This window comes from Paenarthrobacter sp. C1 (assembly GCF_049315185.1).
GTDB lineage: Bacteria > Actinomycetota > Actinomycetes > Actinomycetales > Micrococcaceae > Arthrobacter > Arthrobacter nicotinovorans.
Genome location: NZ_CP186053.1, coordinates 377,449 through 478,384, shown reverse-complemented (window position 1 = coordinate 478,384; position 100,936 = coordinate 377,449). Strand labels below are relative to the sequence as shown.

Here is a 100,936-nt window from a genome sequence, read left to right as displayed (position 1 = left end):
ATACTTGTTTATCGGTGTGGCGTGGGCGGGCGCACCGAGGGTGCAGGCCAGGAATGCTGTAGCCATCAGACCGCCCACGATCCGTGCGGACCGTTGTGCGAGTTTACTCATGACTGGGATGTGTGCGGCGGTCCCTGAAAAGGGCAGCATTCAGCGCCGGAAGAGCTTCTTCCGGCGCTTCTACACCACTCCGGAAACCTCAGAACGGCTCGTAAACGGGGCGCTCATAGGGCACCCGGTCCGCATCAGTGCCGGTAGCCATGAAGATCTCGCCGTCACCGAACGGCCGGAACCGGTTCTTCTCGGTCGGGCAGACAAAGGTCACCTTGCCGCCCTCGTCACACCGGGTGGTGATCTTGTAGGAGGCATCTGCAACGATGACCGCCTCGGCGCCCGGACCGACGTCCACGGAGTTGCCCCAGTTCGAAAGTGGGCGCACGATCGCGGTGCCGGAAACCACCTTCAAGTTGGGGATGCCTGAGCGGACATCAACGATGATGGGGCGGCCGTCCTTGGGCCCCACGATCTCGACGCGCTCCCCGGGCTCCGTGTCAGGGGAGCTGTACGCTTCCAGGCGCACCAGTCGAATCTTCCCGCCGGCTTCGCCCCGGGTGTTTTTCAACAGCCGGCGCGCCTCGGACTTGGTGGCCGGGTGTTTTTCTTCGATCACCGCGCCGGGGCCGGCGAGGGCTTCGAGTTCACGGGCGTAGAGGTGGGAGTCGGAGACGAATTCGGCGCGGCCGCCGACCAGAACGATGCCAGGTTCGGCGTGGGTGGTGGCGGCGAACTGGCCTCCGGCAGGGATGCCCTTGGGCTGGCGTGCTGTTGGTGTGGTGGTCATGGTTCTGATGTGTGCGGCTGACACTCAGGTGCGCCGGTTGTAGGGGAGGGGACCGGAAGTGCCGTACTGGACCTCGACGGTGCCAGTGCCCTCGGTGAAAGCCAGGAAGCGGTCCGTTTCGGCTTCGCAGCGGAACAGGGCGTGACCGCTGTCTTCAACGTGGACCCTGACATGCGCGTCGGGGGAGGAGACGATGGTGGCCCGGGCGCCGGACCCGATGACGAGGTGGTTGCCGGCAGAGGAGTCCGCACGGATGACCGCAGTGCCGGCAGCGACTCGGAAGTGGTGATTGGTGGACCCGGTGTGAACGATCAGCGGACGGCCGTCGGCTGGGCCTGCGACTTCGACGTAGCCATCGCGTCCGTGGTCCGGAGTGGTTTCGTGGTGCAGTTCCAGGTGCAGGACCTCCCCGTCGGGAAGCCCTGCCCGGTTGTTGAGCAGGGACGCAGACTCTGCCTTGTTTTCCGGCTCGACCTCCCTGATGGGCGCACCTCCCGCCGCGTGCTCTCCGGCGGTCAGGAACAGTCGGTGGACGCGGACCGGCCGGCCCTGTGCGTTGGCGTTCGCGGCGACGGCGGCCCCCATCTTGTCCAGGAAGCTGGAGAGGACTTCGAAGGTGATTTCCTGGCCGCCGCATGTCGCGGTGTAAACCTGGCCCTCGTCCACTTCGTAGTAGACCGATTCGATCGTCATGGTGACCAGCGCCTCGGGGTCCTCGACACCTAGGTAGGCGCGGAGCTGGCTGTCGAATTCCGGGGAGGTGGTCATGGCGTGGAGCGTGCTCTCACTGCCGTCAGCGTGGATGTGCTCGGCGACGATTTCTCCGTAGGCCACCGATGATCCGGGCAGGATGACGGGAGCCTCTTGGCGGAGAGCAATGCCGGACTCGGTGCGAGCGGTGGCGGCGAACTGGCCGCCGGCGGGGATGCCCTTGTGCTGGCGTGCTGTGGCTGTGGTCATGATTCTGATGTGTGCGGCTCGGGCCGCCCGGCGCCGAAACACCGGGCGGCCCGGACGGTCAGAAGGTCCAGGTGTCGTCGTCGATGATGCCCCGCGCTTTCAGGGCAGCTGTCGCCTTGTCCTGGATGCTGTAGTGGTCCTCCGGGTCACCGTGGTGTTCGAACTCGATGCTGGTTCCGTCCTCGTCGTACATGGCATAGTTGCCGCCGCCGAGGTTGTCGACGCTGTACGTGGACAGGCCCTCCTCGCCCATGACCTCGAAGTCGAAGATCTGGTTGGACTCGTCCGTGGCGTCGTCGACGTCATCCGGTGCATCGTCCTGCGGCCCGTGAACGGCGTCTTCCGGGTGCTGGCGCATTCCCCAGTACCCGTCCGCTCCTGAGAGCACCAGGCCGGCGGCGAGGTGTCCCCGGTGCCAGGCGCCAGACGGTGTGTGCTTGAGCAGCTTGCGCCAGTGCTCCCGGTCCTTGCCGGAGGTGCGCTTGGTTCCGGAGATCTGCAGGGCGTGGTCGGCGACGTAGACCGGTGTCCCACCGGGTTCGAACCGGTCCAGGGAGGGGTCGTAATGATCCATGCGGCTCTCGTAGAGCGCAGCGACCCCGGTGCGAAGGCCCGCGACGAAGTCGTCGTAGGCGGGGTCTTTGGTTTCCAAGGCCCGGGCCATCGCCCATTCGTGCCAGGCGTGGAACGCGTCGCGGCGCTGGGCGTTGACGACTCCGCGGGAGAGGGGCCCATCCATGACGGTGCCGACTGCGGCGTCAATGGAGGCATCCTCGCCGAACACCCATTCCTCGGGCCGGGGTTCGGGACAGCGGGCGTGCCGGCCCAGGAAGGCGCCCTCGGGCAGGTCCAGCCCGGCGGCAGGGGTGGTGGCGAGGATGACGTCAGGTTCGGCGTGGGCGGTGGCGGCGAACTGGCCGCCGGTGGGGATGCCCTTGGGCTGGCGGTTAGGGGTGCTGGTCATGCCTTGAGTGTGTGCGGCTGCTGTCCAGGCACGGCAAAGGGCCCCGCCGAAGCAGGGCCCTTCCTCTGGACGTACAGCGGTCAGCCGGCGGGCCGGAAGGCGATCGCTTCCCCGACGGTGATGGTCCGTCCGTCAAGGAAAGTGTTGAAGTCGTCCTCGTTCCGGTAGCGGAAAACCTCGTGGCTTGCCGCGTAGACCTCCTCGCCGTCGACGGAGTTGCCGTCTTCGTCCCAGGCTGCCGCGACCTCCAGGCGTCCTCTTTCGTCCACGGTGAGTTCGAACGAGTCGATGACAGGGCAGGCTGCGCGCAGCTCCTGGGCGGCACCGATCATGTAGACGTTCTGCAGCTCCTGGTTTGCGGCAGCCAGGCGCTCCGAGGCGGCGACCACGTAGGCATCCCGTGTCTTCCGGTCGCTCAGGTCGGGCCCGGCAGCGGCGGCGGGGTCCTTGCCGAGCGCGTGGGCGAGGACAATGTCGTGGACAGCCGGCTGGTGCGAGGCCTCGATCATGATGCCGTACGTGGATGAGTCGATCCGCTGGTGGACCTTCTCTCCCCATTCGAGGGCCTTTTCCTGGTCCTCCTCGTCGAAGTCTTCCCACGGGTTGTTGCCGTTGTCGGCGTCGTTGATGGTTCCGTCGCTGTCCGAGTCCCAGAAGGTCATCATCTTGTTCTCGACGGTGATGTTCGTTTCGCATTTGCCGTCGCTGAAGTCGAAGGTTACTTCCGGGTCCGGCAGACCGGCCGGCCACTCGGGCAGTTGGTCGAAGCTGGCGTTGCGCAGTTCGATAGCGCCGGTCAGCGGGGCGGTGTAGGTTTTGTCTCCGGCAGGGGAGAGGTGAATGGTCGGTTCGGACCGGGAGTCCGGGGCGAACTGGCCGCCGGTGGGAATGCCCTGTGGCTGGCGTGCGGCGTTCATCGGGCACCCTCGATGCTGGCAGACTCCGCTGCCCAGCGGGGTGCGTCCAGGTCCTTGGCGGACTCGTTGAGGAGGGCGCCGAAGAAGTTCTTAGCGTGGGCGTGGAAGTCGCCGTTGTCCGGTTCGCTGTGCAGGCCTTCGAAAACGGCTGCCATTTCCCAGTCAGCGGCCACACCGTCCAGGCGCTGGCTGTCCCGGTCCACCGTGGTGGTTCCGGTCTTGAAATCGTGCCGGAGGGTGGTCCACATGCCGTCGTCGTTGCTGGCCAGAATTTCGCCGTAGGGGTTTCCGTTGGCGTCCTTCTCTACAGTGACCTCGCGCAGCTCGTAGAAATCGCCTGAGCGCAGGCCGCCGGGCATGTTGTAGTTCGCGTCGGTGACCGCCACGGTCCAGAGCGCATCCCGGACGGAGGCGACCGCTGACTCGGGCGTCACATCCTCGGCCGCCGTTTCAATGTGGAAGGAAAAGTCGTCGTCGCGGTCCTCGTTCCAGACGATGAAGTCACCATCTTCGTTGCGGCTGAGCACGAGCTCGCGTCCACTGTCAGAGGTATAGGTCCAGGCGCCGTCGGCGATGTCCGGGTTGGACCCGGTGTAGGGCGCGAGCTGTCCGGTGAGCCCTCCGGCGGCGACCTGGTCCGTAAGCTCATCGCCGGTACCGGTGACTTGCAGCGGTCGCTGGCCGTTGTTGAAGACCGCGTCGATGCCGCGGATGTCCTCGATGGTGCAGCCGTTGGCTGCTGCCAGTGTGGCGGCGTTCTCGTCGTAGACCGCCGTGGGGCTGTTTTTCATCAGGGCCGCGATGTAACCGGCGGAGGAGTGAGTGACGCCGGCGCGGGCTGCGGCACCCATCTCAGCCAGAGCGGCCTGGTGGTCGGCTGCCCGCGAAAGATCCACAACCGGGTCTGCGTGGGTGGTGGCGACGAACTGGCCGCCGACAGGGATGCCCTTGGGCTGGCGTGTGATGTTTTCGGTCATGCCCTGTTTGTGTACGGCTGCGCGACACTTTGTGTGGCCGAGGTCAGCTCGGTCCGATCTCCTCCAGCTGGTACCCGTTTGGGTAGACCGCAGATCCGGACGTGCCCGGGATGAACGCCGGCTGGGACGGTACTTCCTTGAACCTGGTCATGAAGCCCCTCGCGCGAACGATCATGTCGAATCCACGCTTGAATACCGGGTTGACCGGCTTCATTCCCAGGGCGGCAGAGACCTCCGGTTTGTCCATCATCAAAGCCAAGACAGTCCTGGTTCTGCTTTTCAACGGCCCGGGCAGGGTCACTGCCAGGGCTTCAGCCGTGGCATCCATAAGTGCCGCACCCTCGGGGCTGGCTTTCATGTTCCGGTTTTCGTAGTCGTCCAGGAAAGCGGCGGCTTCAGCGAATGAGTGTGGTGCTTCGGCAAGACCCATCCTGGAACCAAGTTCGGTATAGAACGCCAGGGATGCTTCCCGCTCCGCTTCAGTTAGTTTCCGCCAGGCGTACCGGTCCGCCCATCGGACTGGAATGACCAGAAGGGTCATCAGAACGTAGAGGAAATCCTCGGAGCTTCCAGGAACGCTGCGGTGAACGCGGCGGAGTAACTCGACCATCGCGCTGCCGCGTTCGCTGTCGAAGCCGTTGACAATAATTTCGTGGATGACGATGCCGGTGTCGTAGGAGCGTTTCATTGGGCGGGCTGTTGTCTCGCCCCTGGAGACCAGTGTTTTTGCGATTGTGGGAATGGCGAAATTTCGGTAGTACGCGATGAAGAATCCGGCCCGAAATTCTGACTTAAACGTGTGCAGGACCATGTCCCGGTACAGGTCGAAGGCTGCAGCCGTATTCCTATCAGCAAGTCGCGAGGGGTGTGTGAAGCGCAAAGTGATCCTAGGGAGTTAGTGTCGGGTCAGTGAGAGTGTTCGAGGTCTAGCCGCCGTTCGACGCTGAGGATGTAGTCGCGTTCTTCAGCGGTGAGGACACTGCTGCTTCCCGCAGCCAGTTCTGCGTCCCAAATTTCGACAACCATGCGATGCAACCGGTCCTGAGCCGGGGCCGTTTCGTCGGCACCCAAGGCGCGGTTCGTCCCGACACATCCAAGAGCTCTATCGTGGATTGGCCTGATTTGCTTCAGGGTATCTACTTCCCATCGGGCTATCCGCAACCTGTCGCGTCGCCCGATAATTGAGGTCAACGTGAGCCCGATCCCCACAAGCGCGATGCTGGTCAGTTCAAGGAGCTTGTAAGTGGGGGTGTCGCGGAGGTTGAACGTCGGTATCACCGTGGTCGCCAAAGATAGAGCTTCAACGCCCATGACGAACATGGTGATCGCACCGATTCCACAGCCAGTCCCGACGAGTGTGAAGCTTCGCCGGAACGTCCCGGACATGCGGGGGATAAACCTTAGGCAGGTGTAAGCAATCTCGGCGCAAACCCAAGCCACATACCAGTCAACGGTCAGCGAGAACAGGGCCGGCATCAGCTCGGCACCGTAATCGTCGCTCCACTGCGTTGTTGTCTGGGTCGGGGCGGAGAGGATGAACGTAACGGTCTGGGCGGCCAGCGCAAGGAACAGAGGGATTCGGTGCAGGCTTGGTCTCTGGCTGCTGCTGGTTTCCGGGGACACGGCATCGATGATCGCGGTCCGCAGGAACCACAGCCCAAAGACCATGAGGCTTTGCAGCACTAGTTTGACTACGTTGGTTCCGCCGAGCAGGCCATCGAGCGGAACATAGATCGGAGGGTAGATGAGTACCGCCGACAGGCTCGCGAAAACCGCGGCGAAAAAGACAGTATCGGAGCCCTTGCGCCGCAGCGCTGGGATCCGGGCGGTCGCCAGCATGGCCAGGGCGACTGCCATAAGAAGCGAAGTCACCCGAAGACACCTGCAAAGTTCCCAGGCTGACCTGCGCTGAGACGTTGTGAGCGGCGGATGCGTGCGGCGAGGCGGTCCGCGAGGAGCTCTGCGGTGACTTCGAACTCGTCGAGGAAGTCTGAGCGTTTCAGCGCCATGATGACCCTGTCTGGCTCCAGGTCCGGAAAGAACATCCGGGCGTACTCCGGCGATACCGCTTCTTGTTGGTGGCGGAGGATCATGTGCGCGAATTCGTGAAGAACGATTTGCAGCCTATGCATTTCCGAGGCAGCTGCGGCGTGGAGGATCAGATCTATGTCATCCAGGCCGAACCAGAGGCCGCATACTTTGTCGGTCGGGGTATCTTCCATGGGCTCGATGACAATCTTGCGGCCGCGAAGAATCTCAAGATGTCGCTGTGTCGATCGCAACGAAACCGGCTCGGTGAGCATCAGGCTGTCTTCTGCTTCCTTGGCCCGAGCGCGGGCTGCGGCGTAGTCCATGGGCATGGTTCCTTGTGTGTTTCGATGAGACCGTGAGGGCCCCAGACCCCACCCTCTGAGGGTATCAGTGAAGGGTCACAGGTAAGGGGCTAACCGGGCTCAGTCGGCCTGCTCGGAACGGTGGTCTTTCAGCCGCTTGTCGATGATGTCCCGGATCTGCAAGAGAGTTTCTGGACTTAGCTCCCCGAGCTGTCGGGCGGCATAGTTCCTGATCTTGTTTTCCCGCATCGTGGCCAGCAGCTCCATCTGCGCCTCGACCCTCACCGGGACGTCACTGTTCGTGTCCAGGAGATACTCCTCATTGACACCAAAGAATTTGGCGAGATTCTTCAAGAGCTCGGTCTTTTTGACAACTGGACCGGTCCCAGCCCGCATGTAGTGCCATCTGGCACGGGACAGTGGTGTCCCAGCCTCCGCCATGGCGTGCAGGACGTCGTTGACGCTGATTCTCCGGCCCTCAGCTTCCGCCGTATCCATCAGGAGGTTGATCTTCCTTGCCAGGTCGGCGCCGGGTGTGGACGTATGTTTCCCGTCAGCAGTCAATGGTGCTCCTTCTTGGCCTGCCTCGGCAGGCACTGGTTCCCCCAATGCATATTGCGTATACGACATTACCAGAATTGGACATGTCTAATTTTTTGGTGTCTACTCTTCGACGGGGAGAAATTGGACATGTCCAATTTTTCTCTAGGGGACATCTCGCAGCCCGTCTGGACGGCGGTGCGGTTATCGAAAAAGGGGACAACAGTGGGCGTACGAACGACGCGGAATGTAGTAATTTCCTGCGACGGGTCCTCTTCGGAATGCCCCTGCGGTGCCACGTTCAAGGCAAACCTGCACGTGGCCGCCAGTCTTCGCATGGCCATCCGCAGCGGATGGGATCTGACCGACCTCAGCCTGTGCCCTCGATGCTCAGCGGACGAGACTCCAGAGAGCCACTCTGCCAGGAGCCGGATCGACGGTACTGCCAGCCGGCACCCGCACCAGAGCAGGCACGCTGCCTGACCCCTCACTCAGATGGCGGGCATGATTTTGGGGGATTCCCGGCCGCCCAAAATCAGTCCGCCGTCCCTGGGCGCGGCTACCGGCAAACAGAGCAGGCCCCGGCGATGTGCCGAGGCCTGCTCTCTTAGCGGGGCGGTGTCAGAGGCCTTGGGTGATCTTGTACTCGACGGCGGCAACCGCGGCAGCTTCCAACTCGAAGCTATCCTCCGGATCACCGCCGTAGCTGAACATGGTGAACGTGCCACCGTCCGAGTCAAGGATGCTGAAGTGGTCGCTGGCGTTGCGGATCAGGCTGAAGTCCTGTCCGGCGGCTGCGAAGGTGAACTCGGGACGTACTGCGGCAATTGTTGTGGTCATGAACCTGATGTGTGCGGCGGCCGGCAAAGTTCTGCCCAGACGAGGGACGGACGAGGGGTCGGAGCTCCGACCCCTCGTTGCTGCGGTGTTTAGCCGTCGACGGGCACCACGGTCGCGCGGCGGGTCCAGCCGGCGTACTGGTTGGCGGCTTTCTGGGCCAGGTCCAGGCGGGAGGACCAGGAAGGGACACCGTAGCTTCCGAAGTCGTAGGTGCCGTTCTTGACGGCCTCGATGTCAACCTGGCTCTCGACGATGGACTCCTTGGCCTGCTTGATGCGCAGCAGCGCCTGGTGCTTCAGCTCCGGGACGGCTCGGCCGACCTTGCAGACGTCGTAGTCGAACGTCTCAGGGTCGTAGCAGCCCCGGGTGTCGCCCTTCGAGTTGCCGCGGATGGTCTCCAGCGGCTCCCGGCTGCCGTCGGCCGGCATCAGGTGATACTCAAAGCCGTAGTAGACCGGCTCGCCACGGTGGTCATGGTCCGGGTCGCTGTCACGGAAACGCTGCTTCTTGGCGAACTTTGGATCCTTCAGTGCCTCTTCGCGGGCCGCGATGTCTGCCTGGGCACTGCGGATCCGGGCTTCACGGTTCTTGATGACCAGCTCGGGCTCTTCGGGCCCGAGGACGACGGCGTGCGTGTACTCCTTGGTCTTCGAGGTGCGGGTCGCGACGGTGCCGTTGGGGAGGGTCACGGACGTGGTCCGGCCGCGGGAGCTGACCTTAGGCGAGGTCAGGCTCACTTCGGGCTCGGCATGGGAGGTGGCGGCGAACTGGCCACCGACGGGAACGCCCTTGGGCTGGCGGGCTGGGGTCTCTGTGCTCATGACTTTTCTGTGTACGGCCGGCGCCGGAAACACCGAAGCCGCCCAGGATTCACCTCGGGCGGCTTCGGCACCGTCATCAGCCTTGCGGTGTGAATTCCTTCAGGCCATACCGGGCCGGATCCTTGCCGACGATGGCCTCGTACTCTTCCGGATACCAGCGCCTGGCGATCTTGTGTGCTTCCGCGACGTAATTGGCCGGCAGGTCCTGGTGGTGGGTGATGGCGGCCTTGGCCCATGCGCAGTCCTCTTCGAACCAGCCGGCCGGCTCAGCCCAGGCCGGGTCGATCTCAGCGGCGCGGGTGTGGCTCAGCTTCAGGCCCCCATGGCCGGCGGTGTAGACAGCGTCGATGCCCACGGCGAGGGTCTTGGTCTCCTGGACCTTTCCCCATGGCGACCGGAACCCGGGAGAGATGTAGACGTGCTCGTGCTTCAGCGCCTGCGCACGGACGGTCTTGGCGTGGGCCTTGGCCTCGTCGAGGGATTCGAAGTGGGTCTGCTCGGCGACCTCGAGAGGATGCCGGCCGCGGAAGTCCACGACGGTGGCCCGGGCACCAGCTTCGCGGATGTCCGTGGTGACGCGGGCTTCGATGCCGTTCTCGGAGCTGAGGTACACGTCGGTGTATTCGTCACCGTCAAGCGTCCAGCGGGTGCCGTCGGCGTCCTGGCCGGGTGTCACCTTGGGTTCCAGGACGATGCCCGGTTCAGAGTGGGTAGTGGCGGCAAACTGGCCGCCGACAGGGATGCCCTTGGGCTGACGTGAGATTTCGGTCATGCCTGGTCTGTGTGCGGCTGTATCACTTTTTGGTTGACGGCACTCGTGCCACAGCTCAGTCGTCGGCCACCCAGCGGGTGCCGGAGGCGCGTTCCACTCCTGCCTTCCACTCCTCGACGCCGGCGACATACGGGAACGGCATGTCAGGGTGAAACTGGCGTGCGGTGTAGTCCATGACATGGGTTCCGTCGCGGTCCCCGGCCAGGAGTGCGACATGCTGGCCGCCCAGGCGACGCCGGCGGATCGTGATCTCATCAAGCCAGTCGGCGCCGAAACCGCAGGCGCCAACTTGTTCGATGATTTCGTTCGTGGCGGCCCAGCAGTTTCCCAGGGCCAGGCGCGGATCCCCAAGCTCTTCGAGCCGGACTGTCTCCTGACGGGCAGGGGAGTGATCCATGATCTCCAGGTCCGGATACTCGGCCAGGATCCCGCGCGCTGCCCGGAGCCGGCGTGCATGGATGGCTTCCGGTGTTTCTGGTGCTGTCAAGGTGGTGCCGGGTTCGGCACGGACTGCGGGGACGAAGCGTCCGCCGGCGCCGCGCGGGTGTTCCATGGCGGTGAAGGTCATACCGGTGCTGTGTGCGGCGGGGCCGAAAGGCGTCGAAACCCTGCGACCCAGCTTGACCGGGCGGCAGGGTTTCGGGGTGACTCGTCCTAGGCTGGGCGCTTTGTGGCCCGTTGGGCGTTCAGCAGCTGCCTGCACAGCTGGAAGCCGATGCTGTCCGGGTGCACGGTGCCGGGGTTTCGCTGTTCGTTGGTGACGACGGCGTGGATGGCGGCGTCCAGCTTCTCGTCGTCCTGGGCGGCCGCCAGAACGTCGCCAGCTTCATTGATGTTCGCCGTGCCTACCATCTTGTGCAGCACCTTGGAGTCGTAGGCGCCGCGGACAAGGCGCCGGGACATGTCACGCTGCTCTACCTTGGTCATCTCGTTCTCCGTGTACCGCCGGTAAACCTCAGCGGAGGCCATGCCAGGGGAGAGGGTCAGCGACGGTTCCCTGCGGACGTCGGGGGCGAAGCGGCCACCGGAACGGGTGCCGCGGGGGTGACGGGCGGTGATGCTCATGCGTTGTCACCGCCGTCGCGCAGCCAGGTCCGCAGCGACTCGATCCGGCGGGCCAGCTTCCGGTCCGGGTAGAAGGATTGCTGGTTTGCCGTCAGGGCTCGTTCCAGCTCGAGGTCGACGGCGGCTTTGTCGACATAGCCGCGGGTGGCCAGCCGGCCGACCGCAGGGTAGGCAATGATGCCGCGGGAGTTGCGTATGCCGTTGAGTTCCTTGGCGATCGCAACGGCCACGGCATCACTGACAGGACGCTTTCCGTGGCGTTCATCGACGTGGCGGGCCACCACGTCGGAGCCAAGCCGGAGGCCGGCGCCGCGGGCGACGTAGGGGTCTTCGATGGCGGTGGCGCCTTCGACCCGCTCGATGATGAGCCGGCCAAGGTTTTCGGAACCGAAGGAGCCGTGGTCGGATTCGTTGTGCAGCTGGACGATCTTGGTGCCGTTCCACGCGCCGTCCACAACCTGGCTTTCGGTGAGGGGACCATCCGGGAGCTGGGCAGTGCATTCGATGCCGGCTTCGCTCCAGCCTTCCTCGGTGGTCACGACGGCCTCGTAGCGTTCGGCGAGGAAGTCCTCGATGACGGGGCTGTTGTGCTCCAGCCAGGCGTCCAGGGCCTTACCGTGCAGACGCGGGTCGCTGTCGGTGATGAGGCCGGCAATGTTCACCGTCTTGGCGGGGGAGACCCAGTAGCCGGACCCGTCATCCGAGCGGCTCACGTTCAGCGTCTCGATGACGTCCCCGTCGGCGAGTTCGGCGAAGGTGTCGCTGTCGCCGGGGGCGAGGGTCACGGGGCGGTCGGCCGGGTCAAGCAGGAGGGTGGCTTCGGCATGGGTGCCGGGAGCGAATTGCCCTCCGGTGCTGATGCCTTTGGGCTGCCGGTTTTGAGATGTGGTCATGCCAGCTATGTGTGCGGCTGCCACCGAAAGGGGCTGCGGGTTCGGCCGGAAGGGCTTTGGGGCCCAATTGGTCGCCCTACCGCCTGGCTCCCACCGGCCGTCCGAAAACCCGCCGTCTGGTCGGGTGGAAAAGTCCCCGGAATGGCGGGGAATATAGGGCCCCTACTACTACTACTCTACTTAAACGACCAAAAAGATAGATATATATAAGGGGCCCCTTGTTCTCTTCCCTGGGGACCCCTTCCGGCTCTTAGTAAGAGAGTACTTTGGGGCCTTATATATATGTCCTTTCCCGGGTGGTTTGGGTCGGGTGAGGGTCATGCGAATACCAAAACCGCGCCACTGTTGGGAAGCAGGGTCGTTTTCCGGCACGACCGCCGGTAGTTCCACCGCTGTTCCCTGCTTTTTCGCGGTGGAGCGGTCCCTTTTCGTGAGAGACGGGCCTTTCTCCTCATGTGATAACCTGAGGAACGACATTGGCCTCTTAGAGACGATGGTTATCACATGGCTCCCGGATGGGGGCCATTTTGCTTTCCAGGAGCTTTTTCAGCACTGCTTTTCAGCACCGGAAAACGGATCGCGCCCATCTCAAAGGCGCCAGGGAATGCCGTCGGGTTCATCGATTTCCCGGAATTCGGGTGAACCACGGGCGCTGCGGATTGCACCGGGTGTTGTCCGGACATAGGAGAGGCCGCACCTTTCGGTACGGCTTCCAGTGTCGAGTTACAGTGCCTAAGCGGCGGCCATCTGCAAAAGGGGGTAGAGGGCTGCCTCCCAGTCCTTCCACTCCCTAAGCCTTGGAGCGTCGACGAGGGCGCGGTTGTAGGACTGGTCGAAGAGCAGGTGCGTCCACGTTGGCTCCATGTTTCCGGTGATGCCGGGCTTGTCGTCAATGAGCACATCGCCGCGGACCAGGGTCTTGTCATGGGTGAGGATGACCCTGTTCACCCACCGGCTCCCCAGGTGCTCCTCGATGGAGGCCAGCTTCTCGGAGGCGCAGGTCGGATGCGTCGCGAAAGGCGTTGAGCAGAAGAAGACATTCAGCCCGGATTCCTCCATGGCCAGGATCGCCTCGACAGCGCCGGGCATGGGCTCGAGGTTCCGGTAGAGGCCCTCGGTGTTCATCGCTTGCAGGAGGATGGCGCGGTCCCCGCCAGGACCGCACAGGTGGTTGTAGTCCATCTGCTCGCCCAGGGGCACGATCGGGTAGTTGGGATCCAGCTGCAGCAGGATGCGGTTGAGGGCGTTGCCCCAGTCGAAGAAGCAGCCGTCCATATCGACAAGGATCAGGGGCCGGCCGGGCAGGGGTGTAATCATGGGCTGCATGTGTGCGGCGTTTCCAAGCAATGTCTTCATGGCCGGACAATAGTGCCTGCGTCCGACATTTTGGCGGGCCATGACATTTGCGGTCCCCATCGTCGGGCAGGCCGCAAACGAAAGAGGGCCGCCCCCGATGGGACGGCCCTCTGGTTCGCTCTGGAGGTCAGGCCACCGCGCCCTGCTGGACGACGCTGGCATTGTCTGCCGCCACGGCATAGTAGGCGGCGGTGTTGGCGAGCAGTTCCCAGCGTTCCCGGTTCTCGTCCTGGCCGTTGTCCAGCAAGTCGTCCTCGTCGGCGTAGTCGGAGGTGTCGATGAGCAGCTCGTAGGGGTGCTCAGGGTTCAGGACGTGGCCGCGGTCTGCCCAGTGCTTCATTTCCTCGTGCACGGCGAAGCGGATCAGTTGGATGTGGTGCTCGCGCTGGTCTCGGGGCAGGTGGCACAGCGCCTCTTCAAGGTTCTTCACGGCCTCGGCCCGGGTCTGCGGGGCGCCGTCCTCCCCGGTCCAGTACTCCGGGTACGAGTCCCGGAGCAGGTCTGCGACCTTGCCGGCATTGATGGCGGCCTTCGCGGAGATCCGGGGCAGGGCCTGCAGTTCTTTGGAGAGGCCCGCTCCGTGGTCTGCCTCGAAGTCGTAGTCGAAGTCCGGGCCGTCGACGGGTGCCGGAACGAGGGCCAGGGACGGTTCGCTGTGCGGGACGGGGGCGAACTGGCCGCCGGTGGCGATGCCGGCAGGGACACGGTTGGTGATGTTCTCCATGCCGGCTATGTGTGCGGCAGGGCAGAGGCGCAGCGACGGTGGCCCGTACTAGCCTTGCCCCATCCGCACTTGACGCCGGATCAGCGAATGAAGCAATGAAGAGGAGGCCTCCATGGCCGATGCCAGTCGGGACGACCTGGATCAGCAGGCGTATGCCACGATCCGACAGGTGGCCTTCGGGCATCTGAAGATGTGGTTCGAGGGCGTTGCTTTCGAGCCGCTCTTTGGCCGGCACCACGACGTTGTCTCCGTTACCGCGTTCCCCTATGTAGGGCGGGCCGGCGGTGATCCCCTGTGGCTGACGGTCTGGCAGGGCTACCGGGACGGCACCGGCGAGGACGGCGGTGAGGAAGACTTCTGGCTACTGATTGAGAAATCCGAGCATCTGCAGCTCGCCAACCCCACCTGGCGGCGCAACGCCAGGCCCGTGTTCCTGCCCATCACTCCTGACGCACCCGGACTGGGTTTGACCCTGCCGGATCTTCAGCTCGATACGGAGCAACTACTCAAGCTCATCAGCAACATGGTCAAACTGTTGGTGGCGGGAATCCCTGTGCACCGCCGCCGGGCCCGAAGGGATGAAGCGTTCGATGCGCTCAACGCCGCGCTGCAGGGCGAGTTTCCGGAACTGGACGTGGAAGATGACGGGGGTGTCGCGGACCTGGAGCAGCTGTGCGCCGACAGCGACCTGGAATCAGTGGAGTTCGGGCCTTACGGCGCCCCCGGCGTGAAACCTTTCGCCGCAAGTACGTTCGTGGATGCCGGCGACCAGGTGCAGCTGACGGTCTGGTCAGACGATGACGGTGTGAGATGGGTCGACGTCTCCGGAGAGGTCCAGCGGATGGACGGTCCGGAGCTCACTGTTCCTGCTAGGGACCGTCAGGAAGCGGAACTGGTTGAGGAGCTGGTCGGGCAGCTCGGGGAGATCCACGACGTCGCCCGATCCATTTTTCATGAGCTGGACCCGGGCCAGCCGGAGACGGCCTTCGACCTGCTCAATGCGGTCGCCTACCTCGCCATGAACGGTGGAATGGGCAGCGATAACCTTGACGGGCGTTCCTGGCATTTGTGGGCTGACCAGTTCGGCAGCCACTGCAAACTTGGGTTCCTGGCCGGGGTGATGCTGGAGGAGAGCCCCTTCGGGAACCTGAACATCAGGGCCACCACCCTCGATCCGATCAGCAGGACATCAACAGACCTGCAGGTGTACTGGAAGCAGGATGACGAGGGCCAGATCCCGGAACACTGGCTGTCCGTTGGTACCGCAACTGCCCCCGCGCACGACGTGGACCCGGAGTACCCGGAGCTCCTTGCCGGGACTCCGCTTGAAGTCCGTGACTACATCCGGCACGCCATCGGACACCTGCACGAGATGGTGCACCTGGCCGGAAGCGTCCTGGAAGCTCGGACAGAGGAGGTCATCCAGTTCGTCGAAGCGAAACGGACGGCCGAGGCGGTGCCGACCTCTGTGGAACACGAGATGCTCAGGACCCCGATTGATGACGCAATCGCTGGCCTGAACGGCATGGCCAGGCTGTACACCGGGGCCATGCCCGGGGAGGTGCGCTAGTCCCGGGCTTTCGTCTCCTGCGCCTTGCTGGCTGCCAGCTGGTTACGCAGCTCGGTCAGCTGGCTTGACAGCCCATCGCGTTCCCCGAGGAGCCGGTCCCGTTCCGCTTCCAGCGCCTCGGCCCTGCCTTCGGCCTTGTCTGCACGTGAACGCTCGGTGGCGGTGGCCCCTTCGGCTTTAGCCACGGCCTTCAGTGCCTTGTCACGATCGTCTTCCGCCTTGCCGAGGTCGTCGGCCATGTCGTTGCGCTCCTGTTCAGCCCTGGAGATCTTCTCCTGCCAGCCAGCACGGGCTTCGGCGAATTCGGCACGGGCGAACGCCACCGCTTCCCGCCACAGGGCTGTGAACCGTGCCTGGACCGCGGGCGGTGCCTCCGGGACGGCTTGTTCCGTAGACTGTTGGTCGTTCCAGGCGCGGGCAGCTTCGGCGGCCAGGGACATCCGGACACCCGAACGTTCCCGGACGGCCCGTGCTGTTACCGGCACTCCTTCGGCTGCGAGGATTTCCGCCGCGGCGGCTGCGCGGTCTTCCGGCGTCTGCTCCTGCTGGGATTCTTGCCCCGGAGTCTGCTCTGCGTTCATCGGTAGCTCCAATCGTCAGTAACGATGGTAACGCCGTTACCCGTTACCGCTGTTACCGCCGCGCCGCCGGTCCTGGTGTTCCTCTAGCGACGCCCGGGTCAGCGGGCGGTGGCCATGGCGACGATTTCGTGAAGACCGGACTGGCCCATGCCCACCAGGGTGGAACCGACACCGAAGATCGCGTATGCGCCGATCGGAACCAGCAACAGCCATTCCCTGACGGATCCGGCGTGACCCAGGACCGGGATGGTCATGTAGCCGTTGGAGTGCCAGCACTGCTTGAGGAACGGCAGGTTCGCGATTGCCTTGGGAGGCTTGATGGCGAACGGCCAGGCGAGGTTGCATCCCTCGGTGGTCATCATGTCCCCGAGGATGTGGATGATGACCCCGATGCCCATGGCGATCGGGAACCACCCCTGTTCCTGCGGGGCGAAGAAGGTAATGAACGCACCCGTGGTGAGTCCGACCGCCCAGGGGGACTTGCGCATTCGGTCCGGGATGATTTTCAGGGCCTTGGCAGCGAACGCGACCAGCAGGACGGAGAGAATGCCGGCGCCGGGGTAGATGGTGCCGAAACCTTGCAGGTCGTAGGTCCAGAGCCCGGCAAGCCAGGCGACGAAGACGAACGCGGCGATGCCGATAACGGAGTGGGTGCCGTGGCGGTGGCCGCCTGCGACCTTGCCGATCCCGGCGCACATGGCGTTGGACAGCGGCGGCAGGGAGTGGGCAATGGTGGCGTTGTGGTGGTCAGCGTCCGGGAGCATCGCAGCCCCGGCTGTGACGAGGGCGCCGGTGACGATGCCGACCGGGCTGACGTCAAGCAGTCCGAAGCCGATGTCCAGGCTGTGCGGCAGGAATGCCGCCTTTTCTGCGACGGCTGAGATGTCGACGTGGATGTTGGTGGTCATGGCAACCCAGGCGGCGGCGCCGCAGGCTGCATGGTGGGCTCCCATCATGGCGGCGGGCAGTCCTTTCACATCGGAAGAAGTGGTCTCTTCTCCTGATGTGTGCGGCTGACCCTGTGTGACTCACCATTCCGGATCGGGAACGGCAAAGGCCGGGCAACCTTCACCGGTTGCCCGGCCCCTGGCCGCAAGCGGATGCTTTCAGTCGAAGAAGCCGGCGCCGCCGCGACCTCCTGTCCCAGTGACTGCGCCATCTTCTGGACACGTTCACCGTCACCGCCGTTCAGGGCGGTGTTCTCGACCTTATTCACCGGGCGTCCAGATGGGCCGAATCGATGACGTTCATTCGTGGACGCGCCGTCCGGCGGTGATGGAGGGGTGGTAGCCGGGAGACCTATACTCCCTGCGGCTGCCTGACGGGTGCCCAGCCGCGGGCGGACAGGACTTCGATAATGTCACGGGCCGGCGTTTCGTCCGGGTGGGCTTCGGATGGGAGCTTCACGTAGTCGGAATACGGTGTGGCGCTCAACTCGGCGACGCGCTGGGCGTGATCTGCGATCGCTGCATCGACGGCTTTGATCGCATCCGTGCTGGCAGGGTCGTCGGCGTCGTCAAATTCAGGTTCGGGGATCGTTGCGGTGTTCAAAGCGACCGCACCCTGCTCCCACCCCCAGATCTCAGTCCAGTAAATGCCACCGGCGTGCATGCAGTCACCGGCGTTGGCGCGGACATCGCCTGGAACCCGCAGGATCGTCATAGTCCCCCCCTTCAGTTTCATTGCCGTGGTCGTCGTGATCGATGTAGCCGACACGGGCGAGGGTTCCGATCGGGAGCGACTCCCAGTGAGCATCGGATCTGATAGTGCGCGCAGTAGTCATGAGCCTCATATGTACGGAGACCAGAGTTCCCCTCCCCGAAATGACCGGGCGGGGACGCACGAGACGTGGCGTGCGGTTCGCGGGCTGCAGGCCGTTGATCACACCCAGGACGGCTCTGCTGGACGGGGTTGGCTAGGACTCAGCTCTGCTCGGAATTAGAAAGGCTTGCCTTCGAAGACATAATCATCTCCAGGACTCGTGTTTCACGTAAAATCGCCGCAGTGGTCATGGCGGCAGGAAGCGGGTGAATTCATGGGAATGCTTGAGGACGCAAAGCGACAGCTTGATGGGGAACAGGCCCGCATGGTCTCGGAAGTCACTGCCAAAAAACGGTTGAGAGAACAGTTAGCTCTGGATCTGACACCGCTTATCCACGAGTTCGCAAATGCCTTAGACTTCACCGACAAAATGCTTCTTAGGTATTGGGATGGGGCGAAGTTCACGCTTACGGTGGGAGCCGGAGCCTGGAGCGATTATCCAAACCCTGAAGTTGCGTTCACTGTGTTCCGCGACGGAAGTTGGCTTTGGGACAGACATCCTGCCGAAGTCGATGGACTTGAGCCCGGAAAAGTCTACCCACCGGCAAGGCTTCGCGCCGAGCTCACATCCATACTGTCAGGTTGGGTTAAGTGGGCTAAAGCCAATCCCGACTTAAGTCCTCTTGAGAAGGTTGTCCTCGAAGGAATTGGTTCTGCGGAGGGCCCTGATGCGGTCTATTTGGCCCTGGCATCTGTGATGGAGCATATTGCTCCTAAACTGCTTCTCTCGCCAGAGGCCATGAAGTGGCGGGGGACCAAGGGTTGGGAGCTTCTTTTCGCTGTCTCGGACTCATATGGCCTGCGTGGACATAGATTTACCCAGGTTGTGTCAAAACGTGGTCGTTGGGACGAACGAAAATCCAAGACAGATGATCTTCCGGAGATCGCTCCTGCCGGGCTCATCGAGATGGCCGAGCGGTGCCTTGCCGGGGAAAATATTCGTCCATGGCATCGAAGGTAGAAGTGCGTCGGATGTCGAACTGGGGAAGGGTCCGATGCGCCAAAAGGCATCCGTGGGGTGAACATTGCCTCATACATTGGAGGTCAGAAGTTATTGGCGTTGAGCAACTCCTAAGTGGTCGCCAAATCATTAGGTGACACTACCCGTACAGCCGTCAGGACCAGCCTGATATTACCTGGCCAGCCTCGCCGCCGCGGTAGATGCATATCAGAATGCCTGTGGATGACACTGTGTGGCTACACAGCGGATGTCTTTCAAAGCATGACTAGGCGAACGGATCGTCCTCGTCAGGGACGAACTTTTTACGCGGGGCAGAATTGGCAAACGGGTCCTCGAGCAGGTCCGGCGTGCCGGCGAATGGAGCCGGCCCTGCGAACGGGTCCTCCACGTCAGGTTCTGGTGCGCTCGGAACAGCGACGTCAGCTTCCGTGGCAGCCCAGTCCAGGTCAGCAGACGCCACTGCGCCAGCCTGCGGCGAAGGCGCCATCTCCTCGGCTACCGCGGGAGTTCCAGCACTGGTCGCTGCCGTTCCGAAGAACGCCTCGATCTCGTCCAGATCCTGGCTGGTGATACCACGGTCAGCATGAGGAACCACCAGGAGGGCGTCGACGTCGGCGGCTTCGAACGCGTCTTCGGCGATGGCTTGGTAGGTCAGGCCGAGGATCGGATCCTCTGAGCAGAGCTCGTCATCGATCCAGACCACACACCGGACCTTGGGGTTCTCCTTGATCCACTCCAGAGCGGCGTCGATCTTCCACCATCCGCTGTCCTCAGTGCCGGCGACAAGCACGTCGGTGGCGCGGGGGAACAGATGCCCGAAGTTGTCCGGCGCGTCATCCTCCCATGAGGTCAGCCATGCCTGGGTTACCGGGATGGCGGCCATGCGCTGGAGGATGGCGGGGTCGAACATGACGGTGCCGTGGCCGGGCGCGGCAAGGTGGTCCAGTCCGTCACGGAAGGTGAACGGCGACAGCACCCCGTCAACGTCCAGGAGCATCGCAGCGCCGGCGTCCACCTCCGTCCCCTCGTCAGGCCAGTCCAGGTCCTCCGCAGCGACAGGGGCGGCGGGCACCTGCGCCTCGGTCTGGCCGGGTACAGGTGCGGCGGTGGACTCGTCGCCGTCCAGGTCCGTGTCCGACCAGTCCAGGTCATCGAGGTCGAGTTCGATTTCACCCAAGTCCACCACGGCGGGAGCTGCCGCCCGCGGCACCGAAGGCGTAGCCATCTCACCGGGAGCTTCCGGCAGCTTCATCATGAACGGGCCGAGGTCCAGCTTGTCCCCGTCCTCGAGCGGCTCGATCTGCTCTGCCAGCTTCTCGCGCAGGATGGCCTGCTCCTCCGGGTCGTACCAAGCCTGGATGGCCATCGCTGCGCCGGCGGTCGTTTCAAACAGTCCGCGCCCCGGCGGGATGGCGTCGCCGAGGTCCGGGGCATCCTGCGGTGCGCGCAGGGCCGACTGCTTGTCGCCGTAGGTGGCCTTACCCATCAGCAGGCGTGAGAGGTTCACCTTCAGGTCGCCCGCGCCGTGGATCGTGTCGAGCATCTTGGCGGCCAGCTTCTGGGTAGCCAGGAACAGGGTGACACCGGCGGAACGCGCCTCGCGCGCGATCTTGCCGGCGTACACGCCGATCTCCATCTTGGCCCGGTTGGTGGCGATCACCAGGTCACGCTCCAGCTCCATCTCCGGGTCGTCACTCAGGGGCGGGACCGGGTCCTGCCCCATGAGCGAGGTGAACTCGTCCAGCAGGATGACGATGTGCCTGGGCCGCAGGTGCTCGGGCAGGTCGCGGTAGTTGCCGACCCCGTGCTCGGTGTTGAGGTTCTTGCGGCGCAGCACCTCGGTGTAGATACCCTTCATCATCGCGGCGGCTTCGAACGGGGTCGCGGTGAACGCGCGGGCGTACTGCTCGGCGAACTTGAAGTCGGCGCCGCCCTTGGTGGGGTCGGCGACGTACAGCTCGTACCCGCGGATCAGGGCACCGAACGCCAGGGACTGCAGCAGTACCGACTTACCGCCACCGGAGGCGCCGGCAACCAGCAGGTGCGGGTCGAGCTTGAAGTTGTATTCGACAGGCTCGCCGTCGACGCCGGTCGCAAACGGGATGTAGTCCGAGTCGATGATGTAGTCCCAGTCGTAGCCGGCTTTCTCTGGCATCGGGTTCACTTCGCAGGTGAGCAGCTGGATTGCCGTGGCGCTGTTCTTCACCCGTCGCGGTTCGACAAAGGCGTTCATGGAGTTGGACTCCAGCTTGTTCCGGACCCCGGTGAAGGAGGTGAAGTCCAGGCCGGTGCCGGTCAGGTCGAAGTCCAGGATGGAGACCTGCTGGTTGCGTGGCATGTGGTCGACGTTGGTCAGGGTCGGCATGAGACCGCCGATGCCGGACAGGCCGGAGTCCAGGAAGACTTGGTCCCAGTTCAGGGATTCGAGGTACTGCTCGTGGCGGGGGCTGGCGAGCTGGACCTTGGAGGGTCGGGCGCCGACGACGATGGTGCAGCCGTCGGGGGCTGCGGCGACCCGCAGCCATTCGGAGGCCCAGTGCTGGCGGACCTTCTGCGCCATGCCGCGGACCTCGTTGAGGGTGACGCCGCCGTAGAGGCGCAGGTCGATGCGCCAGATGTGCTGGCGTGACTCGGGCTTGGTCAGGCAGGTGACCGAGGCGACCTCGGGACGGTCGGCGAGTTTGGCGGCCTTGAACGCCTGGTTGACCAGGCCGGCGAGGACCCACTTGGGTGCCTCGGAGCGGGGGACCGGTGCCAGGTCATCGGGCTTGGCCGGCACCGCCTCGGTGGCCCAGCGGACACAGAAAGCCTGCGGGTGTCGTTCGCCCGGGCGCTTGCCCGATCCCTGGAACCCGGTCATCGAGACGAACGGTGCGGCGTTCAGCGTGGAGTTCAGCTTGTCTTCGAAGAGGAAGAAGTCGTGCGGGGTCATGCCCTGCCGGGTGATGAACGCCAGGTTGTGGACGGTGACGCCGTTCTTCAACCGGGCGGTGGCCGCGGTGGAGGCCTCCATGATCGGTGGGTTCGCCTTGTGCTTGGGCGCAGCCTCGGCCCAGCGCTGGTTCCAGGTGTCCTCGTCGGCGATCTTCTTCATGTCTTTGGTCGTCAGGCCGCAGGCGGGGTCCCAGTTCGTGTCGGCATCCAGGAGCGCCCCGGCGTAGGCGCAGCCGGCGCCGTTCTGCGCTCGGTGGTCGACCAGGACGAGGGCTTGAAGAGCTTCAGACATTTCGTTGCGGCCGTTCGCGCGGATGTAGGAAGCGGGAGGACCGTCGGGCAGGTACCAGGTGATCGCCCAGGCGGCGCCGCCAGCAGGTGCAGGGCCTTCTCCGTCTTCGGCTGGTGCCGGCGGGACAGTGAGCAGGTGCACGTCGTCGATCACGGGTCGGGAGTAGACACCGTCTGCGGCCCAGGCGATCGCGCAGCGGGCCAGCTGGTAGACGACCTCTTTGGGTGTTGCAGGGTCGGTGATGTCAGGCATCTGGTCTGCCGGCCAGCGCACGATCTCGAACCGCAGCGGGTGCTTGGTGCCGGGGACCGGCGAGTTGTTGGAGTCCAGGTTGGGAACATCAAGGACGGCGAACTTCGCGCCGGTGCCCAGGGTTGGGTTGATCTTGTCGGCCATGACGAAGTACGGAGCAGAGCCGGTGCCTGCCGGGGCGTCGAAGGTGTCGATGATGGCGGGACCGACTTCCTGACGGTCGATGAGCCGCGGGGCCGGGTCCTGCTTGAGCATCTCCCACCGGCTCTTCCATTCCTCGCGGGCGGCGACCACGACCCGCCAGTGTTCCAGGGCCTCGGTGATCCAGGCCCGGGACAGCAGGGCAAGGGGGCCGCCGGTGAGGACGAGGCCCCAGATGGCGGGGTCAGGGATGGCCGGGACCCCGAAGGCGGTGGTGGCGATTGGCAGCAGCACGGTTGCGACGGTGCCGACAACGGCGCCGACGGCGAGGCCTCCAATGGTCAGGCCGATGACCTGGCCGAGGTTTTTCTTGGCCAGGGCGATCAGCGAGTCGACGCGCGCACCGGGGTTCTCGTCATCCGCGACCTGGGTCCGGCGGCGGGAGGCGGCGTATTGGGCGACGGCGATGAACGCGGCGGCCGCGTTGATCCACGGGCCGTACCCGCCGGTGTAGGTCTCGTCCTTGACCGGGACCAGCAGCGCAGCGGCGCCGGCCCATGCGGCGACGAGGAAAGACAGCCGCGGCTTGAGTCCGGGCAGCCAGTCCAGGTTGGGTAGGACGAGTTTGAACTTCAGGTCTTCCCAGAGCCGGTACTTGTTCATGGCGGCCTGTTCCCCAGGGTGCGCAGGCGATGGGTAGCCGCGGGCGTCCTTCTTACCGGTGAACATCGCCGGCGGGTACGTCCAGGCCGAGACGAGCAGTCCGGCCCAGATCGCTGCGATGCCGGGGTAGCCCTGGTAGACGAGGTAGCCGGCCGCGGCGACGGCGCCGAGCATCACGAGTCCGGTGATGGGTTTGCCGGGTGCCTGGTTCCTGCGTGGTGCCGCCATGGGTGGCCTTTCTAGGGTGAAAGCTGTTCTGGCTTTTCTATGCGCCGGTGATAGCCGCGGCGGTCAGGCGAACGGGTCAGCGTCGGCGTACACGTCGGGACGCGCCGGCCGGGACGGTGCCGCGAACTGGCCGGAGTCAGACCAAGAAGCGGTCTGCTGCCGTGCCGGCCGCGGCGTCCTGACGAGCAGTTCCTGCAGTCGCCGGACGATGACCGGGTCGGCGGAGCCGCCGCGGACGAAGGACTTCATGACCGGAACGATGCGCAGGCCGTTGACCACTTCGGCGCCTGGAACGTTGAGCATCCAAGTGCTTAACGGCTGCCCGTCGCGGGAGGACCAGACGACCAGGTGCGGGGTGAGGACTTTGGCGCCGGTCCCTTTCAGGAAGGAGTTCATCGCGGTGGAGACGTACTCCTGGGATTTGCCGATGTGCGGTGCCTTCTCCCAGCCGCGGCGGTAGCCAAGCAGCGACCAGTAGAAGCCCGGCTTCCACATCTTGGAGTCGACCAGCAGTACCGACTTGCCCGAGACAACGGCGTGGTCGATGTTGGCTTTGAAACCCGGCAGCGGGATGCGCAGGTCGTGCAGCACGGCGGCCTTCTTGGCGAAACCGTTCAACAGCATTTCGGTCTTCTGCTCGCCCTTGGCACCGATCTTCGCGACACTCTCGTTGACCGCCCACGATGCGTCCTGCAGGCCGGTGGCGGCGCGGCCGTAGATACCGTTGCTCATCAGGACCAGAAGAACCGGACGATGGTCCAGATGCCGAGGAGGACGATGATGGCGCCGAGGACTTTGCCTCCGGGGCCGAACATCCAGTCTTCGATTTCCTTCTTGTCCTTGGCGGTCTGGTCCAGGACGCGTTCTTTCAGATTCTTTTCGCTCATACCCGGAAACATGCGTAGGCAAAGGCATGAGAGCTGTCGTGCTTCAGTTGCCCAACGAAGGGTTGACCCCGTCCGAGCGGTCGCGTAGTGATGGAGCCAACGATCAGTCGATGGAGGCCCGGATGGGATTTCTGGACAAGGTAGAAGCAACGTGGCGTGCACGCGAGGCTGGACACGATGGCCCGGTCGAATTCCGCGACGCAGCGCTGGCATCCGTACCGGGAGCACTGCAGCGGTGGTGCGAAGGAATGGACGCAGAACCCGTTGAGAGTTTCACCATCGTCGGCGAATGGGCGGGCGGCGAACACGGCTTGGACTACTACATCATCCGCATCGCCTTCGAGACTGACGGTCGGCCTTTCAGGGGCGAGGTGTTCTACCGCGGGGACCATGGCTACGGCACCTTGAACTCGTGGCCGGCCCCAGAGCCCCCCGCCCTTAGCGCGTCGGACGACACGGTTCCGCTGTAGCCAACCCGGTCACCGCCCTCGCCTCACGGCCCGGACAGAATTGGAAGTCAGCGTTCAGTGGTTCCAGATCGGTCCGAGCTGAGAGGCCCGGTGGAGGAGCCGCACGTGCTCGGCAACATGGTCCGAGAACTCTGTGACGATGGCGTTGTCGTAGCCATGGGTGGCGACACAGACGCGGTCGGTTCTGTCTTCAACGCACACCGGGGCAGAGCGCTCAACGTCGCTGTAGAGCGGCTGCTGCCGGATGACGTAGACAGCGTCGAGCAGTTCAGCGAAGCCTTGGTGTCCTGGGAGCTTGGGGTTCAGCACGAAGTACCCTTCAGCTGTCATGCACAGCTGCGTGCCGTAAAGGGTGGTGATTCGTCCGTCCGGTCCGTACGTGGCCTGCAGCGGCCAATACGGGACCTCCGTGCGCGGAGCGGGTGCCGGCCAGGAACGTGCACTCACGGGGTCAGTGATCGGGCCGATCCCCAGGTCGGTCAGCCGGCGGAGGACTGCGGGTGCAACGCTCAACAGGTACGGTTCGGCGACAGCACGGGCGTGCTGGCGACGGGCAGCGTCAGCACGCTGGTTCTGCAGTTCACGGGTCCGGCCGTCCTCCTCGCGACGGAGCACGGCGTCGTAGGCGCTGTCGAAAGGGTTGTCCACTCGATCTCCTCATCCGGTTGGCTACAGGCTACCTCTCGGGTCACCAATTGATGCGGAGCCGGGGCGGGAGTTTCGCTTCCCCGCCGTTGCCGACCGCGGCGCCAAGCGGCCGGCCTTTGGTCAGGTGCGGCTTCGCCGGCGCTGGGTGGGGGACGTCAACGCCGGCACGGTCCATCGGGGAACCGATCAGATGGGTATGGTCACCCTTACGCATCCAGTGCGGTGTCGCGGCAAGCAGCGGGGCGTTTTCCAGGACGGCCGTGGCGTCAAAGGTGTGCCAGGGCTCGAAGGCGTAGTCGTTGAGCAGGCCGCGGGTCACCCACCGGTCCGGCCCCGTTGCATCGTTGATCGCAAAGTCGGCTTCCAGGTTCAGGAACGCTTCGCTAAGCAGGTGCCGGTTCGGGAACCACTCCTCCCAGTGGGCGACGCCGATGCGCGCGGCGGGGGAGTCTTTGCCGCGGCCGGGGAAATCCCGGAGCACGACGGCCATCTTCTTGTAGATGGCATGGCGCGGGTCGGCGGCAGTGTGCTTGGCACGGTCCGGGTGTGGGGCGGCGATGAACACCACGGTCAGCCCGGAGGTTTCCAGTGGGCGGGCCGCGATCAGGTCCGCCCAGCGGCGTACCTTGTTCTCAAAGGACGCGGATGCCGTGGCGGTCAGTTCGAACACGATGCGCATTCCGTCTTCGCGGATGATGGTGCCGTCGGCGCGGCGGTTGTCCGCCTTCGGCAGCTTCTTTCCCAAGCCGGCGCCGGCGAGGAGGTCCACGGTGGAGAGCTTCTCGCCCAGGACGGCTCCGACGGGAAGGTACTCGGCGGCGCGCAGGGCGAGCTCGGTGGAGAGAATGTTGTGCCGGTCGTACTGGCCGCCGGTGGACCAGGGGTGTCCTGCGGTGACGGACAGCAGCTCAGGTCCGGTGAGGGTTGGTTCGATGACCTTGCCGAAGGTGTCCGAGTTGGACGTGCGGTAGATGACATTGCGGTTCATGCCCGGGTTCGGCCGGCTCTTGTTGGGGTACGTGCCGATGTCGATAAGGTCCAGGGCGAAGGATGCGGCAAGGGTGGAGTGGTTCGGGTCCAGGAAGTACCGGCAGCCGGTGAAGGCTGCCAGCTGCTCGGAGGATACGGTCCGCCAGGAATCGAGCACGCCCCAGGCTCCGAGCCGGTCGGTGCGTCCCCGGTTGGAGGTGAGGGTCCGCAACGCCACCTCCGGCTCCAGGTTCAGCTTCGCGTTTCCCCGGTTGATGCCTTCGGCTTTTTCGTAGCGGGCGATCGCGCCGGTCATCCAGTTCGCCTGGGAGCCCGGTGCCCAGAGCCGGTCCCAGTACGGGTCCCGGCGGTTGTGCATCGCCAGGTCATCGTCCGGGTTTGCCGAGGGCATCATCTCGGCGTGGATGCCGTCTTCGATGATGCGGCGTTCGGGGGCGACGGTTACCACGGGTAGGCTCCTGCGGGTTCGTGGGTGTATCCCTGCGCTGTCGCGTAGGAGGACATGTCGGCTTCGAAGTTGGGCAGCTTGACGATGAACGCGGACTGCCGGCGCTGGTCCACTTCGGCGCGGACCACGACGTGGTACGGCTCCAGATGCTGGATGTCTTCAGTGGTCCATTCGCCGTTGGAGCCGACGTTCGCAGCCACTTCACCGGCGGTGGTCACGTCTGTCTGGGCGAAGGAGATCAGCGTGGAGTAGGTGAGGAAGTTGTTGCGCAGGGCGGCGCCGAGCTGCTCGGGCCGCTGGGTGGCGAGGATGGCGCGGATGCCGTAGGACCGGCCCTGGTCGCGGATCCAGGTGATGATCTCGGGGGAGGTGCCGGCCAGGAGGGACAGCTCGTCGGCGAAGACGGATACGGACCGTCCGGCTTCCAGCCAGCCGGAGCAGGTGCGCTTGAGTGCGTTCTGCAGCCCGTACATCAGCAGCGAGGAAATCTGCTGGTTCTGTTCGTCATCGAGGAGGACGCCGGACGGGGAAGACCCGGTGTTGATGACAACGGAGCGGTGGCCTTCAAGGATGTCGGTCCAGCTGACTTTCCGGCGGGACGGGCTCCACCAGTCCTCCATGATGAGCAGCTGCTCGAACTTGTTCCTCGGCGGCTCGAGGAACGGCCGGCGCGCCGATTCGGTGCGGTCCTCGAAGAGGGAGGAGATGGCGATGTATGCCTGCTCCAGGACTTCGTCGGGCTCGCCGCGTTCGCGCAGTTTGATGCCCAAAGCCTTGATCCCGTTGGCCAGCTGGACGGCGACCTTGTCGGAGGTTCCGGCGAGCAGCTGGTAGGCGTAGTAAAGCGGGGACATAGCGGGCTTGAGGATCCGTTCGTCGCGGTCCTCGATCGATTCCAGGACACGTTCGTCCACGGACAGTGCAGCTGTGAGGACGGCGACGATCGTCGGGAACGACCTGACACCGATGGCCTCGGCACCGAACGTGTACTTGAGGGCGTTGGTGAAAAACACCGCCTTGGTCGCGTTGTCACCCGGGACGGAGAACAAGTCGATGGCCGGTGTGCGAGGGTCGGCAACGTCGATGGCGAGGACCTTGTCGCCGAGGGTGTGCGCCCACTGGATGTACTTGGCCACGCCGTCGCCCTTGGACTCGAACGCAATGAGGGTGTTGTTCGCGCCCGGGTACCCGGGCTTGCCCGAGGGGTTGACCCGCTCCAGGCAGTGCCACCCGAACAGCGACCGGACCAGCAGCGATTTGCCCGAGCCGGGCTTACCGACCACGGCCACACCGAAGAGCATGGCGGCCGCGGACAGGTGGGCCGAACCATCATCGTTGGTCCCGAGGAGAGGACCGATCTCCTGCAACATCACCGGCGGCGTGGCGCGGGCCCGGGTCGCTGCAGCACCGGAGACGGCTCCGGCGTGGGGGGAGACCATGCCCACCACAACATTGGGTCCGACCATGAAAGTGTCCGGCGCCAGCGGGTAGTCACCGTCGGAAGCCGGCACGAATTTTTCGAAGGCAACCTTCTCGCCATTGACGTTCCGATGTCCGCGGATGGTCAGTTCCTTCCGCGGCGGCCGGGGCCGTCCGCGCCGTGCGGCTGGCGCCGGGAAGTCGGGCGCCGCCAGCCGGTTGCGCAGCTTCGTCTCCGGTGAGGAGACCCGGCCCGTGAGGGCGGCAACGCCGAGCACGGCGGCGATGCCGGAGAGGGCAACTAGTATGGGGGAGACGGCAGCCGGGATGAACTGTGCGTACTCGGCGGGGATCATCGGCAACCCGAACAGCGTGGCCACGGCCAGCAGAAGGCCGAGGGGAAGACCGAACAGCAGTCCGTGATGTTTCGGCGCGAACCGCACCCCGGAGTCGAGATCAAAACCCGGCAGACCCGCGGTGACCTGGGACAGCAGTGATGTCACTTCCTCGCGGGATGAACCGCCTGCGGTGATGGAGACGACGACAGCGTTCGGGGACGTGGAGTGGTGCGTCGGAACCGCGGTGCCCAGGCGGTTCGCCAGCCACGGAGTGTAGAACTTCCGTTCCTTGTTCGACGGTTTCCGTATGGTGACAGCCACCCAGGTGCCTTCGGGCATCGCGTTGGCCAGCAGCCGCGGAAGTTCGGTCGGGTCGATGCCGGCCTGGGTCTCCCGCAACACCGGCGAGGGCCTGTAGTTCAGCGTTCCGATGGCCGGAGTGTCACCCAGATCCTCGGGCATCTGCGCCTCTTCGGCCCGGGCGCCGACGGTGTGGGCCAGGTGCAGCGGGGCGTTGGTTCCGAGCGCAGCGGCCGGGAGGATGAGGTAACCGTTGAGCCCGGACTTCTCGCGGCGGGTCAGGAGCGTGGCCTGTCCGGTGTTGATTGCGGCGGACGCGAAGGTTCCGGCCCGCTGCGTGAAGGTTGTGGGGTTGGTGTCGATGCCGCCGGCTCGCGCCAGCCGGAAAATACGCTGTTCCATACCCTGGAACATGCGTAGATAGCCTGATGGCGGCCCTGCAGACCCGACTAGGCGGATTTGGGGCTTTTTACAGACTTTGACTCGCTGTGAAAATCCCCGAATCGCCCGTAGCCGGGCCGGCCAGCCCGCCGAGGCTTCCCCTCTATAAAAATGGTGTTCGCCGAGAACATGTCTGACCGTCATGCGCAAGCGTTTTGGTGTCTTCCGGACAGACCGTCTGCTCTTACGCTTCTACATTTCCTGTGTGCGGCTCCTCCGCGGAAGTGACGGCCTTTGACCGAACTTTCACCCAAAAACTTTTGGGTGGTCCTGTGCCGTCGTGTCCTGGCCGGTGTGTCGCCTGCGGCGGGCCTTTAACGCGCCTGCGGCGGGCAGTGGGTGCCACGTGGGTGTGGCTTGTGGGTTCGTCAATTGGTGTTGACGAGGTTGGCCTGCGGCCGGCGGGTGGGTGCCTGGCACACATAGAGGGTGGGTGGAAGTTCTGGCGGTGGTGGGGGCTTCGCCCCGGTGGCGTGGGTGGCTGGTTTCGGTCTTGTGTGACCTGGTGGGATGCCTGCGGCGCGGGAAGTTGGGGCGTGACGTTGTTCGTCATGGTGCTGCGGGCTGCGAGACGAATTGCTTCGCAATGGTGGATGGCGTGGACGGTTTGTCACGCCGGTCCGGTTGTCCGCCGTGTCAGCCACGTACGCGGAGCGCATGCTGTCCACCCCGTTCATCGCGGTGTGAACATTCCGTCTACGTGACCGGGGGCGCAGCCCCCGAGAAACATCCAGCGAACCGCAGAGGAAACCACGACGTCACCGCCCGCCGCAGGCGCACACGACGCCGGAACAAGAACGCCGCGGAACAACCAACGCTCCCGGGCGAAGCCCCGGGAAACGCATCGTGAACCACAGCGGAAGACGGGCCGACAAGCGAGGGGCGCAGCCCCCGGAGAAACACTCCGATGACGCGATGAAAAGGTCGGACGCCGGCGAAGCACTGCGCCGCAGGTGCAGGGGACGGGGCGCAGCCCCGGACAACGAGAAACGAACCGTGGACCAGCACGCGAAACGAGCCGGGCACCTGACCGCCCGCCGCAGGCGCCACCAACGACGAGACAACACGCCACGGAGGGACCACCCGGCCCAGGGCGAAGCCCTGAGAAAAACACGACGCCCAGCGGACAGAACAACAGGTGACGCAGAAACCGGCACCGCGCAGCGAAACGGGGACGGAGGCGGAGCGCAGCGACAACGAAGACCCCGGAGAGCGGAAAGAACACGGCACCGGCCGCGCAGCGGCCAGAGCCCCGGAACGAACAACGAGTCGGCAGACGAGAAGGACAACACGCCGGGCCGCGCGCAGCGCGGACGCGGAGCGCAGCGAAGCACGAACAACAAACAGCGTGCCGCGGCGAAAAACATGCCGCGGAGCTCACGGCCGCCAGGCCGGGGGCTCGGGCCGCCGGGCCCAGAAGAACACAAAGAAGAACCACACCGCGGAGAACACCACGATGGACTGGACGATGAACGAATCGGATCACGCCAAGGACGAGGGGCGAAGCCCCGAGTCCTCTTAATATGCCGATCCAGCTGCTGCCACTGAAAACTTTCCGCCTGCCCCGGGTCTGCGGCTACCGCCGGCCCACCCCACCGCACCACCTGCGGCGGCGCGGGAAAGGGGTGCGACTTGAGACAGGGTGACAACTGGTTCGGTTCGCTTTGCTCGTGGCAGGATTTGGCCATGGACTTCGAGGAGCGTCTGGCGGCACGGCGTGCAGAACTGGCAGCTGCAGATGCCGTGGAAAAATCTCGTCTGGCTGAACTGGCGAGGACTTTGAAAAGGGCGTCGGCAGCGATGCAAAGGATGGCGGACGACTTCGCCCGCCAGGCCGACGCGATCGGCTTTCTTCCCCGGACGGTTGTGGAGTTGCGTAGCGGTGAATGGGGCAAGTGTCTATTTAGCGGGGTCCTCGGCGAAGGGTGGGTCGTGACGGACCGCGATCCACAGCAGCGTACAGAGTACGGACAGCCATACACCCGCTACGTGATTCTTAGGGATGGCCGCTGGATCAGCTGCGGCAGCAGTAGCCTCATCGAGGGGCTCGAAACTCCTGAGGCGGCGAACGCCAAGGGTTACCGTTCGGGACAAACCAGGCTGTTCGAAGTTCACGGCCTCCCGCCCGGTGTTGTCTACGAAGGAGCCATAGGCTTCTTCCAACCGGAGTGGGTCAAGGGGATCTATTCAGAGGAGAAAACTCAGGCGCTGCTCATCGAGGAGCTGCTGTTGGCTGAACGCAATAGGGGCGGACGCTAGCGGGCCGTGCGACTCAAGGCTGACTTGGCCTGGGCGATCGCATCGCGTGCTCGGCGCAGCGCGACTCCGTGGGCGGTGCTCAGCGCTGGACGGATGGCGCCGACCGGCCGGGCCTACGCGGCCTGTTCCTTGAACCGGTCAAACACCAGCGGTTTCTTTCCCGGAGGCCTCCACAGCGTCGGCGTGGGCGGCCGCGATCCTCGACATCATTTTCACGTGCGCGTATTCGACCGAGCGGCCCAGGACGACGTCACGGCCGGCGGAGTCTTTGCCGCGCAGTTCCTTCACGTCGGGGACCAGGATGCGGATCTGGATGTCGGCGCCCTGGACCTCCCTGAACTTTTCGGCGGCAGTGAATGCGTCGGCGTAGGACGCGAACCTGCCCCAGGAACTGAACCGCGGGTGTGCGGTGCCGACGTCGAAGAATTCACCTTCGCCCAGGTGAATGACGAAGGGTGCGATCTCCTGGTCCGGGTGGGCGGCCTGCGCGGTGGCGAGGTCCGGGTAAATCTTGCCGCCGTTCTTGAAGATCGACTTGCCGACCGGCAGGTAGACGGCGCATGGGCGCGCAGCGGTCGGGGACGGCGGCGGGGTGGAGTCCTGGATGGCGGTGTGGATTTTGGCGTCGGTGATCCCGAGTCGGAGGAGGGCTGCGCCGGCGGTGCCGGAGCTGTTGCGCGCGAGTCCGGCGAGCAGGTGCTCGGCCCCGATGTGGCTGTCGCCGAGCATCATGGACGATCGCAGCGCGTACTCCAGGACCTGCTTCAGGTTCGGTGTGAACGGGTAGTGCTTGCCGTCGTCGTGGCTGGTGCCGTACTTCATGGCAGCGACCGTCTGGGCGATGACCGCATCCGCGGTGGTACCGAGCGCGGCGATGATGGCTTCCGTCTTCGGGGAGATGCCCGGAGGGTTGTGCCAGCGGATCTCGGGGGAGGTGTATCCGGTGACCGCCAGGAGCAGGTGGCTGGTGTTGATGTGGTCCTGGTTGAACTTGGCGGCGATGTCTTTCGCCATGACGAGGGCGGACCGTGCGGTGTCGTCGAACTTCTCAAACATTGGAAGCCTTCTTCTGTTCGGAGACCTCGGCGTACGTCGTTCCGAGGACCTTGGCCGGGAAATGTATTTCCTCATCGAGCAGGTCAGTGGTGATGGGGTTATGCATGAAGCGGCACCAGGTGCTCTCGCCTTCGCGGTAGTAGCCGACCCATTTGCGGAACACGATGCCGCCCGGCGTGAGGATCGTCTCACGGTCCGGCAGTGCCTCGGCTTCTTCGCGGCTGTGCACGTATTCCGGGGACGGTGCTGGGTCGTTCAAGGGGGACGGTGCTGCGCCAGGGACGACGACGGGGAACTGGTCGGCGATCTCATCGGTGCGCAGGGAAACCTTGTCGATGATGCTCCGGACCCAGCGGGTTTCGCTGCCAACGGTGGCTTTGGACAACCCGCCACGGGAGCGGGTCAGAATGTAGGTGCCGTCCTCCAGGGCCTCGACTTCCGCGGCGCTGTTGACGAAGTGCAGCGGGATGGGATCTCCAAGGGAAAGTTCGATTGCGGTTTCGATTTCGGCGTCGCCTACGGAGAGATGGTGGCCTCCGACCGGGTAGCTTCCGTGACCCTCGACAACGGTGACGTCCCAGCCTCCGGTGTGTTCTTGGAAGGGGACTACGACGAGTCCACTGGAAGGAAGCAGGAGGATTTTGCCCCGGCCTTCGTAGGAGTGGCGACGGCGGGGGAGCAGCTTGCAGTAGTCGTTGGTCGACAGGCCTTCTGCGCGGGGGTCGGGTGTGTGCGTCATGGGACTCATGTGTGCGGAGAAGCAGGACTTGCTCACCGGAGCATGCGCTTTCGCTGTGGTTCCGAATAGCATGACATTGCCGGGCACGAGGCCTGGCCTGAACGATGGGGGAGACATGGCCACCGGAGCCAAGCATCAACGCCTTACCGAGATTTCCGAGTCCATCATGGGTGACGAGGAGCGGCGCTACTCCGTACCCTGCCGCTGCGCGATCGGGGAAGACCATAACGATCCGCAGGTCCTGATCAGCCAATATGACCCGAACGACGACAACGATGACGACGGTGGGTCTCTCAGTGTTTCTGACGCGGCCGACATCTGGCGCTCCCGCGGGGAAGACGAGGACTACATGTTTGGGTACGGCGAGGATGAGCTTCGCCGGGCGGCCGATGATGACTGAGCTGCCCGGTTAATCTCCAACAGTTGGCATGACCTTCGGTCGATCATGCAAGTTTCGGAACCCATGTAGTTGTGGGAGAGCGCGCGGGATTCGCGTTGAGCGAGGACGATGATGTTGCGGGCGTTTTGGGTGAAGCGCTCAATCATTGCGTTCCTCCTGGATGTTGTCCTTGGTGGCTTCGAGCCAGTCGCGGATGGACTGCTCCGTCTGCCAGCCGCCGGTGTAGCTGTTCTCGTTGCCGCGCTGGTAGTCGTAGAGGGCCGGGTAGCCTTCCGGGCCGTCGAACGTGGCCAGATACAGGGTGGTGTTCCCGCACGACTTGTACGCGTCGCAGCACCACCGCTTGATGGTCTGAGGCAGGTCGCTCATGGTGTTTGTTCCTTCTCAGGCGGCGCGCACGAAGCGGGCCTGCGGCCCAGGCTCCGGTGCGTTGGGATCGGTCATCAGGTCGGTGAGGCTTTCATTGACGGCCTCCACGGTAGCGCCGCAGCCAGTGATGGCCTGGTGGGCTACCGGAACAAGGGAGGTGTCGCCGGTGAGCAGGGAGTGGAGGATGTGCCCGGAGTCGATGTAGTTCACGCTGCAGGCAAGGGCGCTGCGCAGTGCGTTCAGCAGGACCTGCCGGGAAGCGGGTGTGAACGGGATGTGGCCGGGGGAGGAGGTGATTCCCTCGCCGATGAGCTCGGCGATGTGGCCGCGGACTTTGTCGCGCGTGACGCCGTGCGCCGTGAGGGCCTGGCCTGCATGGGCGAGGTCTTCGGTGAGTGCGATGAGCAGATGCTCGGTGCCGACGTAGTTGTGGTTGAGCATCCGCGCCTCTTCCTGGGCGAGGACGACAACGCGGCGGGCGGTGTCGGTGAAGCGTTCAAACACGGGGGCGTCCTTCGGGATCGGTGCTGTCTGTCCTCCCCATGTGTGCGGCACACTCTGGAGCCCTGCCCGCAGGCTACGCGGCGCGTGCCCCTGTCCGCAGTTCAAAGTCGGCCGCCTCGAGCTTCACGACTGTGGCGGTAAGGATCTCAAGGGCCTCAGTGGCCTGGACGGTGTGCTTGTCGTACCGGTCATAGGCGCCGGCTGTGTTGTTTCGCAGCTCGTATGCCTTCAGGACGATGTCGTCCATGTCCTGGATCATCCGGGCGGAGGCAACGAGGCCGCCAGGTTCGGGGGCGTCGGCGATCGCCTGCACGTCGATGGCGAGCTCGAAGGCTTCCGTCGCGAGTCCGCTGTGCCCGTCGGCTTCGGCGTCCAAGCCCAAGCCGTTGATGATGACTTTGGCTGCTGCCAGGGTGACGGTGCCGGGGTTCAGCTCGAGGCGGCGGGCGACCGTTTTGGTGTCGATGGGAAGCAGGCGAGGGGGCATCTGAGGTCTCCGGTTCCAGGGGTGCAGGGCCACGGCGTGTGTCCTTGCCGCTGATGTGTGCGGCAGCCCCGGGCGCCGCTCACCCTGGGGTGCTCTCCAGTTCCGCGAGGTCGATCACGGTGACGGCGACGACGTCGACGACGGTGTCGTTGCCGCGGCGCCGGTTATGGCTGCGGACACCTTGGGCCATGCCGAGCACAGTCTCGAAGTCCTCATGGAGAGTATGGTCCAGGCTGCGGCGCGCCGAGTCGGGCACGCTCAGGGACGCCATGGCGTATCCGGTGGCGTTGGGCGGATTAAGGTGGCTCATCGGAGTTCCACTGACGGGGTCCTGGTCCAGCATCGAGATGACGGCCGGGGCGAACATCAGGTCGGGAACGTCGGTGTTGGCCTGGCGTTTCGCGGCCTCGTCTTTGGCGGCACGGAGGGAACCGAAAAGACCTGCATCTGTGAAGTCCCAGGCGGTGTCATCTGCATGCCATGCGACGGTGAAGTAGGCGGGGTTGTCCATCAGCTCAACGGTTCCCAGCGCACCGTGGCGGGAAGGGCGACGGCCGCCGGGTCGGAGATGACCCGGAAGAAGCCAGCCTCGGGTCCGGCCAGGATGCCGACAAGGTTCGGGTCAATGACCTGCATCGGGGTGTCCGTGTCATCGACAATGATCGACTCGAGCGGAAGCTCCGGGAGCTCGGTGTGCTGGGTAAGCGTTCTCATGGGCGACATGTGTGCGGTGTACGGCGAAAAGCTCCCCGACCCGCCGCGGTCAGTAGCCCAGGATCCGTTCCGCCCGTGCGAACAGCGATGCCGCCAGTTCTTCCATCGCAGCTTGGGGGTCGGTGGAGCCGGTGGGGTTGGGGACCCCTGCCCGCCATTCGCTGGCCGGCAGGGACAGCAGCTCGGTCCAGGTCATGGCCGCATGGTTGAGGACACTGACACTGGCGTGGGCGTTCTTGTCGAGCGAGGTATTGATGATGCGCACCTGCAAGATGGTGTGCCGGGCCGGCACACCGGGGTGGGGTATCTGGGCGTGTGCTGTCTGCGTCAGCTTCGCGGTCAGGCTGTCGCAGCCGTAGCTGGTGTCGACGATATTCAGGTCCATGGTTCCTCTAAGCGGTTTCGGGACCGGTGGCGGGGCGGTTGATGAAGCGGACTCGCTCCGGAAGACGGACAGTTCGCCACTGCGTGTTCTGGCCCATGACGACCTCGGTGCCGTCGGCGGCCAGAGCCGTGACGACCCTCGGCTCGGCCGGGGCGACGATGACGATGTCGGCGATTGAACCTTGCTCACCACTGCCGAGTGCCTTCCGGTAGGCGTCGCCATAGTTGAGGAAGTTCCCGCCGTCGCTGGCGCGGTAGAAGCCGTGAACCTGGAAGTACTCGCCGTCGTTGAGGACGAGTTCGACGTCGTTGAGGTCGGCGCCGGGGCCTTCCGATGGGTGGACCATGCCATAGGCGGTGTTGAAGGGCTTGAATTCGAGCTTGCCGTCGGCGTCATAGGAGAAGAACATCTCGAGGGTGTGGACGCGTCCGTAGAAGGTTTCCATGGCACTAATGTGTGCGGACCCCGGTGTTCAGGTCTCCGGACGGGAAGCCTACTTCAGGGTGTGTCCGCCGCCGGGCCATTCGACTCTGGCCAGTGGTGTCGCCAGGATCAGCTTCCAGCAGCCGTCGCAGGGCCTCTTCGTAGTGGTGAGTGTCGAGCCTTTCATGTCGTCCCAGCTGGCGCGGAGGAGGGCGTTGGCCTCGGCGTGGATGCTGATGCAGGCGCCGGGGCCGGTGTCGTAGGAACTGCCGTAGTCTTTACCGACCGTGGCCCGTGGGCAGGCGCTGCTTGTGAGGCAGCCGGCCATTCGAGACGGTGCTCCGTTGTAGCCGGTAGCGACGATGCGCATGTCAGTGGTGATGATGACGGCCCCGACCTGTGCCCGGGAGCAGTCGGCGCGGGCAGCCACTGCCGTCGCGATGCCCATCGCCCATTCGTTCCAGTCGGGGCGAGGATCCGAGCGGGGGACGGAATGGTCTTCGAGGGTTGCAGGCTGTTCAGTTATAGGGCTCACGTCATGCTCCACGACTTGTCCGGGTCTTCGAGGTCGTCGAAGAGTTCGATGTGCCCTGTGTAGCCGGTCAGCTGGCGGAAGTGGGCGATGACCGCGTCGTGGCTGCGGTGCGTGAAAGCCTCGACACTGTCGGCGTAGAGGATGTGCACCTGCCGTTCCTCGTCCAGGCCGAGGACGTAGTCGGGTTCGTGCCGGAGGTCAATGATTTCGCGCAGGACCGACTTGGTGCTGGTCGCGTCCAGGTGGGTCAGGTGGCTGAAGTCACCGTTCTCCCAGCCTTGCAGGGGGACCGTGTATTCGATGGTTTCGCGGATGGTGATGTGGTCAGTCATCGATGTTCTCCGGTCCGGTTGCAGCCGCAGCGGGGGCCGTGGTGGCTTGGTCGAGCTTGGCCTGTCGGGCTTCGTAGGTCTTCCTGAGCTCCTCGGTGAACCATTGGTGGCTCATGGCCTGGGTGTGGGCGTCCTTGTGCCCGGCCGCGTAGGCCTGGGCGAGGGCTTCGCGGATGACGAAGACGGTGTTGCCAGCGTCAGTCTGGGGGCTGCTGATCTCCCGCACCACGGCCTGCAGCTGCTGGTCGAGATGGGCGGGCATCGGGGTGTAGCTCATGGGTTCCTCATTCTTACGGGTCGGCGGGCCGGAGTTCGGCGGCGCGGTGCTGGAGCCACCCCAGATCGGTGGTCATGGCGTGGAGCGTGTCGTTGTTGTCGATGCCGGCGTCGTAGGAGCGGACCCGGATCACATCGACGGATTCCTGCAGGTCGGCGGCGGCCTCATCCAGGGCTTGGGCAGCGATGAACGGGGCGCCTGCGGCGACCGCCCCCGGCGAACAAAGCCCAAGTGCCGTGTTCGGCGATCCAGTCTTTCTTGCTGATTCCGGGTGGCGGGGTAACTTCACGCATGGCCTCTTTCGCGGCGTCGAGTGCCTCTGCGGGCAGGCTCATGATGTGCCTGCTGTCCGGGCCGCGGCGGCAGCCCTGCTTTCGGCCATGATCTTCCAGGACTTGTCCGGATCGTCGAGGTCCCCGAAGAGGAAGACACGGGAGATGTCATCGCCGAGGGAGCCGGCGTGCTCGACGCATGCGTCGTGGCTGCGCGACTCGAAGATCTTTTCGCCGTCGGCCAGCAGGTAGTACAGCTCGGCTTCAAGGTCGGTGCCCACGGCGTAGTCGATCTCGTGGCGCCGGCCGATCTCTTCGCGGGAGACCACCTCAGCCTTCACGATGTCCTCGCCATAGGAGTGTTCAGCTTCGTATTCGTCGCGTGGAAGGCGCACGGTAATCTCGCGGACATCGCGGTAGGTGATGTAGTCGGTCATGGTCCTAGCCCTTGCTCGCGATGCGACGTGTCATGCCGCAACTTCTGCCAACTGGAGGGACGCGGTGTGTTCGCGGTATCGGCGGATGCCGTCAACGATTGCGTGCAGGGCGTACAGGAATTGGTGGCTGTAGGCGGTCAGCCGCCAGTCGGTGACGTCGTAGAACTCGAAGGCGCCGTGCCGGAACCCCATGGCTGCGCTGATGGCCAGGGACTGGTCTCCGGACGGGCCGTATTCGTCGAGGAGTTCTTCGCGGATTTCGCGCCAGACGTCGGCGGCGTCGTCCAGAGTCTCCCGGCTGTTCCAGAAATCCTCCATGACGTGACCCACGAAGATATCCCGGGAGTACTCGCTCGCCGGGCTGTGGACGTCCTGGGCCTGGACCTTCTCGGCCCAGTAGCTGGGGTTGATGCGGCGGCCGCTGCTTTCGAAGAAGGTGAACATGTCCTCGGTGCGGGCGAACACGTACGTGCCGATGTTGCCGTGGAACGTCAACCGGCCGGGTATCGTGACGATGTCGTACCAGTAGAGGCCGGTGCCTGGCTTGCGGAAACGCAGGTGCCGGTAGAGGCCCTGGTCGAGGGCAACCTCCATCTCATGATCGCCGGTGTCGACCTTGAACATGTGCAGGGCAAGCTCGTCGGGAGTGTGCTTCTGGATAACCATGCCGCTCATGTGTGCGGAAGCGGAGCATCCGCTCACCAGTCGGGGCAGCGTCACCGGGACGCTTCCGCCTTGGGAAGCATCCCGCTGACGCTGTCAGGGCGGTCAGCCCTTGGCCAGCAGGGAAGACTTCTGAACCTGGAACTCGTCCTCTGTCAGGATCCCTTGCGACCGAAGCGCTGCGAGGCGCTCCAGCTGCCCGATTACATCAGGGCTTTGAACCTGGCCCAGGGCAGCCGGTGCTGATGCCGACTGAGCTGCCTTGGCTGAGCGGATCGCCTCTGCGAGGGTGTCCCCGGAGCCGTGGGGGATGTGAGTCATCACTGCGGTCATGCCAGAGTAGGTGATGGTCAGCGACTCACCTCCAGCGGACTTGGTCGTATGGACCGTCTGAATTACACCCAGATCGAAGGCGGTAAGCGACTCACGGACGGCAACCAGGCCCTTGTCGAGGAAGAAGACACGGCTGTCTGTGACAACGCCGAGAGCCGATTTCCCGTTGACCTTACCGACGGCCAACGCCAGGACAGTTTCGCCACGGTCCATCACGTTCGGAAGGTGGGTAATCTCGCCGATGGCGAAGGCGAGGCCGAGGGTTTTGGCCATCAATGCCGGAATTCCTCGGTCGTAGAGCATCCCGTCAGGGAGTCCCTTGGCGATCTTGGCAATGTGGGCGTAGTGCTTGTCTCCCATGCCCTCAATGGTCCACTTGATGTGGGTCCGGTTGCCCTCACCTTCCACGGCGCCCTCAATCTTGGCGGCCCACTGATTCAGGCGCAGTGAGGGGGGACATCGATCTTGAGCTGGCCGGGGGTTTGGGTCTCGAGGGTGAACTTGGCTTTGGAGACGGCGGCGGCGACGGCTTCAAGGGATGTGTCGGGGTCAGCGAGCAGGGTCCAGTGGACGGTGCGTTTGATAGGCATGGCCAAACTCTAATCTGTCGTTGGACGGTTGAGCTTCAAGTTGAGGGATGTGTACGCAGTGCGGGGCGGAGTTCGTTGCAGGTGTCTCCCTGTCCAGTTCGAAGCGGCCCCCTTTAGGCAAGAACCGGGATGTCTGCTCACCGACGCCAAGCCCACACCCGTTCGGTCTCCTTGAGCGGCATTCCGGCCGGGCCCTTGGTGTAGGACGGGACCCAGGTGATGCGCCTCTGGGTTCGGTTCTTGCCGTGTGCCTGGTTCCGCCAGTGGCCGCGGACGATCCACCGGTGAGTGTAGACCCGGCCCGTCTCGGACTTCGCCCCGGTTTCGACATGCTCGGGTGCGCGCAGGTCCACGACTGTGACCTTGCTCGAATGGCCCTTCTTGGCAGCCTTCCGGGCAGCAGGAGTCTTGGGCGTCGCTGTGGACCTGGCCGCGACGGACGGGTTGGCCATCAGGTGGGAAGCGGCCGCGAGGAACTGCATCAGGCGGTGACTGTTTGCGTCGACGTCCTCATCCTGTGCGGCGAAGAACCTGTCCGCGTGTCCGCGGAAGTAGCGGACCGGTTCGAGGGCCGCCTTGTGCAGGCGGTCCGGCAGGCCGGTGCCGCGGCAGTAGGACTCAATGAAAACCATGCCTTCGAGGACTGTCCAGGACATGACATCGACGGAAAGGCCTACCTCGACCTGCTGCGCGTCAGCGGTCACGATCCAGGTCTTCAGAGCCGGCAGGGGCTTCTCCAGCACCATCACGCCGTGGGTGGCCGGCAGGTCGGCTCCCGGGGTGAAGCCGGGAACGTCGCTGGCGGCATCCAGGGCCAGAGCGACCATGTCCGAGGAGACCCAGAACATTTCCCCGGTGGCCAGGTTCCGGGCGACTTTCCGGTCGTAGGAGATCTGGGTCCGGATGTCGTCGGGCAGGTTCTCCAACTTGCCTCCCAGGGAGAGCGCGAAGGAAGCCGGGACGTCGACCTTCTCGTGGATCAGCACCGCACGCACTTTGGGGACGCTGGAGATCCGCCAGGGAATGTCCATCAGTTGCCTTTCGGTTCTGGGCCCTCCGGGTGGAATTCCGCCATGTAGTCGCGGTACTGCTCGTTCGCGTCTTCGATGCCGCCGTAGTTGTGACTCGGGACCATCGAGGACACTACCTGGGCGAGCCGGCTGAACCGTTCCTCCGTGCCCCGCGCGTTGCGTGCCAAGGCCGTGAGGTCCATCGGATTACTCGGAATGATGACCGCAAGGGTGGACATTTCAGCGCTGACCCGCATGAGCAAATCGTTGCGGGTGAGCCGCTTGCCGCTCATTGGACCCCGGCCTGCTTCAGCGCCTCGCGGATCTTCTCTGCGCCGGGCGGCAGTGACGACAATGGCTCAACCCAGGTGATGCCCTCGTAGGCGCCTTTGTTGATCAGGGCACCGTTCTGCCACCTGGCCAGGACCGAGGCGACGGCTGCGAGGGCCTTCGCTTCCGGTGAAGGTCGGACAGGGGTGCTGCTGAGTGCGGTGTACGTGGCGCACGGCCAGGCGGAAGCCTGCATCGACAAATCGCTGCCATCCTGATGATCATCATGGTCGTCACCGTGGCCGTTGACGGTCTCGGCGGAGCTGTTCTCCAGCCGCGAGCATTCTGCGCAAACTTCGATGTACGGGACAACATCCGGGGTGGCCATCACCAGGGCTTCGAACCCTCGCATGGAGTGGCGGGCGTTGACCTGGTGGGCGCGCTCCGCCGTCGGGTAGGTGTGCGTGTCGAGGCGGCTGGCAGCCTGATACCGGCGGACCGGGGTGTGGAGCGCCAGCACCGCGGCCACCGCAGAGGTCGACACCTCGTCGATGGCCTTCACGGCGACGACAGCCTTGTGGAAGTCCGTGGCGCTGGGCTTATCGGTCGGAGTCTTGATCCGGCTGCGGCCGGAATCGACTCCGGCGATCGCCTTGGCAGCCGCCGCCACGCGGGGGTCACGGACGTGTGTCGTGGTCGTCATTTGCAGGCCCTTGCCGTGCGCTCGGCGTAGGACCGCCCGGCCGGGGTGGCATCCAGCAGGTCGGTGAGCGCGGAGTAACTGAAGTCCTGCTCCATGTCCGCCTTGGTCACACCTTCATCGGCCAGGTCCATCTCGCGGTCGAAGCGCAGGAAGCTGAGAAAGTCGTTGACCGCCACGGTGGACTGGTGGCGGTAGATGTCGGCGCGGGTCAGGAAGATGGTTCCCCGTTCGGCGCACACAGCGTTGCGGCAGGTGGAACCCGGCAGGCCGTCGCGTTTCACCATTTGGTGGGCGCCAATGGAGCTGGCAATCTGGCGAACTGCCTGCATCTTCTCGAGGTCCAAGTCGCTCGGTTCCTCTGATTCGTGTGTCATGGGTCCCTTTCAGGAGTGAAGACGGTTCTTAGGTCACATGTGTGCGGACCGCTGACCGCCCCTCCCCGGCTACTCGTCGCAGCAGCCGGCCGGGCCCATCGAGTACATGGTCCTGCCGGTGGTGCTGTCCACGACGACTGTGCAGCGGCCGTTCGAACACAGCCGGCTGACAGGCCGCTGACGCGCTGCCCGGTCCGCCACGATCCGTTCTGCCTCGATCTGTTTCGGGTCGCCCATCGGGATGTCGAGCATCGCCGAAAACTGGTCCTGGTAGTACGGGCCGATGACCCACGGCTGGCGGCGGGCCAGCTTGATCCGCCGCAGCTCGTTGGAGTGGCGGCGCTGGGTGTCGTACCGGCGCCGACTCATGCGGCCATGGCCTCGACTGCCACAGCATGGGCGGGAAGCCCGGTGCCGAAGGGGCTGGGCATCCCGAGGTCCGCCACGGGTTCAAGTCCGACCCGGAGCGTCTGGTCGGTGACCAAATGCTTGCGACCGCGGACCGATACCTCCACTGGGGCACCGGATGCAACGGTGAGGGAGATGGCCCCCTGCTCCAGTTGTACGAGCAGCAGGCGGCCCTGGATGTTCAGCTGGAAGGACAGGCCCTCCCAACCGGCGGGCAGGCGGGGGTCGAAGTGCGGGAGTGGGCCCTGGTCCCGGTAGCCGGCGAAGCCACTGACCAGAGAGCTCCAGACCCCGCCGGTGGAGGCGATATGGACGCCGTCAACGGTGTTGCCGTGCGTGTTTTCCAGGTCAATGAACAGCGCGTGGGTGAAGTGTTCCAGCGCGGCCTGCCCGTAGCCGACCTCGGCGGCCATGATGCCCTGGACACAGGCGGACAGGGTGGAGTCCCCGGTGGTGATCGGGTCGTAGAAGTCGAAGGCGCGGCGCTTGTCCTCGACGCTGAAGTCCTGCCACTGCAGGAACATGGCCAGGACGGTGTCGGCCTGCTTCAGGACCTGGTGCCGGTAGATCACCAGCGGGTGATAGTTCAGCAGCAGCGGGTACTTGGACCGCGGTGTGGTCCAGTCCCACGGCTCCAGGGTCATGAAGTCGTTGTCCTGCGAGTAGACCTGGAGGTCCTGGTCGTAGGGCAGGTGCATCCGGGTCGCGGCCTGAGTCCAGACGTCCCGCTCCTCGTCCGTGATCCGCGGATCGTCCAGGGCGGCGGCGGCCAGCAGGTTGAAGCGGGCCATGACGTTTGTGTAGAGGTTGTCGTTCACGACGGCGGTGTACTCATCCGGGCCGGTGACGCCGTGGATGTGGAACTGGCCGTCCTTGCCGAAGAAGCCCAGGGACGCCCACATGCGGGCGGTCTCGATGAGCAGCTCGGCGCCGGCGGCCGGTTCGAAGGAGTCGTCGTTGCTGGCCCACATGTACCGGTGGGTGGCGAACGCGATTGCGGAGGCGATGTGAAACTGGGCAGTGCCGGCGGCGTAGTAGGCGCTGGCCTCCAGCCCGTTGATGGTCCGCCACGGGAAAAGGGCGCCATCGACGTTCAGCTCAGCGGCACGCTGCCGGGCCAGGGGCAGCATTCCGTGGCGGGATTCGAGGACCTGCCGGGCCGCGGCCGGGTTCGTGTAGGTCAGGTACGGCAGGAGGTAGACCTCCTGGTCCCAGAAGTAGTGGCCCTCGTAGCCTGAGCCGCTGACGCCCTTGGCGGGGATCCCGGCGACACCGGCCCGGGCGGTGGCTTGGGCCAGCTGGAAGAGGTTCCAGCGGATGGCCTGCTGGATCTCCGGCTGGCCCTTGATCGTGATGTCCGCGGTGGCCCAGTAGTTCCGGTAGTGGGTGGCTGCCTCCGCGTAGATCGCGTCGACGTTCTTCATGGCCACCGCAGCTGTTCCGGCAAGGTCGACGGCGTCGCCGCCGCCGACGGCGTAGCTGACGGTCTTCTCCATCCGGAACGTGGTCCCGGGGGTGAGGGCGAGGATGTACCGGACGCTGCTCTCGTCCTGGTCCACGACAGTCTCGAACGGGGTTGTCGCCGTGGTGAACCAGTGATCGACTGCCAGGCCCAGCTGCTGCCCGGATTCCGCGGTTTGCCAGGCAAGCCGGAACGAGCCCGCATCGCCGTCGAGCCGGACCGGGTGCAGTACCCGCCCGGCATGGTGTCCGGAGCGGCGCGGGTCATCATCGGAGTGGTCACCGGTCGCCCGGTCCTGCCGGTTGATGATCGAGGAGGTGATGTCGGCGTAAACCTCACGGTCGGCGGTGATCTCCAGCGTGATCGCCAGGCAGCCGCGGGACTCGAAGCCGACGGCGCGGCGCTCGGTGGTGGTGACGGTGGCGCCCGAGCGGCAGAGCCAGGTGATGCGGGACAGGTAGAGGCCGGAATCGAAGTCCAGCGTCCGTCCGTAGTCCAGCACGGTGGAGCCGGCCAGGCTGAGGGCTTCGCCGTCGATGTTCACGGTGAAGTTGGTGGTGTCCGGGACGTAGAGGATCCGCTGGCCGGTACGGGCGAATCCGTAGGCGTTCTCGGCGTGCTTGATGTCCCAGGTTTCGTGGAAGCCGTTGATGAAGGTGCCGGGCAGTTCGGCGTCGTCCGCGGCCCAGTGTGTGCCCCTGACTCCGAGGTGTCCGTTACCGATGGCGAAGAGGGTTTCCAGGGTGCCGGCGTCACCAGGCTCGTGGCGTGTTTCGAGCAAGCTGGACGGTGCAACGGGGAAGCGGGTGCGATCGTCGGTGATCAGGGCCATGGGTGCTTCTTTCGGGTTTGGCGGTTCGTGAACAGACAGCGGAGCAGTGGGGTAAGGCCGGAATGTCTTATGAGGGTTGTGGCTGCTCCTGGCATCGGATGCACACCTGGTCGGGGCCAAGGAATACCGTCGCAGCGCGGCACACCCGGCAGTGCCGCCGCGTCACGTGGTGTGTCCGGCTGCAGTCCCCGCACATGGCGATCGGAATGCCGGTCTGGGTGGTGCTCATCCGATGCCGACGTGTTCGGTCAGCTCGGAGAGCTTGGGGATGGCGAATTCGTGTTTGCCAGCCGGCGCCAGGATGGTCAGTCCGTGAAGGTGCTTCGCGGCGCGGGCGTTCAGGTTGAGGTGCCAGCCGGCGACCATGAGCTGGTTGCGGTCCTGGCCTGCGCCACCCTTGATGACGGTGCCCTCGACGGTGAAGATGCCGTAGCGCGGGTGGTCGAAGGCGGCGCTGACACGGTCACCCTTCTTGACCTCCTCGAGGGTGGCGGTCAGAGCCTTGGTGTCGCGTCGAAGCTTCGGTGCGGGCGCCTTATCGGCCTCGGCTTCGCGGGCGTCGTGGCGGGCGAGGGCTGCCTCGGAGAGGACTTGTTCCACGGGCTCCCCTGCTGATTCGATGTCCTGCACGCCTTCCGGCTCCAGGTCTTGCTCGGGGTTTGCTGCCGGTTCAGAGTCGGCCACGCATTCGACCTCGGCCACGGGCTGCTCCGGCGCTGGGTCCTTGATGTGGACCGGTTCGGGGGCAGGCAGTTGCTCTGCCTGGTGGCGGGCGAAGGTAGCGACGGCGTCGCCACTGTCAGGGCCAGCCGGGACCTCCAGGATGTCTGCGCATCCCTCTCCGTTGCATCGGATTCGGGTCCCGGCCTTGTTCCAGGCATAGGACGAGTGGCCGGCGAGGACTTCGGCCGCGGCGTCAATGAAATCCAGGACGGCGGTCATGGCTTTTCTTCACCGAGCCCGTCGATGAAGTCGGCGACGGCCAGCTGGGCCCCGGCCATTGCGCGCAGCAGGTCGGTGTCCATCGTGACGGGATAGATCGCGGAGCCGGCCTGGACGGCGCCGTCGTCGCCTGAGAACTCGGCGATGGGGAGGAAGGCGCGGGGCACAAGGACGAACTCTTCCAGGACCGCAGCCGTGGCCTCGTCATCGAAATTGAGGACCTTGCGCAGGTCAATGCTGTGCTGTTTCGCCGGCGTGTACGAGAACCGCCGCGCTTCCGGGGTTTTGTCCTCTCCGCGGTAGTGGATCCAGCCGGTTTCGGGGACACCCCCGACGGGGCGCTTCATCCAGCGGGTCGCGGTAATCCGCTTCGATGCCGCCCATTCGTCCATGTCCGTCTCCGGCATGGCGTGCCAGTGGTCACCCGGCGCCCAGAGCCAGCAGGTGGCCTCGACGGGTTCGGTGTCGTAGATGTCTGCGTAGACCATTACCGGTCTCCTTTCGTGATGGAGGTGTAGCGGCCCACAATCAGGTGGTCTTCGGGAGCGATTGCGGCCGGGTCCCAGACCAGCGGCCATGGAAGTGACAGGACGTTAGGGTCGCGTCCTTCCTCGACGTACAGGTTGTGGAACTGCCGGGCCGTAAAGTCGACGTCGGTTGAGCAGCCGTCGCGGGTGAGCCGCACCCAGGCGTGGTCGAAAGCGAGGGGATGTTCCGGCTCGTCGGCGTGGATCACTGCAGCGTCCCACCCGTGTTCACGGGCGAAGGTGGCGAACTGCTCGCTGACCTGCACACAGGCCCACGTGTCCGTGTAATTGTCCTCGGCCTCCGTGATGTCCGGGTAGCGGCGCCAGAGGTGCAACCGTGTATCGGAGTCGATGTAGCCGCCGAGCAGGTCGCTCAGGTCTTGGGAGACATCGGTGGCGCCATTCAAGGCTGGTTCTCCACGGCTGCCAGCACACCCCGGGCAGCGGCCTTGAGGCCTTCCTGCTCCGGGATGGACGCGGTCTCGTAGAGGATGCCGAGGAGCTCGTTGCCGATGTAACGGGCGCCGCGGACGATGGACTCGTCATCGTGGACCGCTTCGTCCTCGGCCTGAAGTTCCCGCATCGCATCCTGCAGGCGCCTGCGCAGGTCTGTTGGGTAGTCCAGGGGCTCGGTTGCCTGACGGATTCCTTCCAGCTGTTTCGCCCTCGCATAGCAGCGGAGGTGGAACTGTCGGTCGTATTCGAAGCGGCGGCCGGTATGCTCTTCAAGGGGCGTGGCTTTCGGCAGGCTGGTCATCGGGTTCTCCGGTTGGGTGGGTGCTTCTGGGGCGGGTCTGGGCATGGCTTCTAGTCCTCGACGAGACGGCGAAGACCTGCTTCGCCGTCTTCCTCGTGGGCGCTCAGGACGAAGGCCACAAACGGCCAGCCCGTGGTGATCAGCGCCCGGTTGTCCTCATCGGCTTTCGACCAGAGATCGAACAGGCCGTAGGTGAACCCGCTGGGCATTGTGCCGCCGGGCAGCCGGAGGTAGCCCAGCAGGTCCGCGGCAAATGAGCGGACGGCTGGGTCGTAAGGATTGCGGCCGGAAGGGTTCATGCGCCTCATGTGTGAGGCATGAGGGTGTTCCCTCCCCGCGGCTCAGACCGGCTCTATCTCGAGGTAAGAGAGGGCGGCCCGGAGTGTTGAGCGGTCTTGATATGGAGGGCCAACACGATCCGTACCAATCTGCGTCGTCGGTGCTAGGAGATTTGGGAGACCACCCAGCCGCCAACCACCAGGACGATTAAGAGGACGATCATGACGTAACCTGCGACATGTCGTTCTTTGGATGCAGAGTTGCCCGTTGCGGTTGCTGGCCGGGCGCGCAATGTGAACTCAGCCGGGTGAGGTTTTTGTTTCTTCGGTTGCTGCTCAGTTGTTACGGTAGATCCCGACGCTTCAATAACGCTGATCAGCCGCTGCTGCGCGCGGTTGAGAAACTTTTTCTGTGATTCCGAGATACGACTGACAGTATCGGTCGCTGCAATCCATTCGGCGGAACCTGTGGCCAAGCCAGCTATCCAGGCTTCGGCCCCTTCCATCAGGTTCTCGTAGATACGCCTCCGTGCTTCCAATAGAGCCGAACTGACCTGATCTTGCATGCTCAAATATGTCGTGAGCGGTCTTGATTTTGTTTCGGACGCCAGGTGACAGATATGCCAGGCGATGGCGTCAGCAGAACCGTCCGTGAGCTCAGTGAGCTTTGATAATTGCAACGCGCTGACTGGGCCAAGCTCGATTTCACGGCTGAGGTCAACAGGGTGCATTTTGAGCTTTTTGGGAACCCAAAAATTCCATCCCGGTGGCGACTCAGGCCACTTCGGATCAGGCTTCCAGTTGGACTCGGGTACCCAATCTCTGGGCACTGGCCATCCTGGCGGGGGATTGAAGTCACTCATGCAATTCCTAGCAACGAGAGCGGAGGCTTCCGGATTGAAGCTTAGTCCCGGCCTATCAGGCGGTTCCCTTACACGTCGCAATCCCATATTGACTCGTGGTCGTGTTTTCGCTGATCACAACGCCATCGACGGTTATACGGCAGGTCACAGTTCCATAGAAGTCCGAAGAAGAAGTGAAGCTGGGGTTCATCTTCCCCTTGTTTTGGGCGGAGATGTACACAAAGGAGCCTCTTTGCATAACGAAGGTCAGGCCCCGGTTCCCGGACGTCTTGCCTGTGAGCGGAACCTTGACAGACTGCTGACTCGTGCCATCGCCGGTCTCAAGAGTGATGTCCGCTCCTGTAGCTGTCCCATCCACCTCATAGAGAACTTTAACGGTGGAAGGCCGGGCGGCACTGGCTGCCGTTGAGGAGCTTCCTGATGAGCACGCCGACAGCGAGAGTAGCGTCGCAGAGGCGATTGCCCCCACTGCAAGGATCGATTTCATTGGCCCCCATTTCATTATTTGGCCAAATTCTCTCATGTCTCCAGGGGGCGTGCAGCCGACCCGGCTGATCGCAGGAGCGTCCGTAAGCCGGTGGCTTAGCGCGCACTCCAGCGTCCGTTAGGGGATCGACTTACGGAGGTTCGTGCACCATCCCGCGACGATGCTTTCCAATTTCGGGGTAGCTTCCTGATGCAACATGGGTTCTAGACGAACACGTGTTTATCAAGGCTTGTGCCTGCGCCCTAAAAGCCAGCACGACCTCACCTACCGGCGGAACCTCTTAGGGCTTGCCGCCGGAGTTTAGGTGGTTCTCGTAGTCTTGACCGGCCGTGCGCATGTCTTCTTCGGTCACAAACCTCCGGTCGGCGAGCAGGATGGGCCGATATGATTTTGCTCCGTTAGTGCAGCGCACGTCGTCGTGCCAATTCTCGTTCATGGTCGGGTCGTAGAAGCAAGACCACCCCTTGCCGAAGACCTTCTCCGGCGACTCTTGTACCGCTTCTTCGATCTTCTGGTCGGTGGGCTTGTAGTCCTCATAGACATACTGAACGGGACGCTGAGAGGTGCGGGTCTGTCGATCTCCGTGGGACGCCCTAGCCAGGTCGGGCTGGCCGAAAAGCAACCATGCGCCAAAGCCGAGCACCGCTGCGCCGCTGATCCAAGCGATGACGCCGGTGCCGAAGTCGGCCCACGCCCTACGGTCCTTAGGTTTCGTCGTCATTCCCCCCCTCCATTTTGGATTAGCGTAGCGCTCGGAGCGGACTGGTTGGCAATCGAAGTTGACCCCCTGCCAGCACACGGCCTGTCAGCAGAACACTGGTCATGGATACCCGCGCTCAACCTACGGCGTCCACCTGCCTTATTCGCCAGGTAGCAGGGTTGCCCGGTGGATGCGTACTCCCTACTCGGCGATATGCGGCCAATCATAAAGGTGGGCCTCCCAGAGAACCGAGCCACGACATGTCTGAGCGGCTACTCCAGATACTCCGGGACTGCCACCGCCGCCGGGTCCAGGTCAGGTCTGGCACGAAGATACCGCAACGGGTGTCGGAACGATCTGCCCGACCAGGCGACGTCGGCCGATACTTCCACAACGATGGGCTCGACCAGGGTCAGCCGGACAGCGGCTTTGTCCTTGCTGAAGCGGTCCAGGGTGCCGGGGGTGATCTCTTCCGGCCAAGGGTGGTTTTCAATGGGAAGGTGCAGATGGGTGGCCAGAGCCTTGGACGCATTGGTGGTCAGCTGGGTGGAGCGGCCGACAATCCAGAGCCGGTCCCCGATCGGCAGCCCGGCAACAATGGCGGTCGGGCGGTCCCGTCGGCCGATGACGGCGGCGCATACGACGTCCAAGTCCCGGCGGTGCTTCACCTTCAGCCACTGCCTGACCCCGCCCTCATACGGTTGTCCGGAGCCCTTCACCACCAGGCCTTCCACCCCTGTTTCCGGCAGCTGCTCGAACCAGGTGGCCGCTTCCTCGGGCTCGGCGGTGGCGGGGGAGAGATTCAACGGAGGCTCCCACATGCGGGCGAGTTCCTCCAGCAGGGCACGGCGGTCCCGCAGCGGCAGCGCCCGGGTGTCTTGGCCGGCGACCGCGAGAATGTCGAAGGCGGCGAAGGACGCGGGCCGTTCCCGGATGAACGCCGGCAGCGCGGCCTTGGAGGTGGTCATGCGCTGTTGCAGGGAGTTGAAGTCGAGGCGGCCGTTCGCCCAGATGAGCGTCTCGCCGTCCACAATGCAGCCCGGCGGGATCTGGTCCTCGGCTGCGGCGATCACGTCGGGGAAGTAACGCGTCAAATCCTTGCCCTGCCGGGAGAAGAGCACGGCGCCGTCGTCGGTGACGGTCAGTGACGTTCTGAAGCCATCCCACTTGGGCTCATAGAGGCAGCCGCCGGGAAGGGCGGTCGTTGCCGGAATGCGGTTGACGGCTTTCGCCGCGGCCAGCGGCAGCGACGGCTGCAGCTCAGGTGGAAGGGCAGGCATGTCAGGAGGATTCCATGGGTTGGCCGCCGGCAAGGATCGAATCCCATGCCGGCGGCCAGTCCCGGATGGTTAGCCCGGAACGTTCCGGGGATCGTTGCCGTAACTGTTCTTCTGGGCGATCTGACCGTCCTGGTTCTTGATGATGTGCTCTACTTTGTCGGCCTGCGCGGCTTCACGGCCGGCGGCGATCGCCTCGTCCTTGGTGTTGTACCCGGCCCCGAATGCCCGGTCGGTGCCTTCGCGACGGTTCTTCCATGAACCGTCTTCCCAGTAAGTCTCGATGTCGCCATGTGCCACGGCCTGCCCTTTCGGTCGGATTCGCCTACGTTCGTCACGATACACACCACCGGAGGTCATTGCGGGGAGTTCGCGGGAGTCGATGGACCTCCTCTGCATCGTAGGCATAATGAGTCCATGCCGATTTCGTGGTCTGACGCTGTAGCCGACGCCGATTCTTCCGATGCGCCGGCTAGGTACCGACGGGCCCTGCAGCAGGTCGAGGACATCCGGCCGCTCGTAGAGTCCTACATCCAGGCGTTGAAGGATTCTGGTCAGTGGCCTATGGAGCAGATGAGCGACTGGAGTCCAGCATTGTCTCCAGTAACTATCTACACAAGATCTTCGCCCTACCATGAACGCCGGTGCGTGAGCGTCTCCTACGATGGCTTCTGGGCTGTCCACGATCACGTCACAGGAGACAAAGGAACGGACATCCTTGTGACGTTCCACCCGGGCGAACAGCCGGCTTTGGGCAGTGAGCGCGACACCGAGTTATTTATGACCGACCCGCGCTTCAACCTCTACATGGATGCGATGGAGCGTCTGAAGGACTGGCTGCCGCGCGAGCTCGTTGCGAGTCTGCGGTCAAGGGGCATTCCAATACCGGAAATGTAGGGTCTCTGCTAGGGAGGCAGCGACGAGACCAAGTTCCTAGGCGGCTCGCGCGCCGTCGGTCATGCCTTCTTGAACGTCTTCGACTTTCGGGTGCGGCGCCGGTCTTCGCGGGCGACGCGGCGGGTCATGGGGGCGATGATGTTCACTCCCGGTCCGATTTCCGGCTTGGCCTCCTCCAGTTTCTTGATCGCCTCAAGGTGGCCGGCGATGAACCGGTCCGCCTGTTCCTGCGGCATCGGCTCATGTTTCGTGAGTCCGGCTGCCTGGATGCGTTGGATCAATTCCCGGCGGGTGGCGATGGAGTCCTTGGAGGCACGTTTGCGGTGGGCCAAGTCGGCAGCCCCGTCATCCTCCAACCGGTAAAGCCGGGCACGGACGGCCGCCTGCGGGAACCGCTCAGCGAGAGGTTCATCCTCGTCGATGTGGATCCCGAAGCGGTTCATGGGGCTGGATGTCATGAGGCTTCCTTCAGGGCTTGGGCCGCTGCGACCGCGCGGGTCTGGTGGATCGGGCAGGGCGAGATGGTCATGCAGACGCCGCAGTGCCGTGCGGACCGACGGCCAAACGTCACGGGCGCGTCCCGGTGCAGGGGTTCGCGGTGGGCGGTTCGGGCGGCGGAGGCCATCAGGGACATGATGAACGCCAGGGGAGGTGCTTCAGGTGTCAGCCGGGGCGAGGTCTTCTTGGCGCGGAGCCGTCCGGGACGACAAGCCACCAGTGGTGCATGTACCGCTTGATGGCGTCGGCCTTGGACGGGTCGCGGAGCTCGGTCAACCAGTCGGCGCGGGAGACTTTCACTTCGTGCCCGTGCAGGGCGAGTTTCTCTCCGGCTGCGCCGCCGCCGTACTTGTCGCCAGCCACGAAGTCAGCGATGCGGTCCCCGTCGGCGTAGCCCAGGGAGGACTTCACGTGCTCGGCCCGTACCCAGCGGTCGGAGATGGTGCCGCGGCGCACTGCTGTGTACCGCTCCAGCAGCAGGTTCAGCATGTCCGGTTCAGTGGTCAAGACCGGACCGCCCCGGCATTGCTTGTCGGGTCTTGACGACGACCGCAAGGACGAGCCCGAGAAGAATCAGGGCTACGGAGCCGATCAGCAGTGCAGCGGACCCGCCGCCGTCCGGAACGAAGGCGGACGCGAAACTCAGACCAGAAGCCGTGAGCATCATGGATGAGATGACGATCGTCCAGGTTTTCACGGGTGCAAAACCTCGGTCGCTGTGCGGTTGGCAGCGGCACGCTCTATTCCGTATCCGATGGCACATTGGACACCGATGACCAGGACGCCGAAGACCATACCGAAGACCGGAATGCTCATCAGCTCGGCGGTCCTTTCTGGTGCTTCTTGCGCGAGGGACGCGGCGGGAATGCCGGCCAGGGCGGAAAGTGACAGGGGCGCTGCGAGGGCAACGTCGCGGAGGGAGATGCTCACGGTGGTCCTTCATGATTAGGGCTTGGACCCCTGATGTGTGCGGACGCCCGGAGGGCGCTCACCTGCAGAGGGTCGGTCAGTTGCCCAGGTCTTCGTGTTTCGGGGCCGGGAACCATTCGTTGAGCAGCGCATCTACGCGCTCTGCCCGGTGGGCGGCGTAGGCTTCGGCTGCGGCGTTGCTGTGGCCTTTGCCGACCTTCATCGTCATGAATCTGCCGCAGCCCCAGGCGTTGCAGCGGATCTCGGTGGAGTATGAGTAGCTGAATCCGGGGTGCTCCTGCTCGACCTGCCGGACAGCCGCGGTGATGGCCTCATCCTTGGCTGCGAGTTCTGCTACTGCCGTGTCGTCGACAAGGGTGGTGAAGTCCGAGATTTCCATACTCATTGCGGGTGCCGCCTTCGTTGCCGTTGCTTCTGTTGACCCTAATGTGTGCGGCGTCACAGGGTTCTGGCGCCGGTGGGTGCCTCTTCCAGCGAGAGGGCTTCCCGGAGTTCCTTGGCATTGGCAGCAAGTGCGCGGCCACGCAGCGCGTACCGATCCGCGAGGAGGGTAGTTCCGTGGATCCGGGTGTATTCGGCGATGGTGTGAAGTTCCGTTGCCCGGGTGTCCCACCGGTCTGCCAATCCGAGGGCGCTGTCAATCGCATGCTGTTGCTGAAAGACGATTGGCGGCAGCAGGGGCTGATCTGCGACCGTCACCGTCCAGCTTCCTTGGACGCATCCACCTCGTGGCCGCAGGCCCAGGGTGCGCGGCGGTGCAAGTCGGCGAGGTGATAGTCGATGACGCGCTGAGCATGCCGGAAACGCGCCTCCGAACGGTGCAGCCTCCATGAACTCAGCAGGCGGCTGACGATCCCTTCGCCGCTGCCGTGCGACGGCTCCACAAGGGCGATCTTGTCAGCGTGAACCAGGTCGGCGTCCTGGCGGCGTCCGGCGCTGAAGTAGACAATTTCGAGCCGGTTCAGCACCATGCAGGTCGCCTCGTAGTCGCCCTCAAATTGGGCCAGTAGCGCTTTGAGGCAGACCGCCTGGTGGGCGCAGACCACGGGGTCATCGGATGAGAACGGCAGTGTGGTGAGTCCGCCGCGAACACCGAACGGCCAGCGTCCCATCACTCCTCCGCCGGGAGAACTGCCCCGGTTGATTCGATGGCGCCAACAAGCACGTCGGTCATGATGAAGGGAGTTGTAATACGGTCGGTGGCGGCCATCTTCTTCGACCGGCTGATTGTCCTGCCCAGTGCACCAAGCAGTGCGGTGTGGCGGTCCAGGTCGATGACGGCGCGGGTGTTGACCCGGTAGTAAGGGGTCCGCTTCTCCTCATCGAGTTCATCGGCGCGGCTCCGCAGCCAGTCAGCGCAGCCGCGGATCATGAGGCGCTTGAACCTGGGGGGAACCGATGCGTTAAGATCCATGGCGCCGGTGATGTCCTCCAGTGAGGCGTGATCGAAATGGTCCGCTGTCGTGCGAAGCGCTGCGGCAAGCCGTTCCCGGACCAAGGAGGACATGGCGGCTTCGTGGTTGACCGGCTCGACATAGTGGTCGCCGAGCCGGGTGGCGTAGTCGTGGATGAAGTCCGGGACCCCAGCGGCCTGGGCTGCAGTACGGGATTCAGCGTCCCAGCTGCGGTGCAGTGCAGAGTTCAGGTCGTGGACGGCGTCGGCTTTGATGGCATTGAATTCCGGCATCGTGAGCCGGACCCGGTCATCGGCGGCATCGATCGCTGCGACCAGAGCCGTTGCCCGGGCGATGGCGGCCGCACGAGGCTGGACGCCAAGTTCGTTCCATCTGGTCTCATCATCGGCTTCAAGGCCGTGGCTGAGGTTGTAGTCGGCGCGGGCCGCAGCCTCAATGCGGGCGCTGGTCACGCCGCCTTGCCTTCGACGGCGTATGCGGGGGCAGTGCCGGATGTGATGAGTCCGGCCTTGTCGGCGGCCTTGAGGACGTCGGTGATGGTTCCGGGGCCTACCAGCTTCAGCAGGGGATCGGCTTCGTAAATCGCGTCAATGCGCGCGTCAGAGTTCTCCATGGGCACCATGTGTGCGGAGATACTGCTCCGGCTCACCACGCCTCGCCGGCAATATCGAAGTATTGCTTGACGTGGGCCTCGGTAGCCCTGGTCCGGTGCAGTGGTCTCAGTCATTGTCTGCAGGGCCAGTCCAGGTACAGGTGGTCTTGCCCTCAGTGTTGCGCATCCGGTGGCCGCCGCGGCGGTCGTGGTTCAGTGGCTTGTCGCAGGTGAGGATGATCTTTCCGGCGAATTCGGGACTGTCCGGCAGCAGGTCGCGGACCCGGTCGCAGGTGGCTTCGGCAGGTGCGGGGGCTGCTGTCATGACCGTCATGTGTGCGGACCGTCGGGGTGCCCTCTTCGCTTAGGCCGCCTGGGCGTAATCAGCGTCGTCGGCCATGTCGACGGTCCAACCGTTGGCTTCGGCTTTGCGCAGCGCCCGTCGGACCCTCATCTGTTGAAGCGGCGTGTCCTTGGGAGGGGCGGTACGGCGCAGGCCGGTGTAGAGGCTGCTGATTCTGAGGCGCATTTCTTCGGTGGTGCCGAACCCTCTCAGCAGTTTGTTGAAGGTCTGCCTCCCGACACCGCTGCGTTCGGCCAGGTCCTCGGGACACCAGCCAGCGGCCTGCAGCGCCATGGTCTGCAACCGGGGAACCGTCCCGTCGACCCTGGTGTCACCGGTGAGTTCCCGGCCGGCGATGTCTTTGTAGCTGATGGCGTTCAGGGCGTCCAGCGTGCTGGTGAGGACTCGCTTGACCGTCCGGCCGCCGGGGCCTCTGAGGATGTAGTGGAGGTTGGCGATGTTGACGGCAGTCAGATCCGCCATAGCTTCCATAGTCAGGCCCGCTTCACGCAGCTGCAGTATCCGTTTTCGTGCCAGCTCGGCGTCGGCCCATTTCCTGGTGCGGGTCAGGTGGGCGGTGGAGCGGTAATACTCCCGGTTCGCGGCGCCACAGGGGACGCATCTGCACTTGTGATAGCCATACATGTCCCGGGTTCCGTGCTCGTGGCTGGCTTTGGGGCAGGCGCAGATGGCCAGGTCTGTCGGTTCGGCCGCGGTGGGGCTTGAGGGCATGGAGATCATGTGTGCGGACCACGCGTCTTGGCTCATCGGTCAGTGCGCGCGGGAGTACCTGGCGTATTCGTAATCGGTCGCGGTATCCGCAGTCCAGCCGTTGGCCAGGGCGCGGTTCCGGGCCACGGTGGCCCGGCCCCGTTGGGCTGCGGTGTCCAGGGGCGGGGTGGTTCCGTGCAGTTCGGTGAAGATCGCATCGATGCCGGCCCGCGCCGACTCGGTGATGTTCTTGCCGGCAAGGAGCGAGCTGATCGTGGAGGGATCAAGCCCGGCCCGGTTGGCGATTTCCCGGCCGCACCAGCCGAAGCTGTGCAGGGACTGGACCTGAAGGCGGGGGATGGTGCCGTCGACTGTTCGGCCGGCAGGTTTCTCCACGGATGCGATGTCCTTGAAGCTGATGGCGTTGAGGGCGCGGAAGGTGCTCGCCTGGACCGTCTTCGGTTTCTTGCCGTTTCGGCCCTTGACCGCGAAGTCGATAACCTTGGCGTTCACGGCGCACATGTCGGCGATCTCAGCGATCGTCAGCCCGGCCGTCCGCAGTTTGGCGATGCGTGCACGCACCAGGTCAGCGTCCACCATTTCCCGGCGCGGGCGATGCTTGTTGTACTCGCGGTTATAGGCGGTGTTGGCTTCAGAGCACGGCGTACAGCGACAGCGGTGATAGCCGTACATGCCGCGGGTTCCGTGCTCATGGGGCTCCCAGGCTTCGGTGCAGTCGCAGACGGCCATATCGGTTGGTGCGGTCGCGGAAGGACTCGAAGGCATGAAGACCATGTGTGCGGAGGCTGGGTCAAAACTCACCGCACAAGAATAATCCCCGGCAGCGGGGTGGGAGCTGGGAGCCGGGGATTACGGGTGGTGGTCAGGCCGACTGGGGCCCGTCAAAGTCGCGGGCGATCCGCGCCAGCTTCCGGATGTCGGTGATCCCGGCATCCATGCAGCGGCCGAGCTCCTGGGCGACGTCGCCGACTCCCATCACGATCTGGATGGCGTCCAGCAAAGCCAGGGAGACGGCAAGGTGGTGACGGTGCCCCAGCGAGCCCTGGACCCGTGCTTCACCTGCGCGGTGGGCGACCAAAGCTTTCCGCAGCAGCTCGTAGAGGACCTCGTCGGAGACCTCACGGGAAGTCAGTGTCGGTGCAGCTGGGGCCTTGGCTGGGAAACTGATGACGGTCATTGCTCCGGCTCCTGGTACTCGCAGATTGTCCTGTGCCGGCTATGTGTGCGGCCCGTCTCAATCGCGTCACCGGACCTGCGGTTAGGCTTCGTAAAGCGGCCAGCGTCCAGGGTGAATGCGATGGGACATCCCTGAGAAGCGGGGTTGGTCCGTCGACGTTCAGCCTTTCGGAAGCCAGAGAGTGATGAAGGAGTTGCCGTCGCGCAGCAGCTGTGCTGACGTGTCGCCCCAGTCGGAGTCTGTGGTGCAGAACCAGCGCTGTTCATAGCGACCGTTGAAGAGCAGATTGCGCTTCTGGTAGGCGTGCGGGTTGCCGTCCGGGTTCATGATCATCGCCAGCAGCGGCAGCGCGTCCAGTTCCGCCTCGGTGGTCCAGACACCGTCATGGACGAGCTCGGGAGCATCCGCAACCGGGTCCCAGAACGTCAGCACGGTGTCCGGCCGCAGGTACGGGTGGGAGCCGTTGACCAGGATGGCACCGTTTTTGAGGTGGTGGATGGTGTCGGCCTGGAACGTGGCCAGGCGCTGGCCGGGGCGGGAGGTCTTGTTCGCGTCCCGGTAGGTGTAGGACCGAAAGTAGTGGCCGCGGTGCTCAGACGAGAGCTCCCCGGCGAGGATGGTCCGTGGGACGTCAGACATCGGCAGCTTCCCCGGTGTTCTGGCGTCCCTCGACGAAAGGCAGGGACTCCACGACGATGGCCCGGTGCCCATCGACCCAGGACGTCCTGGAGTCGTCGCGGTTGGCGAAGCGCCGCCAGGAACCGGTCCTGTTCAGGTGGTCCATGTTGCCCAGTTTCACCTTGGTCTTGATGTCGACGACTTCGGCGGTCATGATCTCGGGGTAGCGGCCACCGGTGACGTAGGTGACGATGTCACCGATGTTGATTTCGGCGCCGCGGGCATCAGTAGCAGTGATGGTCATGGGACCCATGTGTACGGACCGGCAGACATGGCTCCCCGGGGACGGGTTATGCGCGGCGGCGTTCCTCGGCCAGCTCTGCAGCCCTGAAGTAGCGGCGCAGCTTCCGGAGTTTCTTCACCCGCTGCTCGGACCAGCCGAACTTGGCGGCGAGCTCCGCCATGGCGGGCCCGTCCCACCCGACGGCGATGCCGTAAATCCAGGCCGTGTCCTTGGATGCGCCCCAGTCCATCGAGGAGGTGACCATCGCGGAGTGCAGGGCGCCCAGCGGGTCGGTGCCCGGTGCTTTGCTCACGGCCGGTCCTCCAGGCAGATGATCCGCTTCAGTTCTTCCTGGACTGCCAGGGAGTCAGGAAAGTTGCCGGGTCGGCCAGCAGCATCCCAGCGCATGCAGAGATCACTGATGGCGTCGCTGATCGTCTCCAGGAAGAAGATGACGTATGCCTCGTGCAGCGGCTTGTCCAGCGCCCATGATTCGCCCCGGGACCAGGCATCGTAGAGCTCCTTGGAGGCGGCGAAGATCCGTTCGGCGTGCGGCGTCTCGGGTCGGGGCGCCATAGCGTCGACAGGGAACATGCCGATCTCAGGCTCCGGCATTTTCTGACCGCCGGTGTAGTCCTCCCAGCCGCCCATGATGCGGCGGCGCTGGACCGGGTGCCCCCGTTCGAGGATAATCTCGACCTGCGACGCGTCCAGCTCCATCCAGGTTCGGTCCCAGCCCAGGTTGTGCCGGTACTCGTACCCAGTGGCCGGCGCGTGCTCGGCCAGCTGCTTCACCTCGGCGAGGAGGGTGTCGAAGTCCTTATCCAGGGAAGCTTCATGGCGTGCCGCCAGCGCGGCCAGGGCAGAGGAGATGTTGTCCATGGGCCCCATGTGTGCGGAATGTGGCGTTCGGCTCCTCAGTGCCGGCGCCGGACGCAGGAAGGCGCGCCCCCGAGGTGGGAGCGCGCCTTCGATGGATGTAGCTTGTCTGCTTAGCCCAGGGACCAGTGGACCTTGAGGGCGTTGGCGATCGGGCCCTTCTCGACGTCGACGGTATCGATCACGGGTGGCTCGCCGTCCCGTTCAATGTCTGCGTTGCGGTACAGACGGCATCAGGATGGGGCAGAGGGTGTGGATGTCGTCGTCGTCGGGCCATTCAGCGAGGCCGTCGGGGACCTCGCCTTCCTCGATGTGGACCGGGAAGCCGTCCGCGTTGGCGGCGATCGTTCCCTCGCTGTCGGCCGAGTTCCCGCACACGCAGGTCAGGCTGGGGACGTCGTTGCCGATGACTTCGCCGGCTTCAGTGGTGTCACTGTCCATGGGCGGTGATCCTCCTCACGCGACCAAGTGTTTTGTCAGGCTGCCGGGTCCACCTTCGCCAGACGGGAGTTCAGCCGGTCCACCTCGTCGAGGACTTCCGTGGCGGCCCATGCCTTGCTGCGCTTGCTCTGGGTGATGGGCGTGATGACTCCCGCCGTCGTGAGCCGTTCCAGGGCGCCGTAGACAGATGTCTCGGCGACCCCGGCGATGTGCGCGGCGTGGTGTGCCTCGAAGACGGGGCGCTCCAAAAGCCACGGGATGATCTTTTCCTCGGCGGAGCCCTTGCGCGGCTTGGACATTTCCAGCCACATGGCCGGCAGGGCATCCAGGGCGGCCACACTTTCCCTTGCGGCATCCGCTGCATGCAGGGCGGAGTTGGCCAGGTAGAGCACGAACGGGTCGACGTCGCCGGTCCGGTAGTTGTTGACCAAGGTGAAGTACCGCTGCACGTCGGCCACCATCGCCGACGCAATGGGCGTGACGGTGTTCTTCGTCAGGCCGCGCCGGCGGGAAATGGCACCGATCAGTGCCCGTCCGATGCGGCCGTTGCCGTCAGTGAACGGGTGGATGGATTCGAACTGGGCGTGGGCGATCGCAGCCTGCGCCATGATCGGCACGTCGTCCCGGTTGCAGAACGCCATCAGGTCCTCCAGCAGGCCGGGCACGAGGTCCGCAGGGGGCGGGACGTGGATGGCTCCGCGGGGCGAGTAGTCGCTGCCTCCGATCCAGTTCTGGACGTCCCGGATCTTCCCGGCGTACCGCCCGTCCATCGGGTCGTCCTTCATCAGTGTGTGATGGGCTTTGAGCAGGGCCTCCAGGCGCACGGTGCCGTTTTTCCCGGCGTCGTCGATCATGAACTGCACGGCCTCGGCGGCGGCGACCATCGAATTCGCGTTCTCGCTGGCTTTCAGGCCGATCATGGCCTTGGCGTAGTCGTTCCGGTTCGCATCGACGTGTTCGATTTTGGAGGACGACACCGCCTCGCTCCTCAGCAGGAACCCACTGATGGCGGCCATCCGTGTACCGGCCGTGACATCCAGGGAAGCAACTGAGACGGCTGCCTTCTCCAGTGCGACGATGGTTTCCCGGCTTGGGCTGTACCAGAGGTCGGCAATGGCGGGCGGGAGTGAGACCTCAACTTCGGTGAACTCACGGTCTTCGCGGGGCGCCCTCCCGGAGGACTTCCAAGGCATGGTCTTGGAACCGTGCGGCGGCCAGGCGTCAGTCATAGTGTCCCCCGAAAGTCTAAATAAGGATGGAGTTATTTAGATTTTAGCCATCAAATCTAAATAGCGATGCGGTTATTGCTCGTTTGAGACGCGAGCAGGTGATTCCACGAGCAGCAGGAGGAGCACGACGACGACGACGACGGTCACGGCGACGGCAGCGGCCGTGCCCGACTTAGGAACAAAGCGTCCGGCGCCCAAACCCACTCAGGGTGTCCGGGGTCCTGACTGGCCAGGATGGATTCGACGACACCGGCGAGAGGGGCTGCGTGATAGATGTTGCTGCTCCACGCGGCATTGGCTTCGATAACCGACCAGTTGCCCTGGGCGTCTTCGCCGACGTCCAGGACGTACCCGGGCGGTTGATTGGTTCCCATGGCGTCCACGACCTCTTGGGCGAACGCGGCGGCCGCCGATGAATCAGGGCAGCGGTCCGGCTCGTAGGCGTCCCAGCTGATGGTGACGTCCTTGCCGTGAATGCCCGGAACGGTAGACAGGTAGAAGGACGAGGCGGCGACCTTCCCGTGAGCAATGAAGCAGCGGTACTCGCAGGCGTAAGCCATCGGCTCGGAGCCGACGTAGTGCAGGTCCTCGTAGCCCGGGATGAAGTCGAAAGTGCTGCCGATCAGGCGCAGGAAGTGGCCGCGGCCAATGTGCAGTCCCGCGGGGATGCTTGAGTGTTTGTGCTCGGCCAGCTTGTAGAACATTGGCTCGACGCCCATGTAGGGCATGTCTGCGATGCGTCCGGCCCATACCTTCCGGCTCAGGAACTCTTCGGGAATCTTGGTGATCCAGTCTGGTCCGGGGGAGAGGAAAGGGTGCTTGATGCCGGTCCTGGCCAGGCGCATAGCCCACGTCCAGGAACACCAGAGTGCCGTGCAGCCGTCCAGGGCAGGAGCGTCCAGACCGACGGTGTGTTCGACGGCGATCGTGCCGGCCTTGCGCAGGTCCTCAGCAACCCATGCGGGGCTGGTGGCGACCAGGAGCTTGTCGTAGGTCAATCGCGGTCCTCGGTGCGGGTGAGGCGTTTGCCTGCGCGGCGGGCGCGGCGCCGGAGTGTGGGCTTCTGGTTCCCGGTGTGGCAGTAGACGCAGCCGCCGTTGGCGGACTCGGGACAGTTCTTTCCCGAGTGCGGGCGGCCGCGCTGGTCCCGGTCCGTGCCGCTCATGACCAGCGGCGGGCGATGACCTGCCGGATGCCGTCACCTTCGGCAACGGAGCGCCAGGGGCCGTTGCCGGTGCAGGTCATCAGCTCGAACTCGATGCCCGGCTGGGCGGCCAGCACTCGTTCGGCGTAGCGGAGCGCTCCGTCTTCAGTGGACCAGACGGAAATGGAGCCGGTGTCTTCGGAATAGGAGGACAGCAACGCACCCCAGACCTGAGTGGTCTCGACGGTCAGCGGCAGTGCCTGGGGACGGCGGGGGCGGGTCAGGGTCGTAGTCATGGGACTCATGTGTGCGGAAGCCCCTGCTGTGCTCACCGTTACGCGGCGTTGGTCAGCGGTACCCGGGGCTTGCGGGCGGGTCGTGGTGGGATCCGCACGACGGGGGTCGGAGCTCCGACCCCCTGCTGGGCCGGACCGGACGATTCTGCCAGCGTGTTCCGTGTGGTGCGGTACAGGAGGGAGCCCAGCCAGATGAACATGGCGCTGGCAAAGAGCCAGGCGGCGTAGGCATGGAAGAGGTAGGTAAAGAACATGTCCCAGATGTGTGCGGAAAGGGTGGGTTACCTCCACGCGGCCGCGGGACGGCAACAATCAGCGCCCGGTCTTCCAGCTGCACATCAGGGCTGCGGTCCCGCTCGTGCTGTTCCCTGCGGCATCGGTGGCGCAGCTGATCCCAAATGAGGCAGGGCCGAAATGCAGATCCAGGCCGGCCGACGGCGTGGACGGCTTCGCTGCTTCTGGAGTTGGCGTAGGTGCGGCCGTCTCCTGGGCGGGCGTCACGTCCAGCGCACGGTCGAAGTCGGTCCCTGGGCTTTGGCAGCCGGTCAGCAGCAGTGCACCGCCCACGAGGATCAGTGCGGAGGCAGTGCGCGCAAGGAAATGCTTCATGTGAGGCCATGTGTACGGACGGTTCCACACCGCTTCCCGGAGCGTACAATCGAATACACGTTCACATGGGGATAAGTCTGTGGAGAACATGTCTTCGAATGTGGAAAAGGGAGGGTCATGGGCGCCGTCGTCATCGCCGTCCTCGAATACGACCTCGACCCGGTTGGGCCGGCCGGTCCGCTTATCACTGCGGCGGCCGTGCCCGCCGGGTTCCCTAGTCCCGCAGAAGGATACTTCGACGGACGGGTTGACCTAAACAAGCACCTCATCAAGGACGTCACGAGCACCTTCCTTGTCCGTGTGTCCGGGTATTCGATGGCAGGAGCCGGCATCTCGGACGGCGACGAGCTGGTCGTGGACCGGTCCCTGACGCCGGCGGACGGGAACGTCGTCGTCGCCGTCCTCGACGGGGAATTGACCGTCAAGCGGCTCCGGATCGAACACACCGGAGTCCGGTTGGTAGCCGAGAACCCTGACTACCCGGACATCATCGTGCCGGAGCTGGCCGAGCTGAGCATCTGGGGCGTCGCCACCCGCTGCCTGCACCATGTCTGACCTCGCGACCTCGGAGCGCTTTGCCCTCGTGGACGTGAATTCGATGTACGTCTCGTGTGAGCGCGCGTTCGACCCGAGCCTGGAGGGTAAACCCACTGTCGTTTTGAGCAATAATGACGGTTGCGTGGTCGCGCGCTCTAACGAAGCGAAGGCTCTCGGCATCGAAAATGGTGACCCCTGGTTCAAGCTGAAGGCGGACCCGAAGTTCGCCAGCGTCCAAGCCCTGTCCAGCAACTACGAGCTCTACGGCGATCTTTCCAGCCGCGTCATGGAGCTGCTGGGACGCTTCAGTTACGCGGTCGAAGTGTATTCGGTCGACGAGGCCTTCCTTAGGCTCCGCGGCACCCCGGAGGAGCTAGTGAAGACCGGGAGCGACATCAAAGCAGCCGTCGCCAAGCACGTCGGCCTGCCGGTCTGCGTCGGCATCGCACCCACCAAGACCCTGGCAAAATTTTCCAACCGCGTCGCCAAGCAGAACCCTGCCCTCGGCGGTGTTTGCAGCTACGACACCCTGCCTGCCGCGCACCGGGACCACATCATGTCCAGGGTTCCCGTCACCGGCATCTGGGGAATCGCCGGCCGGCTCGGCAAAAGACTTAACGGCATGGGAATCTTCACGATTGCCGACCTGAAGGCGGCGGATCCAGTAGCCATGCGGAAGCGGTTCTCGGTGCTGATGCAGCGCACCATTCTGGAACTCAACGAGATCGCCTGCATCCCCCTGGAGACCGAGGTCGCGGCGAAACAGCAACTGATCTTCTCGAGGTCCTTCTCTACTCCAGTCACATCCTCGGCCAGGATGCACGAGGTAATGGCCATCTATGCACAGAGGGCTGCCGTCCGCCTGGCCAAGGAAAACCAGCAGGCCAAGATCATGACGTGCTTCGCCGGCACCTCTCACTTCAACCCCACCGCCGCCTCGTTCCCATCGGCGACAGTCAAACTGCCAGCACCCACCGCAGACCCGGTGATTCTCACCAAGGCCGCTACAGGTGCACTGGAGGGCCGCCTGGTGGACGGGGTCCCATACGCACGGGCGGGCGTCATGCTCATGGACCTCTCACCGGCCGGCGCCGCCCCGCAGCTGCCAGCGTTTGCGACGGCCCACGAGGAGAAGCGGATTGGCGCTCTCCTTGGGGACGTCCTGGACCGTTTCGGGTCAGGATCCATCGGGCTCGGGGTTGCCGGGCTCGTCACCGAGCCTGACTGGTCGATGAAGCGCCGGGCGCTGTCGCCGCGGTACACCACCGAATGGGCAGAGCTGCCGCTCGTCAAAGCCTGTTGAGACACCAGAGGCTGCCCTGCCGGATGGCAAAGCGGCCGATCATTGCGGAGACCCTTCTTGCGAGCTCCGGTTCCAGGGTGCCCGGCTTTCCGGCTGAAGATCATCGCCGATGTCTCCCATGCCGAGGAGCGCCCAGAGTCCCGTCACGATGTACCAGCCGTGGTATTCGTGCTCCGGGTGGCTATAGAGCCAGTAGGTGGCCCAGCAAAGGGCCAGGAAGAGCAGGGACTTGAAAGCGATGCGGAGGATGAATTTGGCGACGTCCGTGTTCACACCGCCTCGAGTGCGGCGAAGAGCCGGCTGTCTTCGCGGACGTGAACGGCTGTCCGCCAAGGGTTACCGAGAGGGTCATTCCCTGCCGGGACCACGACACTGTCCGGCACGTGCTTTCCGTTCATATAGCGGGTCAGCTTGATGGCAATACGCTTGCCGTCCTCCATCAGTGTGGCCTCCTGAAAGTGCCCGGCGACCAGGCGGCCGTTGTGGTCCACTGAGCCGGTCTGGATGTAGAGGCCACTCAGCTGCGGAGCGAGGGCGACGATGTCGTCACTGGGGATGTCGCGGATCTGAACACTCATGGGCCCCATGTGTGCGGCGTCCCGGCAGCGCCTCTCCGCAGCTTCCGGGCGCGTCGCCGAAACCGTCCAACCATGGGTGCCGGTATCGTTCCTTGAGGGGGTAGCGGACTATGGAAAATGGCGTGACGGATCGTCTGTGGGACAAGGACGTTCAGGAGTTCATCGAGGCCTGCAAGCATGAAAAACTTGCCGACATCGAAGTGGGGTATTCAGGCATCGGCAGCGCATTCCTGAGCGTATCCGCCAGGTACCGGACCCGCCGCGGCCGTCTCATCCCCATTGGCTATCGGTGGGTGGAGTCAGGGAAGTGGGGCACCCATGCGGAGGTGTACCTGGGTACGGTGCCGGCACCGGCGGGACATGACGCAAAGGATTTCTTCCGCCTCGCGTGGAAGACGCGGCTTTGGTGGGAGCGCAACCACGTTGCCTATGCACTCCTGGCGGTGACAACCCTCTACTTCAAAGCGCATGCCGTCCGTGACCGGATGCAGCTCGAGCACCTGGAGAATCTGAAGAAGGACCAGGAGTTCAGCGCCGCCCTCCTGAAAGGGGGCATCGATGACGGGTTGGACGTCGACCAGCGGCGGGAAGCAATCTCGCAGGCCCGGGATGCAGCCCTGCGGACCCTGAACGACCTGGCACATCTTTACGGCGCCCACTCCGAGCCGGGCGGGGAGTAACAGCTCCTGCGGCGTGCCGCCGGGGTAAGGCTGGTGGCCGGCCGTGCGGTTAGTCCCCGGTGTGCGGGATGAGGCGGACCTTGGCTTCCCAACCGAAGTAATCCCTCAGCGGCTCGTACCGGGGCGGCAGGTAGCGGATGCTGTCGTAGTCACCGCGCAGCTCCTCGATCTCCGTCAGCGGGACGCCGGCGGCGATGCGATCGTGCACGTCCTGCGGGTAGGTCTCGGCCCCGGTCAACAGCCCTGTGAAGTACATCCGGCCGCCGCTGGACGATTCCAGGTTCACGGAGAGGAATTCGAGGCTGGCCAGCAGGCACCGGTCCCCGTCGTCTTCGACGATGCCAGGCGGGGCGTAGGAGTTGAGCTCGAAGATGCTCCGGCCGTGGCGCAGGCCGCCCTCCAGATCGGCGCCTTTGAGTGTCACGGGGGAGCGGAGGAGGTCGTCGTGTTCGTACCGGGGGACGCGTGCGTGTGGACCGGGCTCGATGTTGATGTAGGCGTCATAGAAGCCGTCACCGGTGATGGTCAAAGGGGTGAAGGTGCTCTCGTCAGTGTGCATGGTGCTGCCTTTCTGAGGTGATGCCGGGAAGGTCATCCCGGATCCCAAGCAGGTAGTCATTCCGGATGGCGTCCTGTTCGAGTCTGGCCACCCGGTCCTTCTTCGCCTGGAGGCTGGCTTCGAAATCGGCCAGGTCGGCACGGGCTTCGTCCAGGTCCTGCAGGCCCCGGCTCCGCTCGCCCGGAAGCATGTGGAGCAGGTGCCGTTCTACATTCGGTGCGAAGACGGTGTCCTCACCGGTGCGCTGCAGATGTTCGACGCGCATCCTTCGAATGGCTTCCTCGTCTGATATGCGCTGAATCGACGGGCCTTGCTCCGGGGCGAGGTTGGTTGTCCGGATGATGGCGAAGCCCTTGACCATTTCGGCGCCGGTGACCGCATTGAAGCTCAGGTCATGGCGGGTGGAAACCCAGACGGGTGTGTCCCAGCCGGTAGGGAACTGGTCCTCCCGATGGTCGCTGAACCTGTAGACGATGCCGAACGCGACCCGGCGGAGGTATTCGACATATGCCCCCGCCGTGGCGGAGTCGTCATGTTCGCGCAGCGACGGGTCGAGGGCGAGGCCGTCAGCAAAGGGACGGTGGCGGAACAGCCCGTTGAGCCGCTTGGCACTGCCGAAACCGGACACGTAGAGCTGGGCGCCGTGGGGGAACGCGTCGAGCGCTTCCACGAGACCACCGAGGGTGAGTTGCTGGGATTCCATGGAACCCATGTGTGCGGAAAGGCCGCCCCAGCTCACCGGGACGGCCTTTCTTCTTGTCGGCTGAGAGGATTTGAACCTCATCTCCGGGACCTGTTCCCGGTGCTCTGGAGCTCGCATGTCCGCGGTGCCGTGAGGGACTAGTATCCGGCCCTTTGCGCTGCTTCGCTCACACCTGGTTGAACTATCAGCCGTCGGGACGCCGCCGGCCTAAGCTGGCGGTGGGGCTTACTGGTTGCCGAGCAGGTGCAACCCGGCCCGGTAGTAGCGCAGTTCGTTGACGCCGGCGCGGATGTCGGTCAGCGCAGTGTGGTCGCTGAGCTTGGGCGGCATGGCTTTCCAGTAGTCGTAGGCCCAGCGGCGCACGAGCTCGCCCAGGCCGGAGATGTCGATGACGCGGTAGTCCATGTTGCTTCGGGTCAGCGGGAAGAACTTCTCGGTCACATCGAAGTCGAACTTCACCGAGTTGCCGCCGATGACCATGCCCCGGTACGGTCTGCCGTCGGGCAGAGTTTCCCCACGGGTCGGGAAGTACGGCGCCGCGAATGTTGCCAGGGCCTCGTCGAAGTCCTGGACGGTGACCGCTGAGGCGCGTACCTTCTCCAGCAACCCGGTCGTGGTATGCATATTCACCACGAAGTCGTCCATGTGGGACAGCTCCTCCTCGGTGGCATGGATGACCATGCCCTCGAAGACGGCAAGCTCATTCAACTGGCCGTCGGTGATGATGGCGGCGCCTTCGAGCGGGACCGTGTTCGGGTTGTCCATCTTGCCGGTGGTCTCATAGTCGACCCACAGGATGTTGTCGGCGCTGGGAGTGATCGTCATGTCGGTCCTTCAGTCGTTGTGGGGGTTGGAGGTCAGGTCGGCGCGGCCGTCCCAGTCTCGGAGGGCTTCGGTGCCGTCACGCCAGGCGGCGGCAAGTTCTGGGTCATCGTACGGGCAGTCGGAGGCGTCCACATCGCCAAAGATGTCGGCGGGGATTTCAGCGCCGGCCACCCAGGCAGTGGACAGGTCCGCGCGTTCAGGCACGGTAGCCGCTTCGTTCCAGGGCGAGGCTGATGTCCAGCAGCGGTTCCAGTCCGCAGTGGTGCTCGTGAGGGCATCCTTCCGGGGCGCTCAAGCTGGAAGCCGCGCACGTGCATTCACGGAGATCCACTGAGAGGATGCCGTCCCGAATGACCAGGTCATTCTCGGCGGGAGCCTCCGGCGCCGGGTGCTTCTTCAGCAGGGCCACCAGCTGTGACTTGGTCACGGTGCCGGAAGCGTTGATCGCTGCCTGGAGTGCCTGGTGCAGGGTCGTGGTCGTCATGGCCGTCATGTGTGCGGCGCAGCCGGTCTGGCTCCCCGACACGCGGCCGGGTGCAGGGGTCAGTCGTTCGTGGCGGTGGGGTGGCGGAGGTGGTTTGAGGCCTGGATCCAGCCGAGGTTGGTTTCATCGCTCCAGCGGAGCCAGCGCATGGCGCAGCGGGTGGCAGCTTCTTCCTCCAGTTTGTCGGCCAGGCGCAGCCGCTCGGCCTTCGCGACACCGGCAGTTTCGGCGATGCCAGCCGTCTCCAGCAGGTCAGCGATGTGGTGGGCATGTTCGGTCCAGATGGTGTCATTGCCGACCAGGTCCGCATGGCTGGACTGAAAGCCGCACCCTTCACCCATGCAGTCGATGATGACGGGCCGGCCATCGACGACTGTGGGATTTGGCCAGTGGTTGACCAGGATGCCGGCGATGATGTCCTTGCCTGTGGTTTCGGCTGGATGTGACTGTGGGCGGTCTTGAGTCCTGCCGGTGGTGTGCATCATGCCTCCGTTGCGGCGGTCAGGTCGGTGAACTTGTACGCGTCCGAGGGGCGGGATGCGTACTGGCGGGCGGGGTCGAGGCTGGATGCCGTCTGGGCGCGGCGGCCGTCAGCGGTTTTCCACGGCCCGGGGACTTCGTTGGTCCAGCCATCCCAGTCGCGGAGCCATTCGGTCCCTTCTGCGTCCACGGCGCGGTAGGCGGGCAGGCTCGGGGGCTTCGGCCCGGTGTTGCCCCATCCTTCGGAGAACAGGTCGCGGACCTACTTTTCCTCGACGATGGTGATCGGGTGTCGGATCACCGGGGTGACGGTGTGCGGGCAGCCGAGGTTGCAGACCTCCTCGTATGTGGTGCCTTTCTCGTCGATGGCGACCACCGACCCGGCGCCGAAGCTCATTTCCGGCCCCGTCGGTGACCGGCCAGGACGCGGACGGCCCGGGCACTGAAGACGAACGGGGCGATGGCGAGGGCGGCGATGCCTACGGGAACTGCCAGAAGAGCCGTCCCGAGCAACGCCACCACGGCTTCACCGTTGGTGGGCGATTCGTAGTCCTCGGAGTCGGAGGTGAACTGGAAGAGATCGACGGGGGAGGTGGTCGAGGCTGATGCGGATGTCATGGGCATCATGTGTACGGACCCGGGGCCAGAGGTCACCGCTTCGCGAGGGCCGCGTCGGTGAGCCGCTTGGCGTGCTCGGCGGCCTTCTTCGCTTTCGATTTGTTGGACGCACTGCCGTTCTCCTGGGCCACGAAGAGGTGGATGTTGGACCCGTCCTCGTATTTCAGGCTCCAAAGGACGTACCCGGAATGTCGGACCGTTTCGTATTCGATGACGGTCTGTAAGGGTTCCTTGTCGCTGCTCACGAGAGACGCTCCTTCACGGGTTCTTGTGGGCTGGTCTCGTCACCGCGGTACGGGTTGCAGCGGTTCGGGCCATAGCCGGGCACATCCCATGCAGCCGCAGTCCGCTCGTCGGCGACGCCGGTGAGGTAGCCCTCACGCCAGACTGGGGCCAAGGCGCCATGGGTGGGCGAGAGTGCCTGGCGCCGGGTTGCCAGGAACCAGGTCAGCAGAGCAGTGGGTATTGCGGTCGCGAGGATCAGGGTGATGATCATGCCGGCACCCCATCCGAGGCAGCGCCAAAGCGGGCGGAGTCGGTTTCGTGGCGGACCACGTAGCGCAGACCGTTCCGCTCAACTTCGACGTGCTTGCCTGCGAGCTGGATTTCGACCGAGCCGTCGGACATGACGGTCAGCTGAAGGAGGCCTTCTACTGTTGCCTGGGTGGAGCCGCCGACCGTCTCAACGGTGAGCCGCGGGTGTGCCATGGTGGTGCCTTCCGGGATCGGGAGAAATGTTTCTACTGGTCATGTGTGCGGAACCAGCAGGCCAGCTCCCCGGCCCGGCTTAGAGCCCCAACTCCTGGCGGACGGCGTCGCGGTGCTCGGGCGCGACATAGGCGAGTCTCGGATGGAATGGCGCGATGGTCATGCCGTTGACCGCGTCATCCCGCGCCACGTAGACGCCGTCATTGGCCAGACGGATGGTGACGAGCCCGTTCTCCACGCTCATCCAAAGAACGCCGTCGATGGTGATCTGGGTGGAGTCGCCGGACGTTTCGGTGGTGACCTTGTGCTGGGACATGGCGGTGCCTTTCGTCAGGAGTTGGTCTTACCGGGCGCCGGTGGTGCTGCGATGCCCCAGTGGAGGGACATCTCCCACTGCGCCGGGCGGAGGGTGAACGTGTGTTTGCCGCCTCGGAAGGAGGACTCCCAAAACATGAGATGGAACATCGTTTCGTGGAGCGCGCCGACGACCGACTCGCAGCCGGACCAGCCGCCTGTGATCAGGGTCAGGCGCTTCTCAGGCCGGCCGTAGTCATTGGTGAAGTCCTCCAGCATGGAACGGCCGTTGTGCATGAGGGACCGCACGTAGGCGACCAGTTCCTCTGCCGTCCCATGGAAGGTTCTGAGGTGGTCAAGAGCCTCGTCAGTGGGGTAGCCGTCCTCGTCGATCAGTTCGTCAGGGTCAGTCATCCTGGTCCTCGGGGTGGCCGGTGTTGAGCGTTCCGCCGTTGCGGACCGGTACCTGGGACCAGTCGGTGGAACCGTCTTCGCGTTCGGCGTCCTTGGCAGCGTAGTAGTCGGACAGGTAGCCCATATCAATGCCCCTTGTTCCGGTCGCGAAACCTGCGAAGGTAGTCACCAAGGCTGGGGAGGTACTCGATGCCCTGCTTGCTGGCTGCCGCGACCACGCACGCGAGACTCAGGCCTATCAAACCGAACGGGACGAGGAGGCCATCGAGCACGAGTGCCCAGGGTCCTTCGAAATTACCGCCGTCGATGAATTTGATGCAGAGGATTGTGATCAGTATCAGTATCAGGTTCGCGGCAAAAGCGGTTTCGACGATCAAGTAGATGCGGCTGAACCTGCGAATGCGATCGGACATGGCGTCGGAGTGCTGCGCATTGGCCTGCTGCTCAGCTCGCCATCGGGCGACCGCGTCTTCAACACTGGCTCCAGCAGCCGTGTTGATGGGCGGCAACAGCCCAAGCCACCCGGCTGCATATTCAGACGCGTTTTCCTCGTCGGCGAACCTTGCGATCGGGTGGCCGCCAGTGTTGACGACCAGATACGGGAGGGCCTGATCGGGGTCGGAAGTCTGGGCGTTCATGACGAGCGTCCTTTCAGTCGTAGGGCGGCGGTGCTAAATTCCATGCACCGCATGTGTGGGGCAGTGGCTGGATAGCTCACCGGGCGGCTACTCCCGGTGCAGCCGCCATTCCTCCCTGGCTTCGTCCTCCGACTCGGGCCAGTTTCCGATGAAGCTGGCAGCCTTGGCGCCGCAGCTGCACTTCCAGTACCAACCCTCGAAGTGATCGTCCTCAACGTAGGCGGACGCGGGGCTGGGGCCAATCAGCGTGTGCTCGACCGACCGGGTATCCGGCACTTCGTCGGCGTACTGGTCCATGAACCGATTGGCGTAGGCGGTCCGGTCCTCCGGTGCGTCGTCGAGGGCCTTGAAGAATGCCATGAGCTCGGCCAGGTCGATCACCGGCCAGGGCTCCTCGTCGGTGGCGCGCGCGACGGCCAGCATGCACGGCGCCTGGGCGTTCGCGAACTTGCCCAAAGTGATGCCGGACAGGTCGCCGTACTGGCTGACGACGGCCTCCAGCACCCTGGCGTGGTCATCGGTCACTGCTGCGGCGTTGCCGGCCAGCCACGAGGACTCCGTGGCCCCGTCCTTCTGGTGCGGGAACATCGCAGGGATGAACGGTCCACCTTTGCGCGTGCGGATCTCCTCGTGGAACAAAGGCTCGCCGGTCCAGGCCAGGTGCCAGCCTTGAGCGAAGTAGGCCATCTTGTGCAGGGACGATGTGCTCGAGTGTCCGCCTTTGCGGGCCAGCAGGAAAGCGATTGCGTCGTGGACGGTGGTCATAGAGGCTCCTTAGAATCCGACGCCGAAGCTGACGCTGCCGCCCGGCGACATGACCAGTCCCCCGCCGAGGTCGTAGCCGACGCCGACTTTGCCGTTGATGCCGATGGTGGGGCCGAACCCGCCGCCGGTGTCAGTGCTGGACACGCTTGAGGGCTCGGGAGTCGGGGTCGGACTCGGGGAGCGCCCTTCGCCGCAGCCAGTGAGGAGGATTACGGAGAGGAGGGTGGCAGCCGTCAGTGCCGAAGAGGTCTTCATGACAGCCATGTGTGCGGACACGGGAGCCGGGCTCACCGCGCCCGGGCCCCTGCTATGAGGCGAACGAGCGCGGGATTTCCAGTCCGGCCCGGCGGAGCTTGGCGACGAGGTTCTTCTGGGCGCGGTGGTCGCCGGGGGTTCCTGAGTAGAAGACGGGCTGGACGGTGGTGTACGGGCTGCAGAACTTCACGTGCCCGCTGTTGGTGCGGCCGAACTCCCACCCCTGGGATTCAGCCAGCTTGACTAGGTTGCGGAGGTCTTTGGGAGCGTTGGTGTTTGCCATGCTCCTCATGTGTGCGGCGATCCGTAAGTCCCTCACCGTTTTGGGCACGCCTGAAGACCCGCCGCCCATAGGAGGGCGGACGGGCCTCGGCGAGGGGTCAGGAAACGACCAGGACCTCGTTGCTGTTGTACCCGTCGTCGTATTCGTCGTCGATCTCCGGGCTGAAGCTGATCGCGACGTTCGTCAGCGTCTGGGGCTTTGTCATGGCAGTGACGGCCGGGACGCCCACGCCAAGCGACGGGGTGATCAGTTCAAACTCGATCGACGATTCGGTCTGTTGGCCGGCCGCTTCGATGGTCAGTTCAGCGTTCCACTCGAAGGTCCGGAACGGTGCGGAGATCGCGTTGGCCCGTTCCCTGAGCAGCGGTGCGGCCTCCTGCAGTGAGTCGAAGGCCTCCATCTCTTCGTCTGTGACGAGGTCGCCCAGCAGCGCCATGAAGAGCTCAGTGCCTTCTTCGTCATCATGGAGGTGTTGGAGGGCGGCCAGGACCAGGGCGTAGGTGTCGCCGGTGGCCTTCAAAGTGATGCGGGGGCGGGTGCCGTCGGGGTTGGCGGGTACGTCCACCGCGTCCGGGACGGGGATGCTGAGGCTGATGACAGCCTTCTCGTCGCCGGCGGGGTTTTCGGCCAGGTACTTACGGTCAAGGGTTCTCATGGGACCTATGTGTGCGGACACGCGGGGCCCCCTCCCCGGAGGCCGGGAAAGAGAACTTTCCGGCGGCTGCCGCCGGCGTTCATGGGGTTGCTACGGGCCGGTGCGGGATCCAGCCCATCCCGAGACATGGGGGGCAGGACAGCCAGGAATCATGAACGGATACAAAGGGGTATGCAGCGATCCGGCCGGAGCAGTGGCAGGTGGCGCAGGCGTTTCCGCGTTCCTGGCGAGCCCATTCCTCGAGGACCTCGTAGACTTCGTGGCTGCCTGCCCCGACAAGGAGGCCGTTCTCCTCGTCGTAGCTGAGGCCGTAAGGGCTCCAATCACCGGCGAAGTCGTACTCTTCGTCGCCGTCCCAGGAATTGATGACGGTCCACGCTTCGGCAGTCGCTCCGTTCGGCATGGTGATCCGGTGGACGTTGCGGGTCTCGTCGTCGACGGTTTCGATGGCACGTGCGGCGAAGAGCGGTTCGGGGACATGCTTCGGCCAGTCGGACCAGGGGCTTGGCCGGGACTGGTCAGGGTGCGGAAGGGTCATCGTGGCCCGCGTTCTGATTCATGCTTCGTTGCGAAGGCAACCAGCTGGGTGTACTGCTCGTCGGCCATCTCCCGGATCCACGCCGGCAGGTCGTCGTTGTAGCGGGGATTCCCCTGCCAGTCGGCGCCCCCGCCCCAGTCTGCGAACACCCGCGGGTTGGTGTTCCAGTCAGCGTGATGGGCGGTGATCCGATGACGGTCATGGCGGTATGGGTCCTTCGGGTTGAAGGTGTGCCAGATGCTCAACGTCGCGGGCGGGAACGACATAGAGGGGTTGTGGATGGAGGGGACAGCAGGAGCGTCCTCCAGGATCCAGTCGCGGTCCACCGCATAGGTCCAGAGGTCTTCGATTCCGGTGTTGGTGCTCGTGGCGTTCGCCATCAGGTCTTTATGGACGACCTCGGACAGTTCCCGGATCCACTCTGGGATCGGGTCATGGTTGTAGCCGTTGGTCCAGTGGGCCGAGAGGTTGTCGTTTCTGTCCGCGGGCCAGGCGTAGATGTGAAGGCTGTGGTCTTTGACTGGTTGCTCGGCATCGGCGCACCACCAGATGCGCAGGTCGGCGGGCGCGAACGTCCGGTCGCGGTCAAGATAGGAGCGGACCGGCTCGGCGTCCGTGAGGGCCCAGCGGCGCTGCAGTGAACGGCTCTGGGTGATCTTCTTCAGCACCCGCTTCACGACGCCTTCCCGAGGTCGTTGAACTGGACGATCGTCGGGAAAGCAAAGAACGGGTCGTCGGTGACCCAAAGGGCAACATCATGGCCGACCAAGTCGGAAAGCTGGCGGGTCATCACTGTCGCCGCGGGGATGTTACGCGGTGGACTGAAGGCGCTGGCGCGGCGTGCCGATCCGTCGCTGGAGATATAGCTGACGTGGTCGCAGAAGCCGTGGGCCGTCGGATACAGATCGACGACCTTGATGGTGGCGTTTATCCGGCGAACCCTGGGTGTGTAGACGGGTTCGGAGCTGCCGGCAGCCTCAGCAGCGCAGTCCAGGACCATCTTCACGATGCCCTTGGCGTGGTCGCGCTGAACGTCGATGAGTTGGCGTTGCAGTACCAGGTCGGTGACAGCTTCAAGGTCGGTTGAGACGGTGGCAGTGGTTTCCATGCCGGTCATGTGTGCGGACGGACATGGTTTGGTTCCCGGCACCTGGCAGGTGGAGGAGGAACCAGATCAGGGGTTCGGGAGCTTGCTGTCCAGGTTTGGGATTGCGCTGGTGGCGGGAGAACCGGCGTTGACGTCTGCCTGGGAGTCCTTGGCTTCAATTTCGCCACGGGACCGGTCGCGCTTTCGTGCTGCTTTGAATTTGTCCCACTTGGCCTTGGCCGCAGGGATAACGTCCTCCTGCAGACGCTCCTTGATTTCGGGAGCATGGGCGATGGCGAGGGCTGCCGCGGACGTCACGGCAGTTGCCAGGATCTGCTCCCCAAGGCTGGAGCCCTCCCCGACTCTTACCTCCGCCGGCCCGAGGGTCTTCCCGGTCTTCTTGTCGAAAAGCAGGGCGCTGTCAGCCCCAGGAGTTCCGGTCGAGTTCCCAAGCCGTGCCCCTTTCGGAATGCGGATCTTCCCCGATACCCACTCGCCGTCCTGTTTCACTGCACTCCTCTGTCTGAACGTCCTCTGCAGGATCCTACAGACTGGGTCGTGCTGGGCGCTCTACCAGTCCCGCTCCTCGGTCATGATGACGACGATGCCCCCGTCGACCCGGACACCGGAGACGTGCTGCTGGCTCGACTCGCCGTACTCAGCCACCCAGACGCCGGTCCGGTCGGTGACCGGGTAGTCGCCGCCCTTGTAGCCGGTGATGCCACTCTTGCCGAAGCGGCGCAGGTCTTTGAGGACGTCAGCGACCGTCTGCGGCTCGCGGCCGTTCGGTTCGATGCGGAGTTCGTCGTGGTAGCCGCGGTAGGAGCCAATGCTCCCGGGGTGTGACTTCCGGACGAGGCATTCGACGACGACGGACGCGTTCCGCGGCTGCTTGGCAAGGGCGGCAACGATCGGGCCAAAGGTGGACGCTTCGACGGGCACGCCGTGGGCCGGCTGCTTCAGCTTGGCCGGCGAAACCAAATAGGTCAGCCTTTCCACCTCGGCAAGGAGGACCTCCTGGGAGGACTCCACCATGTGGGGGTGGGCGCGGCCCTCCCTGGCCTTCTGGGCGACGTAGCGGTGGTGGTTGATGTCGAAGGCGGGAAGCGTGTCAGTGTCCATGCACTTCATGTGTGCGGAGGACCAGCTAGCGCTGCCCGGTTCTCACCTGGCCGTATGCTGTGCCGTCGAGACTACCCAAACGACGACTGGAATCATGAGAATGGGAGTGACGCTGAGCCACACCATGATGTCCACCAGCGTGATGCCTCGTCGTCCCTCCGATGCTTCCGATACCGGACGGGTGGCAAGGGACGTCGCCCTAAGGTACCGCCAACCAACATGGAGAGCACCAGCAATCAATGCCGCGACGGACGCGGTTGTGAAGGAGCCGGCGGCGCCGCCAGGCAGCAGGATTGCAATGCCCATGATGATGCTGAAGACAGCGAAGGTGAGCGGGAGAGCCCGCACTGCGTGCCCGGGGTTGTTGCGAAACCAGTCAGTGAAGCTCTGGGGCTTTGCGTGGAGATGTGCCATGCGGTCTAGGTCCAGTCGGTGTGGACGATGATGGTGGTCCGGGAGAGGGCGCGTATAGCGGCGCCCGGCCGGTACCCGTTCTCTGCAGCGTACTGCGCGTCTGCCAGAGACCGGAACCCGCCGTTGTAGGACGTGTCGACGCGCCCGTCGTAGGTCAGCACTCCGTACTGCGGTGTGGCTTTCAGGGCCTCGCCGGCAGACTCAATCACTGTGCGGACAAGCACTTCGGCTTCTTCGCGCGGGACGCCCAGCAGTTCCCGCTCCATGATGAGGTCGGTGATCCTGCTGATGTCGTTTACGGGCTGAACCGGGGAGTCTGTCGTCATGAAATCCATGTGTGCGGATACGACAAGGGGCCTCCCCACCGAAGCAGAGAGGCCCCTTGGTGGCGTCCGTGCGGGCTACGCCTCGCCGTCCTCCAGCATCTGGGCGAACTCTTCGGGAGTGACGATCCGAATGCCCAGCTCTTTTGCTTTGGTCCACTTCGACGAGCCCTCTTCGCCACATACCAACAGGTCGGTGGTCTTGGAGACGGAGCCGGAGGCCTTGCCTCCGTTGGCTTCGATGAGCTCCTGGACACCGCTGCGGGACAGCGACGCGAGGGTCGGGGCGCCCTTGACGCTGCCTGTGACAACCACCGAAAGCGGCTGCCCGTCCGGCTTGGCCAGCTTCGGGCCCTTCGCTCCTGCTGCCGGCTTCGGCTTAGGAGCCCCCATGTTCACGCCCGCTGCACGGAGTTTCGCGATGACCGGCTCGTTCTTCTTCAGCTGCTCGTGGATGACCTCGGCCTTCTTCTGGCCGATGCCTTCGACGTTGGCCAGCTGGGAGACGGTGGCGGCCTGGAGGGCTTCCATCGTCTCGAACTGGGCGGCCAGGCGCCGGCCGAAGGTGCGGCCCGTGAACCGCATGGACAGTGACGTGATGACCCGGTTCAGCGGCTGGGACTTGGCCTTCTCGATCTCGGCCATGATCTTGGCCGCGTTCTTCTGGCCCAGAGTACGGGAGGCACCGGTAGAGGTCTCACCCATGTCCAGGTCCGCGAGCTGGTCCTCGGTGAGGGAGAACAGATCCCCGACGTCCTTGACCAGGTCTTTCTCGATCAGCGCGTCGCCGATGGAACCGCCGAGGCCTTCAATGTCGAAGCCGGCGTCGCGGGACGCGGCATACGCGATGCGGCCGCTGACACTGCATTCGGGTGTGTGGCAACGCCAGAGCTCAGTGCTCTTGTCGAACGGCTCGCCGCACTGCGGGCAGACGGCCGGCGGAGCCCACGGCTGGGAGCTCTCGTCGCGGAGATCGGCACGCGGCAAATGAACTTGGGGGATGATGTCGTTGGCCTTGAACGCCATGACGGTGTCGCCGATCCGCATGTCGGCAGCCTGGAGGTGCCCGACGTTGTGGAGCGAGGCGTATTCGACGACGGATCCATCCACCTCAACGGGCGTGAGCCGGGCACGGATGGACAGCCGACCGGTCTTGCCGATGTTGTACTCGATGTCCTCGATCACGGTCGGTTCTTCAACGGCCGGGTACTTGTAGGCCACTGCCCACTTCGGCGCCCGGGAGCCTTCGCCCAGCTCGGCGCGCTCGGCCGCGGTGTTGACCTTCAGAACGGCCCCGTCCATGAGGAAGCCGAGGCCCTTGCGTTCGGCGCCCAGGGCAGCGATCGCAGCCATCGGGTCTTCTGCCTCCAGGACGGATTGGGGAAGCAGTGACCGGGCTGTGGTGAAGCCCATGCCTTCCAGCTTCTCCATGTTGTCGAGGTGGTCGGCCTTCTCGTCGATGGTTGTTGAGTAGGCGGCGAAGGAGAACAGGCCAGCGTAGGTGCCGTCCTGCTTGTTAAGCATCCCGGCGACGCCGTTGCGGGCGTTGGCGAACGGCGCCTTGCCCGATGCCTGGCGGATAGCGTTGGCCTTGGCCTTGTTCTCGTCGTTCAGGTACAGCTCGCCGCGGACTTCGAAGTCACCCTCGCCGGCCACCTCAGGCAGGCCCTCAACGCCGCGGACGCGGTCAGTGACGTCCTCGCCGGTGTAGCCGTCACCGCGGCGGGCGGCGCGGACCATCTTGCCGTCCTCGTACCGGACACTGATGGCCAGTCCGTCGATCTTGGGCTCAATGACGGCGTTCGGGTGCTTGGCCGCGAACTCGATGACGGCTTCCTCGCCCGGCTTCTCCAGAGACTTCATCGGGGTGGCGTGCTCGACGTCTCCGCCGATCGCACCGCCGTGACCGATGGTGTCGTGCAGGTCGTGCTCCGGTTCGATGCCGTGTGCTTCCTCGTAGGAAGCGATCCGGGACAGGAGCCGGTCAAAGTCAGCGTCAGTCATTTCCTCGACGTCGGTCGTCTCGTAGGCGCGGGCGGCCGAGAGTGCGTCGGTGACTGCTGCGTCGTACTCCTCTTTGCTGGCGAAATTTGCCAGCCCGAGGTTCGGTTCTGCGTGGGTCGTTGCGGCGAATTCGCCGCCGACGGGGATGCCTTTGGGCTGCCGGTTCTGGGGTGCTGGGCTCATAAATCTGCCTTTGATTGTTGTGAACTTCCTACACCTTGATGTGTGCGGCGAACCACGCGAAAATACCCGCACCGTTAGGTGGCTGGTGAACCGCGTTGCGGGCACCATCATGAAAGCACAGCGACTGGTCTGGACATATGGGGAGGACACCCCATGACCGACGCCGTGGCAGGTGCCTGCGTGGACCCCAGCTTCCGCTTAGGCCTTTGAAAAGTCCGCCACCCAAGAGCCTCCATCCGGTTTTATGATGGTCCTATCGCGCCCGGTGAAAACTGAGGCAGCAACGGGATAGGTGCATCACTATGACAGTGCCTCCTGGCTGGTATCCAGATCCGAGTATTCCAGGTCAGCTACGTTGGTGGGACGGGCACACCTGGACGCAAGATGTGCGCCCTCTGGAGACGGCTTCAGACGCTCCTCATCTGGGAGGCCGCGCCAACCCGGGCAGCAGTGCAGCTCCGGCTCGTCCGCGAATTCTCCGACTCGGAACCTCGACCTATATTGCGGCAGCTCTTCTGGGTCTCCTCGCTATCCCGTTCGCAGCAACCGGCGGACTCCTTGTGTGGCTTCTCCTGGTGGCCCTGGTCGTGCTTTTGACCGGCCTATACACTCTGGCAACCGGACGCAGGTCATGGGCGCACATCGGTGGGCGGGGACTTGGGGGCATTGTTGCCAGCGCAAGTCTCGTATGCCTTTTCGGGACCCTCGCTGCAGTAGGCTCGACGCTCCCGGTTGGCGCCAGGTCTCCACTGGCGCCGACATCGGCGGCAGCGCCACCACCCATTACCGATTCAGTGACACCATCGCCGACACCAAGCTCTCCACCTCCGCCCAGCCCAAGCACTTTTCCGACGTCATCAGCGCCTTCGCTCTCTCCACCAGCGACGTCCTCGGTGACGCCGCAGCCATCTGAACAACCGACAACGCAGGTGCCGACAGCATCGCCGCCGCCCACGACGGCCGCTGCCTCAGCTGAACCCAGGAAAGATCCATCAAACTACGCCGCTAAATACACGCGGGCCCTGCTAGCGAGGATTCATGCAAACACCTTTGCGGAAACCTGCGGACGGCCCGTCAAGCAAGGCGGCAACGCTTGGGCTTGCATCATCGATCATCTGGCGTCCCCTGACGACCAGACCATCGTGATCTACTTGACGCCGGCAGCTGATTTCACGCGGGCCACAAAGGGATCTCTAGCCATCTACGAAGCAGCAAGCTTGAGCGGCGTCCCGGGTCTTAATGCCTGCGTCTACCACTGGGCTGTTGTTGCCGCCGATGGCCAACGCGGGGACTGGTACTTCCAATTCTGCGCCAAGTACCACGATTCACTGCTTCCCTAGCGGAGTTCTCCTGAAGCTTCGGTTGCGCCCCGCAGTACATGTAGAGCCCACGCCGCTCCCTCCGCGGACAACTACGACCAGTAGGTGTAAAGGACCGGTCGGAGCGATGTCCAGATACGCGGTTCAGTGAACAGATTGCCAAACGCTGCGAGCTCGCGGACCTCGCCAGGGACCAGGCGGGTCAGCCGTTCAGCAGCGGTTGCTGCGTCGGGGAAGAGGGGCGTCTCAGGGCGGGGGTGGCCGGCAACGGTGATGCGCCGGGCGGCGATTTCCTGCTGCTCGGTGTCGTTGAGTTCAAGGGCCCGGCGGTAGCCGCGGACGTAGTTGTGGTTCAGCTCCAGGCCCGCTTCCTTGTCCATCCATCGGCCGTCGAAAGGGTCGATGCCCGGGACGTCATACAGAGCAGGCTCGGTGTCGGCTTCGCCGCCCAGGTGCGCCTCGACGTAATCGAAGATGTTGTCGTCCTGGATCCAGGTAGTTGCGTAGGACGGCGGGACCAGGGTCATGACGTTGGGCAGGCCGTAATCGAAGGAGTGCACCACGCAGGAGCCGAGGCGGTAGGGAAGTTGCCGGCCGATTCCTGCCCGCACCATGTCCACATCCTCCAGCTCGGGGTCCTCGAACGGGTCTGCGGCTTCCAGATGGTCCACGAAGTCGCCGAAGGTTGGGCGGACGCCGACCAGGTCGAGCAGGGGCGAGTCCCAGTTGATCCGCGGGTCATCGGGAACGATGTCGGTCAGTGCGTAGCCAAGGACTTTTCGGATGCGAAGTGACATGCCACCTATGTGTGCGGACCGATTGCGTGCGCTCTCCACCGGCCGTCGGCTACTCTCGCCCTAACACCTGCATTGGAAGGTCAGCTTATGAATGAGTTCCTGGACCGACTCGCCGCCGAGCGGCAGAAGACCGATTACTTGAAGACACACTCAGACTGGGCCAAAGCGCACGTGGTGGCCGGCCACACCATCTGGGACGTAAGTGGCGCTCCGGACATCAGCGCCTCCGTTGCTGCATTTCTGAAGATGGTGCCGCAGGGGCACTTTGAAGAAGGCCTGGTCCTGACGGGGCCGAAGTACAGCGATAAATACCTTCTGATGGCTCCTGGGGCCCTGCAGACAGAGGACAGGCTGCTGGACCTGGCGAACGCCAGCACCGAGATGCGGTTGGCGTGGGAGCCGGAAGGAAAAAGGGTCTCTTTCGTTCGAACGAAGCGGACTTTCACGGTTGAAGGCGACAAAGTTATCCAGGAACATCTCGTCCTTGCCGACGGAAGGGTCTCTGGGAGGCAAGGGCTTCACTTGGCGCGGAGTGTGGACGAGCTTTACGAGGCCATGACGAACTACGCCATGGCCCACAACCTCTGAGGTCAGTTCCAGTAGGTGTAGAGCACTGGGCGGAGCTGTTTCCAGACGTCATCGGAACTGAACAGCTGCCCGTATTCGGCCAGCCGGCGCAGGTCCGACGGCACGAGAGGCACAACGCAGCCCCGGGCTTCGGCTGCGCTGGGGTAGGGATGCCGGTCATCGGCTGCAGCAAGCGGTTTGATGCGCCTGGCGATGGCGTCGAGCTCGTCCTCGGGCATGCCTTGGCTGTCGAGAAAGGCAAACCTCTGGGCTTCTTCATTCAGTTCGGTGCCGTCGACGTCCATGAACCGGTCCGCATAGCCGCTGATGCCCTGCTGAAGCCTGACAAGGGAGTTGCCCCGTCCACCGTCAGGGAGCAGGGACGCCTCGACGTAGTCGATGCTGTCGTCGGTCCGGCGCCAGCGGTGCAGACTGACTGGTGGGATGACGACGAGCGTTTCCGGAGCGGACTCGCACTGGTGCACGACGGCGTGGGTGAGCTCCAAGCGGTGCAGTCGCAGTTCGCGGGACTTTCGAAGCAACTTGGCGTCGGTGCGGGTCCCGAACCCGCCTTCACCGGCGGCAGCCTTCTCCTCCAGCCACGTTGCGTAGCTGTCCATGGTCGGAACCACGAAGTCCTCGTCCTCCTCTTCGAAGCGGGACCAGAACAGCAAAGGTGAATCCTGATTGATGCGCGGGTCGTTGACGACGAGATCAGTCAGGGCCTAGCCGAGGACTTTGTTCAGGCGAAGTGACATGCCAGCTATGTGTACGGACTCCGGAGTAACGCTGCCCGGCGGCACCCAGCAGGCCTATACTTCCCAGCGGGAGATGTCGGCCTGTTGCCTGGCCTCCTCGCCGGTCAACTTGGCAGCGGTACTCCAGCCCTTGATGCCCATGGCCATCGGAAGTACCAGCGGCAGAACCCAGACGACAGCATTGAACCGTGCACCGGCGAGGGCGCCCATGGCCAGGAACATTGACGTCACGGCGAAGTACAGGAACGCAATGGCGACCTTGTAGTTGCCTGTGGCGCGCTGCGATGAGCGGGCAGTGATGGGTGCGTTCGGGGTTTCCATGTCAGTGACCTTTCCTTGCAGTTCGGGTTTATTCAGCTGCTTGGTTCTCCGCGTCAATGCGGCGGTTGATCCGCTTGAGTACCCGCACGCTGCCTGGGCAGGTGACGCCGATGAGCGTCCTGATGGGATGGCTGTTGATACTGAGGAGGTCTCGGCCGCAGAACGCGACCATGACGTTGATGTCCACGGCCAGATGCTGGACGAACCGGCCCTCACCAAACCAGGGATGCCCCCCGGGTTCACCTGGCTTGCCGTAGTTCTCCGCCAGCAGGCCCCGGAACTCACGGCGAGAGATGTTGAGTGCCTTGACCTTCCCCATGCTCAGGCCACCACGCCAAGGAGTTCGCGGATGTCGTAGTTGAGCTCGGCGCCCCAGAGTTTCGGGATGAACCGCCGGATGTCCTCGGCCCCCGGGCCGCCGTCCATGCACTCCCCGCTGTTGCGGCGGCGCAGGTAGTCGGAAATGAGCGCGCGGTCGGTATCCTCTCCATCAACGTCCGGGTCATAGCGGAAGTCGGCGAGATGCCCACGGGAGACCAGGTACTCGAAGGCGCGGAGAACCTGCAGGTCGGTATCGAAGGGCAGCGCTATTTCGACTTGGCCGACGGACCGTCGGTTGACGTTGAGGATCTTCATGGCCCCCATGTGTACGGCGGCAGTCGGACTGCTCTCCGCGGCGCGGTCAAGCAGCTGCCAGCTGCTCGATCTCGTGCCTGAGGGCCTTGCGGGTGACGTCAAGTTCGGTGGCGTCCAGGAGTCCACCGCTACCTACTTTGCCCAATGCCTCGCGGTACTTGGCCTCAACCATGTCCAGCGCCGCGGGGAGGTGTTGCTCGTACCGCTCCATTCCCCGGTCGCGGAATTCGTACATCTCCGGGTAGAGCTTGGCGGCCTCGATCTCCCGAAGGCCAGCCCGGTCCACGGCCCGCCAGGCGGTGATGCACAGCTGGCTGTGGTCGAAGCTGCCAGAGCCCGTCAGGCCGTCCATGGCTTCGTCTTTCCAACGGTTGGCGGCCATCACGTGGAAGCCGATCTTCTGGACAGCGTCGCCGAAGTCGTCATCTGGCCGGCCCAGGAGGTGGATGTTGTCGGGCTCGGCATGGGTGGTTGCGGCGAACTGGCCGCCGGCAGGAACTCCGGACTGGATGCGGGGCTGGTTGTGGGTCATGCCCATTTTGTGTACGGCCGGATCAGGAGTTGGCGACCTTGGCGCGGAGGTTGCGTTTCACTTGACGGTGCTTCCGAAGAAGTCCAGCCCCAAGGTCGGCGCAGCCGGCTCAGCAGGCATCGGGTGCTCGTGCAGGCGCGTCGTTTCGGCCAGCTCCTTCGGGCCCCAGTCGCCGTACTCGACGTAGCGGGCTTCGATCAGTTCCTCGCGCAGGGTTTCATGGAAAGAGGCGGGGATGTCGTGGGAGATGAGCTCTGCGTCGCCCGGAGCCAGATAGGTGTACTCCTTCGGCACCTCCCAGGATTCGGATTCCGTCACACGGAAGACCGGTACGCGGAAAACGAGGTGGCCGATTGGCTCTTCTGCTGACATTGGTTCCTCCTGGCACTCGGGGCCGGCCGGCGCCGGTTTCTTCACCGCATGTGTGCGGCAGGAGCCAGCACGCTGCCCGCCTCCAGCTGGCGGACGTAATGGTCCAGGAACACAGGGGCGAATGCTGCAGCCTCGGCAGTGGTTGACCATTCCAGCCAAAACGCGGCTGCCGCCCGCGCCCAGCCTTCGGTCATTGGCTCGGGCCGGATGAGTTCGCGCGGGTAGCCCTGGCGGACGGAGCGGTCGCCGAGATACCGGCTGACTTTGAAGCGGTCGATCCGGGCAGTTCCCGGGGGCGTGACCCAGAGGTGCCTGCCGTCGGTCTCGAAGGCATGTCCGTCCAGTGTGAACATGATGGGCTCTGATGTTGGCCGTGCACGGCGGTAGCCGCGGCGCCGCTCTTGAGGACCGGGCCTACCCATTGCGGCGGCCCTTCATTGGCTTGACCCGCTCGGATTGGCGGACGGCGGCGAAGATGATACCAACCACCACGAGCAGCAGCAGGGAGCCGATACGGTCGACGGCCATGCAAAAATCCAAGAGCTCAACCATTGGTGCGGAGCCTGCTGATTCCGTTCTCGGCGTCGTGGGCGTCTGCGGCCCTTAGCGCTGCCTCTGCTTCGGCGTATTCGATCTCGGTCCATTCGGACGGGTGGCCGCGCAGGTCGTCGTAGAAGTCGACCTTGGCCTGGGCGGCGGCGATGATTCTGTCCTGGTCCAGCTGGCCCGGTGCCGGCACGGCGGCCGGGTCGAAGACTTTCCCTTCGCGGGAGGCCACCTGGCAGGCGTCAAAAATGAGCTTCGCCCAGTCCCGGGTCATCCCGGGGGTGGACTCGAAGTAGTGCTCCATCGCGAAGTCATTGCGCAGCCGCTGCTGGTTCCAGAGGTTGTCGTCCTGCGGGTCGTCGGGTGAGCCCCAGAGGTTGAACTGTCCCGGGGTGGCTTCGGTGCCAAGCAGCACGCGGTGGATCGCTGAGTTCTCGCGCATGGTTGTCATGCAGGGTGTGCAGATCAGCAGCTCGAGGTACTCGCCGCCGGGCGTATCGAAGGCGGTGGCTCCATAGTGGCCGTGGGTAGTGAAGATGTTGGCCCCGTAGGGGACTTCGGTCTGGCCTTCGCAGCGTTCCTGTGGTTTCAGGCAGACAGCGCAGGGCAGCGTGGTGTGCAGCGTGTCGGGGATGTTCCCGGTCATTTGGCTCCGATCAGTTCGTGGTCTACTGCTTCACATGCGTCGATAATCTGCCCGAGCTCATCGAAGGACACCGGGCGCTGCCAGGCGTCGAAGCCGGCGTTGAGCTGGCGGCCCTTCGCCTTCCAGGCTTTGTGGACGTGGCCGTGGATGAGCCACAGCCCTTCGTCGCGCAGGCGCCACTGGCTGTAGCGGTCCGCCCGGTCGACGCCGTCCCCTTCATACGGGAAGTGGGAGAGCAGCACGGTGCGATCACCGATCCGGCGGCTGGCCGCCATCTGCACGGAGGAGAACACATCGAGGTATTTGCGGAACTGGCGGTGCCCGTCCGGGTACAGCGGGTGGACCGGGTCGTGGTTGCCGGCGACCAGGTGCTTGGTGCCGGGCAGCTTCTTGAGCAGCTCCAAAGCGGGCTTCGGGTTGGACGAGGCGAGGTCCCCCAGGATCCAGACGGAGTCCTTCTTGGTGACGTTCTCCACCCATTGCTGGGCGAAGAAATCGTCGTGGTCTTGCGTGCTGGAGAAGCCGCGGTCCGCGGCAACGATGGCGTGAGCGATGTGCGGATCGGATGTCGTGAGGACGTTCGTCATTCGGCCTCAATTCGGGCTATGGTCCGGCCAGTCCTGGCTCCCGGGCTCCGGCCGGAGTCCTCTTGGGGAACGCTGATGTCCCGCACGGTCCAGGCGCGGTCATCGAGCTGGATGGAATCCCCTATAGTGATCCACGTGCGAGGTTCTTCAGTGTCTGAGCGGACAACCACCAGTTCGATGGCACCTTCCCGGACGCCAGTCACGAGGGCACTGTCAGGGCCGAAGGTATTGGGCAGACCAGTACGGAGATCGCGGATCATCGGATGTCCTCCAGTGTCAAAGCTTTCCGCAGGTCTTCGGTGGCGAGAAAGAAGTCTCCCGGGATGACAGCGTTGCGGCGGATGAGATCTTCCATCGAGGACACCAGCTCCTCAACCTTCTGCAGCCGGACGGCCATTGCCGGGGCAGCGGTGAGCGCTGCGGCGGCGAAGCGGGCGGTCTTTTCATCTTCGCCGAAGCTGACGTTGTTCCTGCCATAATGTTCGCTGGCGAGACCAGGAATGAGCCACTGTTTGCTGTCGTGGCGGCCGGAGTGGTCGTCGATGACTTCTACATGGTGCGGGCCGGGTGTGGCGGCGGCATGGAGGTCGATAATGTTCTGCAGGGAGTCACTCATGGGCCTCATGTGTGCGGAGCGGCTGCTATCCCTGCCCGGTCAGGCGCCGGCGCCCGCCATGGCTGGAGACGACGCGGTGAACATGGACCGCAGCTTCTTCTTCAGCTTCGTCCCCTTGCCTTTCCACCAGTCATCGCTGTCCTTGTACCGCTCCCAGTCCCGCAGCAGGATCACGCAGACGGCGACGTCAAGGAAAGCCCCGAGCCATTCGCGGGTGAGCAGGTCTATCGCGGCGAAGAAGAAATATCCGGCGAAGAGCGGCCAGATCAGCGTCTTGATGATCGTGGCGCTGCGGTACGAGCGGAGGGTTCCTGACACGGCCCGTCGGTTGATGGAGATGTTGATGACGTAGACGAAGTAGGCCATGGCGATGGCCCAGCCCAAGCCGGACTTAAGCGGTGTTCCTGCGAAGCGCGTCCAGAAATCAATATCCATGGCCTCCATGTGTGCGGAACCGTGGCTTCTCCTGCCCGGCAAGCGGAAAGCTCGCCGGGACAGGCCCCGGAGGCACCCGCTTATGCTGCGGCCGGAAGTCCGGTGCTGCCCGGGGTGAAGTGCGTGGCCGGGGCTGTTTCCTGGTCAGCATCTTGCGGCGCGGCCGCAAGTGCGGCTACTTCCTGGCGGCGCAGAATCTGAGCACCGTGAACAAAGGCCAACGCGAAGAACACTGCGATAAGCCATGCGGCAACGCAGGTGATGGTTACGAGGATCGGGTTCAATGCGTCCTGCTTTCTCTGATGGGTTGCTGGCTGCTGAGTGGCTGCCGGAGGAAACGGCAGGCGTACAGCTCCTTGCCGAGGAACTCGCGATCCGCTGCGTCCATCTCTGCCCGCTCGGCGGGAGTAATGAACCAAAACCGGGTTGACGAGACGAAGTAGCGTGGGCGATTCCTCATCGGGGGAGAGGTTCGACGTGCGGCACCCGGTTTTGGTTCACCGCCGGAGGACAGGAGGTGGCTATTCATCGTCGGGGAACCCTCCCAGGGCGAGGACCGTGTCGCAGGCCGCGCCGTCGAAGACCAGGCACAGGCAGCACCGGCCGCCGTAACCCTGGTCGGAATAGACCTCGTGCTTCCACTGGTCGTACCAGATGGTGTCGTGCAGCTCCAGTACTTTCTCGGCGGCAGAGGACTGCTCCCGGACCCTGCCGATCAGGGCAAGCACAGTATCGGCGCTGGCCGCGGCCAGGTGCCGGGCTACCGGGTTACGGACATCAACAATCTCGCCCCGGTGAATCCCACTGTGCGTCCTCGGGGTCTCATCGGGCAGGCCGCGATGCCGTGCCACTTCGAAAACGGCGAGGTCTCTGACCGGCTGCTTGACGTTTCGCTCATCCGTCACGGACAGTCGTGAGTCGGTGTTCGGCACCTCGTAGTCCCGGTCCGCCCACAGCCACTCATCCATGTGCCGCCGGGCGTCCTCTTCTGTCGTCGACAGTGAGAAGAGGTCTTTGAACCGGCGCAGGTGCAGGTCGGCTTCAAAGGAGCCGGCTTCACGGTCCACAGGGACGTGGCCAAGTATTTCCACCCGGCCCTTGGAGGGAACAATGCAGTTCAGTGATGGCTCTTCATAGTCGGTGTAGCCGCGCCAGAACCAGTCCCCGGGGGCCAGTATGGCGGCGGCGCGGGCGGTCGCTTCGAGGGCGTCCAGATCAAGGCCTGGGGCAGCAGGAGCCGCGGCTTTTTCAGTCATGAGCCTCATGTGTACGGCACGGCGGGTGCTACTGCCCGGCTGCCTCTTGCAGCGCGGTGCGGCGGGCCTGCCATTGGGCGTAGGTGGCGCCATTAGGCATGACAGTGTCCGCCAGAACGCGAGCATGGTTGCAGGCCTCTTCGAGGGTGAAGCGGCAGCGGGCCAGGAAGTCTTCTTCCCGGCTGGACGGGGAAGGCTCCCACTCCCACTCGGTTCCGTTCCAGCACTCGCCCATCCAGGTCACCGCCCAGGTATCTTCGCCACGCCAGCTGACGGTGACCCTGAAGTGCCGGGCATCCGGGTCTTTCCGGTCCGTGCCGGCCGGGGTGAAGACGAACTCGGTCGCGTGCTGAAGCAGATCGTTGTTTGTCACTGGTCGTCCTGTCTGCGGTCGGGGGCGATGGTGACTTTGGCCCGCCATCCGAGGTAGGCCTGAAAGCCAGGGTGAGGGAGCGGGAGGTAGCGGACCTCCCCGGGCCAGTTGCCGCGGGCTTCGTCGATGTCGGTCAACGGACATCCCGCCGCCAAGCGGTCGTAGACATCCTGCGGGTAGGCGAGGGCACCGACGAGAACTCCGGTGAAGTCCATGACGCCGCCGCGGGCGGAGTCCAGGACCATGTGGTGGAATTCGAAGCTCGCCAGCATGCAGCGGTCCCGGTCCGAGTCCTCGAAGCCGGGCGGAGCGTAAATTCTGGCTTCGAAACGGGAGAGGCCGCGGTCGTGGTCAGCGTTGAAATCCGCGCCGGTCAGGGTGGCAGCGGTGAAGGCCTCGGGCCAGCTGCGTCCGTGCCGGACGTGGGATACAGGCTCCAGCCGGACACAAATGCGGTACGCACCGTTGCCAGCAGCGGCCAGTGCAGGAGTCTGCTCAGTCATGAGCCTCATGTGTGCGGAGCACCCACAGCTGCTCACCGGTCACTTGCGGACAGGCATTTCCTTGGAGTCCTTGTCGACCAGGATGATCTGGCCGGCGGCAGACGTCCCATGGATCAGGGAGCCGTTGAAGATGACCGGGTTGGTCTCGTTTGAGGTCACCATGAAGCCCTTGTTCGTCAGTTTCTGCAGTTCGGTGGCCTGGATCCCGGACAGTTCGACGTTGTAGCGGTCCTTCGCCCAGGCGGTAAATTCGCCATTCTTGTCGGAGACCGTTGCACCCTTGGCCAGGCCGATAAAGTTGGGCACCGTGTCCCCGGACCGGGACGTGAACTCCATGACGCCCGAGCCCAGGACCGGCAAGAAGAGCAGCAATGCCGCAGCCCAGAAGGAGCGGGTCGCCCAGACCGCGGGAAGCTTTGACTTGTCCACCCGCCGGACCACCAGGATGACGATGCCGGCGGCCAGTGCCAGGAACCACCCGCCGGAGAGGATGATCCCGCCAAGGTTGTCGTACGCGGTGTTGTGAACCTCTGTCAGGCTGGCGTAATCGAAGGCCTTTGAGGGGTCCTGTGCGGTGGGTAGGCTCATGGTCCGTTTTCTCCTAGTCGTTCAACCGGACACATGCGTAGATGCTGCGGATTCCCTCCCCGCCCTACCCCTGACCAGGCGGGGCTGGTTTGGCCGGTTCGGACGGAACGTCCGGGGCCTGCTGATCCAGGATGGCGGGCCGTTCCGGCGGGCACCCCGGCGGGACACTGGGGGACGGGGACGGGGTCGCGGAGGGTGACGGTGATGCCGTTGGAGACGGGGTGGGCACAGGTGTGGGCGAAGGTGTGGGGCTTGCGGACGGCGACGGAGCCGGAACAGCCACGCACTGGGCCATCTTCGCCTCATAGTCCTTCCGGGCAGTGTCCTGCCGGGCGATGAAGTCTGCGCGCTGCGCAACCTTCCGGTCCCGGTCCTTCACTGCCTGGTCGTACCTGTCCCAGGAATCGGTGATGACGGTCCACGCCTTGTTGACCTCGTCGACCCTGGCCGCGTAGGCGTTGTAGGTCTTGGCCTGTTCCTTGTACGTGGCGTAGGACCTCCAGTAGGCCAGTACGCTGGCCTGCCAGGCTTTGGCGTCCGACTCCAGCTTCGCTTTCGTCTCGGCGAGGAGAGCAGTCCTGGTTTTAGCCGCCGCCTCGTCGTCAAAGGCCAAGGGCTTCATGCCGGTGAACGCCCAGCCACATCCGGGACCTGTGGTGTCATTGGCAGCCACCTGGACCGTTGCGCTGAGGGTGGCCTTGGGCGCGGGAGCGGCCGGGGGCTGCGGTTCGGTGACGGGAGCCGGCATGGCAGGGGCCACCGGGAACGCCGGACGGGACATCGGTGCAGCCGTGTGGTCCACGAGGTCCGGTGCCGGCAGGGACACCCGCTCGAGAGTGGCCGCCGGGGACGGGGCGGGGATTGCTGCGGGGGAGGGGGCCGGGCCTGTCGGTGCCGTTGTCGGCTCTGTGGATGGGAGGGGAACGTCGGCGATCGCCACCGTGGCATCCTCGGTGTACGGTTTGTAGCCGCCCGCTGACCACGGGGAGCGGGCGGCGTCAGCGACGGTGGACTCCGGGTTTGCGCAGACCGGTCCGAGCCTGCGGGTCAGGTTGTCGTCGAACGCTTTCGCGAGGTTCTGCAGCGGGTCGTTCGGGGAGCCGGTGACGTAGGTGATGACGTCTCCGCGGCGGAACGAGAGCACGGAGGCCCGGACTCCTCCGCGGGTCGTGACCGCCTGTTTCGCGTCGGATCCGGGTCCGTTCACTCCCCACAGGCTCAGGCCTGTCTCCGGGCCGGCGCAGATGTACGCGTTTGCCCCCTGTCGGTTCATGGCTTCGGCGCCGATCCCCGCCGTGTAGGCGAGGGTGATCACCTGGAACCGTGAGCTGCCCGAAGTGTAGGTCCGGGCCAGGGAGACGGACGGAGCCAGCCCGGGCTGCGGGCACGAGTACGGCAGCGGCGCGGTGACGAGCTGCTGGAGGTCACCCTGCTTGGACCATCCCGACGGCGGGTTGTTCAGCGCATCGGTGAGCACCCCGGTGGCGGGGGACTGCTTCCAGTCAGCGGTAATGATGGTCGGGTCCGCTGCTGCCTTTGGGGCCGGATCTGCCGCCGGCGGCATGCCGATCAGCACCATGGCCAAGGTGGTCAGGCCTGCGACGGTCGTGACGATGCCGGTGCCGGCAAGGACGGCTGTTGATGGTTTGTCGGTGAGTCGCTGGAGTCCCATTGGTCCTACTTCTGTTCCGGGAGCTTGATGGTGGTGTCGCTGCCCTGGCTGAGGGTGATGGTGACTTTCTCCCGGTACGAGAAGGTGCTGCCGGCAGCCGGTGTCTGGGCAGTCACGACGTCTTTGGCCAGCAGCGGGTTCGGGTCCGCGGTCTTCTCGGCGATGTCCGGAGTCAGGTTGTTCTGCAGCAAAAGGGTTGCCGCTTCGCTGACGGAAAGCCCGCGAACGTCCGGGACGGTCCGGGCGGTGCTGGAACTTGTGGCGACATCGTCTGCCTTGGGCAGCGGGACGGCAGGCAGGCCAGCGGTCAGGTGGGTCATGATGTCTTTCCACACCGGGCCGGCGACCTCGCTGCCGGTGAGGTTGTGGTAGTCGCGGCCGTAGGCGTGGACCATGTTCAGGGGGTACTGGGTTCCGCCGCGCGGATCGCCGAGCCACACGGCAGTGGCGTACTGGGGGACGAGACCAACGATCCAGTTGGCAGCGAAGTCGTTGGTCGTGCCGGTCTTGGCGCCGGCCTCGCGGCCGGGCAGTCCGCCCATCTGGGACAGGGTTCCGTCCGGTCCCGCGAAGGGCATTTTGAGGACGTCTGCGACAGTGTGCGCGACCGCAGGGGCGATGGCCTGGTGGCAGTCCGGGTTGGGGACGGCGATCTTGGCGCCGGTGTCGGCGCGGGTCCCGGCGGTAACGGCAACCGGACGGCAGGCGACACCATCGCCGGCGAACACGGCATACGCATTGGCCATTTCCAGCGGGGAGACTTCATAGGCGCCCAGGGTCAGGGATGCTTCCTGTCCTTTGATCGCATTCGGTCCGGTCCGGGGCAACGAGGTGATGCCGAGACGGGCGGCCATGTCGGCGACCGGCAGGACTCCGGTGCGTTCGATGAGCCTGATGAAGTAGATGTTCAGGGACAGCTGGATGGCGCGGTGTGCGTCCACGGTGCCCCAGCTGATGTTGCCGTAGTTGATGAAGCCGCCCTGAGGTGAGTCAAGCGTCGGGGATGTGTACGGGCTGTCCGCATTGAACCGGGTGGTGGCGGGAATGCCCTGTTCGAGCGCGGTGGCGAGGGTGATCGGCTTCATGGACGAGCCGACCTGGAACGGGGACTTCGCGTAGAGCATTTCGGTCTGGCCGGGGCCGTTGCCCCAGGTGCGGTTCTGGGCGATAGCGGCTATCTGGCCGGTGCCGGGCTTGATCACCGCGGTGGCCAGGGCAGCCCGGTTGTCGTTGCCGAGCGCGCCGGTGACGGCGTTCTGCGTAGCGGCCATGGCCTCCGGGTCCAGGGCTGTGGTCAGGGTCATTCCGCCGCGGGAGAGCTTTTCGGCACGGGCCTCGGCGGTGGCGCCGAAGGCGGGGTCGGTGAGGATTTCGTCCCGGACCAGCGAGCAGTAGTACGGGTAGGTGGAGCTGGCACAACCGTTGGCGAGGGTCCCTTTCTTGATGCCAAGGGGTTCGGCCGCGGCGGCGGAGGCCTCGGCTTCAGTGATCTTCCCGGTCACCTTCAGGCGGGACAGGGCAGTGTCGCGGCGGTCACGGGCACCGTCGGGGTTGGTGAACGGATCATAGAGGGCGGGACCCTTGAGGATGCCGGCCAGGGTGGCGCCCTGGGCGCGGGTCAGGTCCTTGGACGTTGTGTCGAAGTACACCTTGGCGGCGGCCTGGATGCCGTAGGCGCCGTTGCCGAAGTAGACAGTGTTCGAGTACATCTCAAGGATCTGGTCCTTGCTGAGCTTTTTCTCCAGCCCGGCGGCGTACTTGAGCTCCTGGAGCTTGGTGCCCAGATCGCGGGACGGGAGCGCTGTCTCACCGGACTGGGCCACGAGGAGGTTTTTGACCAGCTGCTGAGTGATACCTGAAGCCCCCTGCGCCTGGGAGGAGCGCGCGTTGTTGATCGTGGCCCGGACTGTGCCGATGAAGTCGATGGGGCCGTTCGTGTAGAACCGGGCGTCCTCGGTGGCCAGCAGGGCGTCAGTGAACGTCGGGGAGATGTCAGTGAGCTTGACGTCGATGCGGTTCTCGCTGAAGAAGCGGGCGAACTCCTTGCCGTTCTTGTCGAGCAGGACGGTGTGCTGCGGGAGCGCGACGTCCAAGGGGATCTCCGAGGGGAGTTTGTCCCAGTAGTCGATGGCAGTGCCAACACCCCCGGCGGCAAACATGCCGGCCGGGGCAGCGAGCAGCCCTGTCAGGGACACCAGAAGCACGGACGCGACGTAGCCGGCGAGGCGGACCGAGAACGGGCGGGCCGGGGAATTCTCTTCTTGCATGGACGATTCGAGCAGTTGCTCAACGCTGGCCAGCTCGGTGTGTGCGCGTCTCAAGGTGAAATCTCCTGGCAATGCATGGTGGCAGCCCCGAGGGCCGCAGTGGATCGACAATGCAAGGCATGTGTGCGGAGAAAGCAAAAACCCTGCCCGCCTGGTCTTGCTGCACCGCTGCCAGCCCGGTCTACGCATGGTTTACGGTGACAGCACGATCAGACCGAAAGGCACGATGAGCCAGCCAGGATACGACCCGAACCATTACCAGCAGCCGTACAGCGAACCCCAGCAGCCGTACAACACCTCGGCCTACCCGCCGGTGCACGCTACTGGCTACTCACCCGAAACCCTTGAAGCCAAGAAGGCCGGGGAGACTGCCTTGATCTTCGGCATCGTTGGACTGTTCATCCTTGGATTCGTCTTCGGTCCGCTGGCCATCATCAATGCGAGCAAAGCTGAACGGATGGGCCACCCGGCGACCGCCGGCAAAGTCCTGGGATGGCTCTCCACTATCCTCTCGGCGCTGGGCGTGATGGCGTTCTTGTTTGTGATGATCGGAGCCGGGATGTCCGGCGTGCACTGAACTGTCCGGGTGCAGCAGAAGAGCCGGTGCGGTTGGTCCGCACCGGCTCTTTGTGTCTGTTCGGCAGTGGCTCAGGTCAGCGGGTCACGGCCAGAGGTGCCAGCGGCGTGGACGGGCCATCAACGATGTCAGCGATGTAGGTTTCACGCAGCGGCGCGGCAGGGGCAGCGGCAACTTGCTGCAGGATCGCGGTAAGACCCCGGTCCTGACGCTTGGCGCCGGCGCCGAGGAAAACAGCCAGCAGCAGTCCGCTGCCGATGATGAAGGCGGCAATCGCGATCACCAGAAGGGTGTCGCCGGGGAAGTAGACGTAAAGGTTCACGGACAGCTCCTGCGTGGTCGTCGGCCAGGCGTATCCGGGCCCGATGCCTCACATGTGTGCGGAGCAGCTGCGTTCCTTCCCCGCCGCTGTCACACCGGTGCCGGCGACATCCTGACGACCGAGTACCTGCCGGTGGTGCCGTTATCGTCCGGGGCGCTGCTGGCAGCCACGTTATAGGGGTTGTAGCTGCCGTCGGCGTGCTGCAAACGTACGATCGCAGCGGTGGCCGGCCGTGATTCCTCAACAATTTCCCTGAAAGCACGGTAGTCATCGGGGTGGACGACATGTGGCAGGTAGCCGAACCGCGGTGTCCGGATGCCGAACTTGTGCCACGTGGGGGACGTCATGAACGTCTGCCAGCAGCTCGTGTCGACGGCCATCAGAACCTGGTCCGAAGCCAGATCGAAAACCGCCCGCAGGAGACTGCTGGACTGGAAGTCACCAAAGCCCGGCGTGATCGGGGACGGGGTGATCTCCTGCACCTCACGCGTAATGGCGCGCAGCCACTTACCCTCGAAGGTCTCGTCGGGAAGAACCCGGCCGGACACCTCCAGGTTCTTGACACCGGGGTTGTCCGTGTCCGACCGGGTAATCACCTTGTAGGGGACAAGATACCGCTGGGCGTTTCCCGACCGGATGGCGGCGTCGATGGTCACCTTCATCCGGGTCCGGTCCTCCGGGGAGATGAGCTCGCTGACCCACTGGTTCATGTCCCCGGTAGGGCTGTTGGAGTTACCGGTCCGCTCGATCTCGTAGATCCGGAACAGGTCGTCGTTCCAAGACGTTTCGATGTGGCCGTCGAAGGAAATCTTCCACTCCAGGACGCCGATCGGCGGCCGTTCAGGCAGTTCGTCCTCGGCCCTCGTGTAGATCGCAGTGACTGCAAGAATGGTGTTTGTGGCCGGGCCTCGCAAAGGCATCGTCAGGACGCGGTAGTCGATGCCGCGTAGGTTGACGACTGCATCTGTTTCCTGGCCGGTTTCAGCTACGAGACGGATTCTGTCCACGAGCAGCTCGCGTCCGACCACATCAAGGTTTTTCCGGACGCTGGCCCCGGAGTAGTTGACCGCTCCGATACTCAGGAGCCCCGGTTGATCGCTGTTGAGGAAATCAACCAGCACCCAACGGTTCTCCGTGTTGCTGCGTGTTTCGCTGCCTGCGTTCATGTCTGAGCCCCATAAAACTTTGTGGCGGCAGAAATTCTGCCCCCAACTCTCGTAGCCCCCCAAGTACCCCCCAATAGGGCGAGTCCCACTATGGGACTCGGACATTTTGTCACCCTTCAACAGAGTTTGTCACATGTGTCATGAAACACATTCTTCCCTGTCATGTGACTTGATTCCTGGGCGTCACTCCCAGCGAACTCCCGATTTGCCTTGAGCCAATCTTGATGGATAGAGTTTGCATCCTAAGCCCGACTGGCGGACGCCCGGCAGGCTGTACGAATCACATCTGATCCACCTCAGGAGTACAGCCTTTTGTCACCCATTTCAGCGCGTCCCGCGAAGCCGTTCGACCCGTCGCGCGTCAGCGAACCGGCCCCCGGTGTTTTCTTCGTCGAAGGCCCTGCATCCAACTGGATCATCGTCAGCGATGACAAGGGCTACATTCTCATCGACAGCGGCTACCCGGAGGACGTATCTGCCGTCCTGGACTCCATCTGGCACGTCGGCCTCAAGCCCGGCGATGCCAAAGCAGTGCTCATCACGCATGGGCACGTCGACCACCTGGGTTCGGCGTCTCGGTTCGTTGAGGCATTCGGGACCCCTGTCCTGACCAGCCCCGAAGAGCTCGCCCACGTGCAGGGCAAAGAGAAGCACCAAGTCACCCTGGCAACCTGCGTTCTCAATGCATGGCGCCCGGGGGTTTTCTCCTGGCTCAAGCACGCCATCTCTGCAGGGGCCCTGTCCCCGAACCCTGTGCCGTCAGCCGAAGCCTGGACAGCCGAGCGCCTGGAAGCCCTGCCCGGACGTCCCAAGGCAATCAATGTTCCCGGTCATACCCCCGGGCACGCCGTCCTCCTCCTTCAGGATGCGGACGCGGTCGTCACCGGTGACGCCCTCATCACCGGGCATTCGCTCAGCCGTCACACCGGTCCGCAGATGCTTGACCGGATGTACCATACAGACGCCGACGAGGCCCTGGCTGCTACCCACACCCTTGATGACGTTGACGCGTCCATCATCCTGCCCGGCCACGGCCCGGCGCTGCAGATGTCGCTCAAAGACGCACTGGCGTCCCTGCGAAGCTCTTAAACTTCAGCACCCCTCTCTTTCCTGACACCGGCACCACGCCCAGGTGCCACCCCTTTCGAAAGTCAAAAAGTGCCTTTCCTTGCCACAGCTGTAACCACTATCGAGTGCGACGGCCACGACAGCGCCGGATGCCCGGCCAGCACCACCATCGAATATCCGCACCCTCAGTCCGTCGCGATCCGGCTCGCCAAGCAGTCCGGCTGGACCGTGTGGCTAGAAACTCTGTGCCCAGAATGCGGCAAACTTGCGGTAGCCGATGAACCGGAGCCGGCCGCGCCGGAAGCCCGACCGGCCGGCGCCGTTCCTGCACTGATGGTGTTCGAGGCCGGGGCAACAGAGCACGGCTGCTGCGCCCAGATGAAAGCCGAACGCGGCAGGATACCTGCCTACGCCTGAGCCGTCAGGCCGCCTCGTCGAGGACCAGGTCCGGGTGGTCCTCGACGTCCTGAAGCCGGGCAATGACGAGCCGGTCCATGAGGGTCAGGTCGGTCACGGCAGCGGAGCCGTCCACACCGACCATGGTGCCCGACCCAACGGGCCCTGGTCCCGTGTTCATGCCGTCGCCCCGGCAAATCCGGCCAAGGCACCCAGGCGGTCCGACAGCAGGGAGAGCTTGAGTTCGATTTCGGCCATGCCTGCGTCGGAGACCAGCACGCGAATCGCTTCGTAGTTCGCGGCGAGCTCGTCCTGGAAGATGGCCACCACCGGGTGATACTTGGCGGCCAGGTGGGCGACCATTCGTTCATTCCCGCCGACTGCGTTGTGGTGCAGGCCGCCGGCGTTATCCATGAAGTCGGTGAACTTGCCGATGAAGGCGGAGGCGTTGCCCCGAATCTTGCCGGCGACGTCCGCGGCATACTTCTCGCGCTTCTGCGCCTTGGTGAGTTGTGTCCCCATGGACACCGGGTTGGTCAATGACCTGACGAGGCCGGAGGCTTCCTCTCCGAACTCCCGGGCGATCCACTCGAAGGCCAGCTCCCGCTGCGCTGCCTCACCGATTCCGGCATGGCAGCCCGGGACGAAGGTCGCCAAAATCCTGTCCAGGCAGTCCTCCACAGTGTCGTGCAGAATGACGGAGATGAGGATGGCTTCGGAGGCCACACCCCACCGCAGCACGCGAAGCGCGTTCCTCAGCGGATGCTCGATGTAGGAGGTCCTGGAAAAACCCTTGCGGTTGGCCCGGGTCTGGTTCAGGTGGAAGAACGAAGCGGCCGAGATCGCTGTCGAGACCTTGACCCCGTCGATGGAGGGCATGTCCTTGATCTCGGCGAAAATGGCCATTGTCAGGGCAGAGGGGTCCATGTCCTTGAGCGGGACGCTGGCAAAGAGCGTGGTCGTCATGCCGGCTATGTGTACGGACATCGGGCACCGTGTCACCGATTAGCCGCCCCTGACCGCTCGATTGGGCCGGAAAGGGTCAGCGGTGGGGCTGGTTCTTGTTCAGGAAGGTTGCCTGCTCTGCGGCGATGCGGACCATGGCACGGGCGACCACAGAGACGCAGAGCGGGCACTGCAGACGGGTCCTAGTGGCGAACGGCTGGTCCGAGACGAGCATGACGGAGCCGCCGCAGAGGGCTTTGGGTGAGAGCCGGTCCAGGGCGTAATGCTGGACGAACATTCCTTTCCCGTACAGCCGCTCCGGGGCCGGCTGACCCGGACGCCCCATCTGCGTGATCACTTGGCGGCGGAAGCGGTGGCCTTCGAGGATCCGGTCCTTGAACTGCACGCTCAGGGCCTTTCGATGACGAACGCCGTGGCGGTGTTGGGAGCGATTTCGGTCAGGCCCGCGTCGACGATCAGCGGACCGGCGGCGATGGTTTGCAGGCCGGTGAACTCCTCCTCGGTAGCAATGACCAGGTCGGTGGAGAGCAGCTGGAGGGAGGCGAGCTCGGCATCATCGTGTCCGCGGTTCAACTGCCAGGCAAACAACGCGTGGGCTGCCTGTGCGGCGGCTTTGCCTGTCGACATCCCGAGGGCGCCGTTCAGGACGATGACCGGATCTCCGCTGCGTTTCCTGGACGGTACCGTCGCCGGCTCGTCGGGCAGGTCGGTTCCGGAGACCTGCAGTCTCATCAGCGACTTGGGCATGTCCTCGTAGAAGGCTGGGGCATACGCGAGGGCCTTGGCCTTGCCGATGGAGATTAAGCTCTCACTTTTGTTATCTTCGTCGGCGGCCAGCTTGGTGAAGGTCTTCAGGTCGGCGCGGCGAACCGACTTGGTGAACCGGCCGGAGAGCCATTGCGTCCACGCTTCGTCGCGCAGCGAGGACAACGTACCGGCGTAGGCGTCAACGCTGGCGACCGCCGCTGCGAGGATGCTGTCCCGGTGGCTGGCAGGGTCGTTCTTGTCCACGAGCAGCACGATCGGCTGCACGAGGCTGGAGGTGGCGATCATTGGTGTTCCTGATCCGTGGGGGAGGGGTCTGCGCTCATGTGTGCGGAAGGAGGGTCCGGGCTCACCGCTAGGCGGCAGCCAGGCCCGGCGCATCTCCTGCCTGGCCGCCGGCCAGCGTGGTGTCGATGCCGAGACGATGATAGGCGCGGGCCACATCGGACCGGTCGTCGTAGGCGTGGACGATGTTGTACTGATCCTGCAGCCCGGCCACGATTTCGGCCTTGGTAAGGGCATCGGGACGGTGATCGCTCACGCGCCGAAGATGGATCCCGTCCACGGTCATGCCGTTCAGGTCCAGCCAGGACTGGATGTGCGGGTGGTAGTGGTCGCGGTCAGCGCTGACCAGAAGAACAGCCCGGCCGATGTTCCGCTCCACGTTCAGCAACTGGGCCATCTGCCGCACCGGAGGGCACATCACCGCCTCAAGGAGGTAGCGGTCTGCCGAGGGGGCGTCGCACGACGGATGGTGGCTGGCGACGAGGTGGTTGATCAGGGACGTATCGACGAGAGTGCCGCTGAACGAGACGATGACTGCTTCCGGAAGAGATCGCATGAACCGCATGTGTGCGGCACCGGAAGAGTCCTACTCCGCGCTGGGGTTGAACTGCCGGTACGTTCCCGGCTGGACCCTGTTTGCTTCCAGGTGGCGGGCGGCCCGGGCTTCGTCCCACGGCTCGCCGCTGGTCATCTTGTCCGCGCGCTGGATCCAGGCGACGCCGGAGACCTGCACGAACGGGTCCTCCAGGCCCTGGAAGAGCCGGCGGCGGTGGATCGCCCAGCGGAGGGCCGAAGAGGCTGTCTTGAAGAAGGCTGCACCCTCGGCAGGTGAGAGCGTCGCCGCGGTGACCAGGTTGGCTTCGCACCAGGTCAGTGTCGCGTCCCAACCGTCGGCGGCAACGGCCAGCAGTTTGGCGGCCGTTTCCCCGACAGGCTTCTCGAGCGCGGCCAGGCCCAGGTCGGCCCGGATGTCCTCTATGGAGACGTGCACAATGTCGCTGGCATCAACCCAGGT

At 64.4% G+C, this 100,936-nt stretch carries 158 protein-coding genes and 1 pseudogene (2 of these 159 running past the window's edge); 16 read left to right on the top strand and 143 right to left on the bottom strand.

Features of this window, described 5'->3' with window-relative positions; all coding sequences use genetic code 11:
- The 18 genes from ACNAOU_RS25450 to ACNAOU_RS25365 form a co-directional block, all read right to left on the bottom strand.
- Positions 1–111: the beginning of a DUF4434 domain-containing protein gene (locus ACNAOU_RS25450; RefSeq protein WP_193593928.1), read on the bottom strand. Its footprint begins 1,560 nt before the window's first position; 111 of the gene's 1,671 nt are visible here — the first part of the coding sequence; its start codon is at positions 109–111; the stop codon falls past the left edge of the window.
- 88 nt (positions 112–199) lie between these two features.
- On the bottom strand, positions 200–841 hold the full coding sequence (locus tag ACNAOU_RS25445) for a hypothetical protein (RefSeq protein ID WP_193593929.1): 642 nt from the start codon (positions 839–841) through the stop codon (positions 200–202).
- Between the two features lie 24 nt (positions 842–865).
- On the bottom strand, positions 866–1,801 hold the full coding sequence (locus ACNAOU_RS25440) for a hypothetical protein (protein ID WP_193593930.1): 936 nt from the start codon (positions 1,799–1,801) through the stop codon (positions 866–868).
- A gap of 58 nt (positions 1,802–1,859) precedes the next feature.
- Complete coding sequence (locus tag ACNAOU_RS25435) at positions 1,860–2,765, bottom strand: hypothetical protein (RefSeq protein WP_193593931.1); 906 nt, start codon at positions 2,763–2,765, stop codon at positions 1,860–1,862.
- A gap of 80 nt (positions 2,766–2,845) precedes the next feature.
- Positions 2,846–3,682, bottom strand: coding sequence for a hypothetical protein (locus ACNAOU_RS25430; RefSeq protein WP_193593932.1), 837 nt, complete (start codon positions 3,680–3,682; stop codon positions 2,846–2,848).
- A complete protein-coding gene (locus tag ACNAOU_RS25425; protein WP_193593933.1) occupies positions 3,679–4,659 on the bottom strand; it encodes a hypothetical protein in 981 nt (326 codons plus the stop codon). The genes ACNAOU_RS25430 and ACNAOU_RS25425 overlap by 4 nt, the downstream gene beginning before the upstream one ends.
- A gap of 43 nt (positions 4,660–4,702) precedes the next feature.
- A complete protein-coding gene (locus ACNAOU_RS25420) occupies positions 4,703–5,470 on the bottom strand; it encodes an oxygenase MpaB family protein (RefSeq protein WP_193594374.1) in 768 nt (255 codons plus the stop codon).
- 95 nt (positions 5,471–5,565) lie between these two features.
- Entirely contained in the window at positions 5,566–6,531 is a 966-nt protein-coding gene (locus ACNAOU_RS25415; RefSeq protein WP_422759245.1) for a hypothetical protein, read from the bottom strand.
- Positions 6,528–7,019 (bottom strand): hypothetical protein, encoded by a 492-nt coding sequence (locus tag ACNAOU_RS25410; RefSeq protein WP_422759244.1) that lies wholly within the window; start codon positions 7,017–7,019, stop codon positions 6,528–6,530. The genes ACNAOU_RS25415 and ACNAOU_RS25410 overlap by 4 nt, the downstream gene beginning before the upstream one ends.
- A 93-nt stretch (positions 7,020–7,112) precedes the next feature.
- Positions 7,113–7,556 (bottom strand): hypothetical protein, encoded by a 444-nt coding sequence (locus tag ACNAOU_RS25405; RefSeq protein WP_422759243.1) that lies wholly within the window; start codon positions 7,554–7,556, stop codon positions 7,113–7,115.
- Positions 7,557–8,153: 597 nt separating this feature from the next.
- Positions 8,154–8,372 carry a hypothetical protein gene (locus ACNAOU_RS25400; protein WP_422759242.1) on the bottom strand — a complete coding sequence of 73 codons (219 nt, stop codon included), beginning with the start codon at positions 8,370–8,372 and terminating at the stop codon, positions 8,154–8,156.
- 89 nt (positions 8,373–8,461) lie between these two features.
- Positions 8,462–9,193: a hypothetical protein gene (locus ACNAOU_RS25395; RefSeq protein ID WP_422759241.1), complete on the bottom strand. Its 732-nt coding sequence runs from the start codon at positions 9,191–9,193 to the stop codon at positions 8,462–8,464.
- A 76-nt stretch (positions 9,194–9,269) separates the two neighbouring features.
- Positions 9,270–9,965, bottom strand: coding sequence for a DUF7007 domain-containing protein (locus tag ACNAOU_RS25390; RefSeq protein ID WP_422759240.1), 696 nt, complete (start codon positions 9,963–9,965; stop codon positions 9,270–9,272).
- Between the two features lie 55 nt (positions 9,966–10,020).
- On the bottom strand, positions 10,021–10,533 hold the full coding sequence (locus ACNAOU_RS25385) for a hypothetical protein (protein WP_422759239.1): 513 nt from the start codon (positions 10,531–10,533) through the stop codon (positions 10,021–10,023).
- A gap of 86 nt (positions 10,534–10,619) precedes the next feature.
- Entirely contained in the window at positions 10,620–11,030 is a 411-nt protein-coding gene (locus tag ACNAOU_RS25380; RefSeq protein ID WP_422759238.1) for a hypothetical protein, read from the bottom strand.
- On the bottom strand, positions 11,027–11,923 hold the full coding sequence (locus ACNAOU_RS25375; RefSeq protein ID WP_422759237.1) for a hypothetical protein: 897 nt from the start codon (positions 11,921–11,923) through the stop codon (positions 11,027–11,029). The genes ACNAOU_RS25380 and ACNAOU_RS25375 overlap by 4 nt, the downstream gene beginning before the upstream one ends.
- Before the next feature lie 732 nt (positions 11,924–12,655).
- Positions 12,656–13,279, bottom strand: a complete 624-nt coding sequence (locus tag ACNAOU_RS25370; protein ID WP_422759236.1) for a 5' nucleotidase, NT5C type — start codon at positions 13,277–13,279, stop codon at positions 12,656–12,658.
- A gap of 127 nt (positions 13,280–13,406) precedes the next feature.
- Positions 13,407–14,003, bottom strand: coding sequence for a hypothetical protein (locus tag ACNAOU_RS25365; protein ID WP_422759235.1), 597 nt, complete (start codon positions 14,001–14,003; stop codon positions 13,407–13,409).
- A gap of 112 nt (positions 14,004–14,115) precedes the next feature.
- On the opposite strand from ACNAOU_RS25365, the gene ACNAOU_RS25360 reads away from it, so the two are divergent.
- Positions 14,116–15,573, top strand: a complete 1,458-nt coding sequence (locus ACNAOU_RS25360) for a hypothetical protein (protein WP_422759234.1) — start codon at positions 14,116–14,118, stop codon at positions 15,571–15,573.
- Here the strand turns inward: ACNAOU_RS25360 and ACNAOU_RS25355 are convergent.
- From ACNAOU_RS25355 to ACNAOU_RS25345, 3 genes are all read right to left on the bottom strand, one after another.
- Positions 15,570–16,154 (bottom strand): DNA-binding protein, encoded by a 585-nt coding sequence (locus ACNAOU_RS25355; RefSeq protein ID WP_422759233.1) that lies wholly within the window; start codon positions 16,152–16,154, stop codon positions 15,570–15,572. The genes ACNAOU_RS25360 and ACNAOU_RS25355 overlap by 4 nt on opposite strands.
- 98 nt (positions 16,155–16,252) lie before the next feature.
- Positions 16,253–17,110, bottom strand: a complete 858-nt coding sequence (locus ACNAOU_RS25350) for a metal-dependent hydrolase (RefSeq protein ID WP_422759232.1) — start codon at positions 17,108–17,110, stop codon at positions 16,253–16,255.
- A 343-nt stretch (positions 17,111–17,453) separates the two neighbouring features.
- Positions 17,454–17,816, bottom strand: a complete 363-nt coding sequence (locus tag ACNAOU_RS25345; protein ID WP_422759231.1) for a hypothetical protein — start codon at positions 17,814–17,816, stop codon at positions 17,454–17,456.
- A gap of 373 nt (positions 17,817–18,189) precedes the next feature.
- Between ACNAOU_RS25345 and ACNAOU_RS25340 the strand changes: the two genes are divergently transcribed.
- The gene (locus ACNAOU_RS25340; protein ID WP_422759230.1) at positions 18,190–18,936 is read left to right on the top strand and encodes a hypothetical protein; all 747 of its coding nucleotides are present in this window, start codon (positions 18,190–18,192) and stop codon (positions 18,934–18,936) included.
- Positions 18,937–19,201: 265 nt separating this feature from the next.
- On the opposite strand, the gene ACNAOU_RS25335 is transcribed toward ACNAOU_RS25340, so the two are convergent.
- From ACNAOU_RS25335 to ACNAOU_RS25325, 3 genes are all read right to left on the bottom strand, one after another.
- Positions 19,202–23,446, bottom strand: a complete 4,245-nt coding sequence (locus tag ACNAOU_RS25335) for an FtsK/SpoIIIE domain-containing protein (RefSeq protein WP_422759229.1) — start codon at positions 23,444–23,446, stop codon at positions 19,202–19,204.
- A gap of 63 nt (positions 23,447–23,509) precedes the next feature.
- Positions 23,510–24,178 carry a nuclease-related domain-containing protein gene (locus ACNAOU_RS25330; RefSeq protein WP_422759228.1) on the bottom strand — a complete coding sequence of 223 codons (669 nt, stop codon included), beginning with the start codon at positions 24,176–24,178 and terminating at the stop codon, positions 23,510–23,512.
- Positions 24,178–24,333 carry a hypothetical protein gene (locus ACNAOU_RS25325; protein ID WP_422759227.1) on the bottom strand — a complete coding sequence of 52 codons (156 nt, stop codon included), beginning with the start codon at positions 24,331–24,333 and terminating at the stop codon, positions 24,178–24,180. The genes ACNAOU_RS25330 and ACNAOU_RS25325 overlap by 1 nt, the downstream gene beginning before the upstream one ends.
- 122 nt (positions 24,334–24,455) lie before the next feature.
- Here ACNAOU_RS25325 and ACNAOU_RS25320 point away from each other — a divergent pair, with 122 nt between their 5' ends.
- The gene (locus ACNAOU_RS25320; protein ID WP_422759226.1) at positions 24,456–24,803 is read left to right on the top strand and encodes a hypothetical protein; all 348 of its coding nucleotides are present in this window, start codon (positions 24,456–24,458) and stop codon (positions 24,801–24,803) included.
- A gap of 54 nt (positions 24,804–24,857) precedes the next feature.
- Here ACNAOU_RS25320 and ACNAOU_RS25315 read toward each other — a convergent pair whose 3' ends face one another.
- From ACNAOU_RS25315 to ACNAOU_RS25305, 3 genes are read right to left on the bottom strand one after another with little or no spacing between them, the layout of a single operon-like run.
- Positions 24,858–25,451, bottom strand: coding sequence for a hypothetical protein (locus ACNAOU_RS25315; protein WP_422759225.1), 594 nt, complete (start codon positions 25,449–25,451; stop codon positions 24,858–24,860).
- A gap of 40 nt (positions 25,452–25,491) precedes the next feature.
- Complete coding sequence (locus ACNAOU_RS25310; RefSeq protein ID WP_422759224.1) at positions 25,492–26,889, bottom strand: hypothetical protein; 1,398 nt, start codon at positions 26,887–26,889, stop codon at positions 25,492–25,494.
- The gene (locus ACNAOU_RS25305; protein ID WP_422759223.1) at positions 26,883–29,348 is read right to left on the bottom strand and encodes a type IV secretory system conjugative DNA transfer family protein; all 2,466 of its coding nucleotides are present in this window, start codon (positions 29,346–29,348) and stop codon (positions 26,883–26,885) included. The genes ACNAOU_RS25310 and ACNAOU_RS25305 overlap by 7 nt, the downstream gene beginning before the upstream one ends.
- A gap of 1,725 nt (positions 29,349–31,073) precedes the next feature.
- On the opposite strand from ACNAOU_RS25305, the gene ACNAOU_RS25300 reads away from it, so the two are divergent.
- Positions 31,074–31,646 carry a hypothetical protein gene (locus ACNAOU_RS25300; RefSeq protein ID WP_422759222.1) on the top strand — a complete coding sequence of 191 codons (573 nt, stop codon included), beginning with the start codon at positions 31,074–31,076 and terminating at the stop codon, positions 31,644–31,646.
- Positions 31,647–31,784: 138 nt separating this feature from the next.
- Here the strand turns inward: ACNAOU_RS25300 and ACNAOU_RS25295 are convergent, their stop codons facing one another.
- Both ACNAOU_RS25295 and ACNAOU_RS25290 read right to left on the bottom strand, forming a co-directional pair.
- Positions 31,785–32,702: a Clp protease N-terminal domain-containing protein gene (locus tag ACNAOU_RS25295; protein WP_422759221.1), complete on the bottom strand. Its 918-nt coding sequence runs from the start codon at positions 32,700–32,702 to the stop codon at positions 31,785–31,787.
- Positions 32,695–33,441, bottom strand: a complete 747-nt coding sequence (locus tag ACNAOU_RS25290) for a hypothetical protein (RefSeq protein ID WP_422759220.1) — start codon at positions 33,439–33,441, stop codon at positions 32,695–32,697. Before ACNAOU_RS25290 ends, ACNAOU_RS25295 begins: the two co-directional genes overlap by 8 nt.
- Before the next feature lie 115 nt (positions 33,442–33,556).
- Between ACNAOU_RS25290 and ACNAOU_RS25285 the strand changes: the two genes are divergently transcribed.
- Positions 33,557–33,841, top strand: a complete 285-nt coding sequence (locus ACNAOU_RS25285; RefSeq protein WP_422759219.1) for a hypothetical protein — start codon at positions 33,557–33,559, stop codon at positions 33,839–33,841.
- Positions 33,842–33,979: 138 nt separating this feature from the next.
- On the opposite strand, the gene ACNAOU_RS25280 is transcribed toward ACNAOU_RS25285, so the two are convergent.
- The 31 genes from ACNAOU_RS25280 to ACNAOU_RS25130 all read right to left on the bottom strand — a co-directional run bounded on the left by ACNAOU_RS25280 (position 33,980) and on the right by ACNAOU_RS25130 (position 51,352).
- A complete protein-coding gene (locus ACNAOU_RS25280) occupies positions 33,980–34,210 on the bottom strand; it encodes a hypothetical protein (RefSeq protein WP_422759218.1) in 231 nt (76 codons plus the stop codon).
- Between the two features lie 15 nt (positions 34,211–34,225).
- Positions 34,226–34,714 (bottom strand): Clp protease N-terminal domain-containing protein, encoded by a 489-nt coding sequence (locus ACNAOU_RS25275; protein WP_422759217.1) that lies wholly within the window; start codon positions 34,712–34,714, stop codon positions 34,226–34,228.
- A gap of 73 nt (positions 34,715–34,787) precedes the next feature.
- Positions 34,788–35,201, bottom strand: coding sequence for a hypothetical protein (locus ACNAOU_RS25270; RefSeq protein WP_422759216.1), 414 nt, complete (start codon positions 35,199–35,201; stop codon positions 34,788–34,790).
- A gap of 79 nt (positions 35,202–35,280) precedes the next feature.
- Positions 35,281–35,712 carry a hypothetical protein gene (locus ACNAOU_RS25265; RefSeq protein WP_422759215.1) on the bottom strand — a complete coding sequence of 144 codons (432 nt, stop codon included), beginning with the start codon at positions 35,710–35,712 and terminating at the stop codon, positions 35,281–35,283.
- On the bottom strand, positions 35,712–35,915 hold the full coding sequence (locus ACNAOU_RS25260) for a hypothetical protein (protein WP_422759214.1): 204 nt from the start codon (positions 35,913–35,915) through the stop codon (positions 35,712–35,714). The genes ACNAOU_RS25265 and ACNAOU_RS25260 overlap by 1 nt, the downstream gene beginning before the upstream one ends.
- A gap of 49 nt (positions 35,916–35,964) precedes the next feature.
- Positions 35,965–36,300 (bottom strand): hypothetical protein, encoded by a 336-nt coding sequence (locus ACNAOU_RS25255; RefSeq protein ID WP_422759213.1) that lies wholly within the window; start codon positions 36,298–36,300, stop codon positions 35,965–35,967.
- 7 nt (positions 36,301–36,307) lie between these two features.
- Positions 36,308–36,745 carry a hypothetical protein gene (locus tag ACNAOU_RS25250; protein ID WP_422759212.1) on the bottom strand — a complete coding sequence of 146 codons (438 nt, stop codon included), beginning with the start codon at positions 36,743–36,745 and terminating at the stop codon, positions 36,308–36,310.
- Positions 36,746–36,793: 48 nt separating this feature from the next.
- Complete coding sequence (locus ACNAOU_RS25245) at positions 36,794–37,258, bottom strand: deoxycytidylate deaminase (protein ID WP_422759211.1); 465 nt, start codon at positions 37,256–37,258, stop codon at positions 36,794–36,796.
- Entirely contained in the window at positions 37,255–37,590 is a 336-nt protein-coding gene (locus tag ACNAOU_RS25240) for a hypothetical protein (protein ID WP_422759210.1), read from the bottom strand. Before ACNAOU_RS25240 ends, ACNAOU_RS25245 begins: the two co-directional genes overlap by 4 nt.
- Entirely contained in the window at positions 37,583–37,867 is a 285-nt protein-coding gene (locus tag ACNAOU_RS25235) for a hypothetical protein (RefSeq protein ID WP_422759209.1), read from the bottom strand. Before ACNAOU_RS25235 ends, ACNAOU_RS25240 begins: the two co-directional genes overlap by 8 nt.
- A gap of 13 nt (positions 37,868–37,880) precedes the next feature.
- On the bottom strand, positions 37,881–38,156 hold the full coding sequence (locus tag ACNAOU_RS25230) for a hypothetical protein (protein WP_422759208.1): 276 nt from the start codon (positions 38,154–38,156) through the stop codon (positions 37,881–37,883).
- A 42-nt stretch (positions 38,157–38,198) separates the two neighbouring features.
- Positions 38,199–38,576, bottom strand: a complete 378-nt coding sequence (locus tag ACNAOU_RS25225; protein WP_422759207.1) for a hypothetical protein — start codon at positions 38,574–38,576, stop codon at positions 38,199–38,201.
- Between the two features lie 30 nt (positions 38,577–38,606).
- Positions 38,607–39,242 carry a hypothetical protein gene (locus ACNAOU_RS25220; RefSeq protein ID WP_422759206.1) on the bottom strand — a complete coding sequence of 212 codons (636 nt, stop codon included), beginning with the start codon at positions 39,240–39,242 and terminating at the stop codon, positions 38,607–38,609.
- Positions 39,243–39,344: 102 nt separating this feature from the next.
- A complete protein-coding gene (locus ACNAOU_RS25215) occupies positions 39,345–39,980 on the bottom strand; it encodes a PH domain-containing protein (RefSeq protein WP_422759205.1) in 636 nt (211 codons plus the stop codon).
- A gap of 29 nt (positions 39,981–40,009) precedes the next feature.
- Positions 40,010–40,162, bottom strand: coding sequence for a hypothetical protein (locus ACNAOU_RS25210; RefSeq protein ID WP_422759204.1), 153 nt, complete (start codon positions 40,160–40,162; stop codon positions 40,010–40,012).
- A 137-nt stretch (positions 40,163–40,299) separates the two neighbouring features.
- Complete coding sequence (locus ACNAOU_RS25205) at positions 40,300–41,193, bottom strand: hypothetical protein (protein WP_422759203.1); 894 nt, start codon at positions 41,191–41,193, stop codon at positions 40,300–40,302.
- Complete coding sequence (locus ACNAOU_RS25200) at positions 41,193–41,465, bottom strand: hypothetical protein (RefSeq protein ID WP_422759202.1); 273 nt, start codon at positions 41,463–41,465, stop codon at positions 41,193–41,195. The genes ACNAOU_RS25205 and ACNAOU_RS25200 overlap by 1 nt, the downstream gene beginning before the upstream one ends.
- Positions 41,462–42,145, bottom strand: coding sequence for a hypothetical protein (locus tag ACNAOU_RS25195; RefSeq protein ID WP_422759201.1), 684 nt, complete (start codon positions 42,143–42,145; stop codon positions 41,462–41,464). Before ACNAOU_RS25195 ends, ACNAOU_RS25200 begins: the two co-directional genes overlap by 4 nt.
- Positions 42,142–42,519 (bottom strand): hypothetical protein, encoded by a 378-nt coding sequence (locus tag ACNAOU_RS25190; RefSeq protein ID WP_422759200.1) that lies wholly within the window; start codon positions 42,517–42,519, stop codon positions 42,142–42,144. The genes ACNAOU_RS25195 and ACNAOU_RS25190 overlap by 4 nt, the downstream gene beginning before the upstream one ends.
- Positions 42,520–42,588: 69 nt before the next feature.
- Positions 42,589–42,888 (bottom strand): hypothetical protein, encoded by a 300-nt coding sequence (locus ACNAOU_RS25185; RefSeq protein WP_422759199.1) that lies wholly within the window; start codon positions 42,886–42,888, stop codon positions 42,589–42,591.
- Positions 42,885–45,221 carry a glycoside hydrolase family 65 protein gene (locus tag ACNAOU_RS25180; RefSeq protein ID WP_422759198.1) on the bottom strand — a complete coding sequence of 779 codons (2,337 nt, stop codon included), beginning with the start codon at positions 45,219–45,221 and terminating at the stop codon, positions 42,885–42,887. Before ACNAOU_RS25180 ends, ACNAOU_RS25185 begins: the two co-directional genes overlap by 4 nt.
- Before the next feature lie 225 nt (positions 45,222–45,446).
- A complete protein-coding gene (locus tag ACNAOU_RS25175) occupies positions 45,447–46,163 on the bottom strand; it encodes a hypothetical protein (RefSeq protein ID WP_422759197.1) in 717 nt (238 codons plus the stop codon).
- Positions 46,160–46,651 (bottom strand): hypothetical protein, encoded by a 492-nt coding sequence (locus tag ACNAOU_RS25170; RefSeq protein ID WP_422759196.1) that lies wholly within the window; start codon positions 46,649–46,651, stop codon positions 46,160–46,162. The genes ACNAOU_RS25175 and ACNAOU_RS25170 overlap by 4 nt, the downstream gene beginning before the upstream one ends.
- On the bottom strand, positions 46,651–47,097 hold the full coding sequence (locus ACNAOU_RS25165; RefSeq protein ID WP_422759195.1) for a hypothetical protein: 447 nt from the start codon (positions 47,095–47,097) through the stop codon (positions 46,651–46,653). Before ACNAOU_RS25165 ends, ACNAOU_RS25170 begins: the two co-directional genes overlap by 1 nt.
- Entirely contained in the window at positions 47,094–47,492 is a 399-nt protein-coding gene (locus ACNAOU_RS25160; protein WP_422759194.1) for a hypothetical protein, read from the bottom strand. The genes ACNAOU_RS25165 and ACNAOU_RS25160 overlap by 4 nt, the downstream gene beginning before the upstream one ends.
- A gap of 5 nt (positions 47,493–47,497) precedes the next feature.
- Complete coding sequence (locus ACNAOU_RS25155; protein WP_422759193.1) at positions 47,498–47,746, bottom strand: hypothetical protein; 249 nt, start codon at positions 47,744–47,746, stop codon at positions 47,498–47,500.
- Between the two features lie 143 nt (positions 47,747–47,889).
- Positions 47,890–48,588 carry a hypothetical protein gene (locus ACNAOU_RS25150; protein ID WP_422759192.1) on the bottom strand — a complete coding sequence of 233 codons (699 nt, stop codon included), beginning with the start codon at positions 48,586–48,588 and terminating at the stop codon, positions 47,890–47,892.
- 55 nt (positions 48,589–48,643) lie between these two features.
- The gene (locus tag ACNAOU_RS25145; RefSeq protein WP_422759191.1) at positions 48,644–49,075 is read right to left on the bottom strand and encodes a hypothetical protein; all 432 of its coding nucleotides are present in this window, start codon (positions 49,073–49,075) and stop codon (positions 48,644–48,646) included.
- Positions 49,076–49,355: 280 nt separating this feature from the next.
- Entirely contained in the window at positions 49,356–49,796 is a 441-nt protein-coding gene (locus ACNAOU_RS25140; RefSeq protein ID WP_422759190.1) for a hypothetical protein, read from the bottom strand.
- A 251-nt stretch (positions 49,797–50,047) separates the two neighbouring features.
- Positions 50,048–51,055 carry an ATP-dependent DNA ligase gene (locus tag ACNAOU_RS25135; RefSeq protein WP_422759189.1) on the bottom strand — a complete coding sequence of 336 codons (1,008 nt, stop codon included), beginning with the start codon at positions 51,053–51,055 and terminating at the stop codon, positions 50,048–50,050.
- Positions 51,056–51,124: 69 nt separating this feature from the next.
- Entirely contained in the window at positions 51,125–51,352 is a 228-nt protein-coding gene (locus tag ACNAOU_RS25130) for a DUF2188 domain-containing protein (protein WP_422759188.1), read from the bottom strand.
- Between the two features lie 117 nt (positions 51,353–51,469).
- Between ACNAOU_RS25130 and ACNAOU_RS25125 the strand changes: the two genes are divergently transcribed.
- Positions 51,470–51,949 (top strand): hypothetical protein, encoded by a 480-nt coding sequence (locus tag ACNAOU_RS25125; protein ID WP_422759187.1) that lies wholly within the window; start codon positions 51,470–51,472, stop codon positions 51,947–51,949.
- Between the two features lie 59 nt (positions 51,950–52,008).
- Here ACNAOU_RS25125 and ACNAOU_RS25120 read toward each other — a convergent pair whose 3' ends face one another.
- From ACNAOU_RS25120 to ACNAOU_RS25000, 25 genes are all read right to left on the bottom strand, one after another.
- On the bottom strand, positions 52,009–52,407 hold the full coding sequence (locus ACNAOU_RS25120) for a hypothetical protein (RefSeq protein ID WP_422759186.1): 399 nt from the start codon (positions 52,405–52,407) through the stop codon (positions 52,009–52,011).
- Positions 52,404–52,583 (bottom strand): hypothetical protein, encoded by a 180-nt coding sequence (locus ACNAOU_RS25115; protein ID WP_422759185.1) that lies wholly within the window; start codon positions 52,581–52,583, stop codon positions 52,404–52,406. The genes ACNAOU_RS25120 and ACNAOU_RS25115 overlap by 4 nt, the downstream gene beginning before the upstream one ends.
- 29 nt (positions 52,584–52,612) lie before the next feature.
- Positions 52,613–52,954, bottom strand: coding sequence for a hypothetical protein (locus tag ACNAOU_RS25110; RefSeq protein WP_422759184.1), 342 nt, complete (start codon positions 52,952–52,954; stop codon positions 52,613–52,615).
- Positions 52,944–53,144: a hypothetical protein gene (locus ACNAOU_RS25105; protein WP_422759183.1), complete on the bottom strand. Its 201-nt coding sequence runs from the start codon at positions 53,142–53,144 to the stop codon at positions 52,944–52,946. The genes ACNAOU_RS25110 and ACNAOU_RS25105 overlap by 11 nt, the downstream gene beginning before the upstream one ends.
- Complete coding sequence (locus ACNAOU_RS25100; protein ID WP_422759182.1) at positions 53,141–53,377, bottom strand: hypothetical protein; 237 nt, start codon at positions 53,375–53,377, stop codon at positions 53,141–53,143. Before ACNAOU_RS25100 ends, ACNAOU_RS25105 begins: the two co-directional genes overlap by 4 nt.
- A gap of 76 nt (positions 53,378–53,453) precedes the next feature.
- Positions 53,454–53,762 (bottom strand): hypothetical protein, encoded by a 309-nt coding sequence (locus ACNAOU_RS25095; protein ID WP_422759181.1) that lies wholly within the window; start codon positions 53,760–53,762, stop codon positions 53,454–53,456.
- A 53-nt stretch (positions 53,763–53,815) separates the two neighbouring features.
- Complete coding sequence (locus ACNAOU_RS25090) at positions 53,816–54,076, bottom strand: hypothetical protein (protein WP_422759180.1); 261 nt, start codon at positions 54,074–54,076, stop codon at positions 53,816–53,818.
- Positions 54,073–54,489, bottom strand: a complete 417-nt coding sequence (locus ACNAOU_RS25085) for a hypothetical protein (protein ID WP_422759179.1) — start codon at positions 54,487–54,489, stop codon at positions 54,073–54,075. Before ACNAOU_RS25085 ends, ACNAOU_RS25090 begins: the two co-directional genes overlap by 4 nt.
- Positions 54,489–55,244 (bottom strand): hypothetical protein, encoded by a 756-nt coding sequence (locus ACNAOU_RS25080; RefSeq protein WP_422759178.1) that lies wholly within the window; start codon positions 55,242–55,244, stop codon positions 54,489–54,491. The genes ACNAOU_RS25085 and ACNAOU_RS25080 overlap by 1 nt, the downstream gene beginning before the upstream one ends.
- On the bottom strand, positions 55,241–55,405 hold the full coding sequence (locus tag ACNAOU_RS25075; protein ID WP_422759177.1) for a hypothetical protein: 165 nt from the start codon (positions 55,403–55,405) through the stop codon (positions 55,241–55,243). Before ACNAOU_RS25075 ends, ACNAOU_RS25080 begins: the two co-directional genes overlap by 4 nt.
- Before the next feature lie 106 nt (positions 55,406–55,511).
- Positions 55,512–55,709 (bottom strand): hypothetical protein, encoded by a 198-nt coding sequence (locus tag ACNAOU_RS25070; protein ID WP_422759176.1) that lies wholly within the window; start codon positions 55,707–55,709, stop codon positions 55,512–55,514.
- Positions 55,710–55,748: 39 nt separating this feature from the next.
- Entirely contained in the window at positions 55,749–56,459 is a 711-nt protein-coding gene (locus ACNAOU_RS25065; protein ID WP_422759175.1) for a hypothetical protein, read from the bottom strand.
- A 39-nt stretch (positions 56,460–56,498) separates the two neighbouring features.
- Positions 56,499–57,260: a hypothetical protein gene (locus ACNAOU_RS25060; protein WP_422759174.1), complete on the bottom strand. Its 762-nt coding sequence runs from the start codon at positions 57,258–57,260 to the stop codon at positions 56,499–56,501.
- A gap of 61 nt (positions 57,261–57,321) precedes the next feature.
- Positions 57,322–57,636, bottom strand: a complete 315-nt coding sequence (locus ACNAOU_RS25055; RefSeq protein WP_422759173.1) for a hypothetical protein — start codon at positions 57,634–57,636, stop codon at positions 57,322–57,324.
- A 159-nt stretch (positions 57,637–57,795) separates the two neighbouring features.
- Positions 57,796–58,275 carry a hypothetical protein gene (locus ACNAOU_RS25050; RefSeq protein WP_422759172.1) on the bottom strand — a complete coding sequence of 160 codons (480 nt, stop codon included), beginning with the start codon at positions 58,273–58,275 and terminating at the stop codon, positions 57,796–57,798.
- Entirely contained in the window at positions 58,268–58,558 is a 291-nt protein-coding gene (locus ACNAOU_RS25045) for a hypothetical protein (RefSeq protein ID WP_422759171.1), read from the bottom strand. Before ACNAOU_RS25045 ends, ACNAOU_RS25050 begins: the two co-directional genes overlap by 8 nt.
- Positions 58,559–58,604: 46 nt before the next feature.
- Positions 58,605–58,850 (bottom strand): hypothetical protein, encoded by a 246-nt coding sequence (locus ACNAOU_RS25040; protein WP_422759170.1) that lies wholly within the window; start codon positions 58,848–58,850, stop codon positions 58,605–58,607.
- Positions 58,847–59,419, bottom strand: coding sequence for a hypothetical protein (locus ACNAOU_RS25035; protein WP_422759169.1), 573 nt, complete (start codon positions 59,417–59,419; stop codon positions 58,847–58,849). Before ACNAOU_RS25035 ends, ACNAOU_RS25040 begins: the two co-directional genes overlap by 4 nt.
- 201 nt (positions 59,420–59,620) lie before the next feature.
- Positions 59,621–59,857, bottom strand: coding sequence for a hypothetical protein (locus ACNAOU_RS25030; protein WP_422759168.1), 237 nt, complete (start codon positions 59,855–59,857; stop codon positions 59,621–59,623).
- A gap of 35 nt (positions 59,858–59,892) precedes the next feature.
- Entirely contained in the window at positions 59,893–61,086 is a 1,194-nt protein-coding gene (locus tag ACNAOU_RS25025; RefSeq protein ID WP_422759167.1) for a Fic family protein, read from the bottom strand.
- A gap of 143 nt (positions 61,087–61,229) precedes the next feature.
- Positions 61,230–62,084 carry an ATP-grasp domain-containing protein gene (locus ACNAOU_RS25020; RefSeq protein WP_422759166.1) on the bottom strand — a complete coding sequence of 285 codons (855 nt, stop codon included), beginning with the start codon at positions 62,082–62,084 and terminating at the stop codon, positions 61,230–61,232.
- Entirely contained in the window at positions 62,081–62,251 is a 171-nt protein-coding gene (locus ACNAOU_RS25015; RefSeq protein WP_422759165.1) for a hypothetical protein, read from the bottom strand. Before ACNAOU_RS25015 ends, ACNAOU_RS25020 begins: the two co-directional genes overlap by 4 nt.
- Positions 62,248–62,526 (bottom strand): hypothetical protein, encoded by a 279-nt coding sequence (locus ACNAOU_RS25010; RefSeq protein WP_422759164.1) that lies wholly within the window; start codon positions 62,524–62,526, stop codon positions 62,248–62,250. Before ACNAOU_RS25010 ends, ACNAOU_RS25015 begins: the two co-directional genes overlap by 4 nt.
- A 38-nt stretch (positions 62,527–62,564) precedes the next feature.
- On the bottom strand, positions 62,565–62,780 hold the full coding sequence (locus ACNAOU_RS25005; RefSeq protein WP_422759163.1) for a hypothetical protein: 216 nt from the start codon (positions 62,778–62,780) through the stop codon (positions 62,565–62,567).
- Between the two features lie 58 nt (positions 62,781–62,838).
- Positions 62,839–63,135 (bottom strand): hypothetical protein, encoded by a 297-nt coding sequence (locus ACNAOU_RS25000; protein ID WP_422759162.1) that lies wholly within the window; start codon positions 63,133–63,135, stop codon positions 62,839–62,841.
- 117 nt (positions 63,136–63,252) lie between these two features.
- Here ACNAOU_RS25000 and ACNAOU_RS24995 point away from each other — a divergent pair, with 117 nt between their 5' ends.
- Both ACNAOU_RS24995 and ACNAOU_RS24990 read left to right on the top strand, forming a co-directional pair.
- Positions 63,253–63,690 carry a LexA family protein gene (locus tag ACNAOU_RS24995; protein WP_422759161.1) on the top strand — a complete coding sequence of 146 codons (438 nt, stop codon included), beginning with the start codon at positions 63,253–63,255 and terminating at the stop codon, positions 63,688–63,690.
- A complete protein-coding gene (locus tag ACNAOU_RS24990) occupies positions 63,683–64,975 on the top strand; it encodes a Y-family DNA polymerase (protein WP_422759160.1) in 1,293 nt (430 codons plus the stop codon). The genes ACNAOU_RS24995 and ACNAOU_RS24990 overlap by 8 nt, the downstream gene beginning before the upstream one ends.
- Positions 64,976–65,014: 39 nt before the next feature.
- Here the strand turns inward: ACNAOU_RS24990 and ACNAOU_RS24985 are convergent, their stop codons facing one another.
- Positions 65,015–65,248: a hypothetical protein gene (locus tag ACNAOU_RS24985; RefSeq protein ID WP_422759159.1), complete on the bottom strand. Its 234-nt coding sequence runs from the start codon at positions 65,246–65,248 to the stop codon at positions 65,015–65,017.
- Positions 65,245–65,553 (bottom strand): hypothetical protein, encoded by a 309-nt coding sequence (locus ACNAOU_RS24980; protein ID WP_422759158.1) that lies wholly within the window; start codon positions 65,551–65,553, stop codon positions 65,245–65,247. Before ACNAOU_RS24980 ends, ACNAOU_RS24985 begins: the two co-directional genes overlap by 4 nt.
- Before the next feature lie 122 nt (positions 65,554–65,675).
- On the opposite strand from ACNAOU_RS24980, the gene ACNAOU_RS24975 reads away from it, so the two are divergent.
- Positions 65,676–66,233, top strand: a complete 558-nt coding sequence (locus ACNAOU_RS24975; RefSeq protein WP_422759157.1) for a hypothetical protein — start codon at positions 65,676–65,678, stop codon at positions 66,231–66,233.
- Between the two features lie 49 nt (positions 66,234–66,282).
- Here ACNAOU_RS24975 and ACNAOU_RS24970 read toward each other — a convergent pair whose 3' ends face one another.
- The 28 genes from ACNAOU_RS24970 to ligA all read right to left on the bottom strand — a co-directional run bounded on the left by ACNAOU_RS24970 (position 66,283) and on the right by ligA (position 79,585).
- Positions 66,283–66,792 carry a hypothetical protein gene (locus ACNAOU_RS24970; protein WP_422759156.1) on the bottom strand — a complete coding sequence of 170 codons (510 nt, stop codon included), beginning with the start codon at positions 66,790–66,792 and terminating at the stop codon, positions 66,283–66,285.
- On the bottom strand, positions 66,782–67,495 hold the full coding sequence (locus ACNAOU_RS24965) for a hypothetical protein (RefSeq protein WP_422759155.1): 714 nt from the start codon (positions 67,493–67,495) through the stop codon (positions 66,782–66,784). The genes ACNAOU_RS24970 and ACNAOU_RS24965 overlap by 11 nt, the downstream gene beginning before the upstream one ends.
- Before the next feature lie 225 nt (positions 67,496–67,720).
- Positions 67,721–68,320: an oligoribonuclease gene (gene orn, locus ACNAOU_RS24960; RefSeq protein WP_422759154.1), complete on the bottom strand. Its 600-nt coding sequence runs from the start codon at positions 68,318–68,320 to the stop codon at positions 67,721–67,723.
- Positions 68,321–68,329: 9 nt separating this feature from the next.
- Entirely contained in the window at positions 68,330–68,524 is a 195-nt protein-coding gene (locus ACNAOU_RS24955) for a hypothetical protein (RefSeq protein ID WP_422759153.1), read from the bottom strand.
- On the bottom strand, positions 68,517–68,804 hold the full coding sequence (locus tag ACNAOU_RS24950) for a hypothetical protein (RefSeq protein WP_422759152.1): 288 nt from the start codon (positions 68,802–68,804) through the stop codon (positions 68,517–68,519). Before ACNAOU_RS24950 ends, ACNAOU_RS24955 begins: the two co-directional genes overlap by 8 nt.
- A 59-nt stretch (positions 68,805–68,863) precedes the next feature.
- A complete protein-coding gene (locus ACNAOU_RS24945; protein ID WP_422759151.1) occupies positions 68,864–69,289 on the bottom strand; it encodes a hypothetical protein in 426 nt (141 codons plus the stop codon).
- Positions 69,286–69,474, bottom strand: coding sequence for a hypothetical protein (locus ACNAOU_RS24940; protein ID WP_422759150.1), 189 nt, complete (start codon positions 69,472–69,474; stop codon positions 69,286–69,288). The genes ACNAOU_RS24945 and ACNAOU_RS24940 overlap by 4 nt, the downstream gene beginning before the upstream one ends.
- Positions 69,475–69,546: 72 nt before the next feature.
- A complete protein-coding gene (locus ACNAOU_RS24935; RefSeq protein ID WP_422759149.1) occupies positions 69,547–69,681 on the bottom strand; it encodes a hypothetical protein in 135 nt (44 codons plus the stop codon).
- On the bottom strand, positions 69,678–69,902 hold the full coding sequence (locus tag ACNAOU_RS24930; protein WP_422759148.1) for a hypothetical protein: 225 nt from the start codon (positions 69,900–69,902) through the stop codon (positions 69,678–69,680). The genes ACNAOU_RS24935 and ACNAOU_RS24930 overlap by 4 nt, the downstream gene beginning before the upstream one ends.
- Positions 69,903–69,934: 32 nt before the next feature.
- Positions 69,935–70,147 carry a hypothetical protein gene (locus tag ACNAOU_RS24925; protein ID WP_422759147.1) on the bottom strand — a complete coding sequence of 71 codons (213 nt, stop codon included), beginning with the start codon at positions 70,145–70,147 and terminating at the stop codon, positions 69,935–69,937.
- Positions 70,144–70,398, bottom strand: coding sequence for a cytochrome PufQ (gene pufQ / locus ACNAOU_RS24920; RefSeq protein WP_422759146.1), 255 nt, complete (start codon positions 70,396–70,398; stop codon positions 70,144–70,146). The genes ACNAOU_RS24925 and pufQ overlap by 4 nt, the downstream gene beginning before the upstream one ends.
- The gene (locus ACNAOU_RS24915; RefSeq protein WP_422759145.1) at positions 70,395–70,610 is read right to left on the bottom strand and encodes a hypothetical protein; all 216 of its coding nucleotides are present in this window, start codon (positions 70,608–70,610) and stop codon (positions 70,395–70,397) included. Before ACNAOU_RS24915 ends, pufQ begins: the two co-directional genes overlap by 4 nt.
- 79 nt (positions 70,611–70,689) lie before the next feature.
- The gene (locus ACNAOU_RS24910) at positions 70,690–70,926 is read right to left on the bottom strand and encodes a hypothetical protein (RefSeq protein WP_422759144.1); all 237 of its coding nucleotides are present in this window, start codon (positions 70,924–70,926) and stop codon (positions 70,690–70,692) included.
- Positions 70,927–70,940: 14 nt separating this feature from the next.
- Complete coding sequence (locus ACNAOU_RS24905) at positions 70,941–71,318, bottom strand: hypothetical protein (RefSeq protein ID WP_422759143.1); 378 nt, start codon at positions 71,316–71,318, stop codon at positions 70,941–70,943.
- Complete coding sequence (locus ACNAOU_RS24900; RefSeq protein ID WP_255527686.1) at positions 71,311–71,442, bottom strand: hypothetical protein; 132 nt, start codon at positions 71,440–71,442, stop codon at positions 71,311–71,313. The genes ACNAOU_RS24905 and ACNAOU_RS24900 overlap by 8 nt, the downstream gene beginning before the upstream one ends.
- Position 71,443: 1 nt before the next feature.
- On the bottom strand, positions 71,444–71,956 hold the full coding sequence (locus ACNAOU_RS24895; protein ID WP_422759142.1) for a hypothetical protein: 513 nt from the start codon (positions 71,954–71,956) through the stop codon (positions 71,444–71,446).
- Between the two features lie 87 nt (positions 71,957–72,043).
- Positions 72,044–72,721 carry a Panacea domain-containing protein gene (locus ACNAOU_RS24890; RefSeq protein WP_422759141.1) on the bottom strand — a complete coding sequence of 226 codons (678 nt, stop codon included), beginning with the start codon at positions 72,719–72,721 and terminating at the stop codon, positions 72,044–72,046.
- Positions 72,722–72,730: 9 nt separating this feature from the next.
- Positions 72,731–72,976, bottom strand: coding sequence for a hypothetical protein (locus tag ACNAOU_RS24885; RefSeq protein ID WP_422759140.1), 246 nt, complete (start codon positions 72,974–72,976; stop codon positions 72,731–72,733).
- Between the two features lie 52 nt (positions 72,977–73,028).
- Positions 73,029–73,259: a hypothetical protein gene (locus ACNAOU_RS24880; RefSeq protein WP_422759139.1), complete on the bottom strand. Its 231-nt coding sequence runs from the start codon at positions 73,257–73,259 to the stop codon at positions 73,029–73,031.
- Positions 73,260–73,356: 97 nt separating this feature from the next.
- Complete coding sequence (locus ACNAOU_RS24875; protein ID WP_422759138.1) at positions 73,357–73,914, bottom strand: hypothetical protein; 558 nt, start codon at positions 73,912–73,914, stop codon at positions 73,357–73,359.
- 79 nt (positions 73,915–73,993) lie between these two features.
- On the bottom strand, positions 73,994–74,452 hold the full coding sequence (locus ACNAOU_RS24870) for a hypothetical protein (protein WP_422759137.1): 459 nt from the start codon (positions 74,450–74,452) through the stop codon (positions 73,994–73,996).
- Positions 74,449–75,129 (bottom strand): hypothetical protein, encoded by a 681-nt coding sequence (locus ACNAOU_RS24865; RefSeq protein WP_422759136.1) that lies wholly within the window; start codon positions 75,127–75,129, stop codon positions 74,449–74,451. The genes ACNAOU_RS24870 and ACNAOU_RS24865 overlap by 4 nt, the downstream gene beginning before the upstream one ends.
- Entirely contained in the window at positions 75,126–75,560 is a 435-nt protein-coding gene (locus tag ACNAOU_RS24860) for a hypothetical protein (protein WP_422759135.1), read from the bottom strand. The genes ACNAOU_RS24865 and ACNAOU_RS24860 overlap by 4 nt, the downstream gene beginning before the upstream one ends.
- A 66-nt stretch (positions 75,561–75,626) precedes the next feature.
- A complete protein-coding gene (locus tag ACNAOU_RS24855; protein WP_422759134.1) occupies positions 75,627–76,049 on the bottom strand; it encodes a hypothetical protein in 423 nt (140 codons plus the stop codon).
- A gap of 60 nt (positions 76,050–76,109) precedes the next feature.
- Positions 76,110–76,661 (bottom strand): hypothetical protein, encoded by a 552-nt coding sequence (locus tag ACNAOU_RS24850; protein ID WP_422759133.1) that lies wholly within the window; start codon positions 76,659–76,661, stop codon positions 76,110–76,112.
- Between the two features lie 42 nt (positions 76,662–76,703).
- Entirely contained in the window at positions 76,704–77,075 is a 372-nt protein-coding gene (locus tag ACNAOU_RS24845; protein ID WP_422759132.1) for a hypothetical protein, read from the bottom strand.
- 5 nt (positions 77,076–77,080) lie between these two features.
- A complete protein-coding gene (locus ACNAOU_RS24840; RefSeq protein WP_422759131.1) occupies positions 77,081–77,401 on the bottom strand; it encodes a hypothetical protein in 321 nt (106 codons plus the stop codon).
- Between the two features lie 75 nt (positions 77,402–77,476).
- A complete protein-coding gene (gene ligA, locus ACNAOU_RS24835; RefSeq protein WP_422759130.1) occupies positions 77,477–79,585 on the bottom strand; it encodes an NAD-dependent DNA ligase LigA in 2,109 nt (702 codons plus the stop codon).
- Positions 79,586–79,887: 302 nt separating this feature from the next.
- Here ligA and ACNAOU_RS24830 point away from each other — a divergent pair.
- From ACNAOU_RS24830 to ACNAOU_RS24820, 3 genes and pseudogenes are all read left to right on the top strand, one after another.
- Positions 79,888–79,983 (top strand): annotated as a pseudogene (locus ACNAOU_RS24830) (DUF2510 domain-containing protein); the annotation flags it as partial.
- Positions 79,984–80,273: 290 nt separating this feature from the next.
- Positions 80,274–80,498, top strand: coding sequence for a hypothetical protein (locus ACNAOU_RS24825; protein WP_422759257.1), 225 nt, complete (start codon positions 80,274–80,276; stop codon positions 80,496–80,498).
- A gap of 16 nt (positions 80,499–80,514) precedes the next feature.
- On the top strand, positions 80,515–80,925 hold the full coding sequence (locus ACNAOU_RS24820; RefSeq protein ID WP_422759256.1) for a hypothetical protein: 411 nt from the start codon (positions 80,515–80,517) through the stop codon (positions 80,923–80,925).
- A gap of 71 nt (positions 80,926–80,996) precedes the next feature.
- Here the strand turns inward: ACNAOU_RS24820 and ACNAOU_RS24815 are convergent, their stop codons facing one another.
- Positions 80,997–81,701 (bottom strand): hypothetical protein, encoded by a 705-nt coding sequence (locus ACNAOU_RS24815; RefSeq protein ID WP_422759129.1) that lies wholly within the window; start codon positions 81,699–81,701, stop codon positions 80,997–80,999.
- A gap of 87 nt (positions 81,702–81,788) precedes the next feature.
- On the opposite strand from ACNAOU_RS24815, the gene ACNAOU_RS24810 reads away from it, so the two are divergent.
- Entirely contained in the window at positions 81,789–82,289 is a 501-nt protein-coding gene (locus ACNAOU_RS24810; protein ID WP_422759128.1) for a hypothetical protein, read from the top strand.
- A 2-nt stretch (positions 82,290–82,291) separates the two neighbouring features.
- Here ACNAOU_RS24810 and ACNAOU_RS24805 read toward each other — a convergent pair whose 3' ends face one another.
- The 19 genes from ACNAOU_RS24805 to ACNAOU_RS24715 form a co-directional block, all read right to left on the bottom strand.
- Positions 82,292–82,942 carry a hypothetical protein gene (locus ACNAOU_RS24805; RefSeq protein ID WP_422759127.1) on the bottom strand — a complete coding sequence of 217 codons (651 nt, stop codon included), beginning with the start codon at positions 82,940–82,942 and terminating at the stop codon, positions 82,292–82,294.
- Between the two features lie 138 nt (positions 82,943–83,080).
- Positions 83,081–83,347: a hypothetical protein gene (locus ACNAOU_RS24800; RefSeq protein WP_422759126.1), complete on the bottom strand. Its 267-nt coding sequence runs from the start codon at positions 83,345–83,347 to the stop codon at positions 83,081–83,083.
- 28 nt (positions 83,348–83,375) lie between these two features.
- Positions 83,376–83,666: a hypothetical protein gene (locus ACNAOU_RS24795; protein ID WP_422759125.1), complete on the bottom strand. Its 291-nt coding sequence runs from the start codon at positions 83,664–83,666 to the stop codon at positions 83,376–83,378.
- Positions 83,667–83,668: 2 nt separating this feature from the next.
- Positions 83,669–83,983, bottom strand: coding sequence for a hypothetical protein (locus ACNAOU_RS24790; RefSeq protein WP_422759124.1), 315 nt, complete (start codon positions 83,981–83,983; stop codon positions 83,669–83,671).
- A gap of 46 nt (positions 83,984–84,029) precedes the next feature.
- Positions 84,030–84,515: a hypothetical protein gene (locus ACNAOU_RS24785; RefSeq protein ID WP_422759123.1), complete on the bottom strand. Its 486-nt coding sequence runs from the start codon at positions 84,513–84,515 to the stop codon at positions 84,030–84,032.
- Positions 84,516–84,572: 57 nt separating this feature from the next.
- Positions 84,573–84,887: a hypothetical protein gene (locus ACNAOU_RS24780; protein WP_422759122.1), complete on the bottom strand. Its 315-nt coding sequence runs from the start codon at positions 84,885–84,887 to the stop codon at positions 84,573–84,575.
- 41 nt (positions 84,888–84,928) lie between these two features.
- Positions 84,929–85,240: a hypothetical protein gene (locus tag ACNAOU_RS24775; RefSeq protein WP_422759121.1), complete on the bottom strand. Its 312-nt coding sequence runs from the start codon at positions 85,238–85,240 to the stop codon at positions 84,929–84,931.
- A gap of 191 nt (positions 85,241–85,431) precedes the next feature.
- A complete protein-coding gene (locus tag ACNAOU_RS24770; protein ID WP_422759120.1) occupies positions 85,432–86,079 on the bottom strand; it encodes a hypothetical protein in 648 nt (215 codons plus the stop codon).
- Positions 86,076–86,666: a metallophosphoesterase gene (locus ACNAOU_RS24765; protein WP_422759119.1), complete on the bottom strand. Its 591-nt coding sequence runs from the start codon at positions 86,664–86,666 to the stop codon at positions 86,076–86,078. Before ACNAOU_RS24765 ends, ACNAOU_RS24770 begins: the two co-directional genes overlap by 4 nt.
- Positions 86,663–86,926, bottom strand: coding sequence for a hypothetical protein (locus ACNAOU_RS24760; RefSeq protein WP_422759118.1), 264 nt, complete (start codon positions 86,924–86,926; stop codon positions 86,663–86,665). The genes ACNAOU_RS24765 and ACNAOU_RS24760 overlap by 4 nt, the downstream gene beginning before the upstream one ends.
- Positions 86,923–87,282, bottom strand: coding sequence for a hypothetical protein (locus tag ACNAOU_RS24755; protein ID WP_422759117.1), 360 nt, complete (start codon positions 87,280–87,282; stop codon positions 86,923–86,925). Before ACNAOU_RS24755 ends, ACNAOU_RS24760 begins: the two co-directional genes overlap by 4 nt.
- 39 nt (positions 87,283–87,321) lie before the next feature.
- A complete protein-coding gene (locus ACNAOU_RS24750) occupies positions 87,322–87,717 on the bottom strand; it encodes a hypothetical protein (RefSeq protein WP_422759116.1) in 396 nt (131 codons plus the stop codon).
- 80 nt (positions 87,718–87,797) lie between these two features.
- The gene (locus ACNAOU_RS24745) at positions 87,798–88,001 is read right to left on the bottom strand and encodes a hypothetical protein (RefSeq protein WP_422759115.1); all 204 of its coding nucleotides are present in this window, start codon (positions 87,999–88,001) and stop codon (positions 87,798–87,800) included.
- 237 nt (positions 88,002–88,238) lie between these two features.
- On the bottom strand, positions 88,239–88,973 hold the full coding sequence (locus ACNAOU_RS24740) for a hypothetical protein (RefSeq protein ID WP_422759114.1): 735 nt from the start codon (positions 88,971–88,973) through the stop codon (positions 88,239–88,241).
- 28 nt (positions 88,974–89,001) lie between these two features.
- The gene (locus ACNAOU_RS24735) at positions 89,002–89,346 is read right to left on the bottom strand and encodes a hypothetical protein (protein ID WP_422759113.1); all 345 of its coding nucleotides are present in this window, start codon (positions 89,344–89,346) and stop codon (positions 89,002–89,004) included.
- Positions 89,343–89,849 carry a hypothetical protein gene (locus ACNAOU_RS24730; RefSeq protein ID WP_422759112.1) on the bottom strand — a complete coding sequence of 169 codons (507 nt, stop codon included), beginning with the start codon at positions 89,847–89,849 and terminating at the stop codon, positions 89,343–89,345. The genes ACNAOU_RS24735 and ACNAOU_RS24730 overlap by 4 nt, the downstream gene beginning before the upstream one ends.
- A 39-nt stretch (positions 89,850–89,888) precedes the next feature.
- Complete coding sequence (locus ACNAOU_RS24725) at positions 89,889–90,437, bottom strand: hypothetical protein (protein WP_422759111.1); 549 nt, start codon at positions 90,435–90,437, stop codon at positions 89,889–89,891.
- A 64-nt stretch (positions 90,438–90,501) separates the two neighbouring features.
- The gene (locus ACNAOU_RS24720) at positions 90,502–92,109 is read right to left on the bottom strand and encodes a hypothetical protein (RefSeq protein ID WP_422759110.1); all 1,608 of its coding nucleotides are present in this window, start codon (positions 92,107–92,109) and stop codon (positions 90,502–90,504) included.
- 5 nt (positions 92,110–92,114) lie between these two features.
- The gene (locus ACNAOU_RS24715; RefSeq protein WP_422759109.1) at positions 92,115–94,430 is read right to left on the bottom strand and encodes a transglycosylase domain-containing protein; all 2,316 of its coding nucleotides are present in this window, start codon (positions 94,428–94,430) and stop codon (positions 92,115–92,117) included.
- Positions 94,431–94,602: 172 nt separating this feature from the next.
- On the opposite strand from ACNAOU_RS24715, the gene ACNAOU_RS24710 reads away from it, so the two are divergent.
- Positions 94,603–94,953, top strand: a complete 351-nt coding sequence (locus tag ACNAOU_RS24710) for a hypothetical protein (protein ID WP_422759108.1) — start codon at positions 94,603–94,605, stop codon at positions 94,951–94,953.
- 76 nt (positions 94,954–95,029) lie between these two features.
- Here ACNAOU_RS24710 and ACNAOU_RS24705 read toward each other — a convergent pair whose 3' ends face one another.
- Together ACNAOU_RS24705 and ACNAOU_RS24700 are read right to left on the bottom strand one after the other, a co-directional pair.
- A complete protein-coding gene (locus ACNAOU_RS24705) occupies positions 95,030–95,275 on the bottom strand; it encodes a hypothetical protein (RefSeq protein ID WP_422759107.1) in 246 nt (81 codons plus the stop codon).
- 89 nt (positions 95,276–95,364) lie between these two features.
- Positions 95,365–96,441 carry a hypothetical protein gene (locus ACNAOU_RS24700; protein ID WP_422759106.1) on the bottom strand — a complete coding sequence of 359 codons (1,077 nt, stop codon included), beginning with the start codon at positions 96,439–96,441 and terminating at the stop codon, positions 95,365–95,367.
- A 312-nt stretch (positions 96,442–96,753) separates the two neighbouring features.
- Between ACNAOU_RS24700 and ACNAOU_RS24695 the strand changes: the two genes are divergently transcribed.
- Together ACNAOU_RS24695 and ACNAOU_RS24690 are read left to right on the top strand one after the other, a co-directional pair.
- Positions 96,754–97,530, top strand: coding sequence for an MBL fold metallo-hydrolase (locus ACNAOU_RS24695; RefSeq protein WP_422759105.1), 777 nt, complete (start codon positions 96,754–96,756; stop codon positions 97,528–97,530).
- A 69-nt stretch (positions 97,531–97,599) separates the two neighbouring features.
- The gene (locus tag ACNAOU_RS24690; protein ID WP_422759104.1) at positions 97,600–97,926 is read left to right on the top strand and encodes a hypothetical protein; all 327 of its coding nucleotides are present in this window, start codon (positions 97,600–97,602) and stop codon (positions 97,924–97,926) included.
- Positions 97,927–97,930: 4 nt separating this feature from the next.
- On the opposite strand, the gene ACNAOU_RS24685 is transcribed toward ACNAOU_RS24690, so the two are convergent.
- The 6 genes from ACNAOU_RS24685 to ACNAOU_RS24660 all read right to left on the bottom strand — a co-directional run.
- Positions 97,931–98,086 carry a hypothetical protein gene (locus ACNAOU_RS24685; protein ID WP_422759103.1) on the bottom strand — a complete coding sequence of 52 codons (156 nt, stop codon included), beginning with the start codon at positions 98,084–98,086 and terminating at the stop codon, positions 97,931–97,933.
- The gene (locus ACNAOU_RS24680; protein WP_422759102.1) at positions 98,083–98,871 is read right to left on the bottom strand and encodes a hypothetical protein; all 789 of its coding nucleotides are present in this window, start codon (positions 98,869–98,871) and stop codon (positions 98,083–98,085) included. Before ACNAOU_RS24680 ends, ACNAOU_RS24685 begins: the two co-directional genes overlap by 4 nt.
- Positions 98,872–98,947: 76 nt before the next feature.
- Positions 98,948–99,256: a hypothetical protein gene (locus ACNAOU_RS24675; RefSeq protein WP_422759101.1), complete on the bottom strand. Its 309-nt coding sequence runs from the start codon at positions 99,254–99,256 to the stop codon at positions 98,948–98,950.
- 2 nt (positions 99,257–99,258) lie between these two features.
- On the bottom strand, positions 99,259–99,924 hold the full coding sequence (locus tag ACNAOU_RS24670) for a peptidyl-tRNA hydrolase (RefSeq protein ID WP_422759100.1): 666 nt from the start codon (positions 99,922–99,924) through the stop codon (positions 99,259–99,261).
- A gap of 67 nt (positions 99,925–99,991) precedes the next feature.
- On the bottom strand, positions 99,992–100,477 hold the full coding sequence (locus ACNAOU_RS24665; protein ID WP_422759099.1) for a hypothetical protein: 486 nt from the start codon (positions 100,475–100,477) through the stop codon (positions 99,992–99,994).
- 30 nt (positions 100,478–100,507) lie between these two features.
- On the bottom strand, positions 100,508–100,936 hold the 3' portion of the coding sequence (locus tag ACNAOU_RS24660; RefSeq protein ID WP_422759098.1) for a hypothetical protein. It continues 252 nt past the right edge of the window; the window shows 429 of its 681 coding nt (coding positions 253–681); its start codon lies off the right edge, out of view; it ends in the stop codon at positions 100,508–100,510.

Excerpts from the sequence above, each read along its gene's own strand:
- ACNAOU_RS25235 (WP_422759209.1), bottom strand. The coding sequence starts at position 37,867 with ATGAGCTACACCCCGATGCCCGCCCATCTCGACCAGCAGCTGCAGGCC.
- ACNAOU_RS24680 (WP_422759102.1), bottom strand. The coding sequence starts at position 98,871 with ATGACGACCACGCTCTTTGCCAGCGTCCCGCTCAAGGACATGGACCCC.
- ACNAOU_RS24685 (WP_422759103.1), bottom strand. The coding sequence starts at position 98,086 with ATGAACACGGGACCAGGGCCCGTTGGGTCGGGCACCATGGTCGGTGTG.
- ACNAOU_RS25210 (WP_422759204.1), bottom strand. The coding sequence starts at position 40,162 with ATGCCTATCAAACGCACCGTCCACTGGACCCTGCTCGCTGACCCCGAC.
- ACNAOU_RS25035 (WP_422759169.1), bottom strand. The coding sequence starts at position 59,419 with ATGGACAACATCTCCTCTGCCCTGGCCGCGCTGGCGGCACGCCATGAA.
- ACNAOU_RS25195 (WP_422759201.1), bottom strand. The coding sequence starts at position 42,145 with ATGACGACCACGACACACGTCCGTGACCCCCGCGTGGCGGCGGCTGCC.
- ACNAOU_RS24740 (WP_422759114.1), bottom strand. The coding sequence starts at position 88,973 with ATGACTGAAAAAGCCGCGGCTCCTGCTGCCCCAGGCCTTGATCTGGAC.
- ACNAOU_RS25140 (WP_422759190.1), bottom strand. The coding sequence starts at position 49,796 with ATGACGACGAAACCTAAGGACCGTAGGGCGTGGGCCGACTTCGGCACC.
- ACNAOU_RS25185 (WP_422759199.1), bottom strand. The coding sequence starts at position 42,888 with ATGAGTCGGCGCCGGTACGACACCCAGCGCCGCCACTCCAACGAGCTG.
- ACNAOU_RS24890 (WP_422759141.1), bottom strand. The coding sequence starts at position 72,721 with ATGACCACCGTCCACGACGCAATCGCTTTCCTGCTGGCCCGCAAAGGC.
- ACNAOU_RS25330 (WP_422759228.1), bottom strand. The coding sequence starts at position 24,178 with ATGAGCAACGGTATCTACGGCCGCGCCGCCACCGGCCTGCAGGACGCA.
- ACNAOU_RS25350 (WP_422759232.1), bottom strand. The coding sequence starts at position 17,110 with ATGATGGGAGCCCACCATGCAGCCTGCGGCGCCGCCGCCTGGGTTGCC.
- ACNAOU_RS24945 (WP_422759151.1), bottom strand. The coding sequence starts at position 69,289 with ATGATGCACACCACCGGCAGGACTCAAGACCGCCCACAGTCACATCCA.
- ACNAOU_RS24950 (WP_422759152.1), bottom strand. The coding sequence starts at position 68,804 with ATGACGACCACGACCCTGCACCAGGCACTCCAGGCAGCGATCAACGCT.
- ACNAOU_RS25225 (WP_422759207.1), bottom strand. The coding sequence starts at position 38,576 with ATGACCGACTACATCACCTACCGCGATGTCCGCGAGATTACCGTGCGC.
- ACNAOU_RS24900 (WP_255527686.1), bottom strand. The coding sequence starts at position 71,442 with ATGGGCTACCTGTCCGACTACTACGCTGCCAAGGACGCCGAACGCGAA.
- ACNAOU_RS25380 (WP_422759238.1), bottom strand. The coding sequence starts at position 11,030 with ATGAGCATCACCGCCCGTCACCCCCGCGGCACCCGTTCCGGTGGCCGC.
- ACNAOU_RS25145 (WP_422759191.1), bottom strand. The coding sequence starts at position 49,075 with ATGAAATCGATCCTTGCAGTGGGGGCAATCGCCTCTGCGACGCTACTC.
- ACNAOU_RS25160 (WP_422759194.1), bottom strand. The coding sequence starts at position 47,492 with ATGCCCAGACCCGCCCCAGAAGCACCCACCCAACCGGAGAACCCGATG.
- ACNAOU_RS25335 (WP_422759229.1), bottom strand. The coding sequence starts at position 23,446 with ATGGCGGCACCACGCAGGAACCAGGCACCCGGCAAACCCATCACCGGA.
- ACNAOU_RS25300 (WP_422759222.1), top strand. The coding sequence starts at position 31,074 with ATGGACTTCGAGGAGCGTCTGGCGGCACGGCGTGCAGAACTGGCAGCT.
- ACNAOU_RS25075 (WP_422759177.1), bottom strand. The coding sequence starts at position 55,405 with ATGGAGAACTCTGACGCGCGCATTGACGCGATTTACGAAGCCGATCCC.
- ACNAOU_RS24885 (WP_422759140.1), bottom strand. The coding sequence starts at position 72,976 with ATGAAGACCTCTTCGGCACTGACGGCTGCCACCCTCCTCTCCGTAATC.
- ACNAOU_RS25385 (WP_422759239.1), bottom strand. The coding sequence starts at position 10,533 with ATGACCTTCACCGCCATGGAACACCCGCGCGGCGCCGGCGGACGCTTC.
- ACNAOU_RS25440 (WP_193593930.1), bottom strand. The coding sequence starts at position 1,801 with ATGACCACAGCCACAGCACGCCAGCACAAGGGCATCCCCGCCGGCGGC.
- ACNAOU_RS25015 (WP_422759165.1), bottom strand. The coding sequence starts at position 62,251 with ATGAGCGGCACGGACCGGGACCAGCGCGGCCGCCCGCACTCGGGAAAG.
- orn (WP_422759154.1), bottom strand. The coding sequence starts at position 68,320 with ATGACGATCACTCCCAGCGCCGACAACATCCTGTGGGTCGACTATGAG.
- ACNAOU_RS25150 (WP_422759192.1), bottom strand. The coding sequence starts at position 48,588 with ATGAGTGACTTCAATCCCCCGCCAGGATGGCCAGTGCCCAGAGATTGG.
- ACNAOU_RS25340 (WP_422759230.1), top strand. The coding sequence starts at position 18,190 with ATGGGAATGCTTGAGGACGCAAAGCGACAGCTTGATGGGGAACAGGCC.
- ACNAOU_RS24895 (WP_422759142.1), bottom strand. The coding sequence starts at position 71,956 with ATGAACGCCCAGACTTCCGACCCCGATCAGGCCCTCCCGTATCTGGTC.
- ACNAOU_RS24970 (WP_422759156.1), bottom strand. The coding sequence starts at position 66,792 with ATGCACACTGACGAGAGCACCTTCACCCCTTTGACCATCACCGGTGAC.
- ACNAOU_RS25155 (WP_422759193.1), bottom strand. The coding sequence starts at position 47,746 with ATGAACCCTTCCGGCCGCAATCCTTACGACCCAGCCGTCCGCTCATTT.
- ACNAOU_RS24775 (WP_422759121.1), bottom strand. The coding sequence starts at position 85,240 with ATGTTCACACTGGACGGACATGCCTTCGAGACCGACGGCAGGCACCTC.
- ACNAOU_RS24780 (WP_422759122.1), bottom strand. The coding sequence starts at position 84,887 with ATGTCAGCAGAAGAGCCAATCGGCCACCTCGTTTTCCGCGTACCGGTC.
- ACNAOU_RS25325 (WP_422759227.1), bottom strand. The coding sequence starts at position 24,333 with ATGAGCGAAAAGAATCTGAAAGAACGCGTCCTGGACCAGACCGCCAAG.
- ACNAOU_RS25400 (WP_422759242.1), bottom strand. The coding sequence starts at position 8,372 with ATGACCACAACAATTGCCGCAGTACGTCCCGAGTTCACCTTCGCAGCC.
- ACNAOU_RS24810 (WP_422759128.1), top strand. The coding sequence starts at position 81,789 with ATGAATGAGTTCCTGGACCGACTCGCCGCCGAGCGGCAGAAGACCGAT.
- ACNAOU_RS25005 (WP_422759163.1), bottom strand. The coding sequence starts at position 62,780 with ATGTTCTTTACCTACCTCTTCCATGCCTACGCCGCCTGGCTCTTTGCC.
- ACNAOU_RS24915 (WP_422759145.1), bottom strand. The coding sequence starts at position 70,610 with ATGGCACACCCGCGGCTCACCGTTGAGACGGTCGGCGGCTCCACCCAG.
- ACNAOU_RS25120 (WP_422759186.1), bottom strand. The coding sequence starts at position 52,407 with ATGACATCCAGCCCCATGAACCGCTTCGGGATCCACATCGACGAGGAT.
- ACNAOU_RS24980 (WP_422759158.1), bottom strand. The coding sequence starts at position 65,553 with ATGAGTGTTCAGATCCGCGACATCCCCAGTGACGACATCGTCGCCCTC.
- ACNAOU_RS24845 (WP_422759132.1), bottom strand. The coding sequence starts at position 77,075 with ATGGCACATCTCCACGCAAAGCCCCAGAGCTTCACTGACTGGTTTCGC.
- ACNAOU_RS25055 (WP_422759173.1), bottom strand. The coding sequence starts at position 57,636 with ATGACCGTCATCAGTTTCCCAGCCAAGGCCCCAGCTGCACCGACACTG.
- ACNAOU_RS25295 (WP_422759221.1), bottom strand. The coding sequence starts at position 32,702 with ATGTTTGAGAAGTTCGACGACACCGCACGGTCCGCCCTCGTCATGGCG.
- ACNAOU_RS24880 (WP_422759139.1), bottom strand. The coding sequence starts at position 73,259 with ATGGCAAACACCAACGCTCCCAAAGACCTCCGCAACCTAGTCAAGCTG.
- ACNAOU_RS25250 (WP_422759212.1), bottom strand. The coding sequence starts at position 36,745 with ATGGAAACCTTCTACGGACGCGTCCACACCCTCGAGATGTTCTTCTCC.
- ACNAOU_RS25180 (WP_422759198.1), bottom strand. The coding sequence starts at position 45,221 with ATGGCCCTGATCACCGACGATCGCACCCGCTTCCCCGTTGCACCGTCC.
- ACNAOU_RS25190 (WP_422759200.1), bottom strand. The coding sequence starts at position 42,519 with ATGACACACGAATCAGAGGAACCGAGCGACTTGGACCTCGAGAAGATG.
- ACNAOU_RS24755 (WP_422759117.1), bottom strand. The coding sequence starts at position 87,282 with ATGAGTGACTCCCTGCAGAACATTATCGACCTCCATGCCGCCGCCACA.
- ACNAOU_RS25095 (WP_422759181.1), bottom strand. The coding sequence starts at position 53,762 with ATGAGTATGGAAATCTCGGACTTCACCACCCTTGTCGACGACACGGCA.
- ACNAOU_RS24670 (WP_422759100.1), bottom strand. The coding sequence starts at position 99,924 with ATGATCGCCACCTCCAGCCTCGTGCAGCCGATCGTGCTGCTCGTGGAC.
- ACNAOU_RS24720 (WP_422759110.1), bottom strand. The coding sequence starts at position 92,109 with ATGGGACTCCAGCGACTCACCGACAAACCATCAACAGCCGTCCTTGCC.
- ACNAOU_RS25255 (WP_422759213.1), bottom strand. The coding sequence starts at position 36,300 with ATGGACCTGAATATCGTCGACACCAGCTACGGCTGCGACAGCCTGACC.
- ACNAOU_RS24910 (WP_422759144.1), bottom strand. The coding sequence starts at position 70,926 with ATGTCCCAGCACAAGGTCACCACCGAAACGTCCGGCGACTCCACCCAG.
- ACNAOU_RS25410 (WP_422759244.1), bottom strand. The coding sequence starts at position 7,019 with ATGCCCATGGACTACGCCGCAGCCCGCGCTCGGGCCAAGGAAGCAGAA.
- ACNAOU_RS25135 (WP_422759189.1), bottom strand. The coding sequence starts at position 51,055 with ATGCCTGCCCTTCCACCTGAGCTGCAGCCGTCGCTGCCGCTGGCCGCG.
- ACNAOU_RS25220 (WP_422759206.1), bottom strand. The coding sequence starts at position 39,242 with ATGGTTATCCAGAAGCACACTCCCGACGAGCTTGCCCTGCACATGTTC.
- ACNAOU_RS25265 (WP_422759215.1), bottom strand. The coding sequence starts at position 35,712 with ATGGACAACCCCGCCTACTTCACCGTCGCATGGCATGCAGATGACACC.
- ACNAOU_RS24725 (WP_422759111.1), bottom strand. The coding sequence starts at position 90,437 with ATGAGCCTACCCACCGCACAGGACCCCTCAAAGGCCTTCGATTACGCC.
- ACNAOU_RS25305 (WP_422759223.1), bottom strand. The coding sequence starts at position 29,348 with ATGGAACAGCGTATTTTCCGGCTGGCGCGAGCCGGCGGCATCGACACC.
- ACNAOU_RS25000 (WP_422759162.1), bottom strand. The coding sequence starts at position 63,135 with ATGAAGCATTTCCTTGCGCGCACTGCCTCCGCACTGATCCTCGTGGGC.
- pufQ (WP_422759146.1), bottom strand. The coding sequence starts at position 70,398 with ATGATCATCACCCTGATCCTCGCGACCGCAATACCCACTGCTCTGCTG.
- ACNAOU_RS24860 (WP_422759135.1), bottom strand. The coding sequence starts at position 75,560 with ATGGAAACCACTGCCACCGTCTCAACCGACCTTGAAGCTGTCACCGAC.
- ACNAOU_RS24815 (WP_422759129.1), bottom strand. The coding sequence starts at position 81,701 with ATGTCACTTCGCATCCGAAAAGTCCTTGGCTACGCACTGACCGACATC.
- ACNAOU_RS25425 (WP_193593933.1), bottom strand. The coding sequence starts at position 4,659 with ATGACCGAAAACATCACACGCCAGCCCAAGGGCATCCCTGTCGGCGGC.
- ACNAOU_RS25365 (WP_422759235.1), bottom strand. The coding sequence starts at position 14,003 with ATGGAGAACATCACCAACCGTGTCCCTGCCGGCATCGCCACCGGCGGC.
- ACNAOU_RS25260 (WP_422759214.1), bottom strand. The coding sequence starts at position 35,915 with ATGAGAACGCTTACCCAGCACACCGAGCTCCCGGAGCTTCCGCTCGAG.
- ACNAOU_RS25065 (WP_422759175.1), bottom strand. The coding sequence starts at position 56,459 with ATGCCCTCAAGCCCCACCGCGGCCGAACCGACAGACCTGGCCATCTGC.
- ACNAOU_RS24765 (WP_422759119.1), bottom strand. The coding sequence starts at position 86,666 with ATGACGAACGTCCTCACGACATCCGATCCGCACATCGCTCACGCCATC.
- ACNAOU_RS24750 (WP_422759116.1), bottom strand. The coding sequence starts at position 87,717 with ATGGATATTGATTTCTGGACGCGCTTCGCAGGAACACCGCTTAAGTCC.
- ACNAOU_RS24870 (WP_422759137.1), bottom strand. The coding sequence starts at position 74,452 with ATGACCCTTCCGCACCCTGACCAGTCCCGGCCAAGCCCCTGGTCCGAC.
- ACNAOU_RS24770 (WP_422759120.1), bottom strand. The coding sequence starts at position 86,079 with ATGACCGGGAACATCCCCGACACGCTGCACACCACGCTGCCCTGCGCT.
- ACNAOU_RS25085 (WP_422759179.1), bottom strand. The coding sequence starts at position 54,489 with ATGGGACGCTGGCCGTTCGGTGTTCGCGGCGGACTCACCACACTGCCG.
- ACNAOU_RS25320 (WP_422759226.1), top strand. The coding sequence starts at position 24,456 with ATGGGATTTCTGGACAAGGTAGAAGCAACGTGGCGTGCACGCGAGGCT.
- ACNAOU_RS24710 (WP_422759108.1), top strand. The coding sequence starts at position 94,603 with ATGAGCCAGCCAGGATACGACCCGAACCATTACCAGCAGCCGTACAGC.
- ACNAOU_RS25205 (WP_422759203.1), bottom strand. The coding sequence starts at position 41,193 with ATGGACATTCCCTGGCGGATCTCCAGCGTCCCCAAAGTGCGTGCGGTG.
- ACNAOU_RS25170 (WP_422759196.1), bottom strand. The coding sequence starts at position 46,651 with ATGGTCTACGCAGACATCTACGACACCGAACCCGTCGAGGCCACCTGC.
- ACNAOU_RS25395 (WP_422759241.1), bottom strand. The coding sequence starts at position 9,193 with ATGAGCACAGAGACCCCAGCCCGCCAGCCCAAGGGCGTTCCCGTCGGT.
- ACNAOU_RS24875 (WP_422759138.1), bottom strand. The coding sequence starts at position 73,914 with ATGAGAACCCTTGACCGTAAGTACCTGGCCGAAAACCCCGCCGGCGAC.
- ACNAOU_RS24850 (WP_422759133.1), bottom strand. The coding sequence starts at position 76,661 with ATGGACACTGACACGCTTCCCGCCTTCGACATCAACCACCACCGCTAC.
- ACNAOU_RS25200 (WP_422759202.1), bottom strand. The coding sequence starts at position 41,465 with ATGAGCGGCAAGCGGCTCACCCGCAACGATTTGCTCATGCGGGTCAGC.
- ACNAOU_RS24935 (WP_422759149.1), bottom strand. The coding sequence starts at position 69,681 with ATGAGCTTCGGCGCCGGGTCGGTGGTCGCCATCGACGAGAAAGGCACC.
- ACNAOU_RS25175 (WP_422759197.1), bottom strand. The coding sequence starts at position 46,163 with ATGACCGCCGTCCTGGATTTCATTGACGCCGCGGCCGAAGTCCTCGCC.
- ACNAOU_RS25280 (WP_422759218.1), bottom strand. The coding sequence starts at position 34,210 with ATGAGCGACCTGCCTCAGACCATCAAGCGGTGGTGCTGCGACGCGTAC.
- ACNAOU_RS25345 (WP_422759231.1), bottom strand. The coding sequence starts at position 17,816 with ATGACGATCCTGCGGGTTCCAGGCGATGTCCGCGCCAACGCCGGTGAC.
- ACNAOU_RS25115 (WP_422759185.1), bottom strand. The coding sequence starts at position 52,583 with ATGTCCCTGATGGCCTCCGCCGCCCGAACCGCCCACCGCGAACCCCTG.
- ACNAOU_RS24965 (WP_422759155.1), bottom strand. The coding sequence starts at position 67,495 with ATGGAATCCCAGCAACTCACCCTCGGTGGTCTCGTGGAAGCGCTCGAC.
- ACNAOU_RS24905 (WP_422759143.1), bottom strand. The coding sequence starts at position 71,318 with ATGACTGACCCTGACGAACTGATCGACGAGGACGGCTACCCCACTGAC.
- ACNAOU_RS24995 (WP_422759161.1), top strand. The coding sequence starts at position 63,253 with ATGGGCGCCGTCGTCATCGCCGTCCTCGAATACGACCTCGACCCGGTT.
- ACNAOU_RS25390 (WP_422759240.1), bottom strand. The coding sequence starts at position 9,965 with ATGACCGAAATCTCACGTCAGCCCAAGGGCATCCCTGTCGGCGGCCAG.
- ACNAOU_RS25355 (WP_422759233.1), bottom strand. The coding sequence starts at position 16,154 with ATGAACGCAGAGCAGACTCCGGGGCAAGAATCCCAGCAGGAGCAGACG.
- ACNAOU_RS25445 (WP_193593929.1), bottom strand. The coding sequence starts at position 841 with ATGACCACCACACCAACAGCACGCCAGCCCAAGGGCATCCCTGCCGGA.
- ACNAOU_RS25435 (WP_193593931.1), bottom strand. The coding sequence starts at position 2,765 with ATGACCAGCACCCCTAACCGCCAGCCCAAGGGCATCCCCACCGGCGGC.
- ACNAOU_RS24930 (WP_422759148.1), bottom strand. The coding sequence starts at position 69,902 with ATGACATCCGCATCAGCCTCGACCACCTCCCCCGTCGATCTCTTCCAG.
- ACNAOU_RS25030 (WP_422759168.1), bottom strand. The coding sequence starts at position 59,857 with ATGGACAGTGACACCACTGAAGCCGGCGAAGTCATCGGCAACGACGTC.
- ACNAOU_RS24700 (WP_422759106.1), bottom strand. The coding sequence starts at position 96,441 with ATGAACGCAGGCAGCGAAACACGCAGCAACACGGAGAACCGTTGGGTG.
- ACNAOU_RS25375 (WP_422759237.1), bottom strand. The coding sequence starts at position 11,923 with ATGACCACATCTCAAAACCGGCAGCCCAAAGGCATCAGCACCGGAGGG.
- ACNAOU_RS24990 (WP_422759160.1), top strand. The coding sequence starts at position 63,683 with ATGTCTGACCTCGCGACCTCGGAGCGCTTTGCCCTCGTGGACGTGAAT.
- ACNAOU_RS25010 (WP_422759164.1), bottom strand. The coding sequence starts at position 62,526 with ATGACTACGACCCTGACCCGCCCCCGCCGTCCCCAGGCACTGCCGCTG.
- ACNAOU_RS25430 (WP_193593932.1), bottom strand. The coding sequence starts at position 3,682 with ATGAACGCCGCACGCCAGCCACAGGGCATTCCCACCGGCGGCCAGTTC.
- ACNAOU_RS25360 (WP_422759234.1), top strand. The coding sequence starts at position 14,116 with ATGGCCGATGCCAGTCGGGACGACCTGGATCAGCAGGCGTATGCCACG.
- ACNAOU_RS24840 (WP_422759131.1), bottom strand. The coding sequence starts at position 77,401 with ATGACGACAGACTCCCCGGTTCAGCCCGTAAACGACATCAGCAGGATC.
- ACNAOU_RS25420 (WP_193594374.1), bottom strand. The coding sequence starts at position 5,470 with ATGGTCCTGCACACGTTTAAGTCAGAATTTCGGGCCGGATTCTTCATC.
- ACNAOU_RS25270 (WP_422759216.1), bottom strand. The coding sequence starts at position 35,201 with ATGCCCCCTCGCCTGCTTCCCATCGACACCAAAACGGTCGCCCGCCGC.
- ACNAOU_RS25370 (WP_422759236.1), bottom strand. The coding sequence starts at position 13,279 with ATGAAGACATTGCTTGGAAACGCCGCACACATGCAGCCCATGATTACA.
- ACNAOU_RS25125 (WP_422759187.1), top strand. The coding sequence starts at position 51,470 with ATGCCGATTTCGTGGTCTGACGCTGTAGCCGACGCCGATTCTTCCGAT.
- ACNAOU_RS25050 (WP_422759172.1), bottom strand. The coding sequence starts at position 58,275 with ATGTCTGACGTCCCACGGACCATCCTCGCCGGGGAGCTCTCGTCTGAG.
- ACNAOU_RS25070 (WP_422759176.1), bottom strand. The coding sequence starts at position 55,709 with ATGACAGCAGCCCCCGCACCTGCCGAAGCCACCTGCGACCGGGTCCGC.
- ACNAOU_RS25285 (WP_422759219.1), top strand. The coding sequence starts at position 33,557 with ATGGCCACCGGAGCCAAGCATCAACGCCTTACCGAGATTTCCGAGTCC.
- ACNAOU_RS24665 (WP_422759099.1), bottom strand. The coding sequence starts at position 100,477 with ATGCGATCTCTTCCGGAAGCAGTCATCGTCTCGTTCAGCGGCACTCTC.
- ACNAOU_RS25290 (WP_422759220.1), bottom strand. The coding sequence starts at position 33,441 with ATGACGCACACACCCGACCCCCGCGCAGAAGGCCTGTCGACCAACGAC.
- ACNAOU_RS24785 (WP_422759123.1), bottom strand. The coding sequence starts at position 84,515 with ATGACCCACAACCAGCCCCGCATCCAGTCCGGAGTTCCTGCCGGCGGC.
- ACNAOU_RS24730 (WP_422759112.1), bottom strand. The coding sequence starts at position 89,849 with ATGACTGAGCAGACTCCTGCACTGGCCGCTGCTGGCAACGGTGCGTAC.
- ACNAOU_RS24790 (WP_422759124.1), bottom strand. The coding sequence starts at position 83,983 with ATGAAGATCCTCAACGTCAACCGACGGTCCGTCGGCCAAGTCGAAATA.
- ACNAOU_RS25240 (WP_422759210.1), bottom strand. The coding sequence starts at position 37,590 with ATGACTGACCACATCACCATCCGCGAAACCATCGAATACACGGTCCCC.
- ACNAOU_RS25025 (WP_422759167.1), bottom strand. The coding sequence starts at position 61,086 with ATGACTGACGCCTGGCCGCCGCACGGTTCCAAGACCATGCCTTGGAAG.
- ligA (WP_422759130.1), bottom strand. The coding sequence starts at position 79,585 with ATGAGCCCAGCACCCCAGAACCGGCAGCCCAAAGGCATCCCCGTCGGC.
- ACNAOU_RS24760 (WP_422759118.1), bottom strand. The coding sequence starts at position 86,926 with ATGATCCGCGATCTCCGTACTGGTCTGCCCAATACCTTCGGCCCTGAC.
- ACNAOU_RS24795 (WP_422759125.1), bottom strand. The coding sequence starts at position 83,666 with ATGGGGAAGGTCAAGGCACTCAACATCTCTCGCCGTGAGTTCCGGGGC.
- ACNAOU_RS25045 (WP_422759171.1), bottom strand. The coding sequence starts at position 58,558 with ATGACCATCACTGCTACTGATGCCCGCGGCGCCGAAATCAACATCGGT.
- ACNAOU_RS24825 (WP_422759257.1), top strand. The coding sequence starts at position 80,274 with ATGCCTTTTCGGGACCCTCGCTGCAGTAGGCTCGACGCTCCCGGTTGG.
- ACNAOU_RS24800 (WP_422759126.1), bottom strand. The coding sequence starts at position 83,347 with ATGGAAACCCCGAACGCACCCATCACTGCCCGCTCATCGCAGCGCGCC.